This window comes from Flavobacterium columnare NBRC 100251 = ATCC 23463, from assembly GCF_002530675.1.
In the GTDB taxonomy this organism is placed as follows: domain Bacteria; phylum Bacteroidota; class Bacteroidia; order Flavobacteriales; family Flavobacteriaceae; genus Flavobacterium; species Flavobacterium columnare.
The window spans coordinates 1-107,538 of sequence record NZ_PCMX01000002.1 but is presented as its reverse complement, the minus strand read 5'-3'; the positions used below and the strand labels follow the sequence as shown (position 1 = coordinate 107,538).

General features: G+C 30.3%; 94 protein-coding genes and 4 pseudogenes. 61 read left to right on the top strand and 37 right to left on the bottom strand.

What is annotated here, in order from left to right; genetic code table 11:
- From B0A78_RS00595 to bshA, 6 genes are all read left to right on the top strand, one after another.
- Window positions 1-793, top strand: a 793-nt coding sequence (locus B0A78_RS00595; RefSeq protein WP_097609288.1) for an MlaD family protein, incomplete at its 5' end; no start/stop codon positions are given.
- Window positions 794-822: 29 nt separating this feature from the next.
- On the top strand, window positions 823-2,157 hold the full coding sequence (locus B0A78_RS00590) for a (Fe-S)-binding protein (RefSeq protein ID WP_014165523.1): 1,335 nt from the start codon (window positions 823-825) through the stop codon (window positions 2,155-2,157).
- A gap of 35 nt (window positions 2,158-2,192) precedes the next feature.
- Window positions 2,193-2,984, top strand: a complete 792-nt coding sequence (locus B0A78_RS00585) for a (Fe-S)-binding protein (RefSeq protein ID WP_065213430.1) — start codon at window positions 2,193-2,195, stop codon at window positions 2,982-2,984.
- 7 nt (window positions 2,985-2,991) lie between these two features.
- The gene (locus B0A78_RS00580; RefSeq protein WP_014165521.1) at window positions 2,992-3,474 is read left to right on the top strand and encodes a hypothetical protein; all 483 of its coding nucleotides are present in this window, start codon (window positions 2,992-2,994) and stop codon (window positions 3,472-3,474) included.
- Window positions 3,475-3,483: 9 nt separating this feature from the next.
- Window positions 3,484-6,489 (top strand): glycoside hydrolase family 3 N-terminal domain-containing protein, encoded by a 3,006-nt coding sequence (locus B0A78_RS00575; protein WP_065213431.1) that lies wholly within the window; start codon window positions 3,484-3,486, stop codon window positions 6,487-6,489.
- Between the two features lie 192 nt (window positions 6,490-6,681).
- A complete protein-coding gene (bshA, locus tag B0A78_RS00570; protein ID WP_014165519.1) occupies window positions 6,682-7,821 on the top strand; it encodes an N-acetyl-alpha-D-glucosaminyl L-malate synthase BshA in 1,140 nt (379 codons plus the stop codon).
- Window positions 7,822-7,957: 136 nt separating this feature from the next.
- Here bshA and B0A78_RS00565 read toward each other — a convergent pair whose 3' ends face one another.
- On the bottom strand, window positions 7,958-8,878 hold the full coding sequence (locus B0A78_RS00565; RefSeq protein ID WP_014165518.1) for a bifunctional metallophosphatase/5'-nucleotidase: 921 nt from the start codon (window positions 8,876-8,878) through the stop codon (window positions 7,958-7,960).
- Between the two features lie 19 nt (window positions 8,879-8,897).
- Window positions 8,898-9,650: a 5'-nucleotidase C-terminal domain-containing protein gene (locus B0A78_RS00560; protein WP_014165517.1), complete on the bottom strand. Its 753-nt coding sequence runs from the start codon at window positions 9,648-9,650 to the stop codon at window positions 8,898-8,900.
- A gap of 101 nt (window positions 9,651-9,751) precedes the next feature.
- Here B0A78_RS00560 and B0A78_RS00555 point away from each other — a divergent pair, with 101 nt between their 5' ends.
- The 8 genes from B0A78_RS00555 to fabV all read left to right on the top strand — a co-directional run bounded on the left by B0A78_RS00555 (window position 9,752) and on the right by fabV (window position 17,386).
- Complete coding sequence (locus B0A78_RS00555; RefSeq protein ID WP_014165516.1) at window positions 9,752-10,270, top strand: DUF6913 domain-containing protein; 519 nt, start codon at window positions 9,752-9,754, stop codon at window positions 10,268-10,270.
- A 4-nt stretch (window positions 10,271-10,274) separates the two neighbouring features.
- Entirely contained in the window at window positions 10,275-11,156 is an 882-nt protein-coding gene (gene dapA, locus B0A78_RS00550; RefSeq protein ID WP_014165515.1) for a 4-hydroxy-tetrahydrodipicolinate synthase, read from the top strand.
- A 110-nt stretch (window positions 11,157-11,266) separates the two neighbouring features.
- Entirely contained in the window at window positions 11,267-12,061 is a 795-nt protein-coding gene (locus tag B0A78_RS00545; protein WP_014165514.1) for an outer membrane protein assembly factor BamD, read from the top strand.
- 9 nt (window positions 12,062-12,070) lie between these two features.
- Window positions 12,071-12,385: a DNA-directed RNA polymerase subunit omega gene (locus tag B0A78_RS00540; RefSeq protein WP_014165513.1), complete on the top strand. Its 315-nt coding sequence runs from the start codon at window positions 12,071-12,073 to the stop codon at window positions 12,383-12,385.
- A gap of 15 nt (window positions 12,386-12,400) precedes the next feature.
- Window positions 12,401-13,609, top strand: a complete 1,209-nt coding sequence (gene coaBC / locus B0A78_RS00535) for a bifunctional phosphopantothenoylcysteine decarboxylase/phosphopantothenate--cysteine ligase CoaBC (RefSeq protein ID WP_065213432.1) — start codon at window positions 12,401-12,403, stop codon at window positions 13,607-13,609.
- Window positions 13,602-14,492 carry a type IX secretion system protein PorD gene (gene porD, locus B0A78_RS00530; RefSeq protein ID WP_041253219.1) on the top strand — a complete coding sequence of 297 codons (891 nt, stop codon included), beginning with the start codon at window positions 13,602-13,604 and terminating at the stop codon, window positions 14,490-14,492. The genes coaBC and porD overlap by 8 nt, the downstream gene beginning before the upstream one ends.
- Before the next feature lie 9 nt (window positions 14,493-14,501).
- Window positions 14,502-16,154, top strand: coding sequence for a DNA repair protein RecN (gene recN / locus B0A78_RS00525; RefSeq protein ID WP_065213433.1), 1,653 nt, complete (start codon window positions 14,502-14,504; stop codon window positions 16,152-16,154).
- 41 nt (window positions 16,155-16,195) lie between these two features.
- A complete protein-coding gene (gene fabV, locus B0A78_RS00520) occupies window positions 16,196-17,386 on the top strand; it encodes an enoyl-ACP reductase FabV (protein ID WP_014165509.1) in 1,191 nt (396 codons plus the stop codon).
- 233 nt (window positions 17,387-17,619) lie between these two features.
- On the opposite strand, the gene B0A78_RS00515 is transcribed toward fabV, so the two are convergent.
- Window positions 17,620-18,417 carry a T9SS-dependent choice-of-anchor J family protein gene (locus tag B0A78_RS00515; RefSeq protein WP_065213434.1) on the bottom strand — a complete coding sequence of 266 codons (798 nt, stop codon included), beginning with the start codon at window positions 18,415-18,417 and terminating at the stop codon, window positions 17,620-17,622.
- A 384-nt stretch (window positions 18,418-18,801) separates the two neighbouring features.
- On the opposite strand from B0A78_RS00515, the gene B0A78_RS00510 reads away from it, so the two are divergent.
- The 4 genes from B0A78_RS00510 to B0A78_RS00495 all read left to right on the top strand — a co-directional run bounded on the left by B0A78_RS00510 (window position 18,802) and on the right by B0A78_RS00495 (window position 22,749).
- Window positions 18,802-19,803, top strand: a complete 1,002-nt coding sequence (locus tag B0A78_RS00510; RefSeq protein ID WP_014165507.1) for a glycosyltransferase — start codon at window positions 18,802-18,804, stop codon at window positions 19,801-19,803.
- Complete coding sequence (gene coaE, locus B0A78_RS00505) at window positions 19,803-20,390, top strand: dephospho-CoA kinase (RefSeq protein WP_065213435.1); 588 nt, start codon at window positions 19,803-19,805, stop codon at window positions 20,388-20,390. Before B0A78_RS00510 ends, coaE begins: the two co-directional genes overlap by 1 nt.
- 68 nt (window positions 20,391-20,458) lie before the next feature.
- On the top strand, window positions 20,459-22,042 hold the full coding sequence (locus tag B0A78_RS00500) for a sensor histidine kinase (RefSeq protein WP_041253217.1): 1,584 nt from the start codon (window positions 20,459-20,461) through the stop codon (window positions 22,040-22,042).
- 2 nt (window positions 22,043-22,044) lie between these two features.
- Window positions 22,045-22,749 (top strand): response regulator transcription factor, encoded by a 705-nt coding sequence (locus tag B0A78_RS00495; RefSeq protein ID WP_014165504.1) that lies wholly within the window; start codon window positions 22,045-22,047, stop codon window positions 22,747-22,749.
- Between the two features lie 485 nt (window positions 22,750-23,234).
- Here the strand turns inward: B0A78_RS00495 and B0A78_RS00490 are convergent, their stop codons facing one another.
- Together B0A78_RS00490 and B0A78_RS00485 are read right to left on the bottom strand one after the other, a co-directional pair.
- Window positions 23,235-24,116 (bottom strand): hypothetical protein, encoded by an 882-nt coding sequence (locus tag B0A78_RS00490; protein WP_097609287.1) that lies wholly within the window; start codon window positions 24,114-24,116, stop codon window positions 23,235-23,237.
- A 183-nt stretch (window positions 24,117-24,299) separates the two neighbouring features.
- Window positions 24,300-24,815 carry a MepB family protein gene (locus tag B0A78_RS00485; RefSeq protein WP_065213437.1) on the bottom strand — a complete coding sequence of 172 codons (516 nt, stop codon included), beginning with the start codon at window positions 24,813-24,815 and terminating at the stop codon, window positions 24,300-24,302.
- Window positions 24,816-24,963: 148 nt separating this feature from the next.
- Between B0A78_RS00485 and B0A78_RS00480 the strand changes: the two are divergent.
- Window positions 24,964-25,365 (top strand): annotated as a pseudogene (locus tag B0A78_RS00480) (transposase); the annotation flags it as partial.
- A gap of 438 nt (window positions 25,366-25,803) precedes the next feature.
- On the opposite strand, the gene B0A78_RS00475 reads toward B0A78_RS00480, so the two are convergent.
- From B0A78_RS00475 to B0A78_RS00440, 7 genes are all read right to left on the bottom strand, one after another.
- Window positions 25,804-26,646 carry a hypothetical protein gene (locus B0A78_RS00475; protein WP_097609286.1) on the bottom strand — a complete coding sequence of 281 codons (843 nt, stop codon included), beginning with the start codon at window positions 26,644-26,646 and terminating at the stop codon, window positions 25,804-25,806.
- Window positions 26,639-26,962 carry a hypothetical protein gene (locus B0A78_RS00470; RefSeq protein WP_097609285.1) on the bottom strand — a complete coding sequence of 108 codons (324 nt, stop codon included), beginning with the start codon at window positions 26,960-26,962 and terminating at the stop codon, window positions 26,639-26,641. The genes B0A78_RS00475 and B0A78_RS00470 overlap by 8 nt, the downstream gene beginning before the upstream one ends.
- 201 nt (window positions 26,963-27,163) lie before the next feature.
- Entirely contained in the window at window positions 27,164-27,865 is a 702-nt protein-coding gene (locus tag B0A78_RS00465; protein WP_123906719.1) for a hypothetical protein, read from the bottom strand.
- 181 nt (window positions 27,866-28,046) lie between these two features.
- Window positions 28,047-28,547 carry a DMP19 family protein gene (locus B0A78_RS00460; RefSeq protein ID WP_097609284.1) on the bottom strand — a complete coding sequence of 167 codons (501 nt, stop codon included), beginning with the start codon at window positions 28,545-28,547 and terminating at the stop codon, window positions 28,047-28,049.
- Between the two features lie 163 nt (window positions 28,548-28,710).
- Window positions 28,711-29,475 (bottom strand): Abi-alpha family protein, encoded by a 765-nt coding sequence (locus tag B0A78_RS00455; protein ID WP_097609283.1) that lies wholly within the window; start codon window positions 29,473-29,475, stop codon window positions 28,711-28,713.
- Between the two features lie 1,009 nt (window positions 29,476-30,484).
- Entirely contained in the window at window positions 30,485-30,718 is a 234-nt protein-coding gene (locus B0A78_RS00445; protein WP_014165489.1) for a hypothetical protein, read from the bottom strand.
- A gap of 306 nt (window positions 30,719-31,024) precedes the next feature.
- Window positions 31,025-32,191 carry a THUMP domain-containing class I SAM-dependent RNA methyltransferase gene (locus B0A78_RS00440; protein WP_231138888.1) on the bottom strand — a complete coding sequence of 389 codons (1,167 nt, stop codon included), beginning with the start codon at window positions 32,189-32,191 and terminating at the stop codon, window positions 31,025-31,027.
- A 131-nt stretch (window positions 32,192-32,322) separates the two neighbouring features.
- On the opposite strand from B0A78_RS00440, the gene B0A78_RS00435 reads away from it, so the two are divergent.
- The 7 genes from B0A78_RS00435 to B0A78_RS00405 all read left to right on the top strand — a co-directional run bounded on the left by B0A78_RS00435 (window position 32,323) and on the right by B0A78_RS00405 (window position 36,763).
- The gene (locus B0A78_RS00435; RefSeq protein ID WP_014165487.1) at window positions 32,323-33,087 is read left to right on the top strand and encodes a class I SAM-dependent methyltransferase; all 765 of its coding nucleotides are present in this window, start codon (window positions 32,323-32,325) and stop codon (window positions 33,085-33,087) included.
- 76 nt (window positions 33,088-33,163) lie between these two features.
- Complete coding sequence (locus tag B0A78_RS00430) at window positions 33,164-33,856, top strand: hypothetical protein (RefSeq protein ID WP_014165486.1); 693 nt, start codon at window positions 33,164-33,166, stop codon at window positions 33,854-33,856.
- Window positions 33,857-33,895: 39 nt separating this feature from the next.
- Window positions 33,896-34,705 (top strand): N-acetylmuramic acid 6-phosphate etherase, encoded by an 810-nt coding sequence (murQ, locus tag B0A78_RS00425; RefSeq protein WP_063744036.1) that lies wholly within the window; start codon window positions 33,896-33,898, stop codon window positions 34,703-34,705.
- Window positions 34,706-34,727: 22 nt separating this feature from the next.
- Window positions 34,728-34,955 (top strand): DUF6095 family protein, encoded by a 228-nt coding sequence (locus B0A78_RS00420; RefSeq protein ID WP_014165484.1) that lies wholly within the window; start codon window positions 34,728-34,730, stop codon window positions 34,953-34,955.
- On the top strand, window positions 34,942-35,481 hold the full coding sequence (locus B0A78_RS00415; RefSeq protein WP_014165483.1) for a DUF1572 family protein: 540 nt from the start codon (window positions 34,942-34,944) through the stop codon (window positions 35,479-35,481). The genes B0A78_RS00420 and B0A78_RS00415 overlap by 14 nt, the downstream gene beginning before the upstream one ends.
- 21 nt (window positions 35,482-35,502) lie before the next feature.
- Window positions 35,503-35,874: a hypothetical protein gene (locus tag B0A78_RS00410; RefSeq protein WP_014165482.1), complete on the top strand. Its 372-nt coding sequence runs from the start codon at window positions 35,503-35,505 to the stop codon at window positions 35,872-35,874.
- A gap of 34 nt (window positions 35,875-35,908) precedes the next feature.
- Window positions 35,909-36,763: a TerC family protein gene (locus B0A78_RS00405; RefSeq protein ID WP_014165481.1), complete on the top strand. Its 855-nt coding sequence runs from the start codon at window positions 35,909-35,911 to the stop codon at window positions 36,761-36,763.
- Window positions 36,764-37,400: 637 nt separating this feature from the next.
- On the opposite strand, the gene B0A78_RS00400 is transcribed toward B0A78_RS00405, so the two are convergent.
- The 3 genes from B0A78_RS00400 to B0A78_RS00390 form a co-directional block, all read right to left on the bottom strand.
- A complete protein-coding gene (locus B0A78_RS00400; protein ID WP_097609282.1) occupies window positions 37,401-38,432 on the bottom strand; it encodes a M28 family metallopeptidase in 1,032 nt (343 codons plus the stop codon).
- Between the two features lie 257 nt (window positions 38,433-38,689).
- Entirely contained in the window at window positions 38,690-39,727 is a 1,038-nt protein-coding gene (locus B0A78_RS00395) for an RluA family pseudouridine synthase (RefSeq protein ID WP_014165479.1), read from the bottom strand.
- Window positions 39,728-39,729: 2 nt separating this feature from the next.
- Window positions 39,730-40,341 (bottom strand): PASTA domain-containing protein, encoded by a 612-nt coding sequence (locus B0A78_RS00390; RefSeq protein ID WP_014165478.1) that lies wholly within the window; start codon window positions 40,339-40,341, stop codon window positions 39,730-39,732.
- 196 nt (window positions 40,342-40,537) lie between these two features.
- Here B0A78_RS00390 and B0A78_RS00385 point away from each other — a divergent pair, with 196 nt between their 5' ends.
- From B0A78_RS00385 to B0A78_RS00365, 6 genes are all read left to right on the top strand, one after another.
- Window positions 40,538-41,524 carry a D-alanine--D-alanine ligase gene (locus B0A78_RS00385; protein ID WP_014165477.1) on the top strand — a complete coding sequence of 329 codons (987 nt, stop codon included), beginning with the start codon at window positions 40,538-40,540 and terminating at the stop codon, window positions 41,522-41,524.
- Entirely contained in the window at window positions 41,524-41,988 is a 465-nt protein-coding gene (coaD, locus tag B0A78_RS00380) for a pantetheine-phosphate adenylyltransferase (RefSeq protein ID WP_014165476.1), read from the top strand. The genes B0A78_RS00385 and coaD overlap by 1 nt, the downstream gene beginning before the upstream one ends.
- 697 nt (window positions 41,989-42,685) lie before the next feature.
- Entirely contained in the window at window positions 42,686-42,826 is a 141-nt protein-coding gene (locus tag B0A78_RS14365; RefSeq protein WP_014165475.1) for a hypothetical protein, read from the top strand.
- Between the two features lie 588 nt (window positions 42,827-43,414).
- Window positions 43,415-44,497 (top strand): efflux RND transporter periplasmic adaptor subunit, encoded by a 1,083-nt coding sequence (locus tag B0A78_RS00375; RefSeq protein WP_097609281.1) that lies wholly within the window; start codon window positions 43,415-43,417, stop codon window positions 44,495-44,497.
- Between the two features lie 38 nt (window positions 44,498-44,535).
- Window positions 44,536-45,753, top strand: a complete 1,218-nt coding sequence (locus B0A78_RS00370; RefSeq protein ID WP_225556141.1) for an ABC transporter permease — start codon at window positions 44,536-44,538, stop codon at window positions 45,751-45,753.
- A complete protein-coding gene (locus B0A78_RS00365; protein WP_014165472.1) occupies window positions 45,753-46,430 on the top strand; it encodes an ABC transporter ATP-binding protein in 678 nt (225 codons plus the stop codon). Before B0A78_RS00370 ends, B0A78_RS00365 begins: the two co-directional genes overlap by 1 nt.
- On the opposite strand, the gene B0A78_RS00360 is transcribed toward B0A78_RS00365, so the two are convergent.
- Entirely contained in the window at window positions 46,420-46,788 is a 369-nt protein-coding gene (locus tag B0A78_RS00360; protein WP_050855774.1) for a winged helix-turn-helix transcriptional regulator, read from the bottom strand. The two genes, B0A78_RS00365 and B0A78_RS00360, sit on opposite strands and share 11 nt — an antisense overlap.
- A 93-nt stretch (window positions 46,789-46,881) precedes the next feature.
- Here B0A78_RS00360 and B0A78_RS00355 point away from each other — a divergent pair, with 93 nt between their 5' ends.
- Complete coding sequence (locus tag B0A78_RS00355) at window positions 46,882-47,496, top strand: nitroreductase family protein (RefSeq protein WP_014165470.1); 615 nt, start codon at window positions 46,882-46,884, stop codon at window positions 47,494-47,496.
- 153 nt (window positions 47,497-47,649) lie between these two features.
- On the opposite strand, the gene B0A78_RS00350 is transcribed toward B0A78_RS00355, so the two are convergent.
- The 4 genes from B0A78_RS00350 to pyrE all read right to left on the bottom strand — a co-directional run bounded on the left by B0A78_RS00350 (window position 47,650) and on the right by pyrE (window position 51,538).
- On the bottom strand, window positions 47,650-48,219 hold the full coding sequence (locus B0A78_RS00350) for a pentapeptide repeat-containing protein (RefSeq protein ID WP_065213445.1): 570 nt from the start codon (window positions 48,217-48,219) through the stop codon (window positions 47,650-47,652).
- Between the two features lie 262 nt (window positions 48,220-48,481).
- On the bottom strand, window positions 48,482-50,299 hold the full coding sequence (locus tag B0A78_RS00345; protein WP_014165468.1) for a DEAD/DEAH box helicase: 1,818 nt from the start codon (window positions 50,297-50,299) through the stop codon (window positions 48,482-48,484).
- A 180-nt stretch (window positions 50,300-50,479) separates the two neighbouring features.
- Window positions 50,480-50,872, bottom strand: a complete 393-nt coding sequence (locus B0A78_RS00340; protein WP_014165467.1) for a hypothetical protein — start codon at window positions 50,870-50,872, stop codon at window positions 50,480-50,482.
- An 18-nt stretch (window positions 50,873-50,890) separates the two neighbouring features.
- A complete protein-coding gene (gene pyrE, locus B0A78_RS00335) occupies window positions 50,891-51,538 on the bottom strand; it encodes an orotate phosphoribosyltransferase (protein WP_014165466.1) in 648 nt (215 codons plus the stop codon).
- A gap of 7 nt (window positions 51,539-51,545) precedes the next feature.
- On the opposite strand from pyrE, the pseudogene B0A78_RS00330 reads away from it, so the two are divergent.
- The 6 genes and pseudogenes from B0A78_RS00330 (at window position 51,546) to B0A78_RS00305 (ending at window position 61,446) form a co-directional block, all read left to right on the top strand.
- Window positions 51,546-52,152: pseudogene (locus B0A78_RS00330) on the top strand (NUDIX hydrolase).
- 502 nt (window positions 52,153-52,654) lie between these two features.
- Window positions 52,655-54,334 (top strand): asparagine synthase B, encoded by a 1,680-nt coding sequence (asnB, locus tag B0A78_RS00325; protein WP_065213447.1) that lies wholly within the window; start codon window positions 52,655-52,657, stop codon window positions 54,332-54,334.
- A gap of 502 nt (window positions 54,335-54,836) precedes the next feature.
- The gene (gyrB, locus tag B0A78_RS00320) at window positions 54,837-56,777 is read left to right on the top strand and encodes a DNA topoisomerase (ATP-hydrolyzing) subunit B (protein WP_014165463.1); all 1,941 of its coding nucleotides are present in this window, start codon (window positions 54,837-54,839) and stop codon (window positions 56,775-56,777) included.
- Window positions 56,778-56,939: 162 nt separating this feature from the next.
- A complete protein-coding gene (mdh, locus tag B0A78_RS00315; protein ID WP_077225112.1) occupies window positions 56,940-57,872 on the top strand; it encodes a malate dehydrogenase in 933 nt (310 codons plus the stop codon).
- Between the two features lie 190 nt (window positions 57,873-58,062).
- Window positions 58,063-61,029: a protein translocase subunit SecDF gene (gene secDF / locus B0A78_RS00310; RefSeq protein WP_014165461.1), complete on the top strand. Its 2,967-nt coding sequence runs from the start codon at window positions 58,063-58,065 to the stop codon at window positions 61,027-61,029.
- Between the two features lie 81 nt (window positions 61,030-61,110).
- On the top strand, window positions 61,111-61,446 hold the full coding sequence (locus B0A78_RS00305) for a tRNA-binding protein (protein WP_014165460.1): 336 nt from the start codon (window positions 61,111-61,113) through the stop codon (window positions 61,444-61,446).
- A gap of 693 nt (window positions 61,447-62,139) precedes the next feature.
- On the opposite strand, the gene B0A78_RS00300 is transcribed toward B0A78_RS00305, so the two are convergent.
- The 3 genes and pseudogenes from B0A78_RS00300 to B0A78_RS00290 form a co-directional block, all read right to left on the bottom strand.
- The gene (locus tag B0A78_RS00300; protein ID WP_165688623.1) at window positions 62,140-63,978 is read right to left on the bottom strand and encodes a M56 family metallopeptidase; all 1,839 of its coding nucleotides are present in this window, start codon (window positions 63,976-63,978) and stop codon (window positions 62,140-62,142) included.
- A gap of 7 nt (window positions 63,979-63,985) precedes the next feature.
- Window positions 63,986-64,346 (bottom strand): annotated as a pseudogene (locus B0A78_RS00295) (BlaI/MecI/CopY family transcriptional regulator).
- 124 nt (window positions 64,347-64,470) lie between these two features.
- Entirely contained in the window at window positions 64,471-65,685 is a 1,215-nt protein-coding gene (locus tag B0A78_RS00290; RefSeq protein ID WP_065213449.1) for an MDR family MFS transporter, read from the bottom strand.
- Between the two features lie 245 nt (window positions 65,686-65,930).
- Here B0A78_RS00290 and B0A78_RS14360 point away from each other — a divergent pair, with 245 nt between their 5' ends.
- The 4 genes and pseudogenes from B0A78_RS14360 (at window position 65,931) to B0A78_RS00280 (ending at window position 67,711) form a co-directional block, all read left to right on the top strand.
- Complete coding sequence (locus B0A78_RS14360; RefSeq protein ID WP_169859057.1) at window positions 65,931-66,092, top strand: hypothetical protein; 162 nt, start codon at window positions 65,931-65,933, stop codon at window positions 66,090-66,092.
- Window positions 66,065-66,345: pseudogene (locus tag B0A78_RS15030) on the top strand (DUF1684 domain-containing protein). Before B0A78_RS14360 ends, B0A78_RS15030 begins: the two are co-directional and overlap by 28 nt.
- A complete protein-coding gene (locus B0A78_RS00285) occupies window positions 66,332-66,970 on the top strand; it encodes a TatD family hydrolase (RefSeq protein WP_324712746.1) in 639 nt (212 codons plus the stop codon). The pseudogene B0A78_RS15030 and the gene B0A78_RS00285 overlap by 14 nt, the downstream one beginning before the upstream one ends.
- Before the next feature lie 24 nt (window positions 66,971-66,994).
- Window positions 66,995-67,711 (top strand): tRNA threonylcarbamoyladenosine dehydratase, encoded by a 717-nt coding sequence (locus B0A78_RS00280; protein ID WP_014165454.1) that lies wholly within the window; start codon window positions 66,995-66,997, stop codon window positions 67,709-67,711.
- Window positions 67,712-67,721: 10 nt separating this feature from the next.
- Here the strand turns inward: B0A78_RS00280 and B0A78_RS00275 are convergent, their stop codons facing one another.
- Complete coding sequence (locus B0A78_RS00275; protein WP_014165453.1) at window positions 67,722-68,744, bottom strand: GyrI-like domain-containing protein; 1,023 nt, start codon at window positions 68,742-68,744, stop codon at window positions 67,722-67,724.
- Between the two features lie 337 nt (window positions 68,745-69,081).
- Between B0A78_RS00275 and B0A78_RS00265 the strand changes: the two genes are divergently transcribed.
- Entirely contained in the window at window positions 69,082-69,465 is a 384-nt protein-coding gene (locus tag B0A78_RS00265) for a pyrophosphohydrolase domain-containing protein (protein WP_014165451.1), read from the top strand.
- Window positions 69,466-69,550: 85 nt separating this feature from the next.
- On the opposite strand, the gene hutI is transcribed toward B0A78_RS00265, so the two are convergent.
- On the bottom strand, window positions 69,551-70,786 hold the full coding sequence (hutI, locus tag B0A78_RS00260) for an imidazolonepropionase (RefSeq protein WP_063744027.1): 1,236 nt from the start codon (window positions 70,784-70,786) through the stop codon (window positions 69,551-69,553).
- Window positions 70,787-71,169: 383 nt separating this feature from the next.
- Between hutI and corA the strand changes: the two genes are divergently transcribed.
- Both corA and B0A78_RS14355 read left to right on the top strand, forming a co-directional pair.
- Complete coding sequence (gene corA, locus B0A78_RS00255; RefSeq protein WP_065213451.1) at window positions 71,170-72,240, top strand: magnesium/cobalt transporter CorA; 1,071 nt, start codon at window positions 71,170-71,172, stop codon at window positions 72,238-72,240.
- 123 nt (window positions 72,241-72,363) lie between these two features.
- Window positions 72,364-72,531 carry a hypothetical protein gene (locus B0A78_RS14355; RefSeq protein ID WP_014165448.1) on the top strand — a complete coding sequence of 56 codons (168 nt, stop codon included), beginning with the start codon at window positions 72,364-72,366 and terminating at the stop codon, window positions 72,529-72,531.
- 52 nt (window positions 72,532-72,583) lie between these two features.
- Here the strand turns inward: B0A78_RS14355 and B0A78_RS00245 are convergent, their stop codons facing one another.
- The gene (locus B0A78_RS00245; protein ID WP_097609280.1) at window positions 72,584-75,061 is read right to left on the bottom strand and encodes an outer membrane beta-barrel family protein; all 2,478 of its coding nucleotides are present in this window, start codon (window positions 75,059-75,061) and stop codon (window positions 72,584-72,586) included.
- Between the two features lie 66 nt (window positions 75,062-75,127).
- The gene (gene arsC, locus B0A78_RS00240; protein ID WP_065213453.1) at window positions 75,128-75,469 is read right to left on the bottom strand and encodes an arsenate reductase (glutaredoxin); all 342 of its coding nucleotides are present in this window, start codon (window positions 75,467-75,469) and stop codon (window positions 75,128-75,130) included.
- Between the two features lie 62 nt (window positions 75,470-75,531).
- On the opposite strand from arsC, the gene B0A78_RS00235 reads away from it, so the two are divergent.
- Entirely contained in the window at window positions 75,532-76,464 is a 933-nt protein-coding gene (locus B0A78_RS00235) for a CPBP family intramembrane glutamic endopeptidase (RefSeq protein WP_077225117.1), read from the top strand.
- Window positions 76,461-77,498 (top strand): AMP-binding protein, encoded by a 1,038-nt coding sequence (locus B0A78_RS00230; protein WP_065213454.1) that lies wholly within the window; start codon window positions 76,461-76,463, stop codon window positions 77,496-77,498. The genes B0A78_RS00235 and B0A78_RS00230 overlap by 4 nt, the downstream gene beginning before the upstream one ends.
- A 44-nt stretch (window positions 77,499-77,542) precedes the next feature.
- Here B0A78_RS00230 and B0A78_RS00225 read toward each other — a convergent pair whose 3' ends face one another.
- A complete protein-coding gene (locus tag B0A78_RS00225; protein WP_014165443.1) occupies window positions 77,543-78,433 on the bottom strand; it encodes a hypothetical protein in 891 nt (296 codons plus the stop codon).
- Between the two features lie 124 nt (window positions 78,434-78,557).
- Here B0A78_RS00225 and B0A78_RS00220 point away from each other — a divergent pair, with 124 nt between their 5' ends.
- Both B0A78_RS00220 and B0A78_RS00215 read left to right on the top strand, forming a co-directional pair.
- The gene (locus tag B0A78_RS00220; protein ID WP_014165442.1) at window positions 78,558-79,598 is read left to right on the top strand and encodes a formimidoylglutamase; all 1,041 of its coding nucleotides are present in this window, start codon (window positions 78,558-78,560) and stop codon (window positions 79,596-79,598) included.
- A 24-nt stretch (window positions 79,599-79,622) separates the two neighbouring features.
- Window positions 79,623-80,888 (top strand): DEAD/DEAH box helicase, encoded by a 1,266-nt coding sequence (locus tag B0A78_RS00215; RefSeq protein ID WP_014165441.1) that lies wholly within the window; start codon window positions 79,623-79,625, stop codon window positions 80,886-80,888.
- A gap of 305 nt (window positions 80,889-81,193) precedes the next feature.
- Here B0A78_RS00215 and B0A78_RS00210 read toward each other — a convergent pair whose 3' ends face one another.
- Both B0A78_RS00210 and miaE read right to left on the bottom strand, forming a co-directional pair.
- Window positions 81,194-81,997 (bottom strand): TIGR00266 family protein, encoded by an 804-nt coding sequence (locus tag B0A78_RS00210; protein ID WP_014165440.1) that lies wholly within the window; start codon window positions 81,995-81,997, stop codon window positions 81,194-81,196.
- A 209-nt stretch (window positions 81,998-82,206) separates the two neighbouring features.
- Complete coding sequence (gene miaE / locus B0A78_RS00205; RefSeq protein ID WP_014165439.1) at window positions 82,207-82,788, bottom strand: tRNA-(ms[2]io[6]A)-hydroxylase; 582 nt, start codon at window positions 82,786-82,788, stop codon at window positions 82,207-82,209.
- Between the two features lie 75 nt (window positions 82,789-82,863).
- Between miaE and B0A78_RS00200 the strand changes: the two genes are divergently transcribed.
- The 3 genes from B0A78_RS00200 (at window position 82,864) to ypfJ (ending at window position 89,005) form a co-directional block, all read left to right on the top strand.
- Window positions 82,864-84,081: a glycosyltransferase gene (locus B0A78_RS00200; RefSeq protein ID WP_041253412.1), complete on the top strand. Its 1,218-nt coding sequence runs from the start codon at window positions 82,864-82,866 to the stop codon at window positions 84,079-84,081.
- Between the two features lie 90 nt (window positions 84,082-84,171).
- On the top strand, window positions 84,172-88,146 hold the full coding sequence (locus B0A78_RS00195; RefSeq protein ID WP_065213456.1) for a PAS domain S-box protein: 3,975 nt from the start codon (window positions 84,172-84,174) through the stop codon (window positions 88,144-88,146).
- A gap of 4 nt (window positions 88,147-88,150) precedes the next feature.
- Window positions 88,151-89,005 carry a KPN_02809 family neutral zinc metallopeptidase gene (gene ypfJ / locus B0A78_RS00190; protein WP_065213457.1) on the top strand — a complete coding sequence of 285 codons (855 nt, stop codon included), beginning with the start codon at window positions 88,151-88,153 and terminating at the stop codon, window positions 89,003-89,005.
- Between the two features lie 398 nt (window positions 89,006-89,403).
- On the opposite strand, the gene B0A78_RS00185 is transcribed toward ypfJ, so the two are convergent.
- From B0A78_RS00185 to tsaD, 5 genes are all read right to left on the bottom strand, one after another.
- Window positions 89,404-90,357: a zinc metalloprotease gene (locus tag B0A78_RS00185; protein WP_014165435.1), complete on the bottom strand. Its 954-nt coding sequence runs from the start codon at window positions 90,355-90,357 to the stop codon at window positions 89,404-89,406.
- Window positions 90,358-90,768: 411 nt separating this feature from the next.
- Window positions 90,769-91,275: a TrmH family RNA methyltransferase gene (locus B0A78_RS00180; RefSeq protein ID WP_014165434.1), complete on the bottom strand. Its 507-nt coding sequence runs from the start codon at window positions 91,273-91,275 to the stop codon at window positions 90,769-90,771.
- A 4-nt stretch (window positions 91,276-91,279) separates the two neighbouring features.
- Window positions 91,280-91,930, bottom strand: a complete 651-nt coding sequence (locus B0A78_RS00175; protein ID WP_014165433.1) for a DUF4159 domain-containing protein — start codon at window positions 91,928-91,930, stop codon at window positions 91,280-91,282.
- Between the two features lie 81 nt (window positions 91,931-92,011).
- Window positions 92,012-92,716, bottom strand: a complete 705-nt coding sequence (locus B0A78_RS00170) for a 16S rRNA (uracil(1498)-N(3))-methyltransferase (RefSeq protein WP_041253410.1) — start codon at window positions 92,714-92,716, stop codon at window positions 92,012-92,014.
- A gap of 28 nt (window positions 92,717-92,744) precedes the next feature.
- Window positions 92,745-93,761 carry a tRNA (adenosine(37)-N6)-threonylcarbamoyltransferase complex transferase subunit TsaD gene (gene tsaD / locus B0A78_RS00165; protein WP_097609279.1) on the bottom strand — a complete coding sequence of 339 codons (1,017 nt, stop codon included), beginning with the start codon at window positions 93,759-93,761 and terminating at the stop codon, window positions 92,745-92,747.
- Between the two features lie 109 nt (window positions 93,762-93,870).
- On the opposite strand from tsaD, the gene B0A78_RS00160 reads away from it, so the two are divergent.
- From B0A78_RS00160 to B0A78_RS00135, 6 genes are all read left to right on the top strand, one after another.
- Entirely contained in the window at window positions 93,871-98,403 is a 4,533-nt protein-coding gene (locus B0A78_RS00160; protein WP_097609278.1) for a translocation/assembly module TamB domain-containing protein, read from the top strand.
- Between the two features lie 160 nt (window positions 98,404-98,563).
- Window positions 98,564-99,553, top strand: a complete 990-nt coding sequence (gene pfkA / locus B0A78_RS00155) for a 6-phosphofructokinase (RefSeq protein ID WP_097609277.1) — start codon at window positions 98,564-98,566, stop codon at window positions 99,551-99,553.
- Between the two features lie 175 nt (window positions 99,554-99,728).
- Window positions 99,729-100,727, top strand: coding sequence for a type I glyceraldehyde-3-phosphate dehydrogenase (gene gap, locus B0A78_RS00150; RefSeq protein ID WP_014165428.1), 999 nt, complete (start codon window positions 99,729-99,731; stop codon window positions 100,725-100,727).
- Window positions 100,728-100,948: 221 nt separating this feature from the next.
- Entirely contained in the window at window positions 100,949-101,800 is an 852-nt protein-coding gene (locus B0A78_RS00145) for a hypothetical protein (protein ID WP_014165427.1), read from the top strand.
- A gap of 5 nt (window positions 101,801-101,805) precedes the next feature.
- Entirely contained in the window at window positions 101,806-102,174 is a 369-nt protein-coding gene (locus B0A78_RS00140; protein WP_065213459.1) for a methylglyoxal synthase, read from the top strand.
- 179 nt (window positions 102,175-102,353) lie between these two features.
- A complete protein-coding gene (locus tag B0A78_RS00135; RefSeq protein WP_123906684.1) occupies window positions 102,354-102,923 on the top strand; it encodes a hypothetical protein in 570 nt (189 codons plus the stop codon).
- Between the two features lie 209 nt (window positions 102,924-103,132).
- On the opposite strand, the gene B0A78_RS00130 is transcribed toward B0A78_RS00135, so the two are convergent.
- The gene (locus tag B0A78_RS00130; RefSeq protein ID WP_065213460.1) at window positions 103,133-103,897 is read right to left on the bottom strand and encodes a TIGR02757 family protein; all 765 of its coding nucleotides are present in this window, start codon (window positions 103,895-103,897) and stop codon (window positions 103,133-103,135) included.
- Between the two features lies 1 nt (window position 103,898).
- Complete coding sequence (locus tag B0A78_RS00125; protein WP_014165423.1) at window positions 103,899-104,606, bottom strand: ABC transporter ATP-binding protein; 708 nt, start codon at window positions 104,604-104,606, stop codon at window positions 103,899-103,901.
- 255 nt (window positions 104,607-104,861) lie between these two features.
- On the opposite strand from B0A78_RS00125, the gene B0A78_RS00120 reads away from it, so the two are divergent.
- Entirely contained in the window at window positions 104,862-106,370 is a 1,509-nt protein-coding gene (locus B0A78_RS00120) for an FAD-dependent oxidoreductase (protein WP_014165422.1), read from the top strand.
- A 305-nt stretch (window positions 106,371-106,675) separates the two neighbouring features.
- A complete protein-coding gene (locus B0A78_RS00115; RefSeq protein WP_097609276.1) occupies window positions 106,676-107,485 on the top strand; it encodes a hypothetical protein in 810 nt (269 codons plus the stop codon).
- The last annotated feature ends 53 nt before the right edge of the window (window positions 107,486-107,538 follow it).

Sequence of the window (107,538 nt, the reverse complement as noted above, 5' to 3'; positions counted from 1 at the left end):
ATCTGTCACTATCAGTGGAAAAGTAGTTGGTAAAGTCAAATCACTAAATTTGACAGATACAGGAAAAATTCTAGCTGAATTACAAATTAATCAAGATGATTTTCCAATCTCTAAAACAAGTGTAGCTCAAATATATGAGCCTGGTTTTATAGGGGGAAAACAAATAGCTATTATTCCTAATTTTAATGATAAAAATATAACAGTTGACGGAGATCGTTTAAAGGCAGATGTTAAATTAGGATTAACAGATAATTTAGGTAAAAAATTAGCTCCAACTCAGCAAAAAATAGAGTCATTAGTTCAAGATGCAGATCAATTAATGATTAATGTTAATCAGATTTTAAATGATCAAGCAAAGAACGATCTTCAACAAGCTATAGCTCAGCTTAGTCAAACAATGGCAGAGTTTAATAAATTAGGTAAAGGAGCTAACCAATTATTAGCAACCAATCAAAAAAGCTTAAATCATTCATTAGGAAATATAGAAAAAATTACCACAGATTTTTCGAAAGTATCTAGTGAGTTAGAAAAAGCAGAATTAGGAAAGACCTTGAAAAACTTAGAAGGAACCTTAGCTAATGTTAATAAACTAATGGCAGATATGCAAGCGGGACAAGGAACTTTAGGAAAAGCAATGAAAGACGAGGCAATGTATAATAACTTGACCAAAGCCGCTAAAGAAATTGAATTGTTATTACAAGATTTGCGTTTGCATCCTACCCGTTATGTGAATGTTTCCCTTTTTGGTAAAAAAGATAAACCATATAAAGGACCTGAATCACAATCAAAATAATTTTAAACCAATCAATCTTTTATAGATATATGAATTATTTAAGCAGTTTATTTTTTCTAATTATTCTTGGTGTTGGAATAGGATTTTTTGCAAAAAATGTAAAAAAAATCATTCGTAATATAAAGTTAGGAAAAGATATTAATCGATCAGATCGTTCATCAGATCGTTGGAAAAATATGCTCTTAGTAGCATTTGGTCAGAAAAAGATGTTTACACGTCCAATACCTGCAGTTTTGCATTTTGTATTGTATTCAGCTTTTATAATTACTCAAATAGAATTAGTCGAAATTTTTATTGATGGTATTTTTGGAACTCATCGTTTTTTTAAACCAGCTTTAGGTGGTTTTTATACTTTTTTAATCAGTTTTATCGAAATTTTATCAGTTACCGCATTAGTGGCTACTGTTGCTTTTTTAATGAGAAGAAATTTACTTAAATTACCTCGTTTAAATAAGACCGAATTGTTAGGATGGCCTAAAAAAGATGCAAACTTAATCCTGATAATGGAAATTGTATTAGTATCTTGTATTTTCACTATGAATGGAACGGATCAAGTGTTATATACAATGGGTAAATCACACTTTGAAGGACAAGGATCGTTTGGGTTTACTGTATCTCAGTATTTAGGGCCTGCTTTTTTTGGAAGTTTGAGTGAGGGAACCTTACATATTTTGGAAAGAATAGGCTGGTGGGGACATTTTATGATGGTAATGGTTTTCTTAAATTACCTATACTATTCTAAACATTTACATATTATTCTAGCTTTTCCAAATACATTTTTTGCAGATTTGAACCCTTTAGGAAAGTTTGATAATTTAGAAAGTGTTACCAATGAAGTGAAATTAATGATGGATCCAAATGCTGATCCTTATGCGGCAGCACCAGCAGATGCAGTACCAAGTAAGTTTGGAGCTTCGGATGTTACAGATTTAAATTGGGTTCAATTGTTAAACGCTTATACATGTACTGAATGTGGACGTTGTACATCTTCTTGCCCAGCCAATCAGACAGGTAAAAAATTATCTCCTCGTAAAATTATGATGGATACACGCGATCGTTTAACAGAAGTGGGAGATAATATAAATAAAAATAAAGGGGTATTTGTAGAAGATGGAAAAACGTTATTAAATGACTATATTACACAAGAAGAACTTTGGGCTTGTACTTCATGTAATGCTTGTGTAGAAGAATGTCCCGTTAATATAAGTCCTCTTTCGATAATCATGGATATGCGTCGCTATTTAGTAATGGAGCAAAGCGCAGCACCTCAGTCTTTAAATGCCATGATGACCAATATTGAAAACAATAGTGCACCTTGGCAATATAGTCAGATGGATCGTTTGAATTGGAAAGACGAAAATTAATAGTTGAAATTGCAGACAAATCAATATAGAGAGTTATGTCAGAAAATTTAATAGTGCCTACAATGGCAGAAATGTTAGCTCAAGGGAAACAGCCAGAAGTTTTATTCTGGGTAGGATGTGCAGGAAGTTTTGATGATAGAGCTAAAAAGATAACAAAAGCATTTGTTAAAATTTTAAATAAAGCAAGCGTTGAATTTGCGGTTTTAGGAACCGAAGAAGCTTGTACAGGAGATCCTGCAAAGCGTGCAGGAAACGAATTTTTGTTTCAAATGCAAGCTTTTATGAATATTGAAGTTCTAAAGGCTTATGAAACAAAAAAAATTGTAACGGCTTGTCCTCATTGTTTTAATACTCTAAAAAACGAATATCCAGAATTAGGAGGGGAGTTTGAAGTAGTGCATCATACCGAATTTTTAAAAGAACTATTAGACGGAGGGCGCTTGACGATTGAAGGAGGTCAGTTTAAAGGGAAAAAAATAACATTCCACGACCCGTGCTATTTAGGACGTGCTAATAAAATATATGAAGCACCTCGTGACCTAATTCAAAAGTTAGATGCAGAACTCGTTGAAATGAAACGTTCTAAGGCTAACGGATTATGTTGTGGAGCAGGAGGAGCACAAATGTTTAAAGAACCTGAAAACGGAGATAAAGACATTAACGTTGAGCGTACAGAAGACGCATTAGCAACTAAGGTAGATATCATAGCTGCTGGATGTCCTTTTTGTAATACAATGCTAACAGATGGTACTAAAGCAAAACATCGCGAACATGATGTAAAAGTACTGGATGTAGCAGAATTAATTGCTAACGCCCAAGATTTATAATATTAAGATGTATATACCTTTTGAAAATATGCCACTTGATTCACGTGTTTGGATTTACCAATCCAACCGAAAATTAAGTGATGTCGAAGTGGAAGAAATAGCCGCTCATGTACAAAACTTTATTGATGATTGGTCAGCTCATGGTGCTTCTTTAGAAGCATCATTTGATATTAGATATAATCGTTTCGTTATTTTAGCAGTGAATGCTGATGTACAAGCACCTACAGGGTGTTCAATTGATAGTTCAGTACAATTTATTCAGCAATTAGAAAAAAAATATGACATTGATTTGTTGGATAAAATGAACGTTACTTTTAAAAATGGGGATTTTATAGCGCATAAATCATTAATAGATTTCAAGAAAATGGCTAAAGAAAAAGCAGTTTCAGCGTCTACCATTGTTTTTAATAATTTAGTTAATACTATAGAGGAACTGAATGATTCTTGGGAAGTTCCTGCAAATGAAAGCTGGCATAGCCGCTTTTTTTAATCAATAAACATGAAGTTTTCTATTTTTAAATACTTATTTTTTTCTGTAATAGCCTTATTAATGATGCAATGCGCGGTTATAAAAAATCGTAAAAGGCAAGAGACTATTATGGCAGAAACAAAAAATATACCTGTAATTCAAAAATTTATAGATCCTACTAAAGAAGGATTCAATCTATTTAACGAATTGGCAGGAGAACGTCAATGGGTTGATAGTATCTATAATTCGTTAAGTTTTGAAGAAAAATTAGGACAACTTTTTATGGTTGCAGCGTATTCTAATAAAGATACAGTTCATTTTAACGCATTAGATAAACTTATAAAGAATTATAAAATAGGAGGACTAATTTTCTTTCAAGGAGGTCCATTGCGTCAAGCAAAACTAACAAATCGTTTTCAAGCGAATTCTAAAATACCCCTTTTTGTAGGTAATGATGCAGAGTGGGGACTTAGTATGCGATTAGATTCTACTTATGCTTATCCTTGGAATATGACTTTAGGTGCTGTTCAAGATATGAAACTAATAGAACAATTAGGAGAAAGAATGGCTAAGGAAACCAAAAGAATGGGATTGCAGTTTAATTTTGCTCCTGTAATTGATATTAATACAAATCCTAACAACCCCATTATAGGAAATCGCTCTTTTGGTGAAAATAAAGAAGAGGTAACCAAGCGAGCAGTAGCCTTAATGAAAGGGATCCAAAATCAAGGCGTATTTGCTACAGGGAAACATTTTCCAGGGCATGGTGATACAGAAACAGATTCTCATCACACCTTGCCCGTCGTAAACTTTACAAAAGAACGCATAGACTCAGTTGAATTATACCCTTATAAAAAAATGTTCAACTTGGGATTATCTTCTGTTATGGTAGCTCATTTAAATGTGCCAAGTTTAGAAGAACGTCAAAATTATCCTTCTTCTACTTCTTATAATATAGTAACAAATATTTTAAAGAAAGAATTAGACTTTAAAGGGTTGATTTTTACAGATGCTCTTAATATGAAAGGAGCAAGTAGTTTTAAAAAACCAGGCGATATAGATTTAGAAGCCTTTTTAGCTGGTAATGATATTATGTTATTTGCAGAAGATGTTCCAGCAGCCATTACTAAATTTACACAAGCTTATAACGATAAAATAATTACAGACGATCGTATTGAACATTCCGTAAAAAAGATTTTAAGTTATAAATATAAAGCAGGATTACATCAGTATAAGCCTGTAGATCTAACAGGTTTGTCTAATGATTTAAATGCTCCAGAAGGTAATAAATTGCAATATGAATTATATGAAAATGCAATTACGGTTTTAAAAAATGAACAGTCTCTATTGCCTATAAAAGATTTGACTAAAGCTAAAATAGCCTACGTAAAACTTGGCGATGATTCAGGTGCCGTTTTTTTGAACTCATTAAAAAAATATGCCGAAGTACAAGAAATGGAAGAAAAAAATCTAGATACCCTTTTGGTTAATTTAAAGGAATTTAATACGGTAATTATAGGATATCATAAGTCGGATAAAGCATGGCGTAAGCATGATTTTTCTGAAAAGGATCTACTTTGGTTAGAAAAAATAGCAGCTCAAAACCATGTAATTCTAGATGTTTTCGTAAAACCATACACGTTACTTAAAATTAAATCCTTTGACAATATAAAAGGACTAATAGTTAGCTACCAAAATGGGGATATACCACAAACTATTTCAGCTGAATTAATTTTTGGAGCAATAGAATCAAAAGGTAAATTACCTGTTTCTATTAAAGAACATTTTAAGGTAGGAGAAGGACTATCTACCGAAAAAATTAATAGATTAGGCTTTTCTTCCCCAGAAGGAGTAGGGATGAGTTTTAATAAATTAAAAGAAATTGATGATATAGTTAAAAAAGCAATTGATGATAAAATAACACCTGGAGCACAAGTTTTAGTTGCAAGAAAAGGAAAAATAATTTATCATAAATCATTCGGTTATCACACCTATGAACAAGATTCAAAGGTTAAAAATACAGATGTTTACGATATTGCATCTTTATCTAAAATTATAGGTACTTTACCCAATGTAATGATTGATTATGATAAAGGAAAGATAAATTTAGAAACCCGTTTAGGCGAAATGCTTCCTAAAGCAAGAGGAACAAACAAAGATTCTATTTTTTTTAAAGATTTGCTGTCACACTATGCACGATTAAAACCTTGGGAACCTTTCTATAAACAAACAATTGATTCGATTACTAAGAAACCATCAGAAAAATTATATCGTAAAACGGCAACAGAAGGTTTTACAACGCAAGTATCTGAAAATTTATTTTTAGTAGATAATTACAAAGATTCAATTATATCTAAGATATTAAAAAGTCCGTTATTACCTAAAAAAGAATATAAATACAGCGATTTTACCTTTATTTTATTAAAAGAATATTTAGAAACGCATCATAATACTACCTTAGATAAATTGGCTAATGAAAATTTCTTTTCAAAAATGGGAATGAATTATACAATGTATAATCCTTTGAAAAAAATAGAAATAGATCAAATCCCACCCACAGAAAGAGATAGTTATTTTCGTCAGGATATAATTCAAGGATATGTACACGATATGGCTGCGGCTATGCAAGGAGGAGTAGCAGGCCATGCGGGGTTGTTTTCAAATGCAAGTGACATTGCAAAAATGATGCAGCTTTACTTGAATAAAGGTAATTATGGAGGAATTCAATTTTTTTCTTCTAAAACAATGGACGATTTTAATACTTGTTATTTTTGTACTGAAGGAAATAGAAGAGGAATAGGGTTTGATAAACCTCAGTTAAAAGGGGAAAGCCCTACTTGTGGGTGTGCATCAATAACTAGTTTTGGACATACAGGCTTTACAGGAACAATGACTTGGGCTGATCCAGAAAAAGAACTTATTTATATATTCTTATCCAATAGAACCTTTCCAGATAGTAATGCACCAAATAGACTTGCAAAAGAAAACACAAGAGAAAAAATTCAGCAAATTATTTATGATTCAATTCTTGATTAATCGGTACTATTTAGTGAAACTAGTTTTTAAATTTTTAGAATATAGTAAATTCGTAAAGTAATAAATTTACTTTGCGAATTTTTTTTAATAATTTTTTTTAAAAAAAAATCTACTCTTATTTGTTTTTTAAAAATATAAAGATTAGCTAAAAGAGTAGAGTGATTTTTAAAATAATAATATTTTTCATTATTTATGAAAATAGCAATAGTTTGTTATCCAACATTTGGAGGTAGCGGTGTAGTAGCAACAGAATTAGGTTTAGAGCTGGCTCGTCGAGGTCATGAAATTCATTTTATTACCTATCGTCAACCCGTGCGTTTAGCTCTTTTGAGTCACAATGTACATTATCATGAAGTAAACGTTCCTGAATATCCATTATTTCATTACCAACCCTATGAATTAGCTCTTTCGAGTAAATTAGTAGATATGGTAAAACTCTATAAAATAGATGTATTGCATGTGCATTATGCCATACCTCATGCTTATGCAGGTTATATGGCTAAACAAATTTTAAAAGAAGAGGGAATTAATCTACCAATGGTTACTACATTGCATGGTACAGATATAACGTTAGTTGGAAATCATCCTTATTATAAACCAGCAGTTACTTTTAGTATCAATAAGTCAGATGTAGTAACATCTGTTTCAAAAAGCTTAAAAGAAGATACACTAAAATATTTTGATGTAACTAAGGAAATAAAAGTAGTTCCTAATTTTATAGAAATAGAAGAAACAGAGGCTCACAATCTAATTTGTAAAAGGTCTGTAATGGCTACGCCAGAAGAGAAAATAATTACCCATATTAGTAATTTTAGAAAGGTTAAAAAGATACCAGATGTAGTTAAAGTCTTTTTTAAGATACAAGAAAAAATACCTGCTAAACTAATGATGGTGGGTGATGGACCTGAAAAAGAAAAAGCAGAATGGCTTTGTAGAGAATTAGGTATTGAAGAAAAAGTTATTTTCTTTGGAAACAGTCATGAAATTAGTCAGATCTTATGTTATTCAGATCTGTTTTTATTGCCTTCTGATACAGAAAGCTTTGGATTGGCAGCACTAGAAGCCATGGCTAATAAAGTACCTGTTATATCAAGTAATTCGGGTGGTTTGCCTGAAGTTAATATAAATGGTGTTTCAGGCTTTTTAAGCTCGGTAGGCGATGTAGATGATATGGCTCAAAATGCCCTTAAAATTCTTTCAAACGATGATATACTAAACGAATTCAAAAGGAAAGCTTTTGAAACGGCCAAATTGTTTTCTGTAGAAAATATAGTGCCTATTTATGAAAATATTTATAAAGAAATCATTAATTCAAAAGAAAATATTTTGTAATTGTTTTATCTTTTGTTATAGGAAATTTTCTTAAAGATACAACCCCATTTTTGATTATTTATGTTCAAAAACGGGGTTTATTTAAGAATAAGTTTGTTATTTTTTAAAAAAAACAAAAGTGTCTTTTTGTAGTTATTTATATAACAATTTTTCTTCCTGTTCCAGGAGCTATGTTTTTTTGATCGTCTATATAAAAATCAATACGCCCCAAATTAATACCATAGGCCCCTACTTGATTAATTAGAACTTCTTTGTCATCTAAATTTCTTTCAATTACAGGTTTATCTAAGAAAGTATGCGTATGACCTCCAATAATTAGATCAATATTCTTGGTTTTTTTTGCTAAGTTGATATCTGAAATTCTTTCTGGTTCATTTTTATACTCAAAACCTAAATGGGATAAACAAATGATTAAATCACATTTTTCAACCTCTTTTAGTTTTTTTGTTATATCATTTGCAATTTCTACTGGATCTAGATATTTAGTTTCTTTATAATATCTAGGATCTACCAAGCCATATAGTTCTACTCCTAAACCAAATATTCCTATTTTAATTCCTGCTTTTTCAAAAATTTTATAAGGTTTGATATGAGTATCTAAGATAGTATTTTTAAAATCATAATTAGCACAAACAAACTCAAAAGAAGCGTTAGGTAATTGCCCATACAATCCTGTAATACCATTGTCGAAGTCATGATTACCTATTGTAGCAAGGTCATATTTCATCATGCTCATAACTTTAAATTCAATCTCCCCGCCGTAGTAGTTAAAATAGGGGGTGCCTTGAAAGATATCGCCCGCATCTAGTAGCAGTACGTTGTCTTCTTCTTTTCGAATTTGACTAATAAGTGCTGCTCTTCTAGCAACACCTCCTAAGTTAGGGTTTTTAGGATGTCCTTCTGGGAAAGGATCTATTTGACTATGTGTGTCATTAGTATGTAAAATGGTAAGTTTTCGTAAAGAACCAGCTGTATTAAAGCTACTTAAAGATAAACCTCCTAGTCCTAATAAAGCAGAACTAGCAACCGTATTTTTTAAAAAATCTCTTCTTTTCATAATCTCTTTTCTTTAAGTGTTATTCTTGAGTAACTTTAGTAATTTGTGGAACTTTTACAATATCTACTGAATCAAAATAGTCAATTAGCATATCTCTTAATTTATAATCAATAGATATTTTACGAGTAGCTTTTAAGAAAAACTCCATTCGATCACCTCCACTAGCTAAATAGTCATTAGCTGCTACGTAATAAGTTTTTTCTAAGTCTAGATCATTTTTACCTATTTTAATATCTTTAGGTTTATTGTCAGAGCTTATAGTGAAACTCATCCCAGCAAAAGGATGTGGTTTCTTTTCCTTAATAAAGAAGTTGATAAAGTCTAAAATAACATCTCCTTTTACTTCTAAAATCATAGCTGCATTTTCAAAAGGCATTACTTCAAATGCGTTTCTAGCAGTAACATTACCTAATGGAATGACAGTTCGTATTCCTCCACTATTTAATACCGAAATATCAGCTACTTTATTTTCTCTTTCTTTTAGTACTTGACTACTTCTTTCTAAAATAATTTCAGCAAATAAATCACCAATATTACTTTGGAATTTTGTTCCTTTTGTTTTGTCAAGTAACTGAGGATTGTAAGCTAAAACTTTGTCTAGATCTTTGTTTATTTGTTGTCTGTAAGGAGCTATTAAGGTTTCATATTCCTGAATGCTACCTACGCTAGCTTCTACCTTAATTTGTTTGCCATGAATTTCTTTTACTACATTTTGTGCATTTGTAGTAAAGCTAAACGTTATTAACGTTAAAATTAAACCAAAATGTTTCATTTATTCCTACTCTTTTTTATACTTTTACCTAGCATTTAAGATGCTGAGTAAAGCTTGTTAACATTAATTCGTTTCAAAAGAAACAAGGCGACAAAAATAATATGTTTATAAACTATATAAAAGGATTATCGTTAAAAAAAAAATTAAATTCTACTTTACAACCTGTAAAAGAGGCTCCGTTAGTTACTTCCATTAAAAGAGTAGGGATTTTATTAGATGAGTCATATTCTTTTAAAGAACAAGAATTGATAAATGAATTAATAAATAAGGGTTTTAAACGTGATAATATTAAGGTTTTAGTTTATAGAGACAAACTAGAGAAGAGTCTACATTTAACTTTTCCAACTTTTTCTTTTAAAGATATTAATTGGAAGGGAGAGTTTTCGGTTCCGTTTGTTAATGAGTTTATGTATACCCCTTTTGATCTATTAATAAGTTATTATGATGTCGAAAAGGCACCTTTGTTATTAGTTACACATAACTCGAAAGCATTATTTAAGGTAGGGTTTTCCTCAGTAGATAAAAGACTAAATCATTTGATAATAAATACAAATGCTCAAAATTTTAAAATTTTTGTGCAAGAATTGGTTAAATATTTGAAAATTTTAAATAGGATATAATAAAATGAAATCATTCATAGGTACGGGTGTAGCTTTAGTGACGCCTTTTAAAAAAGATTTTTCAGTAGATGTTGAAGCGTTAGCAAAAATTGTCAATTATGTTATTGATGGAGGAGTAGAATATTTAGTAATATTAGGTACTACAGCAGAATCAGCTACTTTGTCATCAGAAGAAAAAGAACTTGTAATAAATACAATCGTTACAACTAACGCGGGTAGATTGCCATTGGTTTTAGGAGTAGGAGGGAATGATACATTAAAAGTGGTAGAAGAATTAAAAACTCGTGATTTATCACCTTTTAAAGCTATTTTGTCGGTTTCCCCTTATTATAATAAACCTACACAAGAAGGAATTTTTCAACATTTTAAAATGATAGCAGATGCTTCACCTCTTCCTGTTATTTTATATAATGTACCAGGTAGGACTTCAAGTAATATGTTGCCAACTACAGTTTTACGTATTGCTAACGAATGTAAAAATGTAATAGGAATAAAAGAAGCAGCAGGAGATATCGTACAGGCTATGAAATTAATTCAGTTGTTACCTAAGCATTTTTTAGTTATATCGGGAGATGATATGATAACATTGCCTATGGTACTAGCAGGAGGGGCAGGGGTTATTTCTGTAATAGGTGAAGGTTTTCCAAAAGAATTCTCAGAAATGGTGCGTCTAGGATTAAAACGCAACGTAGATGAAGCTTACGCATTGCATTATACATTAATGGATAGCATAGATATGATTTTTGAACAAGGAAATCCGGCAGGAATTAAAGAAGTATTTAAAACGCTAGGATTATCCAAAAATACATTACGTTTGCCTTTAGTGAATGTAAATGAAGATTTGGCTAATCGTTTAGAATCATTTACAAAACAAATGACTAAATAGCAGAAAAATAAAGTTTTGAAGTAAAAAATTAATAATTAACTTTGCACTCTGACTTTTAGGGAGTGTTTGTAGTATTCTAATAAGTCTTTGAAAAAAGTTGGTAAATTTTTATGAATAAATATATAGGAGGTATTTTATCTACAATGTTGTTAGCTTCTTGTAGTGAGTATCAAAAAGCATTGAAATCAGAGGATCCGGCCGTTAAGTTAACAGCCGCGACACATAAATACGAACAAGAAAAATATACAAAAGCTATTCGTCTTTTTGAACAAATAGCTCCTGTGTATAGAGGTAAAGCAGACGCTGAAAATTTGTATTACATGTTTGCTAAATCATATTTTGTAACAGAACAATATTATTTAGCGGGGTATCAGTTTGAAAGTTTTAACGCTTTATACCCTAAAAGTAAGAATGCAGAAGAAGCAGCCTTTTTAGGAGCTAAGTCTTACTCAGAGTTATCGCCTGTTTATTCGTTAGATCAAACAGATACAGAAAAAGCCATTTCAAAAATGCAAGAATTTATTAACAAGTATCCTAATTCAACAAGTCTTTCAGAAGCTAATAAAATTGTTTTAGGACTACAACAAAAGTTAGAAAAAAAAGCATTTGAAATAGCCAAACAATACAATACCATTTCAGATTATAAAGCAGCTTTAAAAGCATTGGATAATTTTTTAATTGATTATCCAGGAACAGTTTATAAGGAAAAAGCTTTGTTTTACAAACTAGATTCAGCCTATAAATTGGCTATAAATAGTGTTACTACTAAAATGGAAGAACGTTTAAAAGAGGCTCGTTTGGCGTATAATGGATTAATGAAGTTTAAAGCTGATTCAAGTTTTAAAAAAGAGGCGGATCAAATGTTGGTTCGTATAGAAAAAGATTTACAACAATTTCAAAAATAGGATATTAGAATGGATTTAAAAAAGACAACAGCTCCAGTTAACACGGTTACTTATAATAAAAACAAAATTGAAGAACCAACCGGAAATATCTATGAAGCTATTACAATTATGGCAAGAAGAGCTAATCAAATTAATTCTGAGATCAAAAAAGAATTAATAGAAAAATTAGACGAGTTTGCTACCTATAATGATAGTCTTGAAGAAATTTTTGAAAACAAAGAGCAAATTGAAGTTTCTAAATTTTACGAAAGATTACCAAAACCTCATGCTTTAGCAGTACAAGAGTGGTTAGAAGGAAAAATCTATCATAAGAATACTAAATAATATAGGCTTAATAACATGTCGGTTTTAAGTGGTAAAAAAATAATACTAGGTGTAACTGGTGGAATTGCCGCTTATAAGTCGGCTTCATTAGTAAGGCTTTTAATAAAAGCAGGTGCTCAGGTTCAAGTAATCATGACACCTGCTTCTCTTGATTTTGTTACTCCGTTAACGCTTTCAACATTATCCAAAAATCCAGTTTATACTCATTTTTTTAACGAAGAGGATGCTGCTGCCTTATGGAATAACCATGTTGAATTAGGGCTTTGGGCTGATTTTATGATCATTGCACCTGCTACTGCTAATACAATGTCTAAAATGGTAAATGGAAATTGCGACAATCTTTTGTTAGCAACCTATTTATCCGCCAAATGTCCCGTTTATTTCGCACCAGCAATGGATTTAGATATGTACAAACACCCTTCAACCTTAGCTAGTTTTGATGCTTTAAAACGCTTTGGTAATATTATGATACCAGCTGAAAACGGTGAATTAGCAAGCGGTCTGTCTGGTGAAGGACGTATGGCTGAACCTGAAAATATTGTTTTTTTTATTGAAAAAGACTTAGAAAGCAAACTGCCCCTAAAAGGAAAAAAAATATTAATTACTGCTGGTCCCACTTATGAAGCTATAGATCCTGTTCGATTTATAAGCAATCATTCTACAGGTAAAATGGGATTTGATATAGCTGATGCAGCTGCTGGTTTAGGAGCTGAAGTAATTTTGATCACAGGGCCAACTCATCTTCAAACTAAAAACAAAACAATTCAAATAAAACGAGTACGTTCAGCAGAAGATATGTATAATGCTTGCCATGAGGTTTATAATAGTGTAGATGTAGCTATTGCAGCAGCAGCAGTAGCAGACTATAAACCTAAAAAAATAGCCTCCCAAAAAATAAAAAAGAACGATCCAACGTTTGTAATTGAATTAGAAAAAACAAAAGATGTTCTAGCTTCTTTAGGAGCAATTAAAAATAATCAGTTTTTGATTGGTTTTGCTTTAGAAACAGAAAATGAAATTGAATACGCAAAACAAAAAATTCAGAAAAAGAACCTAGATTTAATTGTTTTGAACTCATTAAACGATACAGGAGCCGGTTTTGGACAACCTACCAATAAAGTTACTTTTATTGATAAAAAATTTAATATAGAACCTCAGGAACTAAAATCAAAAGAAGCAGTAGCTATGGATATAGTAAATAAAATTGTGAATCATTATGCGTAAATTTTTAATCTTATTTATCTGTCTCCTCTCCGGTAGTAGCTATTATGCACAAGAGTTGAATTGTACGGTAGAAATTAATACCAACCAAGTTTCAGGAACAAATCAACAAATATTTAAAACGTTAAAAAAAACACTTACAGAGTTCATAAATAATACAAAATGGACAGATAAATCATATAAGGCAAATGAAAAAATAAACAGTTCATTTTTCTTTAATATCACTTCTTTTGATAATATAAATCAATTTACGGCCAGTTTGCAAGTTACAGCCACGCGCCCTGTATACAATGCAACCTATACAACGCCTATTTTAAATATCAACGATAAAGAATTAAAATTTACTTATAACGAATTTCAAAACTTAGTATTCAATCCCAATACTTATGAATCTAATTTAATTTCTATAGTTGCTTTTTATGCAAACATGATTATTGGAATAGATGCTGATACCTTTGCTTTAGAAGGAGGAACAAAAGCTTTTGAAGTAGCTTCTAGTATTGTAGCACAAGCACAAGTAACACAAGAAAAAGGATGGGCAGCTACTTCACCACAAAATCGTTATTTTTTAGTAAATGATATATTATCTCCTACTTTTGCGTCTTATCGTAAAACAAATTATGAGTATCATTTGAAAGCATTAGACAAGATGGCTGAAAATCCGAAAGAAGGAAAAGAAGCCATGCAAAAAGCCATTTTTAATTTAAAAGAAATTGCCGTATCTCGTCCAAATGCTTATTTGACTCGAATCTTTTTTGATACCAAGTCCGATGAAATTCTAAATGTGTTTTCTGAAGGCCCTAAAATGGAGGTAAATCAATTAGTTGAAACATTAAGTAAATTATCTCCAACGAATATTAGTAAATGGAGTCAGATTAGTTTTTAATTTTGTATCATGCTTATACAATTATCAATTAAAAATTTTGCGTTAATAGAACAATTAGAAATGAATTTTTCTGATCAGTTCTCTATAATCACGGGTGAAACAGGGGCTGGTAAATCCATCCTATTAGGAGCACTCGGATTAGTTTTAGGAAATCGAGCGGATTTAGGATCTCTTAAAGATAAAGAACAAAAATGTGTGATAGAAGCTCATTTTAACTTATCTGCCTATAATCTACAAGATTTTTTTAAACAAAATGATATGGATTTTGAAGAAGTAACCATAATTCGTCGTGAAATTCTTCCTTCTGGTAAGTCAAGAGCATTTGTAAATGATAGTCCTATAAATTTAACCGAATTACAAGAGTTGGGTACTTTTTTGATTGATATTCATTCACAACAGCAAACACGTGAATTAACAGAGGAATCATATCAAATAGAAATTTTAGATGCTATAGCTTCTAATGGAACCGTATTAAACACCTATCAAAAAAATCTAAAACAGTACAAATCACTTCAAGGATCATTAAAGAAAATTTTATCAGAAAAAGAATCTTTAGCTAAAGAAGCAGATTATAATAGTTTTTTGCTACAAGAATTAGTTAATGCTAATCTCAAAGAAGGAGAACAGCAAGAATTAGAAGATATTTTTGAAAAATTAAACAATATTGAAATAATAAAAGAAAATCTTGATAAATCTATTGCATTAAATAATGAAGAGCAAATAGGGATTTTACAAAATGTAAAAGAAGTAAAAAACGCACTTCAAAAAATAGGAAATTTTTCTCAAGAATACCAAGCTTTGTTTGAAAGAATAACAAGTGTCTTGATAGAAATGGATGATTTAGTAAGCGATTTAGAAAATCAAAGAGAAAAACTTTTTAGTGATCCTGAAAAGTTAGAATGGGTAAGTCAAAAACTACAACTTATTTATAATCTCCAAAAAAAGCACCAAGTAACTACTGTAGAAGAATTAATTCAAATTCAAAAAGATTTAGATGCAAAAGTTGTATTTGCAGGAGATCTTGATGAACAAATAGAAAAACTACAATCCGAAATAAATACAATACAAGAAAAGTTAGTAGAATTAACCACAACTATTTCTAAAAAGCGTAAAGAGGCAGTGCCTACCTTAGTTTCTCAAATAGGAATTATTTTAAATGAATTAGGAATGTCAAATGCCCGTTTTGAATTTGATATAAAAGAGTCAGAAACATTCTTAGCCAACGGAAAAGATGAAATCCAATTATTGTTTTCTGCAAACAAAGGAACTGATTTTGGATTGCTAAAAAAAGTAGCTTCAGGAGGTGAAATGTCACGTATCATGTTAGCTGTAAAAGCGGTTTTAGCAAACTATTCGAAATTGCCAACAATAATTTTTGATGAAATAGATACAGGAGTGTCAGGTGAAGTAGCTCAAAAAATGGCAAACATAATGAAGTTAATGAGTGAAAAAATGCAAGTGTTTGCTATCACACATCTACCCCAAATTGCATCTAAAGGACAGCAACATTATAAAGTTTTTAAATCAGATCGAGCAGATGTTACTGTTTCAGAATTAAAATTACTGTCTCTAGAAGAACGAATAATAGAAATAGCAGAAATGCTATCAGGTAAAAATATTTCAGACTCTGCTATTGCACATGCAAAAGCATTGCTTAACTAATTATTTAAATTAAATTTGCTAATCAAACTAATTGAAAAGAAATGATTATTGAACCGAGAATGAGAGGTTTTATCTGCTTGACAGCACATCCAGAAGGTTGTGCTCAAAGTGTTAAAAACCAAATTAATTATGTAGTATCTAAAGGAAAAATTAATGGACCAAAGAGAGTATTAGTCATTGGAGCTTCTACAGGTTTTGGTTTAGCTTCTAGAATTACAGCTGCTTTTGGTAGTGATGCTTCTACAATTGGGGTTTTCTTTGAAAAAGAACCAGCAGAAGGAAAAACAGCTACTCCAGGATGGTATAATTCCGCTGCTTTTGAACAAGAAGCAAAAAAAGCAAGTTTGTATGCTAAAAGTATTAATGGTGATGCTTTTTCAAAAGAAATTAAGCAAAAAACGATTGAAATGATAAAAACGGACCTGGGTCAGGTCGATCTTGTTGTATATAGTTTAGCTTCACCAGTACGTATGCACCCAGATACAGGAGTGTTACATCGTTCCGTATTAAAACCTATAGGTCAGGTTTTTAGCGATAAAACAGTTGATTTTCATACAGGAGTAGTATCAGAAGTTTCTATCCAACCTGCTGTACAAGAAGATATAGACAATACAGTAGTCGTAATGGGAGGTGAAGATTGGACAATGTGGATGGATGCTATGATGGATGCAGGGGTGTTAGCTGAAGGTGCTACTACTGTTGCTTATTCGTATATTGGCCCAGAAGTCACAGAAGCTGTATATAGAAAAGGAACTATTGGTCGTGCCAAGGACCACCTTGAAGCAACAGCCTTTGAAATAGATGAAAAATTAAAGAATATTAACGGACGCGCCTTTGTATCTGTAAATAAAGCTTTGGTTACACAAGCCAGTTCCGCAATTCCTGTGATTCCATTGTATATATCATTATTATATAAAACAATGAAAACAAAAGGAATACACGAAGGCTGTATTGAACAAATGCAACGTTTGTTTTCAGAATGTTTATATACTGGAGCAGCAGTACCAGTAGATGAAAAAGGGCGTATTCGTGTAGATGATTGGGAAATGCGCGCAGATGTTCAAGAAGCTGTTAAAACTTTATGGGAACAAGCAAGTACAGAAACTTTAAAAGAAATAGGAGATTTAGCAGGTTACAAGAGTGACTTTTTGAATTTATTTGGTTTTGGTTTTGAAGGTGTTGATTATTTAGCTGATACAAACGAAAGGGTTGTTATTGAAAGTATTGGGTAATAAAAGACCAAAGGGTATAGATGTAAGATAAGGCTGTTCTAAAAACAGCCTTATCTTTTAGATTAGATAGGCATCTGTTAATAAAACACCTCTCAGAAAAATAATATTTTTGAGAGGTGTTATTTATATAATATCCTGGACCCCTAATTTAAATTACCTAGTAATAATAGAAACTAACTCAGAATATCTATCAAAAAAGATTTCATATTCGCTAAAGAAAGCAAACCAATCCATTAAGATTTAATGATTTTTGTTGTTTTAGTTTGTTTTCCTGAATTTATTTTTAAAAAATAAACTCCCGCTTTTAGATTAGATAAATCTAAATTATGTTCAATGCTATTAATGTTTCTACTGTAAATTTCTTCTCCAAAAAGATTAAATAAAGAAATGCTTTTCATTTGTGATTGAGAAGATATTTTTAAATGATCAATAACAGGATTTGGGTATAATTGAAACAAATCGGTACTAAAAATGTCGGTACTCAGAGTTCCGTAAGTGTTATTTATAACATCATCTACTTTTATACCTCCTTTTAGATCAGTTACTTTAAACGCTAAATAAATATCTTGCCCTATATAGGGTCTTAAATCTATCGTTTTAAACTTCCATTGATACTCAATGTTTTCATTGTTAACTAATACATTGGATTGATTATTTAAATCCTCTTCAGTAGGATTATTTGTGGATAGCTTAAGTAGACTGTATTTTTCGCTATCAGGAATGAATACCGTACTTATCCAATAACTCAATTGATCATTTACAGCTTGTGTTACAGAAATTTTAGGAGTAATTAAATAATCATCGTTAAGACCAGAGCTTTTTCCTTTTACTATCATAGCGCAATTTTTGCCAGTTCTAGGAAAGTAATTATCATTAGCATAAAGCCCCCAACTCGATTCATTATCTTTATTGTTTAAAACTTTCCACCCGTTAACTTCTAACTGTATAGTATTTGGCAAATTTTCAAAATTTTGATTGAACTGAGCATTGATACTTAAGCATCCTAAAAAAAACATAATAATCTTCTTCATTTTTTAAACTATTTTAATTATCGTATAAAGGTAAAAGATGGTTCTATTAAAATAAAATAGAAGTTTGATTTTTTTAAAAGTGTTTTATATATAAAACTACGGCTATCGATCTCTATAATAAAATCTATAAATAAAGTACTTTTGGAGTTATTAGTTTGCTTGTTTAATGTTAAAAATAAAAAATATTCAATAGAACTAAATTGTTAGATGTCTTTCATTAGAGTAGTAAAAAACTTCTTAGAGCAATCAAAAGAAGGAGGATTTATGATAAATTGTAATTTTGGAATATTCTAGCGAAAAAAAGCGTGAAAATAAGGTAAAAAAGCATTTATTTTTCATGACTTTTTTTGTTAAAAATGTAACTTTGTCAAAAAAATAAGAAGAATGAATTTTTCTTTTGTTATCCCTGTTTATAATAGACCTGATGAAATAGATGAATTATTAGAAAGTTTAACCAAACAAACTTATAATAAGCCTTTTGAAATTATTATTGTTGAAGATGGTTCAACAGTACCTTGTGAGCATATAATAGATAAATATAGAACCAAGTTAAACTTAACATATTATCTAAAATATAATTCAGGCCCAGGCGATTCTCGTAATTTTGGAATGCAATATGCAAAAGGGGATTATTATATTATTTTAGATTCCGATTGCATACTTCCATCGCAATATCTGTTGGAAGTTGAAAAATCCTTGTCAGAAAAATATGTAGACTGTTTTGGAGGCCCCGATGATATGTTAGCCAGTTTTACACCTATCCAAAAGGCTATTAATTTTGCAATGACTTCTGTACTTACTACAGGAGGTATAAGAGGAGCTAGCGAAAAAATAGGAAAATTTCAACCTAGAAGTTTTAATATGGGAATTTCCAGAAAAGCATTTGAAGCATCAAAAGGATTTTCTAATATTCACCCAGGTGAAGACCCTGATTTGTCTATTCGTTTGTGGGAAATGGGATTTGAAACAAAATTAATTTCTAATGCTTTTGTATATCATAAACGAAGAATTGATTGGGAAAAATTTTATATTCAAGTTAATAAATTTGGAAAGGTCAGACCTATTTTAAATAAATGGTATCCTGAGTATGCTAAGCCAACATTCTTTTTACCGTCTTTATTTGTCGTAGGATTTTTTCTTGGGATATTCTTAAGTTTCTTATTTTTGTTTGACTGGTTGTTAAAACTATATTTCTTATACACTGTTTTGGTAATGACAGTTTCAACATATAAGAATAAGAATTTTAAAGTAGGTTTGTATTCTATCGTTGCTGTTTGGAGACAGTTTTTTGGGTACGGTATGGGGTTTATAGAATCATATTATAAAATAAATATCTTAAAAAAATCACCAGAAGAAGCTTTTCCAGAATTATTTTTCAAAGTTTGATGACTAAAATTATTGGTTTAACAGGAGGAATAGGCAGTGGAAAAACGACAATAGCTCGTTTATTTCAAGAGAATCGAGTGCCTGTTTATATAGCTGATGAGGAAGCTCGAAAAATAATGGAGTTGCCCGAAACGATTCATCAAGTAGTGCAGCTATTCGGTAATAAAGTATTAATAGAAGGAAAAATAGATCGAAAACAATTAGCCCAAATTGTTTTTAATGATCCTTCAAAACTAAAAAAACTGAATGAATTAATACATCCGTTAGTAGCTAAAGATTTTAAAACATGGTTGCAATTTCATCATTCATATCCTTTTATCATAAAAGAGTCAGCTATACTTTTTGAAAGTGGAAGCTATAAGGATTGTGATAAAATAATTGTAGTTACTGCTTCAGAAGAAATGCGTGTTAAAAGAGTCATGAAACGCGATCAGTTGACTAAAGAAGCAGTTTTAGAACGTATGAAAAATCAATCATCGGATAAAGAAAAAATCCTTAAAAGTGATTTTGTTATAAAAAATGAAAATTTAGAAGAAACCCGAAAACAATTGGAGGATATTCTTAAAATTTTATCAAATTTTTATTAAAATTCTTTGTTGTTAATGTTTGGTTAATTTTTTTAACAGTTAAATGTTAAAATATTATATTTGTTTCAATGAATAAGAATTGGTTTCGTTTTGTCGTAGTCTTAATGTCTATCGCTCTACTAGGAATTGTGGCTGTGCAAGGATATTTGATAAATGTTTCCTTTAAAAATAAGGAAGAACAGTTTAAATACCAAGTTAAACAAGTAATTGATAATGTAGCTAGAGAAGTAGAAGAGCAGGAAGCCTATTCTTTTTTAAGTCGATTTAGTAAGATAAAAGATAGTATAGGTAAAGATCCAGAACGAAGTGAATTAATGAAGTTTTTTTATGTAGAAAAAAACGAATTAACAAATCAAACGATTATTTATTCAAACAGTATAATTCCTGAGGATTATTCCGTATCTTCCTCGTTCTTTGATAAAAATAATGACTCTACCCGCATCAAAAATTATGTAGCAAAACGAGTAACAGAAGTATATAACGAAACTACCCTAAACGATCAGAATATGACTTCCACAGTTCAACCTTCTGAACGAATAGAAAAAGCGGGAGTCGTAGAGATCTTAGATAAAGCAACTTTTGAACTAAATTTTAAAGACATAGCGTCAACTAGACAAGTTTCACAAAGAGTTAGTGTAGAACAATTACAGATTTTATTTGCAAATGAACTAAAAGCATTAGGAATAAATACTCCTTTTGAATTTGGAGTTTATAATAATGGTTTAGCTACTAAAGTAAAATCAGAGCACTTTAAATATGATAAAAAAAACACCTACGATACGCCTCTTTTTACAGATAACGACGGAATTAGTAGATATCAATTGTTATTAAGTTTCCCTAAAAAGAAAGTGTTTTTAGCTTCTGATTTTGTTGGAATCGCATTTTTAGCTTTCTTGTTTACATCTATTATCATCGTAGCTTATTATAGTGCTTTAAAACAATTAAATACCCAACGTCATATTTCTGAAATCAAGACGGATTTTATTAATAATATGACTCACGAATTTAAAACGCCTATTGCAACAATTAATTTAGCTTTAGATGCTATTCGAAACCCTAAAGTGATTGATGATAAAGAAAAAGTGCAACGTTATTTACAAATGATCAAAGACGAAAATAAGAGAATGCATGCACAAGTAGAAAATGTCTTAAGGATTTCAAAATTAGAAAGAAAAGAATTAGATATAACAAAAGAATGTCACGATGTACACGATATGTTAGAAGAGGCAATTGAACACGTTAGTTTAATAGTGGAAGATCGTCAAGGTGAAATGAAAACAAATTTCAAAGCCTTAAAATCAAAAGCTCTACTGAATGACATTCATTTTACTAATGTTTTGGTAAATGTTCTAGAAAATGCGGTCAAGTATACACCGGAAAGACCCATGATAGAAATAAGTACAGAAAATATCAAAAATTTTATTGTCGTAAAAATAAAAGATAATGGAATTGGAATAGGTAAAGTGGCACAAAAAAAGATTTTTGATAAGTTTTATAGAGAACACACAGGTGATATTCATAATGTTAAAGGACATGGATTGGGATTAGCCTATGTAAAAAGAATTATGGATGATCATCACGGAGAAGTGATGGTAGAAAGTGAAAAAGGTAAAGGAAGTACATTTATAATAAAATTACCCTTAATAGTTTGATTATGGAAATGGTAAAAAAAATATTATTAGTAGAAGATGATCCTAATTTTGGCTCAATTCTTCGAGACTATTTAAGCATGAATGATTTTGAAGTAACATTAGCTAAAAACGGAATGGAAGGCTTCGAGAAATTTAAAAAAGACGAATATGATTTATGTATTTTAGACGTCATGATGCCTTATAAAGATGGCTTTACATTAGCAAAAGAAATAAGAGAAAAAAATAAAGAAGTCCCTCTTATTTTCCTTACTGCAAAAACCATGAAAGAGGATGTCTTAAAAGGATACAAAGTAGGAGCAGACGATTATTTAAACAAACCTTTTGATTCAGAAGTGTTGTTGATGAAAATACGAGCCATTATTCAGCGAAAAACTTCTGAAATAAAAGGAGATACTAGCAAATATGAATTTGAAATAGGTAAGTTTCATTTAAATGCTAAGTTACGCTTCTTAACTTATCCAGGAGAAGAGCCCGTAAAACTTTCTCCAAAAGAAAATGAACTACTAAAAATGTTAGCATTGCACGAAAATGATTTAATGCCACGTGAGTTAGCTTTAACTAAAATCTGGAGAGATGATAATTACTTCACTTCTCGTAGCATGGATGTTTATATTGCCAAGTTGCGTAAATATCTTAAACACGACGAAAACGTCGAAATACTTAATATTCATGGAGAAGGGTTTCGATTAGTTGTAAAGAATAACTAAAAAGACAATGTAGTAAAAAATAGCACCTAAAAAATGTTATTAAGCCCAATGAAATAAGTAGATAAAGAGAAGTATATTGAAACTACTTTCAATATACTTCTTTATTTGTGAAAAAAATAAAAAAGTGTCCTAAGTGTGGCTCAAGTTACACTATAAACATTACAAGTCGTAAGGGAATTAAAAAACAAATGACACTTTCTTAGAGGAGCTCACAAGACGTTTTGTCTTGCATATACTCCCCAAAAACTTTTTCAAAATAAAGTAATACGGGGATTTTACCCATAAGTGAAGGAAATCACGCTAAAAACCACCTAAAGTAGACTTCAAAAAAAGAGGCGTTAAATGCCTCTTGTATATTCTTAAATTTTTACTTCGATATTCCCATAATGGATGGAATCTCAACGGTTCCGTTCAACAGAGGTTTCATTGTTGGCTCTTCGAGCCCAACGAAACCTTAGCTGTTATATGCCGCCTTTCTTGTCATTTTATGTGTTTTGTATAAAATAGCAAGCAACTTTTGATGTCGGTTCAAAGAATACAAATAAGTCACCGTCACCCCAAAAGTTCAGTTCTTCGTAATAGTGTCTATACCACTCATCTTTAGGATCAACGTTTGTTCGTTTTACAGTTACCCCACCATTTAATTGGCAAAGGAATTTCATTCTCTTTCCTGATTTTGGACACATTGGAATGCCGGGATATTGTATCCAATTTGGTAATCCTGAATGTCCAGTTCCTGAAAACTCTTCTTCCTCGACAAAGGAAAATTTCATTTCATTAAACACTATTTCAGAGTTTTGATTAAGGTCGTCATCGTATGATGTGTCAGCTTTCTCAACTTCATCTCTATTGATTATAGTAGGTTTGTTTGGATTTGAATAATCTAAGAATACGTTTCCAATGTTTAAATAAATTGGACAAGTCAAATGAACTTTAAATGGCAACCAACTAAGATTTTTGTCCCTATTGTCAATGAACCCCATATATTGAAAGGGAACAACACAATTATTGTCTGGTAATTGAAAGTCGTTTGGGATTTCTCCCCCAAGTTGGTGTAGTCCATTTTTGTCTTCAACTAACTGCAATATTCTATTTTCTTCAAACTCTTTATATTCCAGTCCTATTTCGTCTGCTTTGAGTTCTCTGTCCTTTCTGTTTCCTTCTTCATAGTTATAAGCTCTTATTAGTTTGTCATTTTCAAAAACTAACTCAATTCCACTATAAAGTGTATCGACTGTTCTCTTGTTTGTAATTTGAGTCGCAATGAAATTGTCACATTGTTGGTCTCCGTTCAAATGAACTTCCCAACCCGCAAGAAAAACACTTTTTGTCTTTCCGTTTTGTCTATTGAATAGGTTTTTAAACATAATTCTTTGTTTTACCGTCTGTCGTCATAAGGTGGCATATAACGTCCCGCTGGCTTCAAGAAGTGGCGAACTTTGGGACGATAAATTTTCCACTAAGATATAATTTAATAGCGAAAAACAAATATGAATTTACTAATATTCTCGCCATTTTGTGAAACCGCTGTTAGCTGTTCGTTGCTTCTTTTAGGTTAGTTCTTTTAACAACTTTCTTGCTTTGTTTATGTCGGTTTCGGTTCTAATTTCTACAAAATATTTTGTTTGCCAATTTTGAGTTTTCTGTGCTTGTTTACTTTCTGTTACGCTCCAAGTAGGATAAACTCTTATTCCACGTTTTCCTTGTCCACTTTTAGTTGTCAGAATTTTGTTTTCACTTAAAATTGTTTTGTCAAAGATGAAAACTCCAAATTTTTCTTCTTGTCGAGTTGCTATTATATAAAATTCAAATTCGTCGTCGATATTATACGGTTCAGTTATTTTGTTTTCGTTTCGTTTCCAGATTGTTACAAATTGCCCCGTTTTAGTCGGTGTAATTTTCGCCATTCTGAATTTTGCTTTTTGTTTATTCAGCTCAAAATTATGTGCGAAATATTCTTGGCTTTCTATTTCGGTTTCTACATTTTCAAGTACTATTCCGCAAACCTGAAAAATACGATTATTTATAAGTTCAATTTCGGAAAATATTTTGCTGGAATTTGTCAATTTTTGGCTTAATTAATTTTCTGTGAGTTCAGTTTTTCTGCGTTGCACCGCAATGACAGCTAACGTCAGTCTGTGAAAAAACACAGAAACCTCACCAAATATAGCTAAAATAGTTTGTTAAAAAAGGGGAATTTTCGTATTTTTAAAAATGCAGCATATCCAAGGGATTTCCCGTAATCAGTTACCTGTATCGAGTTTAGAAGACAAAATTACTTCTGATAATCCTGTTCGATTCATAGATGCTTTTGTTGAACACATAGACCTTCAAAAAGTAGGATTTACAGCAGTGAATTTAAAAAAAGAAGGTCGTCCAAGTTTCAATATCCAAGTGTTTCTTAAAATCTATTTATACGGTTATTTGAATGGTATTCGCAGCTCCAGAAAACTAGAAAAAGAGTGTATTCGTAATATTGAAATGCAATGGTTGTTAGAAGATATTCGTCCTAATTATCACAGTATTTCTGATTTTAGAAAAGACAATCCCAATGCATTGAAGCAACTCTTTAAACTGTTTGTTTCTTTTTTGAAAGATGCCGATGGGGATACAATCATACCAATTTAATAGGACTTGAAAAAGTAAACGGAGAACATAGCTTGATTATGCTAGTGTACAACATCAAGCGTACCATAAATATCCTTGGAGTCCTTGATTTAATAGCAAAAATCAAAGCTTGGAACTCACCTTATAAGACAAAGGATTTGTTTTTGATAAAAACGACTTATTTAAACCTGTTTATAGGCTTTATATTTTTTGAAACACCTCAAAATAAGTTCAAAAATAGCATTGTTTAAAATAAAGTTATGTCAGTTTGGTGGGATGAATTGTATTCAAAAAAGAGGTTTTTTCACAGCCTGACGTTTCCACGCTTTGCGAGGTTGCGAGCTTCGTAACCGAGTATTTTCGGTTACTACTAAATTTCTTGCGAAAGATAAACGTGAATTTACCACAAAATTCGCAATCTCGCAAAACGTGTGTTAGCTGTAGTATTTAATAATTTTTACAAACAATTCTTTCAAATTCTGGATATTCTTTGTTTGCTTCTGATTTAAGAGTATATCCAACTTCTAAATCTATTTTTTTTCCTTTATTATTCTTGAAATGATTCTTTACTTTGAAAGCATTAACATCTTTTTGAGGTTTAAAGACTTCATTACTAATACTTACATAATTCCTTTCTCCTGTTTTTTCTGAAAAGGAGATAGTTATATATTCTATTTTGTCAACTAAACTTTCATCAATAAACTTTAGTTTAAGTTCTAAAATATCTGATTCATAATCTTTTGGACATTCAAAAATAAAATTAGATGATTGTCCTGAAGACATGTAACCTTTTCTTTTGTATAGAATTTTTTCGTCTAATTTTTGATTATAGCTTTTTATTTCGCCTATTTCAAAATTATTTATTTTTATTTTTTTGTTAATGTCATTTTTTAATTCTTCTTTTTCTCCGATAATTTTTTCAAGATTTTCAATTTCTTTTTTTAGCTTTTCTAATTCTATATTCTGCAAATTGATACTATCAATTAAAGTATGAGAATTAGATTTTAGAGATTCTAATTTGTTTACATCTAAACTATCTAAATCTGTCTTTAAGTTTAAGTTAAGATTAGTATTTAATATTTCCCGTAGCATTGTACTTTGCTTTTCAAATTCTTTATCATAATAAAAATTCACAAGTAATGCACTTGATAGTATAGAAATCACTAATATTATATTTAGGTATTTAGACTTCTTATTATGAGTTGTATTTTTAGCAGTAATAAATATGTAAATAGAAACTAATAATGTAGCTATTAATGGTATAATGTATATGTAATTTATATTATTCATTTTCGGAAGCTTCAAATTGGTTATTATTTTTTCTCAATATTGCAATTAATGTTCCACTCCAACTTATTCCAGCAAAAATTGAAGATTTTAGAGATGAAGGTTCTAATAAAACATATGCTAATAATGCACCGATTACAGGTAATATGACAAAATCAATTCTAAAATAGAATGCTTCTGATTTATTTGGTATTAACTTCTTTATAAAAGGAATTGTGCCATTAAAATCTTCACTATATAATGATAATAAATGTGTGCATAAAGCTCCTAGCCAAGTTTGAAATAAAATTATTTCATTGATTTCATTAAATAATTCCACTTTTGTTATTTAAATTATTATTTCTCATTTTGTCGTCGTCAATTCTAATATTACAGCTAACGTCCCGCCGGCTTTGTTGCCGTTGCGTAAATTTAGCACAAAAGTTTCCAAGTACAAAACCCGAATTGGAAAAAACTCCGTCCTTTCCAAAGGAAGCCCAAGCCCAGCAATGGCACAAAACCGCTGTTATAGGCTGTAGCTTTAACAATTCTGAAATTCATTTTCTAATTTATCTTTAGCATCTAGATATTTAGCAGATACACTGTCTGGAATAAATAACAAACTATGAATGAATCGAAGAATAATAAAAATACCAGTTGTAAAAATGAAGTTTACAATACATAACAACAAGTCTTTTTCGAGTAAAGTATACATATTATAAAACAAGCTAGCAGTTAAGGTTATTATAATTATTCCATTAACTATAACCCAGTTTCTAGGTTCTGTATGAAGGATTTTACCAGTTTCGTCAATTCTACCTTCAACATTTATAGTTCCTTTGTGAATTACTTCTAAAACGATAAATTCTGACGAATCTAGATTCTCAAAGTTGATTTTGACAATATTTCCATCAATACTTGTATTAAGCTCGTCAATTCCTTTAACTATAAAAATTTCTTTAAGGTCTGAAGAAGTTATTTCTAATTTATTAATTTGCTTTTTTGATAATGTTTTACGTCCATTGTTATAAATTAATATTCGTGTATTAAGTTCACGTTCACTATCAAACCAATTACTAAAACTTGTACGTGTTTTACAAATCGTATGAGTTGAATAAACCATTCTGTAGAATGTTCTAAAATAAAGATAATATGCAATAAAAACACTTATAAGAAAAGTGGTGATTGAAATCGTATTACCTATTCCAATGAAATCAATCAACTTGTTAATAAATTCGAACATATTGAGGTTAAATTATTGTCGTTTTTCGTGTGCTATTGCCTATAACGTTCTGGCGCTACATGAGGTTTGGGATTAAAGATGCGAGGTTTTTCGGCTAAACACAAATTTCCCAAGTACAAAACCATCTTCAAATTCAGTCAAATACCCAAATCTCGTGTAACGGCTGTTGTGAGCTGTTGTTTTACGTTTCAATTTGGAGTCTTACATAATCAACTAATAATTTTGCTAAATCTTCTTTTTCATCTAAGTCGCAATATTCATCATCTAATTCATTAAGTTTTATTTCAAAAGAATCATCATAATTATAATATTCTCTTTCTGCAACTAATTCTATAAATCTATTTAGTGAATAATTTTTAGGATTGATATATTTTAAACAAGTTTCCAATATTTTATAACTGTAATTGGCTCCAATTCTTTTAAAATCTTCAAGAGTTTCATAAGCAAAAATCCCATAAGAGTTATCAAAATATTGGATTAGTCCGCCGTTCTGTAATTCGAGATTCAGTATTCCAATCCGATAAACTGTAGCCACAGGTTCGTCCATTTCATTTACAACTTTTCGCCATTTTTTCAAATCTGTAAAATCAGATATATTTTCTTGAATTTTTTTACCGGCTAATTCACAGTAAACAAAATTGATTAAATCTTCGTCAGTTAATGTATCCAAATTAATTTTCATAGTTTTCTCTGTTTTACAATAGCTCACAACGTCCCCGCGCTACAAGCAGTTTGGGACTAAATTAAGCCCATTATTCGGATTTGCCAAATCTTCCAAATACAAAACCAATTTCAAATTAAGCCTAATACCCAAATTGCTTGTAGCGTGTGTTGGCAGATGTAATTTATTTTAGCACGAATATTTTATCTTTCGGAATACAAGCTTTAACAAATAAAGTTCCAAATTTCGTCAAATATATTCGTGTCTTTGTGTAAATTCCATTTTGCTTTTTATTGTTTTGAATTTCATCCTCTTCCCAAATTGCCTCTTCTGAAAGTATTGTCCATTTTAGTAAATTTAAAGATTCAAGATGCGAAACATACATATCAAAATGTTCTATAAAAATCATTTTGTCTTTTGGTGAAGTATCTTTTAGTACTTTTTCATTTTCAAAATGACTTTTACCATTTTCATCTTTAATTAAATCCATTGTATATTCATAATCAATAGGTTCTTCTGCAATTTTAAATAGGAGGAAAGCTTCGTCTGGAGAAAGTTGTTCAATAATGTGAAAAAATGCGGGATGAGCTTCGTTTATTCTATCTCTATCAATTGCTCTTTGAAGTAATGAAATATATAAATCAGTTAAATAGTTATTCTCTTCCAAGTATTTAAGTCTGTCCATTATTGGACCGCTTAACGAAGTTGGAGCTTCAATTTGTCTTTCTTCGGGTACACCTTCTCGTATTTTATTCAAATATTTTGCGAGTCTATCTTGATAAACGCCTAAATATTGAAATGGGGCTGTAAATAATCTTGCCGATTTAACTATGTCTGTAGAAATTTTTCCTGCCTCTTGAACAGATTCAGATAAACCATCTTCATATATTTTTTTCACAGTATCTGCACCCAAAATATTTGCAAATTTTTCCAATCCCTCTAATCCCATTTTCTCTTTTTCTAAAAGTTAAATTTTCTCATTTACGGTATTATATCTGCCAACACACAAATATACGCAACTCAGCGATGATTACAAGGAAAAACAAAGAAAACTAGGTTCTCCTAGATAACATCTTTAAAATCAATGCTTTTAAAAGACATGTCAAATGCGTATTTTATGTATCTTTATATAGTTTTATTGCGAAAAATAATATTTAAATATTTAAAATGCGCAGTTATGGATTTATCACAATATCAATTTTCATTCGGCACGCATCAAGGTCGAAACATCATTTGGATTCAGTTTAAATATCAGCTTATACCATTTAAACTTTGAATTTTCTTTTTAAAAATAGTACATCTACAAAAGCAACAAATATTAGTATTGGTTCTCGATGCGCTTCGCACTCGAACGAACGATGATTTCAATTATATACTCAACCGTCTGTTCGAGTTGTTTTTAAAATGAAAAAAAAACGTATCGAGAACTTTACTTTTTAATCCAGTATATTTTAAGTTTAAATGGTATTAATTATTTATTATGTCTAAAAAAAGCATCCTGATGATTTAAGAGAAAACAAAATCCTTAATCAAGCCAAACGAGAGGTAGAAGGCTTTAGCGAATTTATTTACCGTTTTGAGCGTAGCATTTCTATACTCGGTAGAAGTCAAAGTACTTTTAGTAATTATGCTCGGCACGTTGCTGCCGTTGCGCTTTATTTTGGAAAAAATCCAATAGAGTTGAAAACTACCCACCATTAGCTACCACCGACCTCAAGAGGTAAATCCAAAAGGGGTAACGTTTAGTTACAAGGATTTGTAGATAATCTAGGAAAAAACATAGAGTTTGTGTTTATAAAGGTGTGAAAAAGGGAAGTGGGTGTTTAAAAAGCAGTAACTTAATGTTTAACTTGTTGCTTCAACGGGAAGAAAAGTTATCTTATCAAGGACTATGAGATTTCGTTTGAGTTTCTTTTTGATTCAATGAAAGATTGCGAACTTTTAGAACACCCTTTTTGTTATTCTATTGTTTTAACTCCTTTAATAAAAATCCATTTCATAAAAATTTTTTCTCCATCACGTGTTGTAATTGCTTGAAATTTAGGTGCTAATATGGTGCTAATAACAAAAGCAGTCATAGGAATCCACCAGCCATTTAAATGGGTGTATTGAGTAACTAAGTAACGTGCTGAAAAAAAGAAAAGAGCGAAGGATAAAAAATTATAAATAAAGGTTTTTGTTTTTTTGTTCATTATATGTTTTTTTAGAATTTTTGTACGTAAAAAGTGATTAAGTTTTTATTTAGATTTTAGTGTAGGTGTAATCTTTTTTGAATAAAATTGCATCCTTCTTTATTATTAAAACCAATATTAAGAAAACTAATAATGTAAAGGGGTGTATTGTTCATAACTAAGGGTTGAGTTAAATAAAGAAAAAAATAATTCTATTAATGCAAAATAAAACAGTGTTTGTATACTACTTAATAAACATTCTAGAATTATATTTTTCAATATTTATATTTTTAAAATAATAACGGCTGAATTAATGATAAGGTAATTTTAACTATTGGTGTTTAAAAATTTTCCTTTTTTACTACCTTCATACATTTCAAATTTAGCTAAACGGGTTTCTAGCTTTCCATTGAATAGTTTGATCTTTCTTGAAGGTTTTAATCCTACGAATTTCAACGCGTCCATATTACCCGTTATGAACCAAGCATGGGTGTTTGGATATCCTTGTTTTAGGGTATCGCCTATTTCGCGATAAAAACGTTCTAAATGAATGTCAAGACGCTCTCCATAGGGTGGATTAAAAACCATGTGTAATGGGCCTTCCAATGTTTTTTTAGTTTCAAAAAAGTTTTGTTCGCGAATAATGATGTATTCATCTAGATTGGCTTGTGTAATATTGGTTCGGGCTTTCATTACAGCACTTGGGGCTTTATCGTAACCGATAATTTTATAATGAAATTCTTTTGTTTTGTTTAACAATGAATCCATTATTTTATCAAATAAATCATTATCCCAATCATTCCATTTTTCAAAAGCAAATTCCTTGCGATTGATATTGGCAGGAATGTTGCAAGCAATCATAGCAGCCTCGGCTAAAATAGTGCCTGAACCACACATGGGATCCATAAAATGACAACTACCATCCCATCCTGATAATAATAATATTCCAGCTGCTAATACTTCATTTATAGGCGCAATATTGGTTGCTGTTTTATATCCTCTATGGTGTAAAGAATCTCCTGAAGAATCTAAGGAAACAGAACAGTTTTCTTTATCAATATGTACATTGATACGTATATCTGGACGTTCTTTGTCAATACTCGGACGATGGCCTAATTTTTCTTTAAATTGATCTACAATGGCATCTTTGCATTTTAATGCCACAAATTGCGAATGATTAAAATATTCTGAATTTACCGTTGTGTCAATTACAAAAGTTTGATTGGCTCCAAAATATTGAGCCCAATCTATTTGTTTAATCCCTTTATATAAACTAGATTCGTTATAAACTCTAAATTGATGAATGGGTTTTAGTATTTTTAAGGCTGTACGCAATGCTAAATTAGCTTTGTACATAAATCCTTTATCGCCTAGAAAACTCACCATACGAGTTCCTATTTCTACTTTTTGAGCACCTAAAACTTGCAGTTCTTTTGCCAACACTTCTTCCAAACCAAAAAGTGTCTTAGCAACCATTTTAAAATTATTATCCATAAATTATTTTAAATTCCAATAGTCAAAATTTTAATTTCCCAATTTCAAATCCTAAATATTTTCAAACATCAAATTTTAAATCTGAAATTGGAATGCAAAAATACTTTAAATTTGTATGCAAATAAGTATAAATGTCAGAATTATCAAATCATAAAGCACAGACCCCAGAAGCCAAATCAGAAAATTGGTTTGAAACTTGGTTTAATTCCCCTTATTATCATATTCTTTATAAAGAACGAAATGATCAAGAAGCACAGTTATTCATGGATAACTTGACGCATTATTTGAACTTACCTGAAGAAGCTAAAATTCTAGATTTAGCGTGTGGAAAAGGACGACATTCTATTTATCTGAATCAATTAGGATATGATGTTACAGGAGTAGATTTAGCAGAAAACAGCATTGCAGAAGCAGCTCAGTTTAGTAATGAAAAGTTACAATTTAAGGTACATGATATGCGCGAACGTACAGAAGAAAAATACGATGCGGTATTTAATCTTTTTACTAGTTTTGGTTATTTTGAGAATGAAAGTGATAATTTAAAAACCTTAATAGCTATCAAGGAAAGCCTAACGGAATATGGTTTTGCAGTTATTGATTTTTTAAATGTTAATTATGTGATCAATAATTTAGTGCCTGAAGAGATTAAAACAGTTGATGGAATTGATTTTTATATTAAAAGGGATCTAAGAGAAGGACATATTTTTAAACAAATTAATTTTGAAGATAAAGGGAAAAAATACCATTTTACAGAAAAAGTTCGTGCCTTGACATTACAAGATTTTGAAACTATGATGGAAGAAGCAGGAATCTACCTTTTAGAAATTTTTGGAGATTATAAACTGCGTAAGTTTTATAAAAACGAATCGGAACGATTAATAATGATTTTTAAATAAAAGTTGATGGATTCATTTGAATATTGGTTTATTTCAAAATCCGCTTTTCAAATGAATTTATCAGAAATAAACATAAATGATATATTTAATTCCTTTTTTATCTGTTGTATTAGGTTATATAGTAGCTATTTTTTTGCAACCTAAAAACAAGAAGAATCTAAAATTATTATTAGCTTTTAGTGGTTCTTTTCTATTAGCGTTGACTGTTTCTCATTTGCTTCCTCAAATTTTTACAGGTGTAAATAAGGCGATAGGGGAGCATTTGCATAACAACATAGGAATGTTTATTATGGCTGGAATTTTATTTCAGATTATCTTAGAATATTTTTCACAAGGAGCAGAGCACGGTCATGTACACGGACACAATGATTTAGCACATATTCCTTGGGCTTTATTTGTAAGTCTGTGTTTGCATGCTCTACTAGAAGGAATGCCAATCAGTCAACACCCTCATGTGGCATGGGGAATATCAATACATCACTTTCCTATTGCAATTATTTTGACAATTTTTTTAATTCAATCCCATCTAAATAAAATTCAAATAGCTATATTTATGTTAAGCTTTGCTTTAATGACTCCTGTGGGAACCTACATTTCAGCTAGTACGGATTTTCTGATTCCTTTTCATAAAGAAATTACAGCATTTGTTATAGGTATTTTATTTCATATTTCTTCTACTATTATTTTTGAAAGTAGTGAAGGACATAAATTTAATCTAGCTAAATTAATTGCTATTATATTGGGAATTGTTTTAGCTTATTTTATGTAAAATGTAAATAAAAGATGCTTTCACTTTAAATGTATAAAAATGACCTTCATAAAAACCACAGAACAATCATCAAAATACCAAGATTTAGAAAAAATGTCGGTTCATGACTTATTGATTAATATTAACAATGAGGATAAAACCGTTCCTTTAGCAATAGAAAAAGCATTGCCACAAATAGAAGCATTAGTTCATCAAATTGTAGAAAAGATGAAAATAGGCGGAAGATTGTTTTATATAGGAGCTGGAACTTCTGGAAGATTAGGAATTGTAGATGCTTCAGAATGCCCTCCTACGTTTGGAGTTCCGTTTGATAGAGTCATAGGAATAATAGCAGGAGGAGACACCGCTATCCGAAAAGCAGTAGAATTTGCAGAAGATGATCGAGAACAAGCATGGAATGATTTAGAAGCATGGGATATCAATAAAGATGATGTCGTTATAGGTATAGCCGCTTCGGGAACTACACCTTATGTTTTAGGAGGGTTAGAAAAATGCAATGATAAAGGAATTATAACAGGCGGAATTACCTGCAACGCTGGAAGTCCCTTAGCATTAACCTCTACATTTCCCATAGAAGTAGTTGTAGGACCAGAATTTGTAACAGGAAGTAGTCGTATGAAAGCAGGGACAGCTCAAAAGTTAGTTTTAAATATGATTTCAACCTCTACTATGATTCAATTAGGACATATAAAAGGGAATAAAATGGTTGATATGCAATTAAGTAACATAAAACTAATTGATCGCGGGGTGCGAATGATAATGAATGAAATTCCTGTGAGTTATCAAGAAGCTGAAAGACTTTTAAAAGAACATGGAAGTGTTAGAAAAGCAATTGTAAATTATCTTTAAAATATAAACAACATTAATCAATATGTCAACTAATAAAGATGTTTTATTAAAAGGAATAAAAACGTTAGCAATGGCTCTGCCCCTTATGTTTATAGGACCGTCTGTTATTTTTAGCGCATTCAAAAATCAAGGGCATCCATTTTATATTCCTGTTCTAGGTCTAGGAGTTATTTTATGTTTCTTTTCAATATATCTTATATTCAAAGGAATTCAAACTATCATGAAAAGTTTGTTTGATGGAAAGCACTAATCTTTATTTAGAAAGTGTAAAAAAACAGATGTTTTATTACAAAACTATTGCTGAGAAGGCTATAGATCAGTTGAATTCAGAACAATTATTTGTAATGTCTAACGAAGACACCAATTCAATTGCTGTAATACTACAACATATAGCGGGTAATATGTTATCTCGTTGGACCGATTTTCTTACTTCTGATGGAGAGAAAGAATGGCGCGATCGAGACGCTGAATTTGAAAATAAAATAACGACTAAGGAAGAACTTTTGGGGTTATGGGAAAAGGGATGGAAATGTTTTTTTGATGCAATTAATGACTTAAAACCTCAAAATTTAAGTCAAATTATATACATTCGAAATGAAGAACAAACCGTTATAGATGCTATTAATCGTCAGTTAGCACATTATCCATACCATATCGGACAAATTGTTTTTTATGCTAAAATGCTAAAAAAACAAACCTGGAACAGCTTATCTATTCCTAAAAATCAGTCAAAAGAATATAATAGTATCAAATTTTCAAAAGAAAATAATTTATAAAATCCTTAAACAACTATTAAAATGTTTAAAAATTTATTTTTCCTTCTAACACTTGTTTTTGTTTCTTGTTATAATGTAGAACGTAATTGCAATGATTTTAAAACAGGTACTTTTAAATTTAATGAAGAAATAGAAGGGGTTAAACACACTTCTACTTTTGTACGTAATGATTCTTTACAAATAGAAACATTTGGAGGAAAAATAGATACAGCTAAAGTACGATGGGTTAATGATTGCGAATACATACTGCAAAAAATAAACCCTAAAAATTTAGAAGAAAAAAAAGCAATTCAGATAAAGATACTGAGTACCAATCAAAAAGGTTATTATTTTGAATATTGTTTTGTAGGAGAATCAAAAAAACAAAAAGGTTTTGTAACAAAAATAAAATAGTCGCGTATAATGATTGTAAATTCAAAAAAACAAAATGGAAATCTTATTTAACCCAGATGCTTGGATAGCATTATTAACTTTAACATTTTTAGAAATTATTTTAGGAATTGATAACATTGTTTTTTTATCAATCGTTTCCGGAAAATTAAAAGAGGAAGAGCAACCCAAAGCGCGTCGAATAGGGTTGTTATTAGCCATGGCTTTTCGTATTGTATTACTATTTGGTATTACATGGGTTTTAAGCTTACAAGAGGTTTTATTTCACATTGATTGGGGATGGCTTCAAGCAGGAATAACAGGGCAAAGTCTTATCATATTTGGAGGAGGTTTGTTTTTATTATACAAATCAGTATCTGAAATACATCACAAATTAGAAGGCGAAGAAGAAGGTGAAAAAGGAAGTGCAAGTAGTAGTTTGTCAGCAGCTGTTTTTCAAATTGCAGCACTAAATTTAGTTTTTTCTTTTGATAGTATTTTAACCGCTGTTGGATTGGTAAGTATGAAACCTGCTCCTGAGGGTTTTGGATATGAAGGAGCTTTAGTGATTATGATTCTTTCAATTGTTATTTCAATTGTTATTATGATGATATTTGCGGGACCAGTGAGTAAATTTGTAAATAATCACCCAACGATTCAAATTTTAGGGTTATCATTCTTAATACTAATAGGAGTAATGTTATTAGCAGAAGGAGGACATCTTGCTCATATTGCTTTCTTTGGAGGTACAGAAGTACATAGTATTCCTAAAGGATATTTATATTTCTCAATCTTCTTCTCTCTATTTGTAGAATTCTTAAACTTAAGAATGAAAAAATCTAAAAACCCTGTTAAATTGCATAACAACAAAATAGCAGATGCTAAATTAGAAGATCAAGATTTTACTAATTAACGAATAGTTTTAGAAGAGAAAAAAACTATTTAAGCTTTTGATACAAAGGGTGTCCTAAAAAGTAGTAACTTAAAATCTAGTTTGTCACTTCGACGAAATAGGAAGCACATTTTCAATATTACATGTGTTTCACTTGTTTAATTCGTTCGAACTTTTCTTTTCAAACAGAGGATAAAGGTTACAACCTTTTAGGACATTCTTATTCTATATAAAAAAATAGAGGTTGTACTACTATAAAACTAAATTGTATATTAGGAATTTATGACAGATAAAAAGACTTCGATTTTAAAAAAGTACGTTATTTCTTGCCTTCAATGAAGTACAACGGTGGCTGCGATAAAAAAAATAGGCGTATTTTTCTATCCTTATTCTTTTCATTATCATCACAAAGTCTAACGCGTAATCTGGGTTTTATTTTAAAAACATTGTTACATCTATCCGTATATTGTTATTTCAGTTCTATTTAGAGAAGTGTGTTTGTTTTCTGAATGAATGTTCTTTGGGGTAAAGCAAGATTAATAAGAACTAAGAGCAAGGATGAAAAAGCCCTAATGATTGTATAGTAGTCATTAGGGCTTTTTATAAAAAATGTATGCGAAACAAAATGAAACTTTAAAAATAAAAAGAAAGTTGTATTTTAAAGTTTATCTACTATAGGTTTTTCATTTCTATTAGCTAAATTCCATATAATGGCAAAGGCAAGTTTGGCACGTTTTGCTAATGCATCATATTCAATTTTATCAGGGTCATCCGTTGGCTTGTGATAGTCCTCGTGAGTACCATTGAATAAAAAAACAGATGGGATGTTGTGTTTTGCAAAGTTATAATGATCGGAACGATAATAGAAACGATTTGGATCATTCTTGTCATTGTATTTGTAATCTAATTTTAGATTTACAAAATCAGAATTGGCATTTTCAACAATTGTATATAAATCAGATGATAAATAATCGGATCCTATTATATAAACATAATTGTTAGAATCCTTATGTAAATTATCTCTACGACCTATCATATCAATATTAACATTGGCAATTGTATTTTTTAGAGGGAAAAGAGGATTTTCGGAATAAAAACGAGACCCGTGTAATCCATGTTCTTCACCTGTTACATGCAAAAATAATATAGAACGTTTAGGACCATGTCCTTCATTTTTTGCTTTTTGAAAAGCTTCTGCAATTTCTAGTAAAGATACGGTGCCAGAGCCATCATCATCCGCCCCGTTATAGATTTCACCGTTTTTCATTCCTACGTGATCATAATGAGCAGAAACAACTACTATTTCTTTAGGTTTTTCGGTTCCTTTTATAAACGTCCAAATATTTTCAGAATCACCCAAACGAGGGCTAAATGCTTTTTGAAAATAAGAAGAAGGGATAGGTTGGTAGTAAGATGTAGCTTCATCTGGAAAGCGAATATTGTTTTTTATATATTCTGAAATGATATATTTTCCTGCTTTTTTTTGTCCTTCTTCTCCCGTATTTCTTCCTTGCATTTCGTCAGAAGCAATTGTATAGAGGTGGTCTTTAAGTTCTTTTTCTGTTATGGTATTGAGATAGGTTGTAACTAAATTTTTATTATTATGGTCTGATTTAGTCGTTTTTTTCTGACTAGAACAGCTTAGTGATAGGGAGGAAAGAAGTCCTAATAAGATCGTCTTTTTATTCATGATTTAACATTTGATAGACGAATATAGGTAAATGTTGGTTTACAAGCAAGAATTATATCTTTTAAATAGTGCAAGTAAAATCGTTGAGAAAATAGAATAGGTGTCCAAAAAGTAATCAAATTTGTTTTATGAATCTCTAGTTTTCTTGTTTTGATTGAAAAGGATCTAAGAATTAAGTACAATGTTTCTTTTGTTCTTAGAGAACTCAATTAACTATTTATTTTTTACTTTTTGGACACTTTATATATTGGGTATGGTTATTCTAAATGATTAGATTTGCCATAAAGTCTCCATTTTTCTATACATAAAACCATATCTTCTGGTAATTCAGTATTAAAACGCATGTATTCTTTTGTAACAGGATGTTCAAACCCCAGTGTTTTTGCATGAAGAGCTTGGCGAGGCAAAATTTTAAAACAATTTTCTACAAATTGTTTGTATTTAGAGAAAGTAGTTCCTTTTAGAATGAAATGACCGCCATAGCGTTCGTCATTGAATAAGGTATGTCCTATATGTTTCATGTGAACACGTATTTGGTGTGTACGTCCTGTTTCTAATTTACAGGATACAACGGTAACGTAGCTTAACCGTTCTATGACTTTATAGTGTGTTACAGCGTGTTTTCCTATAGATGAATCAGTATATACGGCCATTTGCATACGATCAGTGGAGTGACGGGCTATATTGCCTTTTATGGTTCCATAATCTTCTTCTACATTTCCCCAAACAATAGCTATATATTCTCTTTCTGTAGTTTTTTCTTCAAACTGTTTGGCTAAATGAGCCATAGCTTGTTCGGTTTTTGCAACAACTAAGAGTCCAGAAGTGTCTTTGTCAATTCTATGTACTAGTCCTGGTCGGTTACTTGAATTCATAGGTAGGTTTTCAAAATGAAAAGCCAATGCGTTAGCTAAAGTACCGGTATAGTTTCCGTGACCAGGATGAACAACTAATCCTACAGGTTTGTTAATGACTATAAGAGCATCATCTTCATATATAATGTCTAAAGGAATGTTCTCAGGAATAATCTTATTCTCAAAAGGAGGGTGTGATAGTACAACCTTTATTTCATCAAATGGTTTTATTTTATAACTGGATTTTACAGCTATGTCATTTGCTAATATAAATCCTTTTTCAGCAGCTTGCTGTATTTTGTTACGTGTAGTGTTTTCTATACTAGTCATTAAGTATTTGTCTACACGCATTGAGCTTTGCCCTTTTGGAATATCAAATTTATAGTGTTCATATAAATCGTTTTCCCATTCCTCTTCCTTTTCTATAAATGTAATAGCCATTTTTATTCTGTAACAGTAGAGTCTATAGATTCATTTTCAGGATCAGTATTTTCTTCTTCAAAACCTATTTTGCCATCGCCTAAAACAAGATTAATACGAGTCGTTTTTAAAACCTGTTGTCCAGGTCTTATAGGTTTACCATTGATATTCATTTCTAATACCATGTCTTTAGCAAGGTTAGGAATATAGGTTGTATCCCCTACAGACAATCCTAACGCGTTAAGAGTAGGAACGGCTTGACGATACGTTTTTTGGATTAGGTCAGGAAGTCTTACCTTAGCGTATTCTTCTGCGTTAATTTTAACATAAATTACGCGGTTATGTTTTACTTTACTTCCAGGTTTAGGGTCTTGCTGAACAATAGAAAGTTTTGGGAATGCAGGGTTATAGTCTGTAGTATCTAATAATTCATAATCTAAATCTAGTTCGTCCAGTCTTTCTTCTGCTTCTTCTAACGTTAATTTGTTTAGGTTAGGAACTGTAATCTCCTCTCCATGATTAGTCGTAAAACGAATCCATTGCATAAAAATAAATAAAGAAGCAGATACTATTAAAAATGCGAAAAATAGTTGCTTAAAAAAAGTAAAACTAAGTATAAAACGTTTCCAGTTCATATAAAAATGCTAATTTTCAAAGGGTTATTTTTTGTATGCTATTTTTTTTAGAAAAAAAGCAATATATGCAAAGATATAAAAATAGTAAAGCGAATTCATTTGAAAAAAAATGATATTTTTGTTTGAAGAGATTTTAGATAAAAAATAAGTTTTTAAATCTTTCTTAAACGATTTTATAAAAAATAAATATACAAATATGAAAGTTGCTGTGGTAATGGGAGGCTATTCAGGCGAAAGTGTAATTTCGTTGCGTAGTGGTCAGTTGATATTAAATAATTTAGATCAGAGTAAATACCAAACTTTTGAAGTGCATATTCTTAAAGAAGGGTGGTATGTTTTGATAAATGATCAAAAGTATACGTTGGATAAATCAGATTTTTCATTTACATTGAATCAAGAAAAAATAACATTTGATGTAATCGTAAACACAATTCATGGTACTCCAGGTGAAGACGGTCATCTTCAAGCTTATTGGGAGTTACTAGAAATTCCTTATACAGGATGTAACTTTTATCAATCAGCATTAACATTTAATAAACGGGACACACTTTCTGTATTAGCTAAATTTAATATTCCTAAAGCGAAATCTATTTATCTAACAAAAGGAACGACAATAAATAAACAAGTAATTGCAGATGAGTTAGCACTGCCTTTTTTTGTTAAACCCAATCAATCAGGAAGTAGTTTAGGTGTTTCAAAAGTAACCGATTTAAGTCAGTTTGATAAGGCATTAGAATTTGCATTTGCAGAAGATAGTGATATATTAATAGAATCCTTTTTGCAAGGAATAGAAGTTTCAGTAGGAGTATTTCACTATAAAGGAGAAACCAAAGTTTTAGGAATAACAGAAATTGTTTCGCAAACGGATTTTTTTGATTACGAAGCGAAATACCTTGGTAAATCAGAAGAAATTACACCTGCAAGATTAACTGATGAGGTACGTATAAGAGTAGAACAAACGGCAAAAAAAGTATATGAAGCTTTAGGAATGAGTGGTTTTTCAAGAACGGACTTTATTATCATGAACGGGATACCTCATTTTATAGAAATGAATACAAATCCAGGTTTGTCTCCACAAAGTATTTTTCCACAACAAGCTCAGTACGCAAAGCTAGATTTTGGAGAAATGTTAGATAACGAAATTCAATTAGCATTTCAAAGAAAATTAATCTGGAAAAAATAATGAGAAAAGCGATTTTTCCTGGGTCTTTTGACCCAATAACATTAGGGCATATTGATATCATAGAAAGAAGCCTTCCTCTGTTTGATGAAATTGTAATAGCTATAGGTGTCAACGCTGATAAAAAGTATATGTTTTCATTACAAGAACGGATTCATTTTATTGAAGAAACATTTAAGTATGAAGACAAAATTACAGTTGTATCTTATGAAGGACTAACAATTGATTTATGCAAACGTTTAGAAGCCGATTTTATTCTAAGAGGACTCCGAAATCCAGCTGATTTTGAATTTGAAAAAGCCATTGCGCATACTAACAGATTATTATCAAAAATAGACACTGTATTTCTTTTAACAGCACCTGATACTTCATTTATTTCTTCCAGTATAGTACGTGATGTGGTACGTAATGGAGGCGATTATACAGGTCTGGTACCAGAAGCAGTAAGGGTCAATAAATCAAAATAAAAATGCTGAAATCTAGGGAAACGAATTTCTTTTTATTTTTCTAGATTTCAGTTTATCTACGGGCTCTGAAGAATAGTAGTTTTAAGCTTAGAACATAGAATTAGAATAAAAAACAATTATAGATCTATATTAAATGAATAGTATTTCTTTTTCGATTGTCCATAGATATTCATAAATGAAAAGGAAATTTTAAATTTCCTAAAAAAGTTAATATAAACACATTCCATTTCATAGCAAATTTTAGAGATCAAGAATCGTACAGACTGCCTTTCAAAAGATATTTTTGAATACAAAACAAATGAAGGTATGAATACAGAGGAAAAATTTTACTCAAAAGTACTATAATTAGATAAAGTTTAACCCAAATTACGCATTAGATTTCATAACGAAGTCTAATGCGTAATTTGGGTTTAAAATTATTATTTTTGACATGGTATAAAATCCTGTTTTTAATAAGTACTGTCCCAAAAGGTTTTGTATGTAAAAAAATCAAAAGCAATTTCAATAAAAAAGACAACCTCCTTAGAGGGTCTTTTACTAGACAGGCTTTATATGCTGGAGTACGGTATTTTGGAACTGCTACTTGCGTTGTTTAAAGCCAATATAAAGTAGTCTTCTTTTTTATAATGAGGTTTTCCGTAAAACAATTATAAGTTTTTTATTGTAATTTGTCTATCATTTTAAATTTACAAACTATATGGAAACAATTAAAGCAATTAAACCAGGTCCTAAACCGAACAAGGAAGACGGAACACCTGATGAAAGAAGACGTGTAACTCGAGAAAATCAACCAAAACACCCAAAATTAAAACCTCACGAACATAAGCCTAAGGATTAATTATTAATAATATTAAGTTTTTTTAAAAACACCTGAAAACCTAGTATTTGGCTAGTTTTTTTTATGTGTTGCCATCTGAAATTTAACTAGTTTTTTAGTACTTAGTGCATTGTCTTTGTAAAAAAGTTTTAAAAAACAGGTGTGCTTTTAGTATTAAGTTACTCGACTATAATAATTTGGGTTGCTTTTTTACACAGAATTTATAAAAGTAAAAAGAACCATTTATTCCTCTAAAGTAAAACGGATCTCTTTAATGTCACTCATAGGAATTACCCTGACATTTTTAAGGGAGTTACTATTATACACAAAAGCATAATCGTGATTTTGCCTATAAAGGAATCCTTATGGTTTTTATGATCTTGTTTTAATACAAATGAATTATCATTAAGAATAATGGTAAAATTAGACTTATTGGTCTTTGTTGCTATGGTATTAACTTGAGTCAGTTTTATGGTATAGAAAAGAAAGAAAAATACTATTGAATAATGCGCTATAGGTTGTTAAGAGTAAATAAAAAATACTAGTTTGAATGAATCAAAAACAGTAATAAAATTTGTAAATTTATTCATTCTAAATTAATTACCTCAAATGAAAAAAATATTACTGATTTCATTACTTTCTATTGTTTCTTGTTCCAAAAAAGCAGCTAAAGAAACACAACCTAAAAAAGGAACCGTTACGGAAAGTGTTTATGCTTCTGGAGTGGTAAAAGCAGACAAACAATATATAGTTTTTAGTACAGTAACAGGTGTTTTACAAAACATTAATGTAAAACCAGGGCAGCCTATAATAAAAGGACAATCATTGTTTCAAATAGAAAGTGAAAAAGCTAATTTGGCTACTGAAAATGCTCGTTTGTCGTATGAAATCACACAAGAAAACGGTAGATATATTCGAGATAAAATAGCAGAAGCAGAATTACGTATCCAGAGTGCTAAAGATAAATTAATTTTGGATGAATCACTTTATAAACGTAGTAAAAATGTTAAGGAATACAACGCTATTTCTGAAGTCGATTTCGAAAAAGTAGAATTAGCCTACAAGAACTCCAAATTAGTTCACGAAATGGCTATAAAACAATTGTCTCAATTAAAAACTCAGTTGCGTAATGAACAAGATCGTAGTAATGTAAATTTAAGAATAAACCAAAAAACACAAAGTGATTTTATTGTTAAAAGTGCTTTTTCAGGCGAACTTTATGATATCCTAGTAAAAGAAGGAACCGTTATAAATCAACAAACACCCTTAGCCATCATAGGTAAAAAAGATAATTATATATTAGAATTAGATATAGATGAAAATGATATGGTACGCGTGCAAGTTGGTCAAAAAATAGGCGTTACAATGGATAGTTATAAGGGGGAATTTTTTCAAGCTACCGTTGCTAAAATTTATCCTATTATGGATGTACGTTCACGTACATTTAAAATAGAAGCCCATTTTGTAAAACCACCACAAAAACTATATCCTAATCTGACTGCCGAGGCTAATATTATTATTCAAACCCGTAAAAATATACTCACTATACCAAGGAATTATTTAATAAAAGAACAATACGTTTTGGTAAATGAAAATGAAAAAAGAAAAATAAAAACAGGGCTAAAAGATTACCAAAAAGTAGAAGTAATTAGTGGATTAAAAGTAGATGAAACCATTTATATGCCTAAGTAATGAATTGTAAGCTGATTTTTTCTATAGCACTGCATTTAATGCGTTCTAGACTCAAGCAAACCATCATTGCAGGAGCAGGAGTCATGTTTGGAATAGCCATGTTTATTACTTTGGTCAGTTTTATGTATGGTATGAACGATTTGTTAGACGGTCTAATTATTAATCGTACACCACATGTTCGTTTGTATAACGAAATAAAACCTTCCCAAAATCAGCCTGTGACTATCTCGCAAGAATATAAAGAACATAGTAATTTCATTCATTCAATAAAACCTAAAGATAGAGGGAAATCTATTTACAATGCTAAATCAATTATTCAGAGTTTAAAGCAAGATACCCGCGTATATGATGTGGCAGCCAAGATCAATACACCTGTTTTTTTTAATTCTGGAACAATAGAAATTTCAGGAGTTGTAAACGGTATTGATGTTCTAGTAGAACAAAAGTTATTTGCTCTTAATGATTATATGATAGAAGGTAAAATAGAAGATTTGCAACAAAACAATAGCATTGTGATCGGCAAAGGATTGTCTGATAAAATGTTGTTAAAAAAAGGAGATATGATTAAAATTACTACACCCAAAGGGAATTTAACCTCTATGAAAATTGTAGGAATTATTCAAATAGGTATCGCAGAAATAGATGATATAACTAGTTATACCTCTTTGTCTATGGCTCAAAAAATTTTAGGCGTTCCCAAAAACTATATTACCGATATTCAAGTAAAAATTCATGACATTTTACAAGCCCCCATTTTAGCTAAGGAATATAAAATAAAATATGAAACAGATGCAATGGATTATCAAACTGCCAATTCGCAATTTGAAACAGGTACGACTATTAGGAGTATTATATCCTACGCAGTAGGTGTTGTCCTTTTAATTGTAGCTGGGTTTGGGATCTATAACATATTAAATATGATGATTTTTGAAAAAATGGATAGTATTGCAATTCTAAAAGCAACAGGTTTTTCAGGAAATGATGTAAAATGGATTTTTCTGTTATTGTCCATGGTTATTGGAATTACAGGAGGTATTTTAGGGTTGTTTTTAGGTTTTGTTTTTTCAAATATTATAGATCTAATTCCATTTAATACAGCCGCTCTACCTACAGTTAAAACGTTTCCAATGAATTACAATCCCCTTTTTTATGTCATAGGAATTACATTTGCCCTACTAACCACTTGTATAGCAGGTTTGTTTCCAGCACTGAAAGCCAGTAAAATTGACCCAGTAGAAATTATTAGAGGAAAATAATGAATAATATTGTTTTAGAAACTAAAAAACTAACAAAATACTTTAATGATCCAGTACGTATGCAGGTTCTTAAAGAAATTGATTTACAAATAGAATACGGTCAATTCGTTTCTATTGTGGGAAAGTCAGGTTGTGGAAAATCCACATTATTGTATTTACTATCAACTATGGATACTGAATATGAAGGGCAAATTTTAATGGATAATCAGTTAATTACAGGCAAGACAGATAAAGAATTAGCGCAAATTAGAAATGAAAAAATAGGATTTGTATTTCAGTTTCATTATCTGCTTAACGAATTTAGTGTGTTGCGAAATGTAATGCTTCCAGGACTAAAATTAGCTAAACTCTCAGAAGAGGAAATCGAATATAATGCAATGGAATACTTGCGCACATTAGAAATGCACGAACAAGCATTGAAGATGCCCAATCAATTAAGTGGTGGACAAAAACAACGAGTCGCAATTGCTAGAGCACTTATCAATAAACCTGTTATAATCATGGGTGATGAACCAACTGGTAACCTAGATAAAAAAAATAGCGATATCGTTTTTGATATTTTTAATCAATTAGCTAAAGAATTTAATCAAACCTTATTAATAGTAACACACGATCCTGATTTTGCTAATCGTACGCACCGTATTATAACTATGGAGGATGGTAGAGTTATGATTTAAGATCTGTTATACAAGACTCTATTTTTACATGTAAGTGCTCTTCAGCAATAAATTTGCCCCAATTTGAAATTTCATTCAATAAGGGAATTAAGGTTTTACCTAATTCTGTAAGTTCATATTCTACTTTTAACGGAGGTTTTTTAGTAAAAACAGTCCTAGATATCAAACCATCTTCTTCTAATTCTTTTAGTTGTAAACTAAGAGTTCTCTCTGTTACCATAGGTATTTGTTTTCTTAGTTCGTTATACCTTTTTTTATTAAAAAGATGAATTAAGATAACCGCTTTCCATTTACCTCCTATGAATTTCATAGTCAAACTCGTGCTACAAGGAAATTTTTTATGATCTATTTTATACATTTCACTATCCTTTTTGACCGTTATTGCAAATATAAAAAACTATAAATATGTTTGCAACTATAAAAAGTATAGTTTAATTTAAAATAAACAAACATGAGTTTTCTACAATTAGCAAAAGAGCGCTACACTACAAAAAAATACAATCCTAATGAAAAAATTTCATTAGAAATGATTGAAAAATTAAAATCAATATTAAACTTGTCACCATCTTCTATTAATAGTCAACCTTGGCATTTTACTTTTGTATCCAATACTGAGATAAAAAAACTTTTAGCAGAAGCATCCTATTTTAATGCCTCAAGAGTTTTAGAGTCAAGCCATACAATAGTGTTTAGCGTAATTGATGATATTCAAAAATTTGAAGAAAAATTTGAAAAAAAAATAGAAAATAAATTACCAGAAGGCGCGACAGGGTACTACAAACAATATTTAAAACCTCTTCCAGAAGAAGAAATAAAATCTTGGATGAAAAATCAAGTATACCTATCATTAGGGTATTTTTTATCAGCTTGTGCCAGTTTAGGAATTGATTCAACTCCTATGGAAGGAATAGAAACAGATGTTTATAGAAAAGTATTAGGATTAAAAGATTATCAGCCTTTATTTGCAGTTGCAATAGGAAAAAGAGATCAAAAAGATGGAAACCAACCTCATGTACGATCTAAATCACGCTTGCAGTTAGATGAAATTATAAGCGAGTTTAAATAAGTTTCATTTATTCGATACAAGATGAACTCCATTTTACCTCTTACTCTTTTTAGTTTATATTTTCTACAAACATCCGTTGGAGTAGGAGGTAATTGTTTTATTTGTGTTTTTTATTTCTCGTTCGGATTTTATTTCTCGTTCGGTAAAAAAAAGTTACTTAATTATAATCTCATAAGTATCTAATAATCCTTTGATGTTTTCTTGAGAGAAAATGGCTTTTTTTAATTTATTTTTCTCAGGGTTTATGGAGAAATTATAACTTGAATAAAAATCTGATTTTATAAGAATACTATCTGAGAAAACAGCCAAGCGTAAGTTGCAATTATCAAACAAAGCTTCTGTTAAATCACTTTCCATAAAATCTACGGAAACCATACTGCAATTAGTAAATTGAATTTTTTTTAGTTTTAGTTTATAAAATTGGGCATAATCTAAAAGACAATTGGTAAAATGAAACTCATAAATAACTTGATCCGTCATAGCAAAATTTACATTTGTAAAATCGCTGTCTATAAATAATACATTTCTTAAACCTACATGGCCAATTTTAGCCTCTTTAAAATTACAGTTTTTAAAAGTACAGTCAACAAACATAGTTCCAGTAAAAAAGGCTTGTGTGAAATTACAACCCGTGAAAGTACAGTTTTCAAATTCTTTGTTAGTTAATTCGTATTGGTTGTAAACAACTTGATTGAAGTTTTGATCGTATATAAAGTCGTGCATATTTTTTGTACAAAGTAAAGAAATCTGGTTTTATTTGAATAAAAAAGGTTGTTCAATTTTGAACAACCTTTTAGATAGTATAGCTTTAACCAGAATCACGCATTAGAAATTTATTATAGATAAAAAGGTTTCTAAAAAAGTACTTAACTATTGTTCCTCAATGTGGTAAAACTACATCTGTAGAAAAAAAACCGTGTATTTTTTTCTTTCCTTTTTATCTTTATAGCAAAGGCTAACGCATAATCTGAGTTTAATAAAATGATTAGCTTCTACGGTTTCTGCTGCCTGATGAAGAAGAATCGGAACGACGAGGACGTCTTTCATTTTTAGGGCTTCTATCGTCAGAAGAAGAGCTTCTTCTATCGGATGATTTTTTAGCGCCATCACGTCTTTCCCCTCTAGGAGCACCACCTTCACCGCGTCTTTCTCTACGTTCACCACCACCTCTAGAGTTATGGTCGCGACGTTTGTTGTTGGAAGAACCATCATTTTTAGATATTTCTACGTTTATACGTCTACCTTCTAAGGTAATACCGTTTAAAGTATTCATAACTAAATCTACGTGCTCTGCATCAGTGTTGAAGAAAGAAAAACCTTCTTTTACATCTACTTTAAAAACATCATCACGGCCTAGTTCTAATTTTTCTTTTAAGAAATCTTTTAATTCCATCCATTCAAAACCATCACGAGCTCCAATGTTAATGAAATAGCGAACAGCACCTTCTGTTGGAATAGTTGTTGTTTTACTACTAGAAGATTCTTGGTGTAAATCACGTGATTTTTTGTAGTAAGATAAGAAGCGATTGAATTCAACCGATACCATTTTCTTGATTAATTCTTCTTTTGTTAAATCTTGAAGAACATCATAAATAGCAGGTAGGTAATTATCAATTTCATGATCTATTTCTACGTCTTTTATTTTGTTTGCTAAGTGGTATAACTGAATTTCGCAGATTTCAATTCCACTAGGGATAGGTCTTTCCTCAAATTTAGTTTTAATGATTCGCTCAATCTGACTGATTTTGCGTAATTCACTTTTTGTAATAATAACCATAGATGTACCTGATTTTCCAGCACGACCCGTACGACCCGAACGGTGTGTGTAAGTTTCAATTTCATCAGGTAACTGATAGTTTATTACGTGTGTTACATCATCTACATCTATACCACGTGCTGCAACGTCAGTAGCCACTAACATTTGAATTTGGCGACCACGAAATGCTTTCATAACAGCATCACGTTGTGCTTGCGATAAATCACCATGTAAAGCTGCTGCGTTATAACCATCTTCGATTAATTTTTCGGCAATTGCCTGCGTATCTCTTTTGGTTCTACAAAAAATAACAGAGAAAATGTCAGGGTTAGTGTCTGCTAAACGTTTTAGAGCAGCGTAACGATCGCGTGCATTAACTAAATAAAACTCATGCGAAACGTTTGTTGAACCTTGATTTTTATGACCTACTGTAATTTCTTGAGGAGTATGCATGAATTGTTTAGCAATTCTTGCTACTTCAGTAGGCATAGTTGCCGAAAATAACCAAGTATTTTTATCCTTTGGAGTATCTGCTAAAATAGAACAGATATCATCATAGAACCCCATGTTAAGCATTTCATCTGCTTCGTCCAATACACAAATCGAAATGTTTTTTATGTTAACCATTCCGCGGTTAATCATATCTTGCATACGTCCTGGAGTGGCCACAATAACTTGCGCTCCTCTTTTTACGTCCCTTGCCTGCTCGTTAATACTTGCTCCACCATATACGGCTACCGTATTCAAACCTTTGATGTATTTAGAATAAAGTTTGATTTCATTCGTGATTTGCAAACATAATTCACGCGTAGGAGATAAGATTAATGCTTGAGTTATTTTATCTTCTACGTTAATTTTTTGAATAAGAGGGAAACCAAATGCAGCTGTTTTTCCAGTACCAGTTTGCGCCAATGCAACAATGTCGGTATCTTGCTCTAATAATAGAGGAATCGCTTTTTCTTGTACTTCGGAGGGATTTTCAAATCCTAGATCTTTAATCGCCAGCACTAGCGATTCATTAAGACCTAATTGTTCAAATTTATTCATTACTTACTTTTAAATTGGGCGCAAAGGTAGTGAAAAGTTATAAGTTAATGGTGTTAAATAGATTTTTTTTTGAAGATATTTAAAAAAACAAGAGTTTGGTTATTAAAATTTTAAATAAAATTCAAAAAAAAGACAACTGCTTAACAGTTGTCTTTGTATCATTCTTACTTCTGTAAAGAATTATAATTTACTCATATTTTGTGCTAATGTTTCAATGAATTTAGTAATAGGGGCTTTAATCATCATTGCCATCATAGCATTAAATTCGCCTTCAAATACTAATTGAATATCAGTAGATTCAGCAGCCGTTTCGTTTATATTAGCAGTTAATGTAAATGGTAATTTACTAGAAGCAGCTCCTAAAACAATTTTCGAAGTGGGTACAGCTTCTTTTTTTACTAATTTGATTTCAGGCATACCTTTTAAACCAAATTCAAAACAATTTTCATCAATTACTTCAAATTTAGCCGTGTTTTCAGGCATTAATTTTTCAAAATTTTTAACGATAGATAATTCGTTAAATATGTATTCCGCAGATTTTGCTACCGTTACTTTTGGGCTCTCTAAATTCATATCAATTTTTTAAATATATTATACTCCAATATTCCACTCTGCTGGGTTTTTTCTCCAGTCTGTAAGTAATTCATGTTCTCTTTCTGTAATGTATTCTTTTGTTACGGCTAGTTCTAAAAGATTTTCATAATTACTCAAGGTAAATAAATCTACATTGGCATTTTTAAAATTTTCTTCAGCAATAGGAAAACCATAAGTAAAAATAGCAGCCATTCCTTTAATATTAGCCCCTTCATTTCGTAAGGCTTCAACAGCTAACAAGCTACTGGTTCCTGTACTAATCAAATCCTCAACTACCACCACATTTTGACCTTTTTGTAAAAACCCTTCTACTTGGTTTTTACGACCGTGTTTTTTAGGTTCAGGACGTACATATACAAAAGGGAGTCCTAATTCTTGTGCCACTAATATACCTATACCAATAGCTCCTGTAGCTACTCCCGCAATCACATCAGGTTTACCAAATTGTTTTTCGATGTTTTTTGCAAATTCATCTTTTGCATAATTTCGTATTGCCGGAAACGAAAGTAATATCCTATTATCGCAGTAGATTGGCGATTTCCAACCAGAGGCCCATGTAAAAGGATTTTTAGAATTCAATTTAATTGCATTTATTTGTAAAAGCAATTCGGCAGTTTTACTCGCTGTATCTTTATTAAAAATCATACTGCAAATGTATAAAGTTTTTGTGAACGACAAACCACTTTTCCTGACAAATGAATTTGTTAAGGAAACCGATTTCAAGTTTTTTTTACTTGAAAGTATTGATATAGAACAGCTTATTGTAAGCTATTTTCAAAACAAAATTCAAAAGGCTTATTTGTATCATCCAGATGAAAAAGAAATCTTGAATACTCTAAAATCTAAAATAAAAGTAAACTTTGCCGGAGGCGGTTTAGTGTACAATAATAAAGGAGAGGTTCTTTTTATTTATCGTGGAGGAAAATGGGATTTACCTAAAGGAGGCATTGATAAAGGGGAAGAAATAGAAGAAACGGCTATTCGTGAAGTAGAGGAAGAAACAGGGGTTTCGAATCTTAAAATTACCAAAAAACTCCAAAAAACATACCATATCTTTAGAAGAAATGGCAAATACCGTTTGAAAATTACGCAATGGTATGAAATGAAAACAGATTATAATGGTTTGTTAGTAGGTCAATTAGAAGGAAGGTATTGAAAAAGTAGCTTGGCTTAATCCTGCTCAAATAGAGGAAGTATTAACTAATTCATACGAAAACATTAAACTTCTTTTTGAAAGAGAAAAAAAAATGCAAGAATAAAATAGACGATCACTTTTAAAAAGGTTTGCTAATTTTTTAGTAAACCTTTTTTTATTTAAAATTAATATAAAAATAACCCCAGCGGATCAGTTTTAACATCTCTTATAACGTGTGTTAATAGAAGTTGTAAACTACTATTTTTAATATTCAACTAGTTAATTTAGTTTAATGAACAAGTTGAATACTCAGTCTTATTTAGATCGTTTGTATTAGTCTTTTTTCTGTCGTTTATTAGGGCAAAGAAGCTGAGTCAATTTATAAATGATATAGAGTTTGATTTTTAAAACATTCCTTAAAAATATTAAATAAGTTACAGATTTTAATTTTTAATTATCTGTCAATGTGTTTTAGTTTGTTTTAGTTTGTTTTTTTTGTTTTTTTGTTTTAAATTTAAATCAAAATATTGTTTATAGTTTAAAATTAGAATTAAATATATCAATTTTGTTTCAGAAATAAATTATTAATAAAATCTGGATTCAGGTAATTAAAAACTAAAAATATTATGTGTGGAATTGTATGTGCCTTTGATTTAAAACAAAAAGCAGAAACCTTAAGGCCTCAAGTGTTAGAGATGGCAAAAATCATCCGTCATCGTGGCCCAGACTGGAGTGGGATTTTCTCGAATGATAAAGCTATTTTAGCACATGAGCGTTTAGCTATTGTAGATCCAGCTTCGGGAAAGCAACCTTTGTTTAGTTCTAATGGAAATTTTGTTTTAGCCGCAAATGGCGAAATATACAATCACCGCGAATTACGTAAACAATTTGAAGGCAAATACGATTTTCAAACTCAAAGCGACTGTGAAGTTATTTTGGCATTGTACCAAGAAAAAGGACCAACGTTTGTCGATGAAATGAACGGAATCTTCGGTTTTGCTTTATATGATGTAGAAAAAGATGAGTATTTTATTGCTCGCGATCATATTGGTATTATCCCATTGTACATAGGTTGGGATAAACACGGAACATTTTACGTGGCATCTGAATTAAAAGCCTTGGAAGGGTATTGCTCTAAAATTGAGTTGTTCCCTCCAGGACATTATTTGTATAGTAAAGATGGTCAATTGGTAAAATGGTATGATAGAGAATGGACTGAATACGATGCCGTGAAGGAGAGCGAAACTAGTATTCAAGCGATACGTGAAGCCTTAGAAGCTGCTGTGCATCGTCAGTTAATGAGTGATGTGCCTTATGGAGTGTTGCTGTCAGGAGGTTTAGATTCATCTATTACTTCTGCCATTGCTAAAAAGTATGCAAGTCGTCGTATTGAAACAGATGATAAATCAGAAGCTTGGTATCCGCAATTGCACTCGTTTGCTGTAGGTTTAGAAGGGTCGCCAGATTTGGCTGCGGCTCAAAAAGTAGCGGATCATTTAGGAACAATTCACCACGAAATTAAGTTTACTATTCAGGAAGGTTTGGATGCTATTCGTGATGTGATTTATAACTTAGAAACCTATGATGTTACTACGGTTCGTGCCAGTACGCCTATGTATTTAATGGCTCGTGTAATTAAATCTATGGGGATTAAGATGGTGCTTTCGGGTGAGGGTTCTGATGAGTTGTTTGGGGGCTATTTATATTTCCATAAAGCACCTAATGCCAAAGAATTTCACGAAGAAACGGTTCGTAAATTAAGTAAACTCCACATGTACGATTGTTTAAGAGCTAATAAAAGTTTAGCGGCTTGGGGGATCGAAGGACGTGTACCGTTCTTAGATAAGGAATTTATGGATGTAGCCATGCGAATCAACCCGCAAGATAAAATGATTAACGGAGAGCGCATGGAAAAATGGGTTTTACGTAAAGCTTTTGAAGATATGTTGCCAGAAAGTGTAGCATGGCGCCAAAAAGAACAATTTAGCGATGGAGTGGGGTACAGTTGGATTGATACCTTAAAAGTGATTGTTAATAAAGAGGTGACAGATGAGCAATTGGCAAATGCTAAATTCAGATTCCCAGTTCAAACGCCAATGAATAAAGAAGAATATTATTATCGTACTATTTTTAGCGAGCATTATCCAAGCGATACGGCTGCATTGTGTGTGCCGCAAGAAGCAAGTGTGGCTTGTAGTACAAAAATAGCTTTAGAATGGGATGAAGCTTTTAAAAAACTAAATGATCCTTCGGGTAGAGCTGTAGCTAACGTACATGATGATGCGTATGAAAAAGAATTAAAATAGTTTTGTGTTCTGATTTACTTTCTCATCAATTTAATGGGAAAGTTTAAACCTCAATAGCTTTTCTTTTGAGGTTTTTTAATTTGAACCCAGATTATACGTTAAACTTTGTGATAAAGATGAAAAGGGGAAAGAAGGTAAAGGGGACGAGAAATTTTTATCGCTGCTGTAGTTTTACTATATGGAGTACAAAAAACAACTACTTTGTTTAGATTAAAAAGCATTTTTATCTGTAATAAATTTCTAATGAATCTGGGATTAATGTAAAAATAAAGTTATAAGAGGGCTTTAAATGGATTTTTGTAAAAACTTAATTTTAACATTTCTTAAAAAAGAAAGAAAATGTAAATTAAGACTATTTTTGTTTGATTTAAGCAATGATCTTTTTATTAACTCTCTAATGTTAACAAACTAAAAGGGTTTTAAAGTATTTTATAATTTTAAAAAGTGGTATTTCACTATATTTGCATATTAGACAAAATAATGCAATTTCGAAAAAGATATTATGAGCGAAGAAGTTAAAAAGAATAATTATTCTGCTGACAGTATTCAGGCACTAGAAGGGATGGAGCATGTACGTATGCGTCCGTCCATGTATATCGGTGATACAGGTGTAAGAGGATTACATCATTTAGTATACGAGGTAGTAGATAACTCAATTGATGAGGCGTTAGGAGGACACTGTGATACTATTTTTGTTACTATAAATGAAGATAATTCCATAACTGTAGAAGATAATGGTCGTGGGATTCCTGTAGATATTCACAAAAAAGAAGGCGTTTCAGCACTGGAAGTTGTAATGACTAAAATTGGTGCTGGGGGTAAATTTGATAAAGATTCATATAAGGTTTCTGGTGGTCTTCACGGGGTAGGGGTTTCGTGTGTTAATGCTCTTTCGGATCATTTAAAAGCCACGGTTTATCGCGAAGGGAAGATTTATGAGCAGGAATATGAAAGAGGTAAAGCCCAATATCCTGTAAAACAAATAGGAACTACAGATAAAAGAGGAACTACTGTTTGGTTTAAGCCAGATGGTACGATTTTTCAACAAACCTTAGAATATTCTTATGACACACTTGCCGCTCGTATGCGTGAGTTGGCTTTCTTAAATAAAGGAATTACAATTACTCTTACAGATAAAAGAGGGCAAGATAAAGAAGGGAAATATTTAGGAGAAACATTTCATTCCAAAGAAGGTTTGAAGGAGTTTGTTAAATTTCTTGATGGGAATCGTGTGCCTATTATTGGTCACGTAATTTCAATGGAAAATGACAAAGGAGAAATTCCTGTTGAAGTAGCTTTAATTTATAATGATAGCTATTCAGAAAATATATTCTCTTACGTAAATAATATCAATACGCACGAAGGAGGAACACACTTGCAAGGTTTTCGTATGGGGTTAACTCGTACATTGAAAAAATATGCAGATGCTTCTGGATTATTAGATAAATTAAAATTTGAAATTTCAGGAGATGACTTCCGTGAAGGGTTAACGGCTATTATTTCAGTAAAAGTAGCCGAACCACAATTTGAAGGACAAACAAAAACAAAATTAGGGAATAGAGAAGTAGTTTCTCCTGTATCGCAAGCGGTAGCTGAAATGCTAGAAAATTACTTAGAAGAAAATCCTAATGATGCTAAAATTATCGTTCAAAAAGTAATTCTTGCCGCTCAAGCACGTCATGCAGCTAAAAAAGCACGTGAAATGGTACAGCGCAAAACCGTTATGGGCGGTGGTGGTTTGCCAGGAAAATTGTCAGATTGTTCAGAACAAGATCCTACAAAATGTGAAATATTCCTTGTCGAGGGGGATTCCGCAGGTGGAACAGCCAAACAAGGACGAGATCGTAATTTTCAAGCAATTCTGCCTTTAAGAGGAAAAATTTTGAATGTAGAAAAAGCAATGCATCATAAGGTGTTTGAAAATGAAGAAATACGTAATATCTTTACAGCCCTAGGAGTAACAGTAGGTACAGCAGATGATAGTAAAGCTTTAAATCTTGAAAAACTTCGTTATCATAAAGTGGTAATCATGTGTGATGCCGATATTGATGGGAGCCATATTTCTACTCTTATCTTAACATTCTTCTTCCGTTTTATGAAAGAATTAATAGAAGAAGGACACGTATATATAGCAACTCCACCTTTGTACCTAGTTAAAAAGGGAAATAAAAAAGAGTATGCTTGGGATGAAAAACAGCGTGATGCAATCAATGAAAAAATGGGAGGAGGAGCTAATATTCAACGTTATAAAGGTCTTGGAGAGATGAACGCAGAACAATTATGGGAAACCACTTTAAATCCAGGCTATAGAACACTACGTCAAGTAACTATTGATAGTTTAACAGAAGCAGATAGGGTATTCTCAATGTTAATGGGCGATGAGGTTCCTCCTCGTAGAGAATTTATCGAGAAAAATGCTATTTATGCTAATATTGATGCGTAGTATGTATAACATAAACAAAAAAGACTGGTCTAATGAACCAGTCTTTTTTGTTTATATAATTTTTTTTATTAGTAGATTGCTATTGTATTTTTTCGTATATTCGAAAGAAGATTCTTATTAAAGAGGTTTTAGAAATAAAAAGATTAAAAAAAATAAATTATTATGAAAGTATCAATTGTAGGAGCGGGTAATGTTGGAGCCACTTGCGCAGATGTTATGGCTTATAGAGGTATTGCTAGTGAAATAGTTCTATTGGATATTCGTGAAGGTTTTGCAGAAGGAAAAGCATTAGATATCTCGCAATGCGCCACGAATACAGGTTTTAATACTAAATTGATAGGGGTAACCAATGATTATTCTAAAACATCTAATAGTGATGTAGTGGTTATTACTTCGGGAATTCCTAGAAAACCAGGTATGACACGTGAAGAACTTATAGGTATTAATGCAGGGATTGTAAAGTCAGTAGCTGAAAATCTTTTAGCACATTCACCTAATGCAGTATTTATTATAGTGTCAAATCCTATGGATACAATGACTTATTTAACCTATAAGGCTTTAGGTATACCTAAAAACAGAGTGATAGGCATGGGAGGAGCTTTAGATAGTGCACGTTTTAAAACATATTTAGCCTTAGCTTTAGATAAGCCAACTAATGATATTGCCGCTATGGTTATTGGAGGACATGGTGATACAACTATGATTCCGCTGACGCGTTTGGCTTCTTATAATGGAATCCCAGTATCGCAGTTTTTGTCAGAAGAACAATTGAGTAAAATAGCTTCGGATACAATGGTAGGTGGAGCCACGTTAACGGCTTTGCTAGGTACTTCAGCTTGGTATGCACCTGGTGCTTCGGTGGCTTATTTGGTAGATTCTATTTTAAATGATCAAAAGAAGATGATTGCTTGTTCTGTGTATTTGGATGGAGAGTACGGTCAAAAGGATTTATGTATAGGGGTTCCTTGTATTGTTGGTAGGAATGGAGTGGAAGAGATAATAGATGTGAAGTTAAATGATCTAGAGAGGGAGTTATTTATCAAATCCTCAGCGGCAGTTCGTAATATGAATGATACCCTTTCAGAACTATTATGATAAAAACTTTAATTTATTAAAAAGACTGTAAAACGACAGTCTTTTTTTTTATATAATTTTTGGAAATTAATTGGTTTATCGTATTCAGAATTATATATTTGCAAGTTTTAGTAAATACTCCTATTGTATTTAGGAGTCTTTTATTAACCAAAAACTAACGTAGAACAAATTAATTAATTTTTTACAAAGAATGCAGAATAGAGGACTCATTAAGTTTTTTGCAATCATCTTTGCTTTAGTAAGTATTTACCAGCTTACTTTCACTTTTATAGCGAATAAAGTTAAAAGTGATGCAAAAGCATTTGCAAATGGAAATCAAGAAAAGGAGATTAAGTATCTTGATTCAATTGGTAAACAAAAAGTTTTTAGTTTAGGGTTTACTGATTTTACTTACAATGAAGTAGCTGATAAGCAAATTAACAAAGGTTTAGACTTAGAAGGAGGGATTAACGTTACCTTGCAAATCTCTGTGAAAGATGTATTAAAAGGTTTAGCTAATAATACATCAAATGCTTTATTCAATAAAGCTTTAGCAGATGCTAAGAAAAATCAACAAGGGAATCAATCTTTTCTAGATGCTTTTTTTGAAGCATTTGAAAAAGCTTCGGCTGGTTCAGGAATTAAATTAGCTTCTCCTGATGTTTTTGGAAATAGAAACTTAGCCGATGAGATTAACTTCAATATGTCAGATTCACAAGTAAAAGCTGTAATTGCTAAAAAAGTAGATGAGTCTGTGCAAAGCGCATTTGGAGTATTACGTGAACGTATTGATAAATTTGGTGTTACACAACCTAATATTGTTAAATTAGGAAATACAGGACGTATTTTAGTGGAATTGCCAGGAGCAAAGGATGTAGACCGTGCTAAAAAATTGTTATCTTCTACGGCTCAATTAGAGTTTTGGGAAACTTACAAAGTAGAGGAAGTAGCCTCTTACTTAATGACTGTAAATGAGGCTTTGAAGAAAACTGAAAAAGTTGAACCAGCTGTTAAAGAAACTAAATCATCTTCGAAACTAAATGATTTATTAGTTGATAAGTCAAAAGATTCAGCAAGTAATGCAAAAGGAAATAATCCATTGTTTGACAAATTAATGCCATTACAGCAAGGAGGTTCTATAATAGGCATGATTGCAACTAAAGATACAGCAACAGTTAATGCTTATTTAAAAAGAACGGATATAAAATCTTTATTACCTGCCAATTTAGCAGATGTTAAGTTTTTATACGGTAAAGTAAAAGACGAAGAAGCAGAAGCAGTTGAGGTATATGCTATTAAAGGAAATAGAACAAATGTGCCTCCTATGAGTGGAAGCGTTTTAATAGATGCTGCTGACACTTTTGATCAAATGGGAAAACCAGCCGTATCTATGCAAATGAACGGTAAAGGGGCTAAAATTTGGGAAGAATTAACAGGTAGAGTATTTTCTCAAAAGAACGCAATTGCTATCGTTTTAGATGATGTTGTATATTCTGCACCTGGTGTAACTTCAGGGCCCATTGCAGGAGGACGTTCTGAAATTTCAGGAACTTTTAAAATTGATGAAACAAAAGATTTAGCTAATGTTTTACGTGCTGGTAAATTACCTGCCGCTGCAGAAATTGTTCAGTCAGAAGTAGTAGGACCATCATTAGGACAAAAAGCTATTGATAATGGTACTATGTCTGCTATTGTGGGATTATTGGCTGTTATGTTGTGGATGTGGGTATATTATGGTAAATCAGGAACTTATGCAAATATAGCACTAGTAGTTAACTTATTGTTCTTGTTTGGTATTTTAGCCAGTTTAGGTGCTGTATTAACATTGCCAGGTATTGCAGGTATTGTACTAACATTGGGTACAGCTGTAGATGCCAATATCATTATTTATGAAAGAGCAAAAGAAGAATTACGACATGGTTTAAATTTAGGTGATGCAGTACAAAAATCATTCTCTTGGACGGGTGCTATGCGTTCTATCATTGATGCAAACGTAACACACGTTTTAACGGGTGCTATCTTATATACTTTTGGAACAGGACCTATTAAAGGTTTTGCTACCACGTTATTAATCGGTATCGTAACTTCATTATTTACGTCTATTTTTATTACAAGAATTTTCTTGGATAGAGCAGTGGCTAAAAATATTACTTTATCATTTACTACAGATTGGTCTAAAAATTGGTTTACAGGATATCATTTCGATTTCTTAAAAATTAAAAAATTTACCTATGGTTTCTCATTAGTGGTGACTATAATCAGTTTGGTTTCAATTTTCTTTGTAAATGGTTTAGATCAAGGGGTAGACTTTGTTGGAGGTAGAACTTTTCAAGTGAAATTTGAAAAACCAGTTGATGCAGCCGTAGTGTCGGAAGAATTAGGAAAAGTATTTGGTGTACCTGCCGAAGCTAAAGTATTTGGTGATTCAGATCAATTAAGGATTACAACTAAATATAAAATAGAAGAAGAAGGCGTAGCTGTAGACGAGGAAGTCAATAAATTATTATACCAAGGATTGTCTAAATATTTCCCTGGTATGGATTATAAAACATTTATTACCTTAACAGATGGTAAAAAACTAGCTGTATTATCAGGATCAAAAGTAGGTGCTGCTATTTCTAATGATATTAAAACAAACTCTTTTTGGGCTGTTATTGGAGCAATGTTAGTAGTAGGTTTATACTTAGTAATTTCATTCCGTAAATTAGGATATTCACTAGGAGCAGTAGCAGCAGTAGCACACGACGTAATTTTTGTATTAGGTATTTATTCTATATGTTATAAGTTTATGCCTTTCCACATGGAAATGGATCAACACTTTATTGCAGCTATCTTAACAGTTATTGGGTACTCAATGAATGATACAGTTATTGTATTTGACCGTATTCGCGAGTTCTTAGCAGGGAACTTAAAAGGAAACTTTAATCATATTGTAAATGAATCTATTAATACTACTTTATCAAGAACAATCAATACATCATTGACTATGATTTTAGTATTAGCTATTATGTTCGTATTTGGTGGTGAGTCTATCAGAGGATTTATCTTTGCTATGTTGATAGGTATTATTGTAGGTACTTATTCTTCATTATTCATTGCAACACCTGTGCTAGTAGATACTTTGTCTAAAAAAGATAAAGAAGAAATAGAAAAAAGACACGCAGAAATGAATGCTTAATTTAAGTGTTTTTTAATAAATTAGAAGCCCCGATATTTCGGGGCTTTTTTTATACATCAAATACTAATTAAAATATTTAATATGGAAATTTCTTGGTCTGATTTTGAAAAGGTAGAAATGCGGATAGGAACGATAATTGCTGTGGATGATTTTCCTGAAGCACATAAGCCAGCGTATCAATTATTAATTGATTTTGGAAGTGAATTGGGGATTAAAAAATCTTCTGCTCAAATAACAAAGCGTTATTCAAAAAATGAATTAATTGATAAGCAGGTTATAGCCGTTGTAAATTTTCCCAAAAAACAAATAGGCAAATTTATGAGCGAGTGTTTGGTGTTAGGTTCTGTGGGGGAAAATAATGATATTGTATTGTTATCTTCTGATCAAAAGGTAAGCAATGGTTTGCGTATTGGTTGAAACGGTTAAAGGATTAGAAGGGGTGAAATAACCTGATTTTTATAAATACAAGATTAAGGATTGTTTATCCATTTATTTTTTGTTCGATACCTTTTAATATAGTATATTCTGTAATGGCATTTGTAAGGGTACTTCTATTATTAAGAGATTAGTAACCAGAGGTTTGCTAATTCTCCCAGTTTTTTAATCAAATTTCTTTGTTAGAATCTGAAACTGATTTATTCCTAATGGTAAATAATTCTCCACAATTCTTACACTTAAATTGTTGTTTGTTTTGTTGAATCCCCATTTTATAGTTTCTAGACTTTTACAAGTTGGACATTGCTTTTTTTGAGTTTTTCATAAATAAAAAGAGTTTATTGAAATTTCTTTCAATAAACTCTTCGAAACTTCATGTTTTACAATGTCTAATAGTTCTTTTACTAACTTTTTTGACTATTAAACATCGTTTGTGAAATTAACTAATCTCAGACATAATCTATATTTTTTCCTAAATCAAATCGTAGATTTACATATTTATCTCCTGAATAAAAAACACTAGATAAAAAAGAGGGCTAAAAAATAGATGTTTAACCTCTAATTCGTTACTTGAACCAAAAGGAGAAAGGCGTATTATAGTACTATGTTTTCTCCTGTAGTCGAAATAATAAGATTGCAATCTATTAGGATACTTTCTTTAGTGGTGTAATAAAATTATACCTTCTTTGTTTTATTTTGTTTACTTTTTACTTTTAGCATTTCTTCTTTGGCCTTGATCATTTCTTCACGAGCTTTAATCATTTCTTCACGAGCTTTGATGATTTCTTCTTTAGCTTTTTTCATTTCAGATTCGCCTTCTTTTTCGTTCCAAAGAAAATCAAAATTAAAATCTTCTGGTTTTATTTTTTCCATTTCAATTTTCATTTGATTTGTTTCGGGTTGTATAGTGTTCATTTTTTCACGTAACTTTTTAATATGTTTTTGTGAGTTAGATAACGCCTCTTTTGTTATTTTTTCTATTTCATTGGAATCGAATTTAAAAAGATCTTTGTTGTTAAATTTTAAAACCATAGGACCTTCTTCTTGTATATTGAATTCAAAATTCCCATTGAAATCTTTCAACATTTTTTTATACTCCTCAGAATCAGTTTCTATTTGTTCACCATCTATAATGACTTGAGGTTTTCCATCGTTTTTCTTTTTAATCACTATGCTTTTGCTATAATTTTTTACTACCGGTTTCTCCTCTTTTTTTTCTAAATTGTTTTGATTTTCTGGTGTAGGTAGTTCTATTTGATTTGAATCAGGTACTCCATCGTTTTCTTTCTCTAAGAAAGAGAACCCAAAATCAGTATCTTCGTTATTAGACTTGTAAAAATTTTTATTCAGATTTATTTCGCTTGCTTTTCCAAAGCCTATTCTGTCTTTAATTTTGTGAAAATAAATAGGTTTAATAGGGTCATCTCCTTGAATGTGTGTCATTCCTTTTTTGCCATTAGTATCTTTATATTCTATTTTAATAGCTGTTATTTCTCCTTTTGAATTACGTTTAATTTTAGAATATTTTAGAATAACACCAAACTTGTCTTTAGCAATTTTAGTGTCTTCTTTTATTTCTTGATCCGTCGAACTTTTATCAGTAGTAATATATAAACCACTTGAGTTAGGCTGAACAATGTTTTTTTCTTGAGCTATTGTTTTTACTTGAAAAAAGAATATAAAAGCCATTACGACAGGAATAATTAATGCGTATTTCCAAGAATTCTTTTTTTCTGATTGTGATTGGTTTAACATAATGATTCGATTTTTAATTAATGATGAGTTAAAATAGTTTGAAATTGAAAAATAATTTCGTTGTGTAATTACTTTTAATAATGCTTTTTGATATTGGGTTTTATCTTTTAAAAAAGAACTGGCTTTTTGATCGGCTATATACTCTAAGTTTTGAACAATTGCTTTTTTGTAGAACCAAATAAATGGGTTAAACCAAAAAAGAATACAAAATATAGAAGTAAATAGTATATCTATTGTGTGTTTTTCTTTACTATGAACCCTCTCATGTACTAACACATATTGTAATTCCTCTACAGTATAAAAATCAGAATTATAGACTATATAATTAAAAAATGAAAAGGGAGCAATATCTTTATTTGAATCCACCAATTTGAAAGAGCCTTTTTTAATAACTTCTTCTTGGTTAAGAAGTTTATACAACGAAAAGAAACTAATAATGAATTTAATAAAGAATACTAAAGAGATACTCAAATAAATACTTGTTATTATAATATTCCAGTTGATAAATGGCATGGATTCAGTGTGACTAATTGGAGTGTGATGTATACTTTGTAGGAAAGTAGATTTTGGTGTTGTTTGAGGTTTGATTGCGATGTATTTATGAACGAAAAATAGGGGTAAAATAACAGAAGTTATCAATCCAGATAGTAAAAACCAGCGATTACTGCGAAAAAAAGTTTCTTTGCTTACAAGAAAATAATAAGCAATATAAAAAATTGCTATTACTATGTTGACTTTAGCTACATATAGAATTAGCATTCCCATATCATTTTTTATTTTCTATTAATTCTAAAATTTCTCTAAGTTCAGCAGCTGAAATTTTTTTTTTCTTCCGCAAAAAAAGAAACTAAATTTTTGTATGAATTGTTAAAATAGGTTTCAATAGTTGTGTTAAAAAACTTTTTTCTATATTCTTTTATGGGGACAATGGGGTAGTATTGATGTGTGTTGCCAAAAATAGTATGTCCAACATAACCTTTATCTTCTAAATTTCTAATAATTGTAGAAAGGGTATTGTAATGTGGCGTTTCGTTTTTTATTTCAGCCATTACGTCTTTTACAAAAGCATTTTCAAGCTTCCATAAAATTTGCATAATTTCCTCTTCTTTGTTTGTTAACTTTTGCATAGTTAAATACTTTCTTCTTTTTTAGTAAGTAGAACAAAACTAAAACGATGTTTTTAGTTGAACAACTATTTTTGTAGTTGTTTAACTAAAAATTAAGTTATTTTTAAGAAAAGAGGCAAATGCTTTAATTCTCTTTTTGAGTAAGATTATAAGTAATTATGCCTAATAAAACAGCAATAATTCCTAAAAAAGCCATGATTAACCAATTTGTCGTATATCCAAAATAATCCACGATAGACAGGCCAATTTTTGCGCTTATTATATTAGCAGCACTAAAACTCATACTAAAAATAGCCATATATCTTCCTTCATGACCTTTAGGAGCTCTGCTCATGGCAAAAGAATTTGAAAAAGGAAAAGCAAGCATTTCGCCTAAAGACATTAGAATCATCATAATTACGAGTATACTACTCCAAGAAGAAAAAATCAGTATAAACATACTTAAAGACATCATAAGAGCACCTGTAGTGATAATCTTTATTTTATTAATTTGTTTTCTTTCAACATAACTTACAATGGGCATTTCTAAAAAAAAGATAAATAAACCATTGAGCATCAGAAGTAATCCCGATTGGAGTTCTGTTAAATTAAATTGAATTTTGTGATAAAGGGGTAAAGTAGTGAAAAGTTGAAAAAACAAAATGGCTATCAGCATACAACAAGATAAGAAAATCCAAAAAAGGGTATCACTAAATACAGTAATCTTGTTATTAAATAGACTTACATTTTTTTTAGAGTTATGTTTGTTGGTTTTTATCTTTATAAAATATCTAAAAAGGCTAATGGCTAATATACAAGTTATACCATCCACCCAAAAAAGGCCTTTATAACCTATTCCGATAATGATCAATCCAGCCATGGCGGGACCTAATGCAAACCCTAAATTAATCGCTAGACGAACTAATGTTAAAGCCCTTGTTCTATTTTCTTTAGTAGCAAAAGTATTTAAGGATACAAACATGGCAGGTCTATACATATCAGCTATCACCATAATAAGAAAGATTCCTACACATAAACCTATAAATGAAGTGATAAATTGTAAAATAATAAATCCAATACCACTGGTTAGAAGACTAAAAAGCATGACTCTATAAAAACCTATTTTGTCCGAAAGTTTGCCGCCCAACCACGAACCGATCATAGAACCAATACCAAAACTTACTAAGACCCAACTCACTTCTTTGTAACTAAAATGCAGATCTTCCTTTAAATATTTAGATAAAAAAGGAAGTACCATAGTACCCGCGCGATTAATAAAAGTGGTTAGGGTTAGTATCCAAATTTCTCTTGAAAATCCTTTGAAGTTGTTAATATAACGAATAATTCCAGCTTTGAGCATAATGATGTAATAGCTCTCAAAAATACTAAATATCAAAAGAAAATATGTGTAATTTATAGATATTTACTTAATTTTAGCAAATGAAAAAATAGAATCTATTTATAGTCTTTTATTTTTTTTAAAATATTTTGAACAAAAGGAGGCTCTTCAAGAAACAGTTTATCAATTTCAAAATCGTTTAAATAAAGAGTTTTTAGATAGATTAAACACCTTTAGAAAAAACAGATCTTGCTAAATTTAAAAGTTTGGATTTTTTTTCTATGAATAATGATTATTTAGTAAAGGCAAAGTTTTTGAAATTGACTACAACAACGGAACGTAAAGTAATCTATAAAGTGTATGGACTTTTGGGCTTTGAAATAAAAGGCGTAAAAGAAGAATTGGTTGTCTATCAAATCAAGAATTAAAACATAAAAAAGGATTCGGAAATTATTTGTTTCTCCCATTTAGAGATGAAACAAACGAAGTGACAACCTACGGAGACGGAATATATTTGGAAATACGTACTCCTAAAACAGGGTATTGCTTGATTTTAACCAAGTGTACAATCCGTATTGGGTTTATAATCAAAAGTATTCATGTTCTATAGTTTCTTATAAAAATACTTTGTCTAGACCTATTTCTGTAGGAGTTAAAAAAATCAGGACTGATGAAATATAATTTGCATACACATTCGTTTAAAAACCAAAAAGAGGTATTAGAAGTTGTCAATCAATACCCTATGTCGTTTAATGAAAAAACACCTTATTTTTCTATAGGTATACATCCGTGGTATATAAAAGAAGAATATATTAATAAAGAATTAAAGATAATAGAGAATAAATTACCATTACAAAATTGTTTAGCGTTAGGGGAATGTGGTTTAGATAAACGGATAGATATAAAATTAGATTTTCAAATACAAGTGTTTGAAAAGCAATTAGAACTTGCAAAAAAATATAAAAAACCCTTAATTTTGCACTGCGTTTCGGCTTTTCAGGAAATAATTAGTATAAAAAAAGCAATGAAAATAGAGGAGCCTATTGTTATACATGGCTTTTCTAAGAATATTCAAGTTGCTAAAAGTTTATTAGATAACGAATTTTATCTTTCTTTTGGGAAATATTTAATAAGAAATCCTGAATTAGCATCAGTATTTAAGTATGTACCAGAGGATCGTTTTTTTTTAGAAACAGATACAATAGAAGAAACGATTGAAGAGGTATACAATAAAGCTTCAATAATTAAAGGGAAGAATGTAGAAGGATTAATAGAAGCTAATTTTATGAAAGTGTTTCAACTTTAATGAATTAATAAAAAATAAAATTGAATGGCAGTTTGGCAGGAAAGAGCGGAATTATTATTTAAAACAGAAGGCTTAGAGAAATTAAGAAATTCCAACGTTTTAGTCGTAGGAATGGGAGGAGTAGGTTCGTTTGCGGCAGAATTTGTAGTGCGTGCAGGTATAGGTAAAATGACTATTGTAGATGGTGATGTGGTAGATATTACAAATATTAATAGACAATTACCCGCTTTGCATTCTACTGTAGGAGTGCCTAAAGTACAGTTAATGGCGGCGCGAATTAAGGATATAAATCCTGAAATAGATTTGACCGTTATCGAAGAATTTCTTTCACCAGAAAGAGCTTATGAGCTTGTTACAGAGGATTTTGATTATGTTATGGATTGTATAGATAGTATTACACCTAAACTAAATCTTATTATTGCAGCTAAAAAGAAAAAAGTAAAAATAATCAGCAATATGGGGGCTGGAGGCAAGTTTGAAGCAGGAAAAGTATGTGTGAAAGATATTAGTAAAACAGACTATTGCCCACTAGCTAAACAAGTGCGTAAAAGACTTAAAGCAGAAGGAATTTCAGGAGGAGTAAAAGTGGTTTATTCACACGAAAGACCTGATTATTCAAGTGTAAAAATGACGGATGGATCTAATTTTAAGAAGTCATTTTATGGTACGAATAGTTGGATGCCTGCTTTGTTTGGTTTACACGCAGCAGAAAAGGTAATTAGAGATCTACTTAAAAAATAAAAATCCGCTTTTATTTTTGCAGATTTTCAGGGCTATCAATGTGAGTTTTTGTCGTATCTTTTTTTACGGAACTCACTTTGGTAGCTATTTTTATAGGTTTGACAGGAATGTAAATTTCAGTTACCCAAGAAGAAGCGGATTGAGATGTGGTGTTATTTTTAACTAAAACTTCTATTTCTCGGAACTTATCACTTTGTTCCAATTTGTTTTTCTCCATAAAAGTATGTAGCTGCGGTATAGCTTTTGCTAAATGAATATAATTCCCTTTTACAGTTGCTTTTATAGTACTTGAAGGATTGATTTGACCGCTTAATATATCACTATCATTACTAATGTATATTTTTTTCTTTATAGGTATAGCAATAGAGTATTTAAATTGATTTTGTATACTATCCTTAGCATGGTAAACAAGAAAGGGGGCTCCGTTTATAGGGGTGTTTGTACTGGTTAGTATTTTTTGTAGTTTAGGAACAAAACGTTTGATCATTAATGGGATTTGTTCTTTTTTAGAAATTACAGGGCGTTGTATATAATAAAGGGTATCTCTTTTTACAAAACCATCTAGTTTTATTTCAAAATTGTTAATCTCTCTTGTTAATGTAGTATTTACGAAGCTTAAAGCAGACTCAAAACGATCTTCAAAATCGTTTTTAACACCTCTGCCTATAATACTAAGAAATTTATCTTTAAATGTTAATTCTCCTTCAGTAGACCAAATAGCTTTGGTCTTGTTTTGTAAAGTGTCTTTAAATTTTAATACTAATTTATTTACTACTTCATTCATGATAATTTGTTGGGAAATAGATTCATTAGAGACCTTTTGGAGTTGGATTACTTTAAAATTTTCATCTTTCCAAGGGTTGATAGAATCCCAATTGGCACGATCACTCATGTATTTAAAAGCGATTTCTTTAGAAACCTCTATTAACTTTTCATGTTGTATCTTATATTTTCCATCTTTTGTGGCTACAAATACAGTTATAGTTCCTGTAAGTAATAGCATTAGTAAGAATAAGTATTTAGCTACCTTCATGCTTCTAAGTGTAAACTCATGTAAAGCTATAAAAAAATGTTAAAAACGCAAATTTCTTATTGATTTTTGAGTGTTGTTTTTATGAGAAATAAAATTCCAATGAAAATTAAAAAAGAGATAAGTATCCAAAAACTACCTTTGTAATGTAATTTATGTAGTTTTATATCTTTTCTGTAAGAAAAAATCATTAATATAACAAAGCAAATAAAAAAAGAAATTGCAAATATAATTTGACCTTGACTAAACATAGTTTTTTATTGCAAAATTAAGTATTAGTATTGGTATATTTTTATTTTAAACATCTTAATTGTCATATAAAATTTATAATCAAATAAAAATGGAAAAACAACTCGAATCAGTACGTGTATTTCACCAATCTTTTGGTTTAGGAGTAAAAGAAGTCCCAGTGGCAGATTTAGGTAATGATTTAAATCAACTTCGTTTTAATTTGATGAAAGAAGAAAACGAAGAATATTTAGAAGCAGTTAAAAACAATGATTTAGTAGAAGTTGCAGATGCTTTAGGAGATATGCTTTATATATTATGTGGTACCATTTTAGAGCATGGATTACAACATAAAATAGAAGAAGTATTTGAAGAAATTCAAAAAAGCAACATGAGCAAGCTTGGTATGGATGGAAAACCTATCTATCGAGAAGATGGAAAAGTTTTAAAAGGACCTCATTATTTTAAACCTAATATTAAAAAAATATTATTTTAAAAACGAAAGTCTGTCCTTAAAGAATGAAAGATAAACTCTAATTCAAGTTTTAAGGACAGACTTTTTTTGATATAAAAGTAAGAAATTACATAATTTTACCCTCTATAATCACTTGGTCAATAAGATGGCTTCCAAAAGCGTATGGCAACTGATAATAGGTTGGAATTTCTTTCGTAATAATTAAATTAGCAACTTTTCCTTTTGTAATACTACCATGTGTATCACTGATGCCCATAGCATACGCTCCATTTAGCGTAGCTGCATTAATGGCTTCTTCAGGTGTCATTTTCATTTTAATGCAAGCAGTAGCTACTACAAAATTCATGTTTCCTGACGGAGTAGTACCAGGATTAAAATCAGTAGCAAGAGCTAACGGAAGACCTGCTTCAATCATTTTTCTGGCAGGTGTATATGGTATACTAATAAAGTATGAACAACTTGGTAATGCTACAGGCATGGTATTTGAATTTTTTAATACTTCAATATCATGATCCGTTACAATTTCTAAATGATCAACACTAAGAGCTTGGTGTTTTACACAGGCTTCAATTCCGTTAATGGCAGTAAATTGATTAACGTGTATTTTGGCTCGTAAGCCATATTCCTGACCTGCTTTCATAATACGTTCTGTTTCTTCAACAGAAAAATAACCTGTTTCTAAAAAAGCATCTATATAATCAGCTAAGTTTTCTTTAGCAATTATAGGCAGCATTTCATTTATAATTAGATCTATATAAGCACTATGATTTTCTTTGTAGGAAGCAGGAAAGGCATGAGCTCCTAAAAAAGTAGATTTGATTTTAATAGGATATTGCTTTGCTAATTTCTTAATAACCCGTAACATTTTAAGTTCTCCTTCAACTGTTAATCCATAACCAGACTTTATTTCAATAGCTCCTGTGCCTTGTTGGATAACTTCTTCTAATCTAATTTTTGATTGTTCAAAAATTTCTTCTTCAGAGGTTTCATTTAATTTTTTTGCAGAGTTTAAAATCCCACCTCCTTTTTGAGCAATTTCTTCGTATGAAAGGCCCTTGATTCGGTCTACAAATTCTTGTACCCTGTTGCCCGCATACACAAGATGTGTATGACTATCACACCAAGTAGGTAAAACTACTTTTCCTTTAGCATCTATAATATGAGCATCTACTTTTTCCGGACAGTTTTCCATAGGTCCAAAATCAGAAATAAGATTATCCTCAATTAATAAATACGCATTGTTGATTTTGGGAAGTTCAGCCATATCTTTTCCTGAAACTTTCAGAATAGATTGTTCTCTTATTTGTAATAATTCTTGTATGTTTATAATTAATTTTTTCATCTTTATAAAAAAAAGTCTTGCTAAAGTACTTTGTTTTTATAGTATTCAGTAAAAAAAGTTGACTTTTTTAAAAGAGATCAGATATTTTTTTAATAATAAATTTATTGAACTGTTATTTTTGCTCTAAAGATAGACCTAAAAGATTGATTCTAATGTGTTTTGTAAAAATAAGCTGAGGGATTGTCAAGAAATAAAAAAGATGATACTATTACAGATTAGTCGTGTAAGAGAGCGTTAAATGGTATTATCGAAAAAAACGTATATAAAAAAGAAAGCTACGTTTTTTAGGAAGACATCATTAAACACACCAAAACTGCTTGTTTTTTTAACAGTTTTTTGTCTTTTAAAATATATTTTTGTGTTGTACTAAAAAGAAATGAATCTTGCGAAAAATAAAATATAAAAAAGGAAAAAAAATAATTCCTACTTTTTTAGAGTATACAGGAAGTTATAAAAGTATACCCACCACCATGCAGTTATTTGTTTATGATACACATACTCTAGTAGAAAGTGCTGATGGCTTTTTTGAAGAAATGATTGTAGACGTAGATCTAAAAAAACAAAATTGGATTAATATTCATGGATTAACAGATTTAGAAAAAATTCAAAAAATAGGTGCTTTTTTAAATGTTGATAAATTTATCTTAGGAGATATTCTTAATACAACAAAACGCACAAAAATAGATGAGTATCATAATGTCCTCTTTTTTAGCATCAAGTCTATTTTACCCATTGAGCATTCCGATAATATAAAGGTAGAGCAAATATCGTTTTTATTAAAAGAAGGAATTTTAACTTCTTTTCAAGAAAAGAAGAGTGATTTTTTTGCACATATAAGAGAGCGCATCCGAACGCATTCAGGTATAGTACGTGATAAAGAAGTTGATTATTTATTATATTTATTATTAGATGCTATCATAGAAAATTTTTTTATAACAATAGAGGCAGAAGAAGATAAAGTAGAGGCATTAATTAATATTTCTAAAACGAATTCAAAACCCGAAATATTAGAGCAAATAGAAAAACATCGAGACAATTTTAATTTTTTAAAACGTTCAATAATTCCTTTACGAGATTCATTATACTCTATAAGAACGACAAAAGACGACAATGTATTTAATGTAATAAAAAAGGAAAATTATAGTTTTTTTGATCGATTGCATCAAAAATGTTTAGAGTTATTAGAGCAAATAGAATATGATTTAACAACTTTAGAGAGTGCTTCAAATTTTTATTTTGCCTCACAAAGCCACAAGATGAATGAGGTAATGAAGACTTTAACTATAGTTTCAGTATTTTTTATGCCTTTGACTTTTATAGTAGGTGTTTATGGAATGAATTTTGATAATATGCCTGAATTACACTGGAAATATGGTTATTTTATGGTATTGGTTTCTATGGTGATATTATTAATAGCTATGGCAATTTATTTTAAATGGAGAAAATGGTTCTAGGATAAAAATAACATTTAATTGTTTTAAAAAAGAAAACTTTAGTAAATAAAAAAAGAGTCATAATTATTGGCTATAATAAATAGTATTTTTACTTTTGTAGAGTATACAAAAAAAATCCGGAAAATGTTTGAATTTCAACAGTATTTAGGTTTCTTACTTTTCTTAACCATTTTAACTATGGGATTTTGGTTAATGATTTTCTTAATTAATTTCGTATTCTATTGGGTAGGAGGTTATTTGTGGAATGAATACAAAGAAAAGAGAGCTAATAGAGAAAGCTTAAAACAGTAATTTTATTATTGTTTTAAACAAAAAGCCCCATTTATGGGGCTTTTTAATTGTATTATCCTCCCATATAATCGTTATCATTACCATCATGATTTAGTTTCTGCTTAGAATCTTTTTCTTTTTCGGTTTTTGATTTGTTAAAACGATAAGTAAAAGATAAAGTAGCTACGCGCATCCGATTTTGCATTTCAGAATAAGAATTTACACTTGGCAAGTTTAAATCACGTATCATCTTACGTGAATTAAATACATCATTGATATTAAAGGCTAAAGTAGCTTTGTCTTTTAGGATGTCTTTACTAAATCCTAAATTAAGCACTGCAATTCCTTTTTGAATTCCCTGTGCCATTTTTTGTGATGCGTTGTAAGTAAAATTAGATTGAAAATCAATTTTATAAGGTAAATTAATTCTTGAGTTTAAACGTGCCGTCCAAGTAGAGGATTTAAAATTAAAATCTTGAATAACTAATTCATTTTTGGTATTGGTGTATTGATAATCACCTTTTGTAATATTATAGAAAAAATTAGCATTAGCATTTAGTTTCCACCATTTTTTTACGGTATAATTAGCTGTAATTTCTAGACCATATTTATCGTCTGTTGAAAGATTAAAAGGTGTATTAATGATTACAGGAGTACCATCAATAAAATCACCTCTTTCTTTACGGATAATTTGAAAAGCATCTGTTGTATGATTTAGATAAACAGAGGTGTTTAATGTTAATTGATTCCACTTCTTTAAAAAACCAATATCAAAAGCATCACTATAAGCAGGATTAATATCAGGATTCCCTTGAAATAAGTTGATATTACTTGTATAAGAAGCAAAAGGATTAATAAAACGATCTCTCGGTCTAGTAATACGTTTGCTATAATTGGTGGATATACTTGTGTTTTTTCCTAATTCATAGGTTAAGAAAACGCTTGGAAAAAAATTATTGTAATTTTTTGATTTAAAAATTTGTGAGGTTAATTGATTGATCTCAATATGTGAATTTTCAAAACGCAACCCTAAGAGATAGGATATTTTATTCATTTTAGACCCAAATTGTGTGTAAAAGGCATTTACATTTTCTACATAATTCATTGTATTAGAAAAACCTGTAATATTTTCAAAAACACCCGTGTTTGTGTTAAGATTCTGTACAGAAAAATCAGCTAATAACTTTACAAAATTACCACGATAGCCTGCTTCAAATTGGGAATCTTTTTTTAAAGGTAGTACATAGTCTAATTGCAATAAATTTCGTAGTTGTGTATCGTGTTTTTTGCTACGTTCGTTCCTAACAAATTGATTGTTATTTAGGATTATTTGTAAAATATCAGAATCATCTTTATCCGTGTTTTTTGAAAAAGCACCATCAAAAGTAATTTTATGTCCTTCTTTTTTAAAATTTTTAGTAAAATTAGTGGTATATTCTACATTATCACCTGTAGATACTAGTTGATTATCACGTTTGGATGTATTGTGATAAATTTTGTTAGCATCAAAGTTGTAGTATAAAACGGCTTCGTTATTTCCTCCTTTATTGCTTCTATAATTAAAAGCATTGGTCCAAGAGGTGTTCTTGCTGATAGCAATTTCAAGACCAAAATTTAAGTTGATTCCCTTAGTATACTTTTCGCTATCTCTTCTTTCTTCTAAATAAGAATCTAAAAGACCCGTTTTTTTATTAAAAGTTTCTTGATCAATTTTTGTTCTTCCTGGGTTAGTACGATCATTATAACCTACGGTTGAAAAAAAATTTATCATTTCGTTTTTATAATTTACATTAGTAGAAAGACTATTGTTTTTAGGTGTTCCAACTGCGGCTATAATACTGCCGTTAATTCCTTGGTTTTTACCTTTTTTAAGAATTATATTAATGATTCCTCCTCCTCCTTCAGCATCATAACGAGCAGAAGGTGTAGTAACCGTTTCTACTTTGTCTATTGCATCGGCAGGAATCATTTTTAGAGCATCGGTTACGCTTACCGCATTAGTGGGTTTGCCATCTATTAAGATTCTAACATTTTCATTCCCTCTTAGGGCTACAGTTCCTTCACTACTAATAGAAATAGAAGGGATATTGTCAAGGACATCACTTACGGTTCCTCCTCTAACCAATATATCTTTACCTACAGTAAACACTTTTTTATCAAGTTTTAGATCTACTGTTGTTCGTTCAGATCGTACCACTACTTCGCTTAGTGTTTTAGCATCAGGTTCTAAAGAAATAATCCCAATATCTAAACTCTCATTGTATAATTTAGGAGTGGTTAATAAAGTTTTAAATGATAAATATTCGTATTTTAATATAAAATTACCGGATGTGTTTTGAAGAGTAAATTCTCCTTTTAAATTGGTAATTGTACCATTAATGGGTTTATTGTTACTAGGATTAATAACAGTTATAGTGGCATATTCAAGTGGTTGCTGAGTTGTTTTGTCAACAAGTCTACCTGTAATTGTAATTTTTTTAGTAAATTCTTTTTCTTGTGCATTGAAAACAATTGTTGAAAAAACAAAAAATAGAAATAATAATTTTTTCATTTAGAGGGAGTTAATAGGTAAAATTAGCGGATATACTTGATTTATAAAATTAAGAAAATGTTAATTTTATAAAATTTCCTTGATCCGTTCAGTAGGTCTTGCAATGACAGCCTTATCTCCTTTAACTACAATGGGTCTTTCTATAAGTTTGGGAAACTCGACCATTGCCTGAATAATTTCTTCTTCATTTAATTCTTTTGATTTAAAATTTTCAATCCAGATAGTTTCTTTTTTCCGAACTAAATCAATAGCTGGGAGGTTTAATTTTTTTAATAAATCTTTTAAATCTTCTACAGTAGGAGTGTTTTCTAAATAATTAATAACTTCAAAATTTTGATTTTGATTTTCTAAAAAACAAACTCCCTCTCTTGATTTAGAACAACGAGCATTATGGTAAATTGTAATCATGATTTAATTTTTTTTTGTAACAAAAATAGGCTAAATTGCTCTTATACTTAAAAAATAAAAATATGTTTTTAGAACAAGCTTTTTTTAATGGGAATAAATTTTGGAAATATCTTTTGGGAACCTTTATTGTTTTTATTTTTACTTTAATAGGACAGGTACCCTTTATGATTGCTGTTTTTTCTAAATTAGAAGAAAAAAAGGATACTATTTATGGAAAGGATGAGGCAGCTCTTTTGCAGGTTTTAGATAGTAATTTTCAACTTTTTCTGATGTTATTGAGTTTTGTTTTTGCTTTTTTTGGTTTTATTCTTGTCGTTAAAACGTTGCACAAACAACCTCTTGTTAAAATTATTACGAGTAGAGTATCTATAGACTGGAATCGTGTCCTTTTTTCGTTTACCGTTTGGGCTTTTCTTCAGGTTTTAATATTATTAATTTCTTATTTTATATCACCTACTGATTACCAATGGAATTTTGAATTAAAACCTTTTTTAGCACTGTTTTTTATAGCTTTATTCATGATTCCTATACAAACTTCTATAGAAGAATTAATATTTAGAGGTTATTTAATGCAAGGTCTTGCATTAGTGTTTAAAAACAAATTAATACCTTTAGTTTTTACTTCTGTACTGTTTGGAGTGTTACATATCAGTAATCCTGAAGTCGCTAAATTAGGTAACGTTTTAGTACTCTATTATATAGGTACAGGTGTATTTCTAGGTATTATAACCTTGATGGATGAAGGAATGGAACTTTCATTAGGATTTCATGCCGCAAATAATTTAATTACCGCTTTATTGGTAACTTCCAAATGGACTGTGTTACAAACGGCATCAGTTCTAAAGGATGTTTCTAATCCAAAATTAAGTTTCGAACTTTTTTTACCAATAGTTATAATTTTTCCTATTTTATTAATGATTTTCTCTAATAAATATCATTGGAAAAATTGGGAAGAAAAATTAAAAGGTACGATTTTAATACAAAATAAAAGATGACAATTCATTCGGAATTTAAATTAAATGGGATTTCTTATGATGTAAACACTTTGTCTTTTTGGGCAAAAGAAAAAAGCAAAGCAGGAAAAGAATATGAGAAAATTACAGCAGCATTTATATTAGAATGGTTAGACACAAGTCCTTATGTAAATGTGCAAACTTCAGGAACCACAGGAATTGCTAAACAAATAACATTAAAAAAAAGAGCTATGATATATTCAGCTCAAAGCACAGGTGCTTTTTTTGGATTAAATCCAGGATCTAAAGCCTTATGTTGTTTGCCTGTTAATTATATTGCAGGAAAAATGATGTTAGTAAGAGCAATGGTACTGGGCTGGGACTTAACCATTGTGGAACCTACTTCATCTCCATTAAGAAATCTTCATGGAATGTACGATTTTATAGCTATGGTTCCCTTACAAATAGAGCAATCGTTAGATAAATTACCAAAAGTAAGGATTGTATTGATAGGAGGAGCTAAGGTGAATTCCGTTTTGACCGAAAAGTTAGTTCAAAATTCTATAAATGCTTATGAATCTTATAGTATGACCGAAACAATTACGCATATTGCGCTAAAAAAAATAGGAACAAAAAGTTTTAAATTATTGCCAGGTGTAGTAATTAATCAAGACGACAGGGGATGTCTAGTTATAAATGCACCTAATATTGATGCTGAGAGACTAGTAACTAATGATCTGATAGATTTAGTTTCAGAATCAGAATTTATTTGGAAAGGAAGAGTTGATCATGTTGTAAATAGTGGAGGAATAAAGTTATTTCCTGAACAAATTGAAGCTAAGTTAACGCATAAAATTCAACAACGTTTTTTTGTATATGGCTTGCCAGACGAAAGGTTGGGGGAGAAATTAGTATTAGTCATTGAAGGGCAAAATTATAAAATAGATCCTTCTAGCTTTAAAGAACTAGGTTTGTATGAAACACCTAAGCAAGTAATTTTTATACCTAAATTTGAGGAAACAGAAACAGGTAAAATAAAAAGAAAAGAAACAATGAAAAAAAATACCATTCCTTAATTCTTCTATAATAAGGAATGGTATTTGTGCTTTAGGAACGGGTTTTATCTTAAAGAGAAACTCGTTTTAGCAACTAATTCAGTTTTATCAAAAACATTTACAAAAAAGGTTCCTTCCGAAATATCCTCTACAGGAAGGTCTTTTTCTACTTTTACGGTTTTGTTTTCATAACGTACAGAAGATACAAAGCTATAAGTAAGCATTTTATCGCCAAAGCTTTCGATCTTTTTATCACCTAATACGTTGTTTTTACTATCTATAATTTGAATATAATAGGATTTATCTCCTGATTTAGCAATTTGATTTTCTGCTATTGTAAAACTAATTTTTAAAACATTTGCACGACTTGCTTTGTCTGTAACAATTTGTCTTCCGCTACTTTTTTGTTTAACAGCTGTTGTTTGTAAGTTAACAATAGACAGTTTAGATCCTTTTTCAATTGCTTTAGCCAACATATTGTTTTTTGAAACTAAGGTATCATTTATGAAGCGTGATTTTTTTAGTACTGTATTAGTACTGTCTATTTTAGTGGTAAGTGTTGCATTTTCTTTTTTTAATCCTTCAATTTGCTTGATTAAATTAGCTATTTTAGATTTTAGTTTTTCAATTTCACCTTTGTATCGCGCAAGGGCTTTAGTATCAGTGCTTTTTGTTTTTTCTAATTCCACCATTAATTGCTGAATTTTTTCTTTTTCTGCCATTAATTCCTCGGTCATTGAGGTGTTTGATTCCATAGTTGTTTCTAAAGATTGCTTAGTTATTTCTAAGTCTTTAATTAAAGCCTCTTTTTCATTTGTTACTACGGATAAGGTATTTTTAGATTCTTCGTTTAGTTTATAAATATAAACTAAGCTAGAAGCTAACATAGTTAATAAAATACCTATAACAACTTTAAAGCCTATGTTATTAGATCTTTTTGGAGCATTTCTTTGCATATTAAATTTATTTATTTAGGGTTATTATAGTATGCTAAAATAATTTTTTAATGTGATTGTACCAAGAGTTAACGTAACTTTACATAAAAATAGTATTTTTGACTTAATATAATTTTGTTCCCCAATGGAAAATTTAATTCGTTTTAGACAATCTGATCTTTCAAAAATTACAGCTTATCGTAATGGTGAAATAAAATTTGGAGAAAAAATTCAAATTGTTCCTAAAGATGAGGATGTGTTTAGTTTTTTAAAAAGAAGTGAAGCAAAGTATGTCCTTCTAGGAATTCCAGAAGATGTTGGTATACGTGCTAATTTAGGTAGAAGAGGAGCTAAAACAGCGTGGGAAAGTACCCTTCAGAGTGTAGCCAATATACAACATAATAAATTTTGTAAAGGCAGTCAAATTATTATTTTAGGGCGTGTAGATGTTTCGCAAGAAATGAACGAAGCAGAAGATTTAGATCCTAATAATCCTGATGATCGAAAACAATTATTTAAAATAGTTGAAAATATAGATAAAGAGGTTTCTCATATTATTTACCATATTATCAAGGCTGGAAAAATTCCTATTATTATAGGAGGAGGGCATAATAATGCTTATGGAAATATTAAAGGAACAGCACTGGGATTAGGAAAATCTATTAATGCAGTAAATTTTGATGCACATTCTGATTTTAGAATCTTAGAAGGAAGACATAGTGGCAATGGTTTTTCTTATGCCTTTGAAGAAGGCTTTTTAAAGAATTACTTTATCTTTGGTTTACATGAAAGTTATACGTCTAAAAATGTATTAGATATTATAAAAAGTAAAAATGATCGAGTAAAGTACAATACGTATGACGAAATTAAAATTCGTCAAGAAAAACATTATCAGTCAGAACTAAAAATAGCTTACGAACACATAAAAGGAGATCCCTACGGAATTGAAATTGATTTAGATTCTATTCCTAATGTCCCCTCTAGTGCTATGACTTTAAGCGGTTTTTCAGTAGAGGAAGTAAGACAATTTTGCCACTTTTTTGGTAAACATAAAAATGCCTCTTATTTGCATATTTGTGAAGGAGCACCTTCTTTAGGTGAGGATAAAAACCCTCAGTTAGTTGGTAAACTGATAGGCTACTTGATAACAGATTTTATAAAAGCACATTCTTCAGTCATAAAATAGTACCTTTGCTTAAATTTTTTATATATGACTTTTGAACCGTTCCGTTTTCATCGAAATATTGTAGAATCAATAAAAGAAGCAAATTATACAAAACCAACAGAAATACAAGAAAAAACAATACCTATTGTTCTTGAAGGAGAAGATTTAGTAGGATGTGCGCAGACTGGAACAGGAAAAACAGCTGCTTTTGCTATTCCCATTTTAAATTATCTAATTCCAATAGTAGGTTCTGTTAAAAAGAAAAAATACATTCGAACAGTCGTTTTAGCTCCTACTCGTGAGTTAGCGTTGCAGATTGAAGAGAGCTTTAATAAATACGGGAAATATACTAATTGTACGACACTTACTATTTATGGAGGTGTTCCTCAAGCAACTCAAGTAGAAAAATTAAAAGAAGGAATTGATATATTAATAGCTACCCCAGGACGATTTTTAGACTTGAATAAACAAGGGGTAATAGATATTAATCACTTACATCATTTAGTTATAGATGAAGCGGATTTAATGCTTGATATGGGGTTTATAAATGATGTGCGAAAAATAACAAAAATAGCTCCACAAAATAGGCAAACACTTTTATTCTCCGCTACTATGCCTATAGAAATTAGAGAAATTGCAGAAGAATTTCTTAAAAAGCCAAAGTATGTAGAAGTTAAATCCACTTTTAACAATAGTCAGAACATAATACAATCTGTCTATTTTGTTGAAAAATCTGAAAAAAAACAACTCTTGTTGCGAGTTATTAAGCAAGAAAAACTAGGAAACACTATTATATTTGTAAGAACCAAACAAGGTGCCGAAAATCTTGCTGAATTTTTACGAAAAAATCAATTAAATTGTGATGCTCTTCATGGTGATAAATCTCAAAATGCACGTCAAAAAGTACTAGAAGATTTTAAAAACAAAACAATTGATTTTTTAATAGCTACAGATGTTGCTTCAAGAGGAATAGACATAGATCAGCTTCCAGTAGTTATTAATTATGATTTACCTAATATTCCTGAAACATATATTCACAGAATAGGTAGAACGGGTAGGGCTGGTCATTCAGGTATTGCTATTTCTTTTTGCGGTAAAGACGAAGAATTATATTGGAAAGATATTGTTAGATTATTAAAGAACAAAGTAACAATTGTAGAAGATCACCCTTTTCCTTGGAAATCAAATAGTACTGTAAAAAAAAGGACCCAATCCAGTCAAACTATAAATGGCACTTCGCCAAAACAAAAAAATCTTAAAAAGTCCCGAAAGTCTGATAATTCTAAGAAAAACAAGAAACGTTGGTATTAATACAATACGATCCATCTTGTATCTGGATTATGCGTTAGACTTTGTGATGAAGATGAAAAGGGCAAAGAAGATAAAAAAGGAACAGAAATTTTTTTCGTAGATGTACTTTTACGGCTTTAAATCTAAAAAATCATTTTTTAGATTTAAAGCCGTTTTTATCTGTACTACATTTCTAATGCATAAATCTAGGTTTAAAGAAGCTCTTCGGAGTTATTCTATTAAATAAAAAGGCAAAGCCAGTCCACCTTTGTACTTTTCTTAAAACAGTATCTAGCCTATTTTTGGACAGTACATTTATAACATGGTTAAAAACTAGTATCGCCATCTAATAACCTACCCAACCCTCCTAATAAACTACCTTCTTCTTTGTTGTTTTGACCTCCTATGGTAGATGCAGCAATAATTCGTCCAGCTAAACGACTAAAAGGCAAAGATTGAATATAAACTACTCCTGGACCTTTTAAAGTAGCATAAAACATACCTTCTCCGCCAAATAAAGTGTTTTTTATACCACCTATAAATTCTATATCATAATCTATATCTTTCGTAAATCCTACAATACAGCCTGTATCAATTTTTAAAATTTCTCCAACTTGTAATTCTTTACAAGCAAGTGTTCCTCCTGAGTGTACAAATGCCATACCATCTCCTTCTATTTTTTGCATAATAAACCCCTCTCCACCAAACAAACCTCTCCCTAGTTTTTGAGAAAATTCAATACCTACAGAAACTCCTTTTGCAGCACAAAGAAAAGAATCTTTTTGACAGATAAATTTGCCCCCGTATTTCATTAGATCTATAGCAATAATTTTTCCAGGATACGGAGAGGCAAAGGAAATTTTTCTTTTTGAAAAATCTTGATTTTGGTAAGCAGTCATAAATAAACTTTCACCTGTTAATACGCGTTTACCAGCACTTAAGAGCTTGCCTAATATTCCAGAATCCTGATAGTTTGAACCATCGCCAAAAATAGTTTCCATTTTAATTCCGTTTTCCATCATCATAAAGCTTCCTGCTTCTGCAACAACTATTTCTTGTGGATCTAATTCTATTTCTACATATTGCATTTCTTCACCATAAATATGATAATCTATTTCATGTGCTTGCATTTTCTTAGTTTTTAATGTTGATAATAAGTTTTATATTGTAAGAAAATATTACAAAAAAAGGGCTTAAAGATCTCAATTTTAGACCCAACGGAGTTCAATCGAACAATATGAACAGGAAAAATAAATTACATGGTGTTGATAATGAAGTTTTTCCTGTTGTTGAAGGGGGCGAGCTAAGACGTTAAGTAATTATTTTTTGGTCGCCCATCTTAACCATGTATGGTTTCTTTTTTACCATAATTTATAATAATACTTTCTTCATAAGCAATCCATTCTTTCCAACGGTTGTCTACATAGTCCCTTTCGCCATATTTTCTAGCAAAATTTAAAAAAGTAGTGTAATGATTGGCTTCAGAAATCATAAGCTCTCTATAAAATTTAGATAATTCTTGATCTTGAATATTTTCAGAAAGAACTTTAAAACGTTCACAACTTCTGGCTTCAATCATAGCAGCAAATAATAAACGGTCAATCATAGATTGTTCGCGACTTCCGTCTTTTTTTAAAAATTTAGTTAATTGTCCTACGTAATCATCTTTGCGCTCACGAGTAAACTCATAATTACGTTCCTTAATAATGTCATGTACCATTCTAAAATGATCCATTTCTTCAATGGCTATTTTAGTCATTTCAGTTACTAGATCTTCTTTTTCTGAGTTATTAATGATGAGGTTAATTGCGTTAGTTGCGGCTTTTTGCTCGCACCACGCATGATCTGAAAGAATTTCAGCAAGATTTCCTTCTGCTATATTAGCCCATCTAGGGTCTGTTTTAAGTTTTAATCCTAACATATAAAAAATTATTGAAATACAAAATTACATTTTTTACTCCTAATTTATAGTTGTTATTTTGTGCAAAAAAAAGACTTGGAGACAGTTTTATTTATAGGTTTAGTTTTTCCAGAGCCCACTTCTTCTGCTGCTGGGACTAGGATTTTGCAACTCATTAGTTTGTATAAAGATTTGGGATATAAAGTAATTTTTGCTTCAACTGCACAAAAAACAGAAAATTCATTTGACCTATCATCTATTGATGTAGTAGAATATGCCATTGAGCTAAATCATGCTAGTTTTGATGATTTTGTTTTAAAGATTGATCCAGTTATGGTGGTTTTTGATCGGTTTATATCAGAAGAACAATTTGGATGGCGTGTAGCTACTACCTGTCCTAAAGCAATACGTATATTGGATTCAGAAGATTTGCATTGCTTACGTTATGCTAGACACACAGCAGTAAAAAAAAATATGGTTTTTGAAATCAAAAATTTAGTAGAAGAACCATTGGCTCTAAGAGAAATAGCTAGTATATATAGATCAGATTTAACTTTGATAATTTCCGAATTTGAAATAGAGGTATTACAAAATGTTTTTAAGATAGATAAAACACTACTTTATTATTTGCCAATTTTTTATTCAAACAAAGTTCAGACACGTGCTTATGAGGATAGGAAAAATTTTGTTTTTATCGGGAATTTTTTACACGAGCCGAATTACGATGCCGTTCTTCAGCTAAAAATGATTTGGAAAGACATACGTAAAGAATTACCTAATATAAATCTTAATGTTTATGGGGCTTATGTTTCTCCTAAAATAAATCAGTTAAATAATGAAAAAGAAGGTTTTTGTATCAGAGGGAGAGCCTCCTGTGTATATGATGTACTAGAAGAAAGTAAAGTTTTGTTAGCTCCTTTACGATTTGGTGCGGGAATAAAAGGGAAGTTGTTGGAAGCAATGGTAGTAAATACGCCATCAATAACCACGTCTATTGGAGTAGAAGGCATAAGTTCTATCGGATATTGGAACGGTTATGTGGCAGATAATATGAAAGACTTTATTGAAAAGTCCATAACTTTGTACCGAGAAAAAGAAATTTGGGAAGAATCCTGTAAAAAAGGAGAAAAAATTATTCTTGAAAAGTTTAAAAAAGAATTATATAAAAGTTTGTTTAAAGAATTTATATTGAAATTGAAAAAAGGAATAAATAGTCATAGGAATCAAAATTTTATTGGTAAGTTATTATCGCAAAACCAATTTGCAAGTACAAAATATATGTCGAAATGGATAGAGGAAAAAAGTAAGAAATAATTATTATGTAGTTGTTTTTTTTGTATTTTTATTAGGTATTTAGGATAAAAGTTAAATTGTATATTTTTGATTAGGATTTTGGTTTTTCAAATGATTCATTGGTTAGGATTAAATATTTACCAGTTATCTTGGTATATACTTTTTTTCTTATTTATTGCTTTTTTTGTTGGGTATTACGGATTTTTTAAAAAATCGGTTGTTAATCCTGAAATTATATATGATTTTTCAGAGGTTGAAGGAGCTAATGAGCAATATCGATTATACTTTTTGTTTGTAGGAATTGCATTGCCTTTAATAGAGTTTATAATTGATTTTTTTCATCTACGACAAGAAGAATTTTTTCCTATTAACCTTACTGTTGCTACCATTTTACTTTTTTTATATGTAGCTAGTTATAAAATTTCATTTGTAGAAAAACATTTAGGAGTCTTTTTTACTCTTATTTTTTTTAGTTGTTTTTTTATTACCTTATTACGTATAGTGATCCATCCAGAACATGTGTTTACTTATTTTGACTGGATTGTTTTATTCTTTTTTTCTTATAGTCTTTTTACTCGTATACATTTTTACTGGGTCTTTGTAATCTGTAATTATTTGCTCATAATATTTTTGTTTTATTACAAAGTACTTAGCCCAATAATGTTTGTTACTTTGAGTTGTAGTTGTTTAATGATTTCTTTAATAAATCATGTACGCTATATTATAAAGTATAAAGCAAAAGACAATTTTTTATTTACCAACAATGCTATTAATAGAAAAGCAACTTTAATTATAGGGATTAATACAAACGGAATAATCGTTTACTGTTCTGAAAATGTAAAAAATATTTTAGGATATAGTTCTGATGATCTAAAAGGAATTAGTTTTTTAACTTTAATAGAAGATCCAGAATATTCAATTGAAAACTATCAAACTAATCATGAGTTTTATACTCGTAAGGTATTAACAAAACAGGGGGCCTACCGCTACATACAATGGAAGAATGTTAAATATTCTGGAAATATCTACCTGAATATTGGTCAGGATATTACAGGACTGATTAATTTAGACCATCAATATAAAAATCTAATAGAAACCGCAACCGATATTATTTATGAAATAGATAAAGAAGGAAGGTTTACTTTTGTAAATACATTTGCTAAATCATTATTTAATTTAAGAGATGAAGATGTAATTGGTGAAAATTTCTCCCTTTTTATTAGAGAAGATTATAAAAAAGAAGTATTCCAGTTTTATCGTTCCAATTTATTAGGAAGGAAAAGTATTCCCTCTATAGAATTTCCAATTATTGTTAATGAAGGTACGGAATTATGGTTGTCTCAAAAAGTAAATGTTAAAAAAAATCAAGAGGGAGAAATTTTAGGTTTTTCTGCAATAGCAAGGGATATTACTTTGCTAAAGAATATAGAAATAGAACAAAATAACAGGCAAAGGAAAAATGAAAATTTCAATAAAACAATAAATAAATTAGCTACTCTATCTTATAAAGAAGAAGAAAGTTTTAATGACAGAATTAATCTTATACTAAAATCTGCTGCGGAAGGAACACTAATAGATAGAGTGAGTTATTGGACTTATGATCGATTAAGCCTTAATTGTTTTTCTTTATATGATTTAGAGTTAGATATATTTAAAGAGGGATTGGTGTTTTTTAAATCAGACCATCCTAATTATTTCGAATATCTAGAAAAAGAACAATTAATTGTAGCGAATAATGTATACGAATATTTTTATACTAATGAGTTTGTAAATGATTATTTTTTAAAAGAAAAAATTAAATCTATGCTCAATCTTCCTGTTTTTATTAATGGAGAGTTGCATTCTTTATTAAGTTTTGAAGCAACCAAACAAAAAAGAGAATGGGATAATGATGATATTAACTTTGCAAGATCAATAGCAGATGTAGTTTCATTGGCAATTGAAACGTATAAAAGAAGAGAGACAGAAGAAAAATTAGAAGAAAAAACAAAAATACTAACAGCAATTGCTGTTTCAACAGAAAAATTACTCAAGAATGATGATTTAGATCAGTTATTTGAAGAGATTTTTTCTATTGTAGGCCAAGCCACTAATATTGATCGAATTTATTATTTTGAAAATAATGAAGTGGAACATTATTTCAGCCAAAAGAACGAATGGGTAAATAAGAATAAAAATATACAACCAGAAATAAATAACAAATCGTTGCAAAAAATGCATCATAAAGATAATTTAATTTATTATGAAGTGTTATCAAAAAAACAGGTATTTAGAGCTAAAAGTTCTCAAATAGAAAATCCTTTTATTTATCAAAGATTGCGTTCACAAGGAATACTATCTATTTTACTATTCCCTATATTTATAAATGATGCTTTTCGAGGTTTTCTAGGATTTGATGACTGTTCTAGAGAACGTGAATGGACAGAAGAAGAGGTAAGTATCTTACAAATTTTAGCTAATAATGTTTCTATTACGATCGAAAGAATTGAAAATTTGAATTTGATCGAAGAATCACAAAAACAATTTAAATTACTAGCTGATAATATACCAGGAGTCGTATTCTTGTCAGAATATGATCAAAAATTTTCTAAAATATACATCAGTGACAAAATAGAAAACCTAACAGGGTATACTCGTGAAGAATTTTTAGAAGGTAAAGTATATTTAATTGATTTGACCCATAAAGAGGATAAAGCAAAAGTAGTATACGAAAATAAAAGAGCTTTTGAAGGCAATATCCCCTTCCAATTAATCTATAGAATTAAGAAAAAATCCGGAGAATATATTTGGATTGAAGAATTTAGTGATACTGTTATCAAAGACGGGAAAGTTTCTTATATAGGAGGAATTTTAGTTGATGTAACAGAAAAAAAATTAATAGAAAAAGAAATTAAAGCTCGAGAGTATGCCGAAACTTCCAATAAAGCTAAATCCGAATTTTTGGCTAATATGAGCCATGAAATCAGAACACCTTTAAATGCTATTATAGGATTTTCGGGATTAATGAAACAAACAGAACTAGACGCTACTCAAAACGAATATTTATCAACAGTAAATGAATCTGCTAAAATCTTGTTAGAGGTGGTAAATGATATTCTGGATTTTTCAAAAATTGAAATGGGAAAATTAGAATTAGAGTTTAAAAAATCAAACCTATATGATTTAATACTGCAAATTGTTAAAATTATACGTTTTGACTCTGAAAAAAAAGGAATTGCGCTAAACTTTAAATTTGATGAAAAAATACCTAAATATGTTTCCATAGACCCTTTAAGAATAAAACAAGTTTTATTAAATTTATTATCAAATGCCGTTAAATTTACCAACGAAGGAGAAGTAGTTTTAGAACTAAAACTAAAAGAAATTCAAGAAAATAAAGCTAAAGTTCAATTCCTTGTTCATGATAGTGGTATAGGTATAAGAAAAAGTAATCATCAGAAAATCTTTGAACCTTTTTCTCAAGAAGATAACTCAACAACCAGAAAATATGGAGGCACGGGGTTAGGTTTGACTATTTCTAATAATATTTTGAGTTTAATGGGAACTCAACTTCAGTTAGAAAGCAATTATAAATTAGGGAGTACTTTCTTTTTTGAACTAGATTTAGTTTTTTGTACACAAAACGTAGAATGCGAAGATTACAGTATTCAAAAAAAGAAAGAAACTCTTGAAGATCTAAAAACAATAGCATTTGAGAAATTCAAAAATAATGAATTTAAAATATTAATAGTAGAAGATAATAAAATCAACATGATGTTAGCTAAAACACTTTTAAGAAAAATAGTGCCTCATGTGATTATTTTTGAAGCCGAAAATGGAATTGTAGGGGTTGAACAATATGCTCAAAATGCTCCTGATCTAATACTATTAGATATTCAGATGCCTTTGATGAATGGATATGAAGTATCCTTAGAAATTAGAAAAATTGATAAAAAAATTCCAATCATAGCACTTACAGCAGGAACTATAAAAGGAGAAAGAGAAAAATGTCTAGAAGTAGGTATGAATGACTATATTTCTAAACCTATAGATAAAGAGTTTTTTGAAACAACAATATTTAAATGGTTAAACATAAATAAAAAATAACAAGATGAAGTGGCAAGGAAGACGTCAAAGTGATAATGTTGAAGATAGAAGAGGTGTACCAGTAGGTGGAAAAATGATAGCAGGAGGAGGAGTATTAGGAATTATTATCCTTTTATTAAATCTTTTTGGAGGAGAAACTGGTAAAATGATAGCCCCTGTTTTAGAACAAATGAATCAATCCAGTGCTCAAGAAGTAGCCTCACAACGTTCTCTTACACCAGAAGAAAAAGAAATGGGGAAATTTGTAGCCACTGTTTTTGCTGATACAGAAGATATTTTTGGTAAATTATCTAAAGAAAACAATATTAATTACAGAAATCCTAAAATGGTTTTATTTACAGATGCAGTTGAAACAGCTTGTGGCAGTGCTTCCGCAGCTTCAGGCCCTTTTTATTGTCCTGGAGATGAAAAGGTATATATGGACTTAGCTTTTTTTGAAGAATTAAGAACTCGTTTTGGTGCTAAAGGAGGAGATTTTGCAACAGCTTATGTTATTGCACATGAGGTTGGACACCATTTACAAACAGTTATAGGGACTTCCAATAAAGTACGACAGTTGCAACAAAAAACGACTCAAGAAGAAGGCAATCGTTTATCGGTAGCTTTAGAGTTGCAAGCAGATTTTTACGCGGGGGTTTGGGCTAAACATAATCAGAAATATTTAGATCCAGACGATATTGATGAAGCTTTAAGTGCTGCACAAGCAGTAGGAGATGATGCAATCCAAAAAAGATTGCAAGGGTATGTTGTGCCTGAATCATTTACCCACGGTACTTCTGAGCAACGTAAAAAATGGTTTTTAAAAGGCTATCAAACAGGTGATTTACGAGCAGGTGATACTTTTTTGGAAATAAAGTAGGAAAAAGATAAGATTTTTAAGAATTTCTTTACAATATATAAAAACAAAAATACTTTATAATATCATTTATGCTTTAAATTAAGGGTTTACTTAAGAAACTAAGAAGAATAGGAAAAGTTATAAAGTTTAGATAGAAATTATTTGAAAAAGGATTTCTGAAAGAGGTTTTAGAAGAGGAGATAATAATGTTAAGAAAATTTCTGAAAAAATAGCTAGCTTATAGAATAGAAATTGACCGATTCAAAAATAATGATTGCATCGTATGTTAAGTTATTTAAAGAGAAAGTATTAAGATACTTTTGGGAAAATGAAGTAAAAATAATAACATAAAAACAAAAGCCTGACCAAAAGATCAGGCTAAGGTTAAAAAAATATTATATGAGGAAAATATGATTCTATTATGGTTGAGCAAATGATGCTCTAGCTCCACCAGCAGCAAAGATAGCTAATGATCTTTCTTTTTGTCCTTGAGAGAACATATACATACCTCTGTCGTCAGTGTAATCCATATAGTTCATATACATTTCTAGTGGGGTACCAGTACAAGTAGATTTGTGTCCTGCGGTAGGAACTCCATAGTTAGCTGAATCATGTAGAGGAGTATCTGCTACAAAATCATTTCCGCAATTTGCATCACCCCAAATATGACGTAAGTTCATCCAGTGGCCTACTTCGTGAGTAGCTGTTCTACCTAAATTAAATGGGGCAGTAGCTGTACCTGTTGTGCCTGTATATTTATAATGTAGTACTACACCGTCGGTTGCAGCGGCACCTCCAGGAAATTGAGCATATCCTAATAAACTTGAACCTAAATTACAAACCCAAATATTTAATTTTGTAGTTGGAGAAGTAGGGCTTATACCACCTTGTGTTGATTTTTTCATAGAGTCATCAGTTCCCCAACTTCTCTTTTTAGTGCTTTTACGAATTACTTGGTCTAAAACAAATCGAACGTTAAAATTACCACTTCTTACAGAAGAATAAGGATTGTTAGCTGTGTTATAATCAGCATTTGTAGCTGCATAATCGGCATTTAATACATCAATTTGTGATTGTAATTGAGCTAATGAAATGTTTTCTGTGCTACCATTGTATAATACGTTGAAAATAACAGGAATTTCAATAACACCGTTTACTAAACGATTGTTTTTAATTGCTTCAGATGCTTGTTTTTCGAAAGATGCCATTCTAGAAGCTAAAGAGGGGTCTTCTTGCATTTGTCTTTCCAGTACTTCATGCGATGCACATCCTCTATGAGCAGCAGTTTCTACTTGATCTGTTGGAGAATTGTCTTCTTTTTGACAAGAAAACATCATTAACGCTACTGATGCGGATAATAAAACTTTTTTCATATTTTTTTGGTTTTTGGTTGATAAAATTTGTTTTATTCTGCTGCAATGATATGAAATATATTTTAATTACAAAACGTTTATTATAAAAAATTATGATTTTTTTAGAAAAGTATTTATTTATTTTTTATTTAAAATATGTATTTTGCATTTATTTATGTATTTTGTTGTGTAATTTATATAGTTTTTAAGAGTAATAGATACGCATTAGGGATTTATTATAAATAAAAAGAATTTTGAATTTTAAAAAAGTATTCAGTTTTTGGTTCTGAACATACGAAAACTATATTTGCGAAAAAAAATCTATATATTTTCATCTTCTTTGCCTTTTTATCTTCATTATAAAGGCTAAAGAACAATCTGGGTTAAAGCAAAAAGGAGGCAACCGTTTTAGGTATTTGCTATGAAATTGTATTAAGTTAATTGAAGAGTTAGTTCGTAAAGTGCTATAGATAATGCTTGTGCAACATTCATGCTGCTGTTATATCCAAACATAGGAATATGTGTGTGGATTGTAGATAATTTTAGGATCTCAGTTGAAATTCCGTTTATTTCGTTGCCTATTATTAGAGTAATAGGTTGGTTTAGGTTTATTTTTATTTTGTTCAGAGGGATGCTGGTTTGGGTGATTTCTAGTGCAATACAGATAGAAGAAGTTGAATGTAGATGATTAATAAGTAATTCTTGTTCTTTAATGATTTCAAAAGGAACCCTTTTATGAGTACTTCTAGATGTTTTATTGATTTTGCGTTCAGAAAAGATAAATTTTGAACCTGAAAAAATAATTTTAGAAACGCCCATTGCATCACAAATTCTAAAAATACTTCCTATATTTTCTTGAAAATAGACACCATCACACACTAATGTGATTGGGAATTTTTTAGAATTGAAAGCAGTATTGTAATGATTAAGTTGTTCCAAATGACTAATGGTTAAAAACGTAATTTAGGATATTAGCTCCCATTTTTAAAGCTTTTTCACGTACTTCCTTGGGGTTGTTATGAACTTCATAATCTTCCCATCCATCGCCTAAGTCGCATTCATAAGTGTATAATAATACTAGGCGATTGTTTAAAAATAGACCAAAAGCCTGTGGTCTTTTGCCATCATGTTCGTGAATTTTAGGTAATCCGGATGGAAAAGGGTACGGTTTTTGAAAAATAGTATGTGAAGTAGGAATTTCTATTAAAGATTGATTAGGGAAAAGTTTTTTAATTTCATTTCGTACATATTGATCCATTCCATAATTGTCATCTATATGTAAAAAGCCTCCTGCATTTAGATAGTTTCTTAAATTTTCGGCTTCTTGAGGACTAAAAACCACATTTCCGTGTCCTGTCATGTGTATAAAGGGATATGAAAAAATATCGCTACTACCAGGAGTTACAGTAGAGGGTTTTTGTTTGATACGCGTGTTGATTGTTTGATTTGTAAATTTTATTAAATTAGGTAATGATGTGGGATTAGCATACCAATCGCCACCTCCATTGTATTTTAGTAAAGCTATTTCTTGAGAGAAAAGAGGAGAGCTAAAAAAAGCTAAAAAACTAAAAATTATAAGATCTGTTCTAAACATTTTTTACCGCGTGAGTCTTATTTTATTTTGTAAAAATAATATTGTAATTGATATAAATCTAAATTTTAAAAAGTATTTTAATTATTCATTACTAAAAACCACACTATGACAGGCAACAACTGCTGCGGTTTCCGTTCGTAATCTTGTGTTTCCTAAAGTTACAGGTATGAAACCTTTATTTACAGCTAATCGGATTTCTTTTTCCGAAAAATCACCCTCAGGGCCAATTAAGATCGTGTATTTAGAATTGGGCGTAATTTCTTTTTTTAAATTTTTTTTATCAGAATCTTCACAATGAGCAATGAACAGTTGTCCTTCAAAATCTTTATTAATAAAATCTTTAAAAGAGATAGCTTTGTTTAATTTGGGTAAATGAAACTGATTGGATTGTTTCATGGCGGATTGGATGATTTTATCAAAGCGGTCTGTCTTTATAGAAGTTCTTTCAGAATGCTCGCAAATAATAGGTGTTATTTCATGTATGCCTATTTCGGTTGCTTTTTCTAAAAACCATTCATAACGTTCATTCATTTTAGTAGGAGCAACGGCTAGGTGCAAGTAAAACCCAGTTTGGTTAAAGGTTTTATGATTGTTAATTTTTATAGAGCATTTTTTTTCTGAAGCTAAAGTGATTTCTGTTTCAAATAAAAAACCGAAGCCATTAGTAACAAATAAAATATCGCCTTCTTTTTTGCGTAATACCTTTACTATGTGTTTGCTTTCTTCTTTGTCAAAATAAAAATCTGTCGAAGCAATGGTTATATATGGATTATAGAATAATTGCATTATCTCTTTATTTGTAGTTAATGGTTTGTTAAAACTCAATTCTTGCTTTAGAAGTTACGGAATTATCGCTAAAATGATTTTCTAAAAATTTATAGTACCCAACTATACCTATCATGCCTGCATTATCTGTGGTGTATTCAAATTTTGGGATAAAGGTTTTCCAGCCATATTTTTTTTCAGTATCTTTTAGTGTTTGGCGGATACCGCTATTCGCTGAAACGCCACCCCCTATTGCAATTTGTTTAATTCCTGTTTGGATAGAAGCCTCTTTGATCTTATCCATTAATATTCTAATTATGGTATATTGTATAGACGCGCAGATATCATTTAAATTTTCAGAAATGAAGTTAGGGTTTTCTTTTACATTTTTTTGAATAAAATATAAAATTTGTGTTTTAAGTCCGCTAAAGCTAAAATTAAGACCATCAACTTTTGGTTTGGTAAACCGAAAGCGTTTAGGATTTCCTAGTTGAGCATATTGATCAATAAGCGGTCCGCCAGGATAAGGTAATCCTAGTATTTTGGCAGATTTGTCAAAAGCTTCGCCAACAGCATCATCAGTTGTTTCCCCAATAATTTTCATATCAAAAAAACTATTTACTTTTACAATTTGAGTGTGTCCGCCTGATATAGTCAGTGCTAAAAACGGAAATTCTGGTTTAGAAAAACCTTCTTCGTGTATAAAATGAGCTAATATATGAGCGTGCATGTGGTTAACGGCTATTAAGGGGATGTTTAACGCCATTGCCATGCTTTTGGCAAAAGAAGTCCCTACTAATAAGGAGCCCATTAGACCAGGGCCTTGTGTAAATGCTATGGCTGATAACTGTTCTTTTGTAATTCCTGCTTTTTTTAGTGCTACATCTACTACAGGGACAATGTTTTGTTGATGCGCTCTAGAAGCTAATTCAGGGACAACACCTCCATATTCTTCATGTATACTCTGACGAGCAACAACATTTGATAACATTTTATTGTTGTGTAGAACAGCGCAAGCCGTGTCATCACAAGAACTTTCGATTGCTAGTATATAAATGTTTTTCATTCTTTTTTAAGGCATAGAATTTGTTTCTAAAGTTGTGTAAAATCAAGGAATAGATTATTTTTACAACCTGTGCAAAGTTACTAAATTTTAACTCAAAAAAATATTTCCTTTGGAAGAGCAAGAAGATGGAGTAAAAAAAAATAAAAAAAGTCTGTGGATGACTGTTTTAAAAATCAAGATGTATTTTTTTCTTGGAATTGCATTCTTGTTACTCCTATTGGCTATAGTTCTTTCTATGCCCTCTGTTCAAACACGATTAGGACAGTATGCAACGGAGTATTTAAATAAAGAATTTGGTACTGATATTACTGTTCAAGAAGCTAACTTTACTGTTTTTGGAGGAGTTAAACTCAAAAAAGTTTTTATTAAGGATTATAAAAAAGATACATTGTTTCATATCAATGTGTTAAAAACGAATATTCTGGATTTAAAAAAGTTAATAGACGGTGATTTGCATTTTGGCGAAGTCAGAATGGATGGTCTTAAGTTTAAAATTAGGAATTATAAAGGTGAACGCGATACGAATTTAGATAAATTTATTGAGCTTTTTGATGATGGAAAGCCTTCTACCTCTAAGAAAAAGTTTTTAATGACCATAAATACTATTCACCTGATGAATAGTGAATTTTATTTTTGGGATGATAATATGTCCAATCCTTTGGTTTTTAGTGCTAAAAAATTAAATGCAGAAACACATAGCTTTAAAATTTTAGGACCTGATGTTACAACTCAAATTGATGAAATGTCATTTGTAGATAACCGAGGAATAGAAATAGAAGAATCATCATCTGATTTTACATATACAAAAAAAAATATACACCTCGCACATCTCAAATTAAAAACACCAGAATCGAATTTAATAGGAGATGTAGAATTACGTTACGATCGTAAAGACTTTTCTGATTTTAATAACAAAGTTTTATTTGATGTGAAAATCCAAGAAGGAATACTTTCTTCTAATGATCTGAATAAATTTTATGACGAATTTGGGAAAAATTTAAAATACCGAGTAAAAGGTAAATTATTAGGGACATTAAATAATTTTTTTACAAAAAGATTGATTGTATTAGATGATTTTGGATCACAAATAAAAGGTGATTTTCAATTTAAAAATCTTTTTTCAAAACATGAAAATACTTATTACGTAAAAGGACGCTTTTCTAAAATAACTTCTACTTATCAAGATTTAATTAAAATACTACCTAATATTTTAGGAAAAAAAATACCCACTAATTTTAAAAAATTAGGCACTTTTTCTTTAAATGGCCAGGCAGAAATAGATTTTAATAAATTAAAAGCAAATATTTTACTTTCTTCCGTTTTAGGAACCGTAAAAACCAATTTAACAATGACCCATATTAATGCTATTGATAATGCTACGTATGTTGGTAATGTTAAACTAACAGAGTTTGATTTAGGGACATTTTTAAACCGAAAAGATTTAGGAATCGTAAATTTAGATACAGAAGTAGACGGAAGAGGTTTTGTTGAAAAGTACTTGAATACAAAAATAAAAGGAACTGTAACGAGTCTCTACTATAACAAATATAATTATAGAAATATAATTGTTGATGGTCAGATGAACAAAGCCATTTTTGAAGGTTCTATAAAAGCTAATGATCCTAATTTAATTATGGATTTTGATGGGTTCCTAGATTTAACTAGAAAAGAAAGTAAATATAATTTTCACGCAAAAGTAGAATATGCTAACCTAAAAAAACTAAATGTATACACTCCTGATGCAGTTTCTGTTTTTAGAGGAGATGTAAGGATGGATTTACAAGGGAATTCAATTGATAATATTTATGGTAATGTGTACATAAATAAAACCTCGTATGAAAACCCCAAAGAAACTTATTTTTTTGATGATTTCATGGTTAAATCTACTTTTGAGAAAGATGGTTTTAGGACGATTACTATCAATTCTCCCGATATAGTAGAAGGAATCTTCAAGTTTAAAGAATTACCCAATTTAATAGAAAATTCACTGGGAAGTCTTTATGCCAATTATTCACCTAATAAAGTGAGTAAAGGACAGTTTATGAAGTTTGATTTTAATGTATACAGTAAACTAATAGAAATATTTTATCCTGAAATTTCATTAGGAGAAAACACCTTTATGAAAGGAGAAATAGATTCTAATGAAGGTTTATTCAAATTTAATTTTAAATCCCCAAAAATAAAAGCATACGATAATGAATTTGATAATATAAGTGTAGATATAGATAATAAAAACCCTCTTTACAATGCTTATGTAGAAATGGATAGTATTAAAACAAAATACTATAAAGTTTCAAAAATGAGTTTGATAAATGTAACCTCAAACGATACGTTATTTGTTAGAACTGAATTTAAAGGAGGAAACAAAGCAGAGGATTTTTATAATTTAAACTTATACCATACCATTGGTAAAGATAATAAGAGTGTAGTAGGAATTAAAAAGTCAGAAATTAATTTTAAAAATTACTTATGGTTTTTAAACGAAAAAGAAGAACGTAATAACAAAATTGTATTCAATAAAAAACTAACAGATTTTTCTATTGAAAAAATTTCACTATCCCATAATGATCAGACAATGGAATTAATGGGCGTTTTACAAGATTCTACCTATAAAGACCTTCGATTGTCATTTAAGGATGTAGAATTAGATAAGATTACACCTGCTGTCGATAATTTGCAATTTAAAGGAAAACTAAATGGGAATATAGACTTTAAACAAGAAAAAAGTATTTATGAACCCGCTTCAGAATTAACAGTGGATGATTTTAGTATTAATAATTTGCCTTTAGGAAGATTTGATATAGCAGTAACAGGAGATGATAACCTTAGGAATTTTAAAATTAATTCTGTTTTAAACAACAAAGGAAATGATATCTTAAAAACAGAAGGAAGTCTTTATTTTCAGGGTAAGAAAACGTTGATGGATCTTGATGTGAGGCTCAAAGATTTTGACCTTTCCTTTTTTACTCCCATGGGAGCTGATATAATAACGAATATAAGAGGGCTTGCATCAGGTTCAGCCAAATTTGAAGGAGATATTTACAATCCCGAAATAAATGGTCGCCTCTATCTAAATCAATCGGGTATAAAAGTGCCTTATTTGAATACGGATTATAATTTTGGTACTAATTCTATAGTAGAAGTTACAGAAAATCAATTTTCGTTTCGAGAGGTGAAGGTAACGGATTCTAAATTTAGAACAACAGGTACTCTGGATGGTTGGGTAAAGCACAATAAACTAAGTGATTGGTATCTAAATTTTAATATTAATTCGGATCGGATTGTCGTGCTTGATACAAAAGATCATGAAGGCGCATTGTATTACGGAACAGCTTATATGGATGGGAAAGCAACAATTAAAGGGCCTACAAACGCGTTAGCTATTAATGTTAATGCTACTTCAGCAGAAGGGTCTTCTTTAAAAATACCGATTAATGATGATCAAGCTAGTTCAGAGAAAAACTATATTAAATTTGTAAACTCTAAAAATACTTCTCAAAAAGTAAAAAGTAAAGAAAAAGATTACAATGGTTTAGAATTAAATTTTGAACTAAATATTACTCCTGTTGCAGAAATAGAAGTAATTGTAAACAAAAATAATGGCCATGGGCTAAAAGGACGTGGCCGTGGTTCTTTGTTAATGGAGATAAACACCTTGGGGAAGTTTAATATGTGGGGAGATTTTCAAGTGTATGATGGAGTCTATAATTTTAAATACGGCGGTTTTATAGATAAAAAAATAAAAGTTAAAAATGGAGGATATATTTCTTGGGATGGAGATCCATTAAATGCAACCCTAAATATGGAAGCCGTTTATAAAACAGAAGCAAACCCCTCTATATTATTAGATAATCCTAGTTTTAATAAAAAAGTTCCAACAGAAGTAGTCATTAAACTAACAGACAAATTAACGAATCCAACACCTGAAATTTTTATAAATTTTCCAACTGTTAGCTCTGTTCTTCGTTCAGAAATAGATTATAAACTGAACGATTTTGATACACGTCAAAAACAAGCCTTATCGTTAATTTCCTCAGGAAGTTTTTTATCAGATAAAGGGGTCGTAGAAAATGTTATAAGTGGTAATATTTTAGAACGTGCAAATAGTTTATTTGACGACTTATTTGCTAACGATGATCGTTTTAAATTAGGATTAAATTATGTGCAAAACGACCGTTTAAATCAAGAAACAAGCACAGGAGGACGAGTAGGTTTTACAGTATCTACGCAAATAAGTGATAAAATTACGATTAATGGTAAATTTGGTGTACCTGTAGGGGGAGTAAACGAATCAGTTGTGGTAGGCGATGTAGAGATCCAATTACGTTTAAATGAAGATGGTTCGCTAAAGGCTCGTGTATTCAATCGTGAAAACGATATAAGTTATTTGGGTCAAGGAGGTATTGGTTATACGCAAGGAGTAGGGGTAAGTTATGAAGTAGATTTCAACACCTTTAAAGAATTGATGTACAAAGTTTTTAATTCTAAAAAAAATAAAACCAAAAGAAAATCAGACCAACCAAAAGAACAGGTACCCGATTCTGATTTATTACCAGAAATTATTCAATTTACAGAAAAAAGACAGAAAAAATCATCTGAAAAACCAAAAGAAGAGGAAGATAGAATTCCTGAATTAAATTAGTTGTTTATTTCTATAAAAAATAGTATCTTAGATCCTCTTTGAGAGTTTTATAAATCTTCATTACTTTTTGATTGTAAAAAACGCTTAAAAAAAATAATATTTATCATTTTTAAGTAAAGAGAGTGTTCGTAACTTTACTTATTCTGAAAATCCTTTTTTAATGTCAAATAAAAGTATAAAGAAAATAGGAGTCTTAACCTCAGGTGGAGATTCCCCAGGAATGAATGCGGCAATTCGATCTGTTGTAAGAACGTGTGCCTTTTATAATATAGAATGTATAGGTATTTATAGAGGTTATCAAGGAATGATAGAAGGAGATTTTAAAGAAATGGGTGCTCGTTCCGTAAACCATATAATAGATAAAGGGGGGACAATACTTAAATCTGCTCGTTCCAAAGATTTTAGAACCATAGAAGGCAGAACATTAGCCTTTAAAAAAATAAAAGAAGCGCAAATAGATGCCCTAGTTGTAATAGGAGGTGATGGAACCTTTACCGGTGCAGAAATCTTTAATAAAGAATTTAATTTTCCCGTAATGGGAATTCCCGGTACCATTGACAATGATATTTATGGTACAAGTCATACATTAGGATATGATACCGCCCTAAACACCGTAGTAGAAGCTATTGATAAAATTAGAGATACAGCTAGTTCACATAACAGGCTTTTTTTTGTGGAAGTAATGGGGCGTGATGCTGGCCATATTGCCCTAAATGCGGGTATAGGAGCGGGCTCAGAAGAAATTCTTATTCCCGAGGAAGATTTAGGATTAGACCGATTATTAGAATCCTTAAAAAGAAGTAAAGCTTCAGGCAAATCATCAAGCATAGTAGTCGTATCAGAAGGAGATAAAATAGGTAAAAATGTGTTCGAACTAAAAGAATATGTCGAAGAAAATTTACCAGAATATGACGTTCGAGTGTCTGTGTTAGGTCACATGCAAAGAGGAGGTTCCCCTTCTTGTTTTGATAGAGTATTAGCAGCTCGTCTAGGAGTAAAAGCAGTTGAATCTCTTTTAGAAGGAAAATCCAATTATATGGTAGGATTGTTAGAAGATAAAGTAGCTTTAACGCCTTTAGAACAAGCTATAAAAGGTCATTCTAAAATTGATCAAGAATTGCTTAAAGTTTCAGACATCATGTCTACTTAATAAAGTATTAAGATCAACACAAGATAAAAATTAGATATAAAAATATAAAATCGGATTACTACAGATTGATGAGAGTAAATATATTGAGTTGCTAAAGAATTTTAAAATAATTATTAAAAATATTGAAAATCAATCCAGATAAACGATTGTAAATGAATTTTAAAAAAAATAGGATATGAAAGTAAAAATAGGAATTAATGGTTTTGGACGTATAGGACGGATTGTATTTAGAGAAATCTTAAAAAGAGATAATGTAGAAGTAGTAGCAATTAATGATCTTTTAGAAATAAACCATCTAGCTTATTTGTTAAAATATGATTCAGTTCATGGTCCTTTTGATGGAAAAGTAGAAGTAGTAGATGGAAAATTACTCGTAAATGATCAACCTATAAGAGTAACAGCTGAAAAAGATCCACGATTGATAAAATGGGATGAGGTAAATACAGAAATAGTTGCAGAATGTACAGGAATTTTTACAAAACTAGAAACTGCTCAAGCACATATTGATGGTGGAGCTAAAAAAGTCGTAATTTCAGCTCCTTCAGTAGATGCTCCAATGTATGTAATGGGAGTAAATCATACCGAAGCATCAGCTAAAGATACTATTGTGTCTAATGCTTCTTGTACTACTAATTGTTTAGCTCCTTTGGCCAAAGTTATTCATGATAATTTTGAAATAGTAGAAGGATTAATGACTACTATACATGCAACAACAGCTACTCAACTAACAGTAGATGGTCCGTCTAAAAAAGATTTTAGAGGAGGACGCTCAGCCTTATTAAATATTATACCATCCCAAACAGGAGCCGCTAAAGCAGTAGCTAAAGTAATTCCAAGTTTAAAAGGCAAACTTACAGGAATGTCTATGCGCGTACCTACAGCAGACGTATCCGTGGTAGATTTAACAGTAAAATTAGCTAAAGAAGCATCTTATGAAGAAGTTATGGCAGTGCTTAAAAACGCATCAGAAACCACAATGAAAGGAATTCTTGGATTTACAGAGGATGACGTAGTTTCACAAGATTTTGTAGGAGATACAAGAATATCAATTGTTGACTCAAAAGCAGGGATTGGTCTTAACTCAACATTCTTTAAAATAGTATCATGGTATGATAATGAGTATGGTTATTCAAGTAAATTAATAGATTTAGCAGTACATATAGCTAATTTATAACTAAAATGATTATTTTTATCTCCCGTTTCTTCTCTTAAATGAAACGGGATTTTTTTTATTATCAATAAAACGATATTTCTTGATTGATAATGTTATTTACTAAAAAAAAGACTAGTAAAAAAATATTAAGTATTTATATAAAATATTAAAAAAAGAAAGGTTTATTAAGATGGTTTTTATTTATTCTTATTAATAAATCATAAAGAGATAAAATTATAAAAATGAAATTAATAATTGACAGCGGCTCGACTAAGGCAGATTGGACTGCAATAGATGAATTAGGAAACATTTTATTTTCTACACATACACAAGGTTTAAACCCTGAAATTTTAACAGAAGCAGAAGTTTTAAAACGTTTAACGGATAATTTAGAGTTAACGAAAAACAAGGATACTGTTTCTTATTTATACTTTTATGGAGCAGGATGTGGAACGGATCGTATGAAAAGTTTTCTTAGCTCTATTTTTGAAAAATATTTTTTAAATGCAAAAATCAATGTCTACGAAGATACTTACGCAGCTGTATATGCTACAACTTTACAAGGAGAAAAAGCTATTGTTAGTATTCTTGGAACAGGATCTAATTGTAGTTATTTTGATGGCCATCTATTGCATCAAAAAGTGCAATCATTAGGCTATATTATAATGGATGATTGTTCAGGTAATCGTTTTGGACGTCATTTATTAAGAGCATATTATTATAATAAAATGCCTAAAAAATTAGTCGAAATCTTTGAAAGTTCATACGACCTAGATGCAGATGTTATTAAGCAAAACTTATATAAAGAACCTAATCCAAATGCTTACTTAGCATCGTTTACAGAATTTTTAATAAAATACAAAAATGAACCATTTTGTAAACAAATTATACAAGAAGAAATAGAATGTTTTATAGAAAACAGTATCAAACAGTTTGATGATTATAAAGAACTATCTAATCACTTTATAGGATCTGTTGCTTATTTTTTACAAGATGAAATTAAGTCTGCTCTAGAAAAACACACTATGAAAGTAGGTAAAATTCTACAAAGACCAATAGATGGATTAATAGCATACCATTTACAAACGAATTAAAAAATATGGAAATAGCACTAATTGCCCATGACGGAAAAAAAGCAGATATGGTTCAATTTGTAAATCGAAATTTAAATCTACTTTTAAAAGAAAATATAAAAGTTATAGCAACAGGTACAACAGGTGGTAAAGTAGAGGCAACAGGAATTAAGGTAGAAAAACTTTTAAGTGGTCCACTAGGAGGAGATGCACAAATAGCAGCTAGAATTGCAATTGGAAAATGTAAAATGGTTTTGTTTTTTAAAGATCCAATGAGTAGTCATCCGCATGAACCTGATATTAATATGCTTATAAGAATTTGCGATGTACATAATGTGCCTTTAGCAACTAATGAAGCAACCGCACAGTTATTATTAGATGCAATAGCCAAGTAGGAGAATTGTACTCATAAAAGTATAATTATATTCCTATTTCATGTTTTTTCTAAAAAAAAGTTTTATATTGTTATGGTTCCTTACCAGTAGGATGTGTTACTGTTTAAAGTTAGGTTTGCAAAATAAATCGACTTTTTAGTGACTTAATACGTAATCTATAACCAATAAAATTTGTGTTTATGAATAAAATGATTCTTTTGTTTAGTTTTCTTGTGCTGAATTCAATGTCTGCTCAAAAAAAGAAACCTACTGACAATACAGGTGCTAATCTTTTACTAGCTAAAAATGGAGAAGCTAGTGTTGTTTTTAATAAGAAAAAAGATTTGTATTTAATTGTATTAAAAGATAGTATGCTTTTATCTAAAAGTAAGCCAGAACTTATACCAAATACAATCAAAGTTAATCCATTAAAAGTTAAAAACAACACGTTTTATCATGTAAATTGGAAAGCTATAGAAAAAAAAGAAACAACGATACGTAAAGAATTAGCAACTCTAAATGAAAATCAAATTTGGAATCCTATAAATAAAACACTTTTACTAGCCAATACCGAAAAGACGGTAGATATAACAGAAATAGAATATTTAGATAGATTAAAGACTACTTCGCAGACTATTTCTAAGAAAAGAAATGAAGGATATTTATTTAGTTTATTATCTAATGGCGATTTTAGTTTAAGTAATAAGTCAATAATGACTAAATATAGTTATAATGACAAGACAAATAAATACGAACCTATTAAAAGATAAATTGTATTTAGGGGTAGAAGGTATTATTTGCCTTACGAATTTTAGAGTATATACCTAATATAAAGTGATTTTTAGAAATAACATCCATTCTACACAAATTAAAAAAGAGGGTACATATAATTACACTCCCCTCAAAATGCACTGCCCCAAAAAGTTAGATACTGTTTTGGGGTACTTTTAAAAATGAGTGTTAGAAAAGAGACATTGTATTAAAAACCTTCGAAAACACCTAATCCAAATAAAGCAAAGTCATATTTTACAGGATCTTTAGGGTCTAACAAACGTAAATTAGTGTCTAATTCATGCAAAGCTTTAGCGTTATTTTGTTTACGATTTAAGAGCCCTAATTTTCTAGCTACATTCCCTGAGTGTACATCTAAAGGACATGATAAGGCAGATGGAGAAATTTTTTTCCAAAGACCAAAATCAACACCAGTAGAATCTTGTCTACACATCCAACGCAAAAACATATTAATTCGTTTGGCGGCTGAGTTATTTAAAGGGTCTGAAAGATGCTTTTGAGATCTTATGGTATGTGGAATTTCAAAAAAAACTTTTTTAACTTCACTGATTGCTTTTTGCGTAGAGTTGTTTTCAGTATGTTTAGAAAAGAGATTTTCTAATCCTTTATGGTGTAAATAAATATGTTGGAGACTTTTAATAAATTGTATAAAATCCTGCCCATTAAAAGTCCTGTGTACAAATGATTCAAGTTTGTTAAGTTGTGCAGAATTGTGATTGAGAATAAAATCATAGGGAGAATCACCTAATAAACTCATCATTTTTTGTGCATTTTTTATAATCATTTTTCGATTTCCCCAAGCTATAGTAGCAGTTAAAAAAGCAGCTATTTCAATGTCTTCTTTGATACTAAATAAATGAGGTATTTGTATAGGATCACTTTCTATAAAATCGAGACGATTATATAAATCTACTTTTTCATCTAAAAAGCTTTTTAATTCTGTAAATTCCATTTTAATCAAGAACGACTTCTATATCATGAATATCCTTAATATTACCATCTACAATTGTTATTTTTCGATCAGCCATATCAGCTAGGTCTTCATTGTGAGTAACAATTACAAAAGTTTGATTTAGTTCATCACGAAGTTTAAAAAATAATTGATGCAGATTCTCTGCTGTTGTGGTATCTAAATTACCAGAGGGTTCATCTGCAAAAATTATTTTAGGTTTATTTATCATGGCTCTAGCAACCGCAACACGCTGTTGTTCCCCTCCAGATAGTTCCATAGGTTTATGATTTATTCTGTGTTCTAAACCTAAGTAAGTTAATAATTTTTTAGCTTCATTTTCTACTTCTGTTTTTTTTCTTTTAGCAATATAACCAGGAATACAAACATTTTCTAATGCAGTAAATTCAGGCAACAGTTGATGAAATTGAAAAATAAAACCAAGGTTTAAATTTCTAAACTTTGACAGCTCTTTATCACTCATTTTTAATACATCTTGACCATTAATTTCTAAAGAAGAACTAAGATTAACGCCTTTTCTGTTTTTAAAACTAGGTTGATCTAAAGTACCTAAAATTTGTAGCAAAGTAGTTTTTCCTGCTCCAGATGCACCAACTATTGATACAATTTCTCCTTTTTTAATCTCAAGATTTACTCTTTTTAAAACTTTTAGCTGTCCAAAGTATTTATGAATATTAGTGGCTTTAATCATTACTAAGTATTTCCACAAATAAACAAAGAATTTTATTGAACTTCAAATAAAGTTTTGTTAAGCTTCATATACGGTATTGACATTGTATATTAACATAACATATTAACATTCTATATAGATATTGTGTTTCTTGGTGTTAGTTAAATTAAAGTGTGTTTTGTTTTTTTTGGTTAAATAAAATAATATCAATGGTTTTTAATTCGGTATTGTAAAAAAATGTTTTAATTTTGTATGCTTACATACTAAATTAAACAAATGAGAAAAATCGTAATTTTTGGTTCTGGCGTTACAGGACTTAAATTGGCTCATGAGCTAATTAAAACAGGAAATGAGATTACTGTTTACGAAACAAAAGATCAGCCTGGAGGAAAATGTATTGGTACTTTTGAAAATGGTTTACCAACAGAACTCACACACAGGCAAATGTTTGCCTCTAATATGAACTTCATCACTACGTTAAATGAAATAGAATATGAGGGGAACAACTTATTAAAAAATATTGAACCTATAAATAATGTTCAGTTTTACTGGGCAAAAGAAAGAAAGTTTATGGATTTTAATAGAAATTTTTTTAATTTTTTAGAGCAATTAATAGACAACTTAAAATCTGCAAATTCCTTGTTTTTCTCAGGTGTCCCTCTAAAAGATATTTATTGGTTTAGATCTAAATTATTAGTAAATAAAATAGATAAAGAGACTCTAAATATGCCTTTACGTGAATATTTAGAATTTGATAAAAGACCCAAACTTGCAGTTTTTATTCTTAAAATTATATCTACCTGGATAGGAGGTAATGGCAATACCAAGACTGGAGATTTCCTATTATTATTTAATTATAAAAATTTATCAAAAAAGAAAGTATATACTCAAACCAATACAACAAGTATTACTCTCAACGGACCTATATCGGATTCATTGATACAACCATGGTATGACTTTTTAAGAAAAAAAGGAGTAACCTTTCATTTTAATGAAGGAATTAAAAAATTAAATATTAGTAATGGAAAAGCTTTGAATGCCGTTTCTGAAAAAAATAATATCATTGAAGCGGATGCTTTTGTCCTAGCAATCCCACCTAAGCAAGTTATAGAAATGCTGCCTAAAATTGCAGAAAGATTATCTGTTAGTTATATAAAAAGTCACGGTTTTCAATTTCATTTCAAAGAAGTTCCCGATTTGTTTTTAAATAAAACCATTGGAATTATTGCTGATTCTGCATGGGGACTAAGTTATAAATTGTACCATACTAAAAAATACGCACATAAGGAGTTTTCAAACGGGGTTAAAGTTACCATTTCAATTACAGCTACAAAAACCGAAAAAGAAAGGGGACCATTGTATAAAAAACCTTTAATAGAATGTACCATAAAAGAAGTAGAAGAAGAACTATTATTTCAAATGGGACTACTAAAAAAAGATATGTGTAAAGATATGATGTATGGAAATTTAAATATAGGTGTAGGAGCAAAGTATCTTGAATACACAGAAATAAATCTTGAAGAATATAAAGACTGGCATCATGGTCCAATAATTAAAGAAGATAATGGCAATAAATATTTTTGGGCATTTGAAAACGAATTAATAAATCCAGATTATAACAACAAGGTAGGAATTAATTCTTTTAATTGTAATAATGTTTTTATATCAGGAGAATGGATTAATGATGAAAATCAAGTATGGACAGTTCCTTCAACAATTGAAAGATGTATGGAAAATGCAGCAATCTGTTCTAAAATTGTAAATAATTATTTAGTAGAAGCATAATAAATATTTAACATATTTATGTACAAACTAATATGATTTATTAGGTGTAATTATTGTTTTTTACGTACTTTAAGTAGTTCGAAAATAAAAAGAGGTGTTGTCTAAAAATACTTCATCTTCAATAAAAATTATTTTAAAAAACAACATGCTTTTTTAAAAAATCTATAAAATATTTTATGAATTGAGGAGATTCGTATAATTAATTACACCTAATAAATTATAAGCCTTCTAGTATTTTGTTGTTTCATTTTGCAAACACATTTAACGAAATATGATAAAAGAAAGATTAATTTAAAAGAAACAAAATGACCTCATTATCAAATAAAAAATACCAACTCTGTACTACCTCATTATTTTTCCTTTTAAGCTTATTATATTGTTTTTTTATTCAATATATAATTCAAAAAAGCGTTTATTATGAGGTTTTTATCAGTTTACTTTTTCCATTACTAGCTATTCCTTTTTTTAATAAAGAAAATTTAACATCAGAAATTAAAAGATTACTTATACTAGAAACCTTTTTTAACCTAATATGTATCACTTTAAAATTCAACACATTTTTTAAAATAGAAATGCTTGTTTTTGATCTATTATTTGCCGTATTCTTTGTTTTTCAATCAGGAGGTTTTTTAGTTTCCTTACTCATTAAAAAAACTTATTACAACTTAATACCTACCATTGCACTAACAATAGGACTTTTTATATACTATTTTAGATGTACAGGTACAATACTTTCTCCAGATAATAAAATTCTTATTTATGGATATGATGCACCCCTTGAATTACAATTTATTTATTGCTCTTGGTTAATAGGAGTGCTGTTAATAGATAGTAATTCATTATTGCCTAAAGCTACCGTATTAATAGTGCATTTAGCCTCATTTATTGTAGCTTTTCAATCCAATGAATTCTTTCATTCAAGAATGGCAACAGCGTGTCACCTTTTTGTTTTAAATTCTATATTCGTATATAAATCACAAAATTGGATAAATAAAGATTTTGTATCTATAAATTTCCTAAAAACAACTCTCGATAAACCTAAAAATTACAAAGTTTTATCCATAATAATAAGCATTTCGTCAGTGTTTTTCTTAATGCGTTTAATTTTAATATGAGTTTAAAAAAACTCCATTATAAACTTAAATTAATAAAAATAGATAATAGATAA

What these genes read in the sequence shown, in the direction of transcription:
- murQ (WP_063744036.1), top strand. Translation starts at nt 33,896, where the DNA reads ATGACCTTCATAAAAACCACAGAACAATCATCAAAATACCAAGATTTA.
- B0A78_RS00345 (WP_014165468.1), bottom strand. Translation starts at nt 50,299, where the DNA reads ATGAATAAATTTGAACAATTAGGTCTTAATGAATCGCTAGTGCTGGCG.
- B0A78_RS00575 (WP_065213431.1), top strand. Translation starts at nt 3,484, where the DNA reads ATGAAGTTTTCTATTTTTAAATACTTATTTTTTTCTGTAATAGCCTTA.
- B0A78_RS00435 (WP_014165487.1), top strand. Translation starts at nt 32,323, where the DNA reads ATGTCAGAATTATCAAATCATAAAGCACAGACCCCAGAAGCCAAATCA.
- B0A78_RS00580 (WP_014165521.1), top strand. Translation starts at nt 2,992, where the DNA reads ATGTATATACCTTTTGAAAATATGCCACTTGATTCACGTGTTTGGATT.
- recN (WP_065213433.1), top strand. Translation starts at nt 14,502, where the DNA reads ATGCTTATACAATTATCAATTAAAAATTTTGCGTTAATAGAACAATTA.
- B0A78_RS00245 (WP_097609280.1), bottom strand. Translation starts at nt 75,061, where the DNA reads ATGAAAAAATTATTATTTCTATTTTTTGTTTTTTCAACAATTGTTTTC.
- B0A78_RS00230 (WP_065213454.1), top strand. Translation starts at nt 76,461, where the DNA reads ATGACAATTCATTCGGAATTTAAATTAAATGGGATTTCTTATGATGTA.
- B0A78_RS00355 (WP_014165470.1), top strand. Translation starts at nt 46,882, where the DNA reads ATGAGTTTTCTACAATTAGCAAAAGAGCGCTACACTACAAAAAAATAC.
- B0A78_RS00370 (WP_225556141.1), top strand. Translation starts at nt 44,536, where the DNA reads ATGCGTTCTAGACTCAAGCAAACCATCATTGCAGGAGCAGGAGTCATG.
- ypfJ (WP_065213457.1), top strand. Translation starts at nt 88,151, where the DNA reads ATGAAGTGGCAAGGAAGACGTCAAAGTGATAATGTTGAAGATAGAAGA.
- B0A78_RS00445 (WP_014165489.1), bottom strand. Translation starts at nt 30,718, where the DNA reads ATGAACAAAAAAACAAAAACCTTTATTTATAATTTTTTATCCTTCGCT.
- B0A78_RS00440 (WP_231138888.1), bottom strand. Translation starts at nt 32,191, where the DNA reads ATGGATAATAATTTTAAAATGGTTGCTAAGACACTTTTTGGTTTGGAA.
- B0A78_RS00375 (WP_097609281.1), top strand. Translation starts at nt 43,415, where the DNA reads ATGAAAAAAATATTACTGATTTCATTACTTTCTATTGTTTCTTGTTCC.
- B0A78_RS00195 (WP_065213456.1), top strand. Translation starts at nt 84,172, where the DNA reads ATGATTCATTGGTTAGGATTAAATATTTACCAGTTATCTTGGTATATA.
- B0A78_RS00265 (WP_014165451.1), top strand. Translation starts at nt 69,082, where the DNA reads ATGGAAAAACAACTCGAATCAGTACGTGTATTTCACCAATCTTTTGGT.
- gyrB (WP_014165463.1), top strand. Translation starts at nt 54,837, where the DNA reads ATGAGCGAAGAAGTTAAAAAGAATAATTATTCTGCTGACAGTATTCAG.
- B0A78_RS00275 (WP_014165453.1), bottom strand. Translation starts at nt 68,744, where the DNA reads ATGAAGGTAGCTAAATACTTATTCTTACTAATGCTATTACTTACAGGA.
- coaE (WP_065213435.1), top strand. Translation starts at nt 19,803, where the DNA reads ATGACTAAAATTATTGGTTTAACAGGAGGAATAGGCAGTGGAAAAACG.
- B0A78_RS00145 (WP_014165427.1), top strand. Translation starts at nt 100,949, where the DNA reads ATGAAATTAATAATTGACAGCGGCTCGACTAAGGCAGATTGGACTGCA.
- B0A78_RS00140 (WP_065213459.1), top strand. Translation starts at nt 101,806, where the DNA reads ATGGAAATAGCACTAATTGCCCATGACGGAAAAAAAGCAGATATGGTT.
- B0A78_RS00555 (WP_014165516.1), top strand. Translation starts at nt 9,752, where the DNA reads ATGTTTATAAACTATATAAAAGGATTATCGTTAAAAAAAAAATTAAAT.
- B0A78_RS00510 (WP_014165507.1), top strand. Translation starts at nt 18,802, where the DNA reads ATGAATTTTTCTTTTGTTATCCCTGTTTATAATAGACCTGATGAAATA.
- B0A78_RS00300 (WP_165688623.1), bottom strand. Translation starts at nt 63,978, where the DNA reads ATGCTAATTCTATATGTAGCTAAAGTCAACATAGTAATAGCAATTTTT.
- B0A78_RS00515 (WP_065213434.1), bottom strand. Translation starts at nt 18,417, where the DNA reads ATGAAGAAGATTATTATGTTTTTTTTAGGATGCTTAAGTATCAATGCT.
- B0A78_RS00565 (WP_014165518.1), bottom strand. Translation starts at nt 8,878, where the DNA reads ATGAAAAGAAGAGATTTTTTAAAAAATACGGTTGCTAGTTCTGCTTTA.
- fabV (WP_014165509.1), top strand. Translation starts at nt 16,196, where the DNA reads ATGATTATTGAACCGAGAATGAGAGGTTTTATCTGCTTGACAGCACAT.
- B0A78_RS00540 (WP_014165513.1), top strand. Translation starts at nt 12,071, where the DNA reads ATGGATTTAAAAAAGACAACAGCTCCAGTTAACACGGTTACTTATAAT.
- B0A78_RS00170 (WP_041253410.1), bottom strand. Translation starts at nt 92,716, where the DNA reads ATGCAATTATTCTATAATCCATATATAACCATTGCTTCGACAGATTTT.
- B0A78_RS00120 (WP_014165422.1), top strand. Translation starts at nt 104,862, where the DNA reads ATGAGAAAAATCGTAATTTTTGGTTCTGGCGTTACAGGACTTAAATTG.
- B0A78_RS00235 (WP_077225117.1), top strand. Translation starts at nt 75,532, where the DNA reads ATGTTTTTAGAACAAGCTTTTTTTAATGGGAATAAATTTTGGAAATAT.
- B0A78_RS00210 (WP_014165440.1), bottom strand. Translation starts at nt 81,997, where the DNA reads ATGCAAGCACATGAAATAGATTATCATATTTATGGTGAAGAAATGCAA.
- B0A78_RS00465 (WP_123906719.1), bottom strand. Translation starts at nt 27,865, where the DNA reads ATGTTCGAATTTATTAACAAGTTGATTGATTTCATTGGAATAGGTAAT.
- B0A78_RS00280 (WP_014165454.1), top strand. Translation starts at nt 66,995, where the DNA reads ATGGCAGTTTGGCAGGAAAGAGCGGAATTATTATTTAAAACAGAAGGC.
- B0A78_RS00305 (WP_014165460.1), top strand. Translation starts at nt 61,111, where the DNA reads ATGGAAATTTCTTGGTCTGATTTTGAAAAGGTAGAAATGCGGATAGGA.
- secDF (WP_014165461.1), top strand. Translation starts at nt 58,063, where the DNA reads ATGCAGAATAGAGGACTCATTAAGTTTTTTGCAATCATCTTTGCTTTA.
- B0A78_RS00350 (WP_065213445.1), bottom strand. Translation starts at nt 48,219, where the DNA reads ATGCACGACTTTATATACGATCAAAACTTCAATCAAGTTGTTTACAAC.
- B0A78_RS00215 (WP_014165441.1), top strand. Translation starts at nt 79,623, where the DNA reads ATGACTTTTGAACCGTTCCGTTTTCATCGAAATATTGTAGAATCAATA.
- B0A78_RS00500 (WP_041253217.1), top strand. Translation starts at nt 20,459, where the DNA reads ATGAATAAGAATTGGTTTCGTTTTGTCGTAGTCTTAATGTCTATCGCT.
- B0A78_RS14365 (WP_014165475.1), top strand. Translation starts at nt 42,686, where the DNA reads ATGGAAACAATTAAAGCAATTAAACCAGGTCCTAAACCGAACAAGGAA.
- porD (WP_041253219.1), top strand. Translation starts at nt 13,602, where the DNA reads ATGCGTAAATTTTTAATCTTATTTATCTGTCTCCTCTCCGGTAGTAGC.
- B0A78_RS00475 (WP_097609286.1), bottom strand. Translation starts at nt 26,646, where the DNA reads ATGAATAATATAAATTACATATACATTATACCATTAATAGCTACATTA.
- B0A78_RS00545 (WP_014165514.1), top strand. Translation starts at nt 11,267, where the DNA reads ATGAATAAATATATAGGAGGTATTTTATCTACAATGTTGTTAGCTTCT.
- B0A78_RS00460 (WP_097609284.1), bottom strand. Translation starts at nt 28,547, where the DNA reads ATGAAAATTAATTTGGATACATTAACTGACGAAGATTTAATCAATTTT.
- mdh (WP_077225112.1), top strand. Translation starts at nt 56,940, where the DNA reads ATGAAAGTATCAATTGTAGGAGCGGGTAATGTTGGAGCCACTTGCGCA.
- B0A78_RS00395 (WP_014165479.1), bottom strand. Translation starts at nt 39,727, where the DNA reads ATGGCTATTACATTTATAGAAAAGGAAGAGGAATGGGAAAACGATTTA.
- B0A78_RS00420 (WP_014165484.1), top strand. Translation starts at nt 34,728, where the DNA reads ATGTCAACTAATAAAGATGTTTTATTAAAAGGAATAAAAACGTTAGCA.
- B0A78_RS00385 (WP_014165477.1), top strand. Translation starts at nt 40,538, where the DNA reads ATGAAAGTTGCTGTGGTAATGGGAGGCTATTCAGGCGAAAGTGTAATT.
- B0A78_RS00495 (WP_014165504.1), top strand. Translation starts at nt 22,045, where the DNA reads ATGGAAATGGTAAAAAAAATATTATTAGTAGAAGATGATCCTAATTTT.
- B0A78_RS14355 (WP_014165448.1), top strand. Translation starts at nt 72,364, where the DNA reads ATGTTTGAATTTCAACAGTATTTAGGTTTCTTACTTTTCTTAACCATT.
- B0A78_RS00340 (WP_014165467.1), bottom strand. Translation starts at nt 50,872, where the DNA reads ATGAATTTAGAGAGCCCAAAAGTAACGGTAGCAAAATCTGCGGAATAC.
- B0A78_RS00175 (WP_014165433.1), bottom strand. Translation starts at nt 91,930, where the DNA reads ATGTTTAGAACAGATCTTATAATTTTTAGTTTTTTAGCTTTTTTTAGC.
- B0A78_RS00115 (WP_097609276.1), top strand. Translation starts at nt 106,676, where the DNA reads ATGACCTCATTATCAAATAAAAAATACCAACTCTGTACTACCTCATTA.
- pfkA (WP_097609277.1), top strand. Translation starts at nt 98,564, where the DNA reads ATGTCAAATAAAAGTATAAAGAAAATAGGAGTCTTAACCTCAGGTGGA.
- B0A78_RS00185 (WP_014165435.1), bottom strand. Translation starts at nt 90,357, where the DNA reads ATGAAAAAAGTTTTATTATCCGCATCAGTAGCGTTAATGATGTTTTCT.
- dapA (WP_014165515.1), top strand. Translation starts at nt 10,275, where the DNA reads ATGAAATCATTCATAGGTACGGGTGTAGCTTTAGTGACGCCTTTTAAA.
- B0A78_RS00390 (WP_014165478.1), bottom strand. Translation starts at nt 40,341, where the DNA reads ATGAACTGGAAACGTTTTATACTTAGTTTTACTTTTTTTAAGCAACTA.
- B0A78_RS00490 (WP_097609287.1), bottom strand. Translation starts at nt 24,116, where the DNA reads ATGTTTAAAAACCTATTCAATAGACAAAACGGAAAGACAAAAAGTGTT.
- B0A78_RS00400 (WP_097609282.1), bottom strand. Translation starts at nt 38,432, where the DNA reads ATGAATAAAAAGACGATCTTATTAGGACTTCTTTCCTCCCTATCACTA.
- B0A78_RS00590 (WP_014165523.1), top strand. Translation starts at nt 823, where the DNA reads ATGAATTATTTAAGCAGTTTATTTTTTCTAATTATTCTTGGTGTTGGA.
- B0A78_RS00585 (WP_065213430.1), top strand. Translation starts at nt 2,193, where the DNA reads ATGTCAGAAAATTTAATAGTGCCTACAATGGCAGAAATGTTAGCTCAA.
- B0A78_RS00560 (WP_014165517.1), bottom strand. Translation starts at nt 9,650, where the DNA reads ATGAAACATTTTGGTTTAATTTTAACGTTAATAACGTTTAGCTTTACT.
- B0A78_RS00130 (WP_065213460.1), bottom strand. Translation starts at nt 103,897, where the DNA reads ATGGAATTTACAGAATTAAAAAGCTTTTTAGATGAAAAAGTAGATTTA.
- B0A78_RS00225 (WP_014165443.1), bottom strand. Translation starts at nt 78,433, where the DNA reads ATGCAAAGAAATGCTCCAAAAAGATCTAATAACATAGGCTTTAAAGTT.
- bshA (WP_014165519.1), top strand. Translation starts at nt 6,682, where the DNA reads ATGAAAATAGCAATAGTTTGTTATCCAACATTTGGAGGTAGCGGTGTA.
- B0A78_RS00125 (WP_014165423.1), bottom strand. Translation starts at nt 104,606, where the DNA reads ATGATTAAAGCCACTAATATTCATAAATACTTTGGACAGCTAAAAGTT.
- B0A78_RS00415 (WP_014165483.1), top strand. Translation starts at nt 34,942, where the DNA reads ATGGAAAGCACTAATCTTTATTTAGAAAGTGTAAAAAAACAGATGTTT.
- B0A78_RS00410 (WP_014165482.1), top strand. Translation starts at nt 35,503, where the DNA reads ATGTTTAAAAATTTATTTTTCCTTCTAACACTTGTTTTTGTTTCTTGT.
- coaD (WP_014165476.1), top strand. Translation starts at nt 41,524, where the DNA reads ATGAGAAAAGCGATTTTTCCTGGGTCTTTTGACCCAATAACATTAGGG.
- gap (WP_014165428.1), top strand. Translation starts at nt 99,729, where the DNA reads ATGAAAGTAAAAATAGGAATTAATGGTTTTGGACGTATAGGACGGATT.
- B0A78_RS00455 (WP_097609283.1), bottom strand. Translation starts at nt 29,475, where the DNA reads ATGGGATTAGAGGGATTGGAAAAATTTGCAAATATTTTGGGTGCAGAT.
- B0A78_RS00360 (WP_050855774.1), bottom strand. Translation starts at nt 46,788, where the DNA reads ATGTATAAAATAGATCATAAAAAATTTCCTTGTAGCACGAGTTTGACT.
- B0A78_RS00220 (WP_014165442.1), top strand. Translation starts at nt 78,558, where the DNA reads ATGGAAAATTTAATTCGTTTTAGACAATCTGATCTTTCAAAAATTACA.
- miaE (WP_014165439.1), bottom strand. Translation starts at nt 82,788, where the DNA reads ATGTTAGGATTAAAACTTAAAACAGACCCTAGATGGGCTAATATAGCA.
- arsC (WP_065213453.1), bottom strand. Translation starts at nt 75,469, where the DNA reads ATGATTACAATTTACCATAATGCTCGTTGTTCTAAATCAAGAGAGGGA.
- tsaD (WP_097609279.1), bottom strand. Translation starts at nt 93,761, where the DNA reads ATGAAAAACATTTATATACTAGCAATCGAAAGTTCTTGTGATGACACG.
- B0A78_RS00365 (WP_014165472.1), top strand. Translation starts at nt 45,753, where the DNA reads ATGAATAATATTGTTTTAGAAACTAAAAAACTAACAAAATACTTTAAT.
- hutI (WP_063744027.1), bottom strand. Translation starts at nt 70,786, where the DNA reads ATGAAAAAATTAATTATAAACATACAAGAATTATTACAAATAAGAGAA.
- B0A78_RS00135 (WP_123906684.1), top strand. Translation starts at nt 102,354, where the DNA reads ATGAATAAAATGATTCTTTTGTTTAGTTTTCTTGTGCTGAATTCAATG.
- asnB (WP_065213447.1), top strand. Translation starts at nt 52,655, where the DNA reads ATGTGTGGAATTGTATGTGCCTTTGATTTAAAACAAAAAGCAGAAACC.
- B0A78_RS00430 (WP_014165486.1), top strand. Translation starts at nt 33,164, where the DNA reads ATGATATATTTAATTCCTTTTTTATCTGTTGTATTAGGTTATATAGTA.
- coaBC (WP_065213432.1), top strand. Translation starts at nt 12,401, where the DNA reads ATGTCGGTTTTAAGTGGTAAAAAAATAATACTAGGTGTAACTGGTGGA.
- B0A78_RS00405 (WP_014165481.1), top strand. Translation starts at nt 35,909, where the DNA reads ATGGAAATCTTATTTAACCCAGATGCTTGGATAGCATTATTAACTTTA.
- B0A78_RS00290 (WP_065213449.1), bottom strand. Translation starts at nt 65,685, where the DNA reads ATGCTCAAAGCTGGAATTATTCGTTATATTAACAACTTCAAAGGATTT.
- pyrE (WP_014165466.1), bottom strand. Translation starts at nt 51,538, where the DNA reads ATGATTTTTAATAAAGATACAGCGAGTAAAACTGCCGAATTGCTTTTA.